The organism is Microbacterium sp. HJ5, from assembly GCF_054824025.1.
Genome location: NZ_JSYE01000020.1, coordinates 1 through 115343, shown reverse-complemented (window position 1 = coordinate 115343; position 115343 = coordinate 1). Strand labels below are relative to the sequence as shown.

The 115343-nt window shown below is 69.7% G+C and carries 93 protein-coding genes and 2 pseudogenes (1 of these 95 running past the window's edge); 47 read left to right on the top strand and 48 right to left on the bottom strand.

The window, feature by feature from the left end; genetic code table 11:
- The 3 genes from OB08_RS11225 to manA all read right to left on the bottom strand — a co-directional run.
- A protein-coding gene (locus OB08_RS11225; RefSeq protein ID WP_461474739.1) for a glycosyltransferase crosses the window boundary here: on the bottom strand, window positions 1-154 show its start. 2702 nt of this gene lie to the left of the window's left edge; only the first 154 of its 2856 coding nucleotides appear in the window; its start codon is at window positions 152-154; its stop codon lies off the left edge, out of view.
- 78 nt (window positions 155-232) lie between these two features.
- Window positions 233-559 carry a WhiB family transcriptional regulator gene (locus OB08_RS11220; RefSeq protein WP_461474737.1) on the bottom strand — a complete coding sequence of 109 codons (327 nt, stop codon included), beginning with the start codon at window positions 557-559 and terminating at the stop codon, window positions 233-235.
- 154 nt (window positions 560-713) lie between these two features.
- On the bottom strand, window positions 714-1895 hold the full coding sequence (gene manA / locus OB08_RS11215) for a mannose-6-phosphate isomerase, class I (RefSeq protein ID WP_461474735.1): 1182 nt from the start codon (window positions 1893-1895) through the stop codon (window positions 714-716).
- A gap of 81 nt (window positions 1896-1976) precedes the next feature.
- On the opposite strand from manA, the gene OB08_RS11210 reads away from it, so the two are divergent.
- Together OB08_RS11210 and OB08_RS11205 are read left to right on the top strand one after the other, a co-directional pair.
- Window positions 1977-3374, top strand: a complete 1398-nt coding sequence (locus tag OB08_RS11210) for an O-antigen ligase family protein (protein WP_461474733.1) — start codon at window positions 1977-1979, stop codon at window positions 3372-3374.
- Window positions 3371-4702 (top strand): O-antigen ligase family protein, encoded by a 1332-nt coding sequence (locus tag OB08_RS11205; RefSeq protein ID WP_461474731.1) that lies wholly within the window; start codon window positions 3371-3373, stop codon window positions 4700-4702. Before OB08_RS11210 ends, OB08_RS11205 begins: the two co-directional genes overlap by 4 nt.
- 12 nt (window positions 4703-4714) lie before the next feature.
- On the opposite strand, the gene OB08_RS11200 is transcribed toward OB08_RS11205, so the two are convergent.
- Genes OB08_RS11200 through rfbA form a run of 3 tightly spaced genes read right to left on the bottom strand, consistent with a single transcriptional unit; the run spans window position 4715 to window position 8025 of the window.
- Window positions 4715-6157 (bottom strand): sugar nucleotide-binding protein, encoded by a 1443-nt coding sequence (locus OB08_RS11200; RefSeq protein WP_461474729.1) that lies wholly within the window; start codon window positions 6155-6157, stop codon window positions 4715-4717.
- Window positions 6158-7156, bottom strand: a complete 999-nt coding sequence (gene rfbB, locus OB08_RS11195) for a dTDP-glucose 4,6-dehydratase (protein WP_461474727.1) — start codon at window positions 7154-7156, stop codon at window positions 6158-6160.
- Window positions 7156-8025: a glucose-1-phosphate thymidylyltransferase RfbA gene (gene rfbA / locus OB08_RS11190; protein WP_461474725.1), complete on the bottom strand. Its 870-nt coding sequence runs from the start codon at window positions 8023-8025 to the stop codon at window positions 7156-7158. Before rfbA ends, rfbB begins: the two co-directional genes overlap by 1 nt.
- A gap of 130 nt (window positions 8026-8155) precedes the next feature.
- On the opposite strand from rfbA, the gene OB08_RS11185 reads away from it, so the two are divergent.
- Together OB08_RS11185 and OB08_RS11180 are read left to right on the top strand one after the other, a co-directional pair.
- Complete coding sequence (locus OB08_RS11185; protein ID WP_461474723.1) at window positions 8156-10066, top strand: glycosyltransferase; 1911 nt, start codon at window positions 8156-8158, stop codon at window positions 10064-10066.
- Window positions 10063-11052 (top strand): glycosyltransferase family 2 protein, encoded by a 990-nt coding sequence (locus OB08_RS11180; RefSeq protein ID WP_461474721.1) that lies wholly within the window; start codon window positions 10063-10065, stop codon window positions 11050-11052. The genes OB08_RS11185 and OB08_RS11180 overlap by 4 nt, the downstream gene beginning before the upstream one ends.
- Here OB08_RS11180 and OB08_RS11175 read toward each other — a convergent pair.
- Genes OB08_RS11175 through glf form a run of 3 tightly spaced genes read right to left on the bottom strand, consistent with a single transcriptional unit; the run spans window position 11037 to window position 13749 of the window.
- Window positions 11037-11783, bottom strand: coding sequence for an ABC transporter ATP-binding protein (locus tag OB08_RS11175; RefSeq protein WP_461474719.1), 747 nt, complete (start codon window positions 11781-11783; stop codon window positions 11037-11039). The two genes, OB08_RS11180 and OB08_RS11175, sit on opposite strands and share 16 nt — an antisense overlap.
- Window positions 11783-12589 (bottom strand): ABC transporter permease, encoded by an 807-nt coding sequence (locus OB08_RS11170; protein WP_461474717.1) that lies wholly within the window; start codon window positions 12587-12589, stop codon window positions 11783-11785. Before OB08_RS11170 ends, OB08_RS11175 begins: the two co-directional genes overlap by 1 nt.
- A 23-nt stretch (window positions 12590-12612) precedes the next feature.
- On the bottom strand, window positions 12613-13749 hold the full coding sequence (glf, locus tag OB08_RS11165) for a UDP-galactopyranose mutase (RefSeq protein ID WP_461474715.1): 1137 nt from the start codon (window positions 13747-13749) through the stop codon (window positions 12613-12615).
- 332 nt (window positions 13750-14081) lie between these two features.
- Between glf and OB08_RS11160 the strand changes: the two genes are divergently transcribed.
- Entirely contained in the window at window positions 14082-15311 is a 1230-nt protein-coding gene (locus OB08_RS11160) for an FG-GAP-like repeat-containing protein (protein WP_461474714.1), read from the top strand.
- Window positions 15312-15388: 77 nt separating this feature from the next.
- Here OB08_RS11160 and OB08_RS11155 read toward each other — a convergent pair whose 3' ends face one another.
- Window positions 15389-16681 carry a nucleotide sugar dehydrogenase gene (locus tag OB08_RS11155; protein ID WP_461474712.1) on the bottom strand — a complete coding sequence of 431 codons (1293 nt, stop codon included), beginning with the start codon at window positions 16679-16681 and terminating at the stop codon, window positions 15389-15391.
- A gap of 76 nt (window positions 16682-16757) precedes the next feature.
- Here OB08_RS11155 and OB08_RS11150 point away from each other — a divergent pair, with 76 nt between their 5' ends.
- From OB08_RS11150 to OB08_RS11140, 3 genes are read left to right on the top strand one after another with little or no spacing between them, the layout of a single operon-like run.
- A complete protein-coding gene (locus tag OB08_RS11150; RefSeq protein ID WP_461474710.1) occupies window positions 16758-17093 on the top strand; it encodes an acyltransferase family protein in 336 nt (111 codons plus the stop codon).
- On the top strand, window positions 17090-17920 hold the full coding sequence (locus OB08_RS11145; RefSeq protein ID WP_461474708.1) for an acyltransferase family protein: 831 nt from the start codon (window positions 17090-17092) through the stop codon (window positions 17918-17920). Before OB08_RS11150 ends, OB08_RS11145 begins: the two co-directional genes overlap by 4 nt.
- A gap of 32 nt (window positions 17921-17952) precedes the next feature.
- The gene (locus OB08_RS11140; protein WP_461474706.1) at window positions 17953-18579 is read left to right on the top strand and encodes a pseudaminic acid biosynthesis-associated methylase; all 627 of its coding nucleotides are present in this window, start codon (window positions 17953-17955) and stop codon (window positions 18577-18579) included.
- A 3-nt stretch (window positions 18580-18582) separates the two neighbouring features.
- Here the strand turns inward: OB08_RS11140 and OB08_RS11135 are convergent, their stop codons facing one another.
- Genes OB08_RS11135 through OB08_RS11125 form a run of 3 tightly spaced genes read right to left on the bottom strand, consistent with a single transcriptional unit; the run spans window position 18583 to window position 21333 of the window.
- Window positions 18583-19290, bottom strand: coding sequence for a cytidylyltransferase domain-containing protein (locus OB08_RS11135; protein WP_461474704.1), 708 nt, complete (start codon window positions 19288-19290; stop codon window positions 18583-18585).
- On the bottom strand, window positions 19287-20357 hold the full coding sequence (wecB, locus tag OB08_RS11130; protein WP_461474702.1) for a non-hydrolyzing UDP-N-acetylglucosamine 2-epimerase: 1071 nt from the start codon (window positions 20355-20357) through the stop codon (window positions 19287-19289). Before wecB ends, OB08_RS11135 begins: the two co-directional genes overlap by 4 nt.
- A gap of 31 nt (window positions 20358-20388) precedes the next feature.
- Window positions 20389-21333 carry a hypothetical protein gene (locus OB08_RS11125; protein ID WP_461474700.1) on the bottom strand — a complete coding sequence of 315 codons (945 nt, stop codon included), beginning with the start codon at window positions 21331-21333 and terminating at the stop codon, window positions 20389-20391.
- 168 nt (window positions 21334-21501) lie between these two features.
- Here OB08_RS11125 and pseB point away from each other — a divergent pair, with 168 nt between their 5' ends.
- Genes pseB through pseI form a run of 3 tightly spaced genes read left to right on the top strand, consistent with a single transcriptional unit; the run spans window position 21502 to window position 24650 of the window.
- Window positions 21502-22482, top strand: a complete 981-nt coding sequence (gene pseB, locus OB08_RS11120; protein ID WP_461474699.1) for a UDP-N-acetylglucosamine 4,6-dehydratase (inverting) — start codon at window positions 21502-21504, stop codon at window positions 22480-22482.
- The gene (gene pseC / locus OB08_RS11115; protein ID WP_461474697.1) at window positions 22483-23607 is read left to right on the top strand and encodes a UDP-4-amino-4,6-dideoxy-N-acetyl-beta-L-altrosamine transaminase; all 1125 of its coding nucleotides are present in this window, start codon (window positions 22483-22485) and stop codon (window positions 23605-23607) included.
- Window positions 23604-24650 carry a pseudaminic acid synthase gene (gene pseI, locus OB08_RS11110; protein ID WP_461474695.1) on the top strand — a complete coding sequence of 349 codons (1047 nt, stop codon included), beginning with the start codon at window positions 23604-23606 and terminating at the stop codon, window positions 24648-24650. Before pseC ends, pseI begins: the two co-directional genes overlap by 4 nt.
- Here the strand turns inward: pseI and OB08_RS11105 are convergent.
- Window positions 24596-25135 (bottom strand): GNAT family N-acetyltransferase, encoded by a 540-nt coding sequence (locus OB08_RS11105; RefSeq protein WP_461474694.1) that lies wholly within the window; start codon window positions 25133-25135, stop codon window positions 24596-24598. The two genes, pseI and OB08_RS11105, sit on opposite strands and share 55 nt — an antisense overlap.
- Window positions 25136-25228: 93 nt before the next feature.
- On the opposite strand from OB08_RS11105, the gene OB08_RS11100 reads away from it, so the two are divergent.
- Window positions 25229-26662: a hypothetical protein gene (locus OB08_RS11100; protein WP_461474692.1), complete on the top strand. Its 1434-nt coding sequence runs from the start codon at window positions 25229-25231 to the stop codon at window positions 26660-26662.
- Between the two features lies 1 nt (window position 26663).
- On the opposite strand, the gene OB08_RS11095 is transcribed toward OB08_RS11100, so the two are convergent.
- From OB08_RS11095 to OB08_RS11050, 10 genes are read right to left on the bottom strand one after another with little or no spacing between them, the layout of a single operon-like run.
- A complete protein-coding gene (locus OB08_RS11095) occupies window positions 26664-27740 on the bottom strand; it encodes a glycosyltransferase (RefSeq protein ID WP_461474690.1) in 1077 nt (358 codons plus the stop codon).
- A gap of 9 nt (window positions 27741-27749) precedes the next feature.
- A complete protein-coding gene (locus OB08_RS11090; RefSeq protein WP_461474688.1) occupies window positions 27750-28940 on the bottom strand; it encodes a glycosyltransferase in 1191 nt (396 codons plus the stop codon).
- Window positions 28941-28969: 29 nt separating this feature from the next.
- Window positions 28970-30097 carry a glycosyltransferase family protein gene (locus OB08_RS11085; protein WP_461474686.1) on the bottom strand — a complete coding sequence of 376 codons (1128 nt, stop codon included), beginning with the start codon at window positions 30095-30097 and terminating at the stop codon, window positions 28970-28972.
- Complete coding sequence (locus OB08_RS11080) at window positions 30094-31233, bottom strand: glycosyltransferase family protein (RefSeq protein ID WP_461474684.1); 1140 nt, start codon at window positions 31231-31233, stop codon at window positions 30094-30096. The genes OB08_RS11085 and OB08_RS11080 overlap by 4 nt, the downstream gene beginning before the upstream one ends.
- A gap of 1 nt (window position 31234) precedes the next feature.
- Entirely contained in the window at window positions 31235-32314 is a 1080-nt protein-coding gene (locus OB08_RS11075; RefSeq protein WP_461474682.1) for a glycosyltransferase, read from the bottom strand.
- Window positions 32311-34092 carry an ABC transporter ATP-binding protein gene (locus OB08_RS11070; protein WP_461474680.1) on the bottom strand — a complete coding sequence of 594 codons (1782 nt, stop codon included), beginning with the start codon at window positions 34090-34092 and terminating at the stop codon, window positions 32311-32313. Before OB08_RS11070 ends, OB08_RS11075 begins: the two co-directional genes overlap by 4 nt.
- A gap of 42 nt (window positions 34093-34134) precedes the next feature.
- On the bottom strand, window positions 34135-35121 hold the full coding sequence (locus tag OB08_RS11065; protein ID WP_461474678.1) for a Gfo/Idh/MocA family oxidoreductase: 987 nt from the start codon (window positions 35119-35121) through the stop codon (window positions 34135-34137).
- Complete coding sequence (locus OB08_RS11060; protein WP_461474676.1) at window positions 35121-36218, bottom strand: DegT/DnrJ/EryC1/StrS family aminotransferase; 1098 nt, start codon at window positions 36216-36218, stop codon at window positions 35121-35123. Before OB08_RS11060 ends, OB08_RS11065 begins: the two co-directional genes overlap by 1 nt.
- Window positions 36215-36826 (bottom strand): acyltransferase, encoded by a 612-nt coding sequence (locus OB08_RS11055; RefSeq protein ID WP_461474674.1) that lies wholly within the window; start codon window positions 36824-36826, stop codon window positions 36215-36217. The genes OB08_RS11060 and OB08_RS11055 overlap by 4 nt, the downstream gene beginning before the upstream one ends.
- A gap of 51 nt (window positions 36827-36877) precedes the next feature.
- A complete protein-coding gene (locus OB08_RS11050; RefSeq protein WP_461474672.1) occupies window positions 36878-38062 on the bottom strand; it encodes a glycosyltransferase in 1185 nt (394 codons plus the stop codon).
- Window positions 38063-38150: 88 nt separating this feature from the next.
- On the opposite strand from OB08_RS11050, the gene OB08_RS11045 reads away from it, so the two are divergent.
- Together OB08_RS11045 and OB08_RS11040 are read left to right on the top strand one after the other, a co-directional pair.
- On the top strand, window positions 38151-38852 hold the full coding sequence (locus OB08_RS11045; RefSeq protein WP_461474670.1) for a glycosyltransferase family 2 protein: 702 nt from the start codon (window positions 38151-38153) through the stop codon (window positions 38850-38852).
- Window positions 38853-38860: 8 nt separating this feature from the next.
- Complete coding sequence (locus tag OB08_RS11040) at window positions 38861-39262, top strand: DUF2304 family protein (protein ID WP_461474668.1); 402 nt, start codon at window positions 38861-38863, stop codon at window positions 39260-39262.
- Window positions 39263-39273: 11 nt separating this feature from the next.
- On the opposite strand, the gene OB08_RS11035 is transcribed toward OB08_RS11040, so the two are convergent.
- The 6 genes from OB08_RS11035 to rfbH form a co-directional block, all read right to left on the bottom strand.
- Window positions 39274-41184: a DUF6541 family protein gene (locus tag OB08_RS11035; protein ID WP_461474666.1), complete on the bottom strand. Its 1911-nt coding sequence runs from the start codon at window positions 41182-41184 to the stop codon at window positions 39274-39276.
- Window positions 41181-41924, bottom strand: coding sequence for an ABC transporter ATP-binding protein (locus OB08_RS11030; protein WP_461474664.1), 744 nt, complete (start codon window positions 41922-41924; stop codon window positions 41181-41183). The genes OB08_RS11035 and OB08_RS11030 overlap by 4 nt, the downstream gene beginning before the upstream one ends.
- Entirely contained in the window at window positions 41921-42805 is an 885-nt protein-coding gene (locus tag OB08_RS11025; RefSeq protein ID WP_461474662.1) for an ABC transporter permease, read from the bottom strand. Before OB08_RS11025 ends, OB08_RS11030 begins: the two co-directional genes overlap by 4 nt.
- Before the next feature lie 102 nt (window positions 42806-42907).
- Window positions 42908-43840: a glycosyltransferase family 2 protein gene (locus tag OB08_RS11020; protein WP_461474660.1), complete on the bottom strand. Its 933-nt coding sequence runs from the start codon at window positions 43838-43840 to the stop codon at window positions 42908-42910.
- Window positions 43837-44856 (bottom strand): CDP-glucose 4,6-dehydratase, encoded by a 1020-nt coding sequence (rfbG, locus tag OB08_RS11015; RefSeq protein ID WP_461474658.1) that lies wholly within the window; start codon window positions 44854-44856, stop codon window positions 43837-43839. Before rfbG ends, OB08_RS11020 begins: the two co-directional genes overlap by 4 nt.
- Before the next feature lies 1 nt (window position 44857).
- Window positions 44858-46174: a lipopolysaccharide biosynthesis protein RfbH gene (rfbH, locus tag OB08_RS11010; RefSeq protein ID WP_461474656.1), complete on the bottom strand. Its 1317-nt coding sequence runs from the start codon at window positions 46172-46174 to the stop codon at window positions 44858-44860.
- A gap of 129 nt (window positions 46175-46303) precedes the next feature.
- Between rfbH and rfbF the strand changes: the two genes are divergently transcribed.
- On the top strand, window positions 46304-47077 hold the full coding sequence (rfbF, locus tag OB08_RS11005) for a glucose-1-phosphate cytidylyltransferase (RefSeq protein ID WP_461474655.1): 774 nt from the start codon (window positions 46304-46306) through the stop codon (window positions 47075-47077).
- A gap of 11 nt (window positions 47078-47088) precedes the next feature.
- Here the strand turns inward: rfbF and OB08_RS11000 are convergent, their stop codons facing one another.
- From OB08_RS11000 to OB08_RS10960, 9 genes are all read right to left on the bottom strand, one after another.
- Window positions 47089-47949, bottom strand: a complete 861-nt coding sequence (locus tag OB08_RS11000; protein WP_461474653.1) for an NAD-dependent epimerase/dehydratase family protein — start codon at window positions 47947-47949, stop codon at window positions 47089-47091.
- Between the two features lie 7 nt (window positions 47950-47956).
- Window positions 47957-50581 (bottom strand): LGFP repeat-containing protein, encoded by a 2625-nt coding sequence (locus tag OB08_RS10995; protein WP_461474651.1) that lies wholly within the window; start codon window positions 50579-50581, stop codon window positions 47957-47959.
- 132 nt (window positions 50582-50713) lie between these two features.
- Window positions 50714-51832 (bottom strand): glycosyltransferase, encoded by a 1119-nt coding sequence (locus OB08_RS10990; protein ID WP_461474649.1) that lies wholly within the window; start codon window positions 51830-51832, stop codon window positions 50714-50716.
- A gap of 3 nt (window positions 51833-51835) precedes the next feature.
- Window positions 51836-53278: an LCP family protein gene (locus OB08_RS10985; RefSeq protein WP_461474647.1), complete on the bottom strand. Its 1443-nt coding sequence runs from the start codon at window positions 53276-53278 to the stop codon at window positions 51836-51838.
- Window positions 53275-53742, bottom strand: coding sequence for a 5-(carboxyamino)imidazole ribonucleotide mutase (purE, locus tag OB08_RS10980; RefSeq protein ID WP_461474756.1), 468 nt, complete (start codon window positions 53740-53742; stop codon window positions 53275-53277). The genes OB08_RS10985 and purE overlap by 4 nt, the downstream gene beginning before the upstream one ends.
- Window positions 53743-53881: 139 nt before the next feature.
- The gene (locus OB08_RS10975) at window positions 53882-55018 is read right to left on the bottom strand and encodes a 5-(carboxyamino)imidazole ribonucleotide synthase (RefSeq protein WP_461474646.1); all 1137 of its coding nucleotides are present in this window, start codon (window positions 55016-55018) and stop codon (window positions 53882-53884) included.
- A gap of 62 nt (window positions 55019-55080) precedes the next feature.
- Entirely contained in the window at window positions 55081-55647 is a 567-nt protein-coding gene (locus OB08_RS10970) for a PH domain-containing protein (RefSeq protein WP_461474644.1), read from the bottom strand.
- A gap of 73 nt (window positions 55648-55720) precedes the next feature.
- The gene (locus tag OB08_RS10965) at window positions 55721-56518 is read right to left on the bottom strand and encodes a biotin--[acetyl-CoA-carboxylase] ligase (protein ID WP_461474642.1); all 798 of its coding nucleotides are present in this window, start codon (window positions 56516-56518) and stop codon (window positions 55721-55723) included.
- A 21-nt stretch (window positions 56519-56539) separates the two neighbouring features.
- Entirely contained in the window at window positions 56540-58699 is a 2160-nt protein-coding gene (locus OB08_RS10960; RefSeq protein ID WP_461474640.1) for a serine hydrolase, read from the bottom strand.
- A gap of 218 nt (window positions 58700-58917) precedes the next feature.
- On the opposite strand from OB08_RS10960, the gene OB08_RS10955 reads away from it, so the two are divergent.
- Both OB08_RS10955 and OB08_RS10950 read left to right on the top strand, forming a co-directional pair.
- Window positions 58918-60507 (top strand): acyl-CoA carboxylase subunit beta, encoded by a 1590-nt coding sequence (locus OB08_RS10955; RefSeq protein WP_461474638.1) that lies wholly within the window; start codon window positions 58918-58920, stop codon window positions 60505-60507.
- Window positions 60504-60734 (top strand): acyl-CoA carboxylase subunit epsilon, encoded by a 231-nt coding sequence (locus OB08_RS10950; protein ID WP_461474636.1) that lies wholly within the window; start codon window positions 60504-60506, stop codon window positions 60732-60734. Before OB08_RS10955 ends, OB08_RS10950 begins: the two co-directional genes overlap by 4 nt.
- A gap of 362 nt (window positions 60735-61096) precedes the next feature.
- Here the strand turns inward: OB08_RS10950 and OB08_RS10945 are convergent, their stop codons facing one another.
- Genes OB08_RS10945 through OB08_RS10930 form a run of 4 tightly spaced genes read right to left on the bottom strand, consistent with a single transcriptional unit; the run spans window position 61097 to window position 65397 of the window.
- Window positions 61097-62152: a hypothetical protein gene (locus OB08_RS10945; RefSeq protein WP_461474634.1), complete on the bottom strand. Its 1056-nt coding sequence runs from the start codon at window positions 62150-62152 to the stop codon at window positions 61097-61099.
- Window positions 62149-63393, bottom strand: coding sequence for a sensor histidine kinase (locus tag OB08_RS10940; RefSeq protein ID WP_461474632.1), 1245 nt, complete (start codon window positions 63391-63393; stop codon window positions 62149-62151). The genes OB08_RS10945 and OB08_RS10940 overlap by 4 nt, the downstream gene beginning before the upstream one ends.
- Window positions 63383-64060, bottom strand: a complete 678-nt coding sequence (locus tag OB08_RS10935) for a response regulator (protein WP_461474630.1) — start codon at window positions 64058-64060, stop codon at window positions 63383-63385. Before OB08_RS10935 ends, OB08_RS10940 begins: the two co-directional genes overlap by 11 nt.
- On the bottom strand, window positions 64057-65397 hold the full coding sequence (locus OB08_RS10930; RefSeq protein WP_461474628.1) for a class I SAM-dependent RNA methyltransferase: 1341 nt from the start codon (window positions 65395-65397) through the stop codon (window positions 64057-64059). Before OB08_RS10930 ends, OB08_RS10935 begins: the two co-directional genes overlap by 4 nt.
- 23 nt (window positions 65398-65420) lie before the next feature.
- Between OB08_RS10930 and OB08_RS10925 the strand changes: the two genes are divergently transcribed.
- Together OB08_RS10925 and OB08_RS10920 are read left to right on the top strand one after the other, a co-directional pair.
- Window positions 65421-66125, top strand: a complete 705-nt coding sequence (locus tag OB08_RS10925) for a Maf family protein (RefSeq protein WP_461474626.1) — start codon at window positions 65421-65423, stop codon at window positions 66123-66125.
- A gap of 129 nt (window positions 66126-66254) precedes the next feature.
- Window positions 66255-68021: an acetyl/propionyl/methylcrotonyl-CoA carboxylase subunit alpha gene (locus tag OB08_RS10920; protein WP_461474624.1), complete on the top strand. Its 1767-nt coding sequence runs from the start codon at window positions 66255-66257 to the stop codon at window positions 68019-68021.
- A 168-nt stretch (window positions 68022-68189) separates the two neighbouring features.
- Here OB08_RS10920 and OB08_RS10915 read toward each other — a convergent pair whose 3' ends face one another.
- Entirely contained in the window at window positions 68190-69638 is a 1449-nt protein-coding gene (locus tag OB08_RS10915) for an NAD(P)H-quinone dehydrogenase (RefSeq protein ID WP_461474622.1), read from the bottom strand.
- A gap of 94 nt (window positions 69639-69732) precedes the next feature.
- Between OB08_RS10915 and OB08_RS10910 the strand changes: the two genes are divergently transcribed.
- Genes OB08_RS10910 through OB08_RS10895 form a run of 4 tightly spaced genes read left to right on the top strand, consistent with a single transcriptional unit; the run spans window position 69733 to window position 74436 of the window.
- Complete coding sequence (locus OB08_RS10910) at window positions 69733-70566, top strand: purine-nucleoside phosphorylase (protein ID WP_461474620.1); 834 nt, start codon at window positions 69733-69735, stop codon at window positions 70564-70566.
- Window positions 70563-72329, top strand: coding sequence for a phospho-sugar mutase (locus OB08_RS10905; protein WP_461474618.1), 1767 nt, complete (start codon window positions 70563-70565; stop codon window positions 72327-72329). Before OB08_RS10910 ends, OB08_RS10905 begins: the two co-directional genes overlap by 4 nt.
- Before the next feature lie 10 nt (window positions 72330-72339).
- Window positions 72340-73815, top strand: coding sequence for an MFS transporter (locus tag OB08_RS10900; RefSeq protein ID WP_461474616.1), 1476 nt, complete (start codon window positions 72340-72342; stop codon window positions 73813-73815).
- Window positions 73816-73851: 36 nt separating this feature from the next.
- Window positions 73852-74436 carry a GNAT family N-acetyltransferase gene (locus OB08_RS10895; RefSeq protein WP_461474614.1) on the top strand — a complete coding sequence of 195 codons (585 nt, stop codon included), beginning with the start codon at window positions 73852-73854 and terminating at the stop codon, window positions 74434-74436.
- Window positions 74437-74449: 13 nt separating this feature from the next.
- Here the strand turns inward: OB08_RS10895 and OB08_RS10890 are convergent, their stop codons facing one another.
- Window positions 74450-76390: a BglG family transcription antiterminator gene (locus OB08_RS10890; protein ID WP_461474612.1), complete on the bottom strand. Its 1941-nt coding sequence runs from the start codon at window positions 76388-76390 to the stop codon at window positions 74450-74452.
- A 176-nt stretch (window positions 76391-76566) separates the two neighbouring features.
- On the opposite strand from OB08_RS10890, the gene OB08_RS10885 reads away from it, so the two are divergent.
- From OB08_RS10885 to OB08_RS10840, 10 genes are all read left to right on the top strand, one after another.
- Window positions 76567-76953: a PTS sugar transporter gene (locus OB08_RS10885; protein WP_461474610.1), complete on the top strand. Its 387-nt coding sequence runs from the start codon at window positions 76567-76569 to the stop codon at window positions 76951-76953.
- 18 nt (window positions 76954-76971) lie between these two features.
- Window positions 76972-77247 (top strand): HPr family phosphocarrier protein, encoded by a 276-nt coding sequence (locus OB08_RS10880; protein WP_461474608.1) that lies wholly within the window; start codon window positions 76972-76974, stop codon window positions 77245-77247.
- Between the two features lie 2 nt (window positions 77248-77249).
- On the top strand, window positions 77250-78941 hold the full coding sequence (ptsP, locus tag OB08_RS10875; protein WP_461474606.1) for a phosphoenolpyruvate--protein phosphotransferase: 1692 nt from the start codon (window positions 77250-77252) through the stop codon (window positions 78939-78941).
- A complete protein-coding gene (locus OB08_RS10870) occupies window positions 78938-80611 on the top strand; it encodes a PTS mannitol transporter subunit IICB (RefSeq protein WP_461474604.1) in 1674 nt (557 codons plus the stop codon). The genes ptsP and OB08_RS10870 overlap by 4 nt, the downstream gene beginning before the upstream one ends.
- A gap of 95 nt (window positions 80612-80706) precedes the next feature.
- Complete coding sequence (locus tag OB08_RS10865) at window positions 80707-81144, top strand: PTS sugar transporter subunit IIA (RefSeq protein WP_461474602.1); 438 nt, start codon at window positions 80707-80709, stop codon at window positions 81142-81144.
- Window positions 81144-82298 carry a mannitol-1-phosphate 5-dehydrogenase gene (locus OB08_RS10860; protein ID WP_461474600.1) on the top strand — a complete coding sequence of 385 codons (1155 nt, stop codon included), beginning with the start codon at window positions 81144-81146 and terminating at the stop codon, window positions 82296-82298. The genes OB08_RS10865 and OB08_RS10860 overlap by 1 nt, the downstream gene beginning before the upstream one ends.
- A 52-nt stretch (window positions 82299-82350) precedes the next feature.
- Entirely contained in the window at window positions 82351-83151 is an 801-nt protein-coding gene (locus OB08_RS10855) for an alpha/beta hydrolase (protein WP_461474598.1), read from the top strand.
- A complete protein-coding gene (locus OB08_RS10850; protein WP_461474596.1) occupies window positions 83148-83870 on the top strand; it encodes a TSUP family transporter in 723 nt (240 codons plus the stop codon). Before OB08_RS10855 ends, OB08_RS10850 begins: the two co-directional genes overlap by 4 nt.
- Window positions 83871-83978: 108 nt before the next feature.
- Window positions 83979-85340: a flavin-containing monooxygenase gene (locus OB08_RS10845; RefSeq protein ID WP_461474594.1), complete on the top strand. Its 1362-nt coding sequence runs from the start codon at window positions 83979-83981 to the stop codon at window positions 85338-85340.
- Window positions 85337-85999 carry a bile acid:sodium symporter family protein gene (locus tag OB08_RS10840; protein WP_461474592.1) on the top strand — a complete coding sequence of 221 codons (663 nt, stop codon included), beginning with the start codon at window positions 85337-85339 and terminating at the stop codon, window positions 85997-85999. Before OB08_RS10845 ends, OB08_RS10840 begins: the two co-directional genes overlap by 4 nt.
- Window positions 86000-86040: 41 nt before the next feature.
- Here OB08_RS10840 and OB08_RS10835 read toward each other — a convergent pair.
- Window positions 86041-87261, bottom strand: a pseudogene (locus OB08_RS10835) (immunoglobulin-like domain-containing protein); the annotation flags it as partial.
- A 244-nt stretch (window positions 87262-87505) separates the two neighbouring features.
- Between OB08_RS10835 and OB08_RS10830 the strand changes: the two are divergent.
- The 3 genes from OB08_RS10830 to OB08_RS10820 all read left to right on the top strand — a co-directional run bounded on the left by OB08_RS10830 (window position 87506) and on the right by OB08_RS10820 (window position 97414).
- A complete protein-coding gene (locus OB08_RS10830; RefSeq protein ID WP_461474590.1) occupies window positions 87506-91009 on the top strand; it encodes a family 43 glycosylhydrolase in 3504 nt (1167 codons plus the stop codon).
- A 73-nt stretch (window positions 91010-91082) separates the two neighbouring features.
- Window positions 91083-94007, top strand: coding sequence for an immunoglobulin-like domain-containing protein (locus OB08_RS10825; RefSeq protein WP_461474588.1), 2925 nt, complete (start codon window positions 91083-91085; stop codon window positions 94005-94007).
- Between the two features lie 14 nt (window positions 94008-94021).
- Complete coding sequence (locus tag OB08_RS10820; protein WP_461474586.1) at window positions 94022-97414, top strand: family 43 glycosylhydrolase; 3393 nt, start codon at window positions 94022-94024, stop codon at window positions 97412-97414.
- A gap of 213 nt (window positions 97415-97627) precedes the next feature.
- On the opposite strand, the gene OB08_RS10815 is transcribed toward OB08_RS10820, so the two are convergent.
- Entirely contained in the window at window positions 97628-97885 is a 258-nt protein-coding gene (locus tag OB08_RS10815; protein WP_461474584.1) for a PLD nuclease N-terminal domain-containing protein, read from the bottom strand.
- Between the two features lie 185 nt (window positions 97886-98070).
- Window positions 98071-100773, bottom strand: a complete 2703-nt coding sequence (locus tag OB08_RS10810; RefSeq protein ID WP_461474582.1) for a LamG-like jellyroll fold domain-containing protein — start codon at window positions 100771-100773, stop codon at window positions 98071-98073.
- A 209-nt stretch (window positions 100774-100982) separates the two neighbouring features.
- On the opposite strand from OB08_RS10810, the gene OB08_RS10805 reads away from it, so the two are divergent.
- The 11 genes and pseudogenes from OB08_RS10805 to OB08_RS10755 all read left to right on the top strand — a co-directional run.
- Window positions 100983-105176 carry a beta-L-arabinofuranosidase domain-containing protein gene (locus tag OB08_RS10805; protein WP_461474581.1) on the top strand — a complete coding sequence of 1398 codons (4194 nt, stop codon included), beginning with the start codon at window positions 100983-100985 and terminating at the stop codon, window positions 105174-105176.
- Between the two features lie 346 nt (window positions 105177-105522).
- Window positions 105523-106152: a hypothetical protein gene (locus tag OB08_RS10800; RefSeq protein WP_461474579.1), complete on the top strand. Its 630-nt coding sequence runs from the start codon at window positions 105523-105525 to the stop codon at window positions 106150-106152.
- Window positions 106153-106222: 70 nt separating this feature from the next.
- Window positions 106223-107284, top strand: coding sequence for a WxL protein peptidoglycan domain-containing protein (locus OB08_RS10795; RefSeq protein ID WP_461474577.1), 1062 nt, complete (start codon window positions 106223-106225; stop codon window positions 107282-107284).
- Window positions 107281-107994: a hypothetical protein gene (locus OB08_RS10790; RefSeq protein WP_461474575.1), complete on the top strand. Its 714-nt coding sequence runs from the start codon at window positions 107281-107283 to the stop codon at window positions 107992-107994. The genes OB08_RS10795 and OB08_RS10790 overlap by 4 nt, the downstream gene beginning before the upstream one ends.
- Window positions 107995-108000: 6 nt before the next feature.
- Complete coding sequence (locus tag OB08_RS10785; RefSeq protein ID WP_461474573.1) at window positions 108001-109020, top strand: LacI family DNA-binding transcriptional regulator; 1020 nt, start codon at window positions 108001-108003, stop codon at window positions 109018-109020.
- Window positions 109021-109268: 248 nt separating this feature from the next.
- The gene (locus OB08_RS10780) at window positions 109269-110285 is read left to right on the top strand and encodes a substrate-binding domain-containing protein (protein WP_461474571.1); all 1017 of its coding nucleotides are present in this window, start codon (window positions 109269-109271) and stop codon (window positions 110283-110285) included.
- A gap of 121 nt (window positions 110286-110406) precedes the next feature.
- Entirely contained in the window at window positions 110407-112014 is a 1608-nt protein-coding gene (locus OB08_RS10775; RefSeq protein ID WP_461474569.1) for a sugar ABC transporter ATP-binding protein, read from the top strand.
- Complete coding sequence (locus OB08_RS10770; RefSeq protein WP_461474567.1) at window positions 112011-113096, top strand: ABC transporter permease; 1086 nt, start codon at window positions 112011-112013, stop codon at window positions 113094-113096. Before OB08_RS10775 ends, OB08_RS10770 begins: the two co-directional genes overlap by 4 nt.
- On the top strand, window positions 113093-114163 hold the full coding sequence (locus tag OB08_RS10765) for an ABC transporter permease (RefSeq protein WP_461474565.1): 1071 nt from the start codon (window positions 113093-113095) through the stop codon (window positions 114161-114163). The genes OB08_RS10770 and OB08_RS10765 overlap by 4 nt, the downstream gene beginning before the upstream one ends.
- Window positions 114163-114864: an L-ribulose-5-phosphate 4-epimerase gene (locus OB08_RS10760; protein WP_461474563.1), complete on the top strand. Its 702-nt coding sequence runs from the start codon at window positions 114163-114165 to the stop codon at window positions 114862-114864. The genes OB08_RS10765 and OB08_RS10760 overlap by 1 nt, the downstream gene beginning before the upstream one ends.
- A pseudogene (locus OB08_RS10755) lies at window positions 114861-115343 on the top strand (ATPase); the annotation flags it as partial. The gene OB08_RS10760 and the pseudogene OB08_RS10755, both read left to right, overlap by 4 nt.

Below are 115343 nucleotides of genomic sequence, written 5' to 3'. Positions count from 1 at the left end.
CGAGCGCGTCGTCTCCGCCGCACAGCACGATCGTCAGGACATCGACGGGTCGGCTCTGCTCGGCCAGCGCGGCCAGCGTGCGCCGGAGGTGGTACGCGGCCGGCGTGCGACCGTCGGGACGCACGACGAGGATGGCGTGTACTCGAGCGGGCATGTCGTCGTCAGCCTAAGCGCCCGGACGGAACGCCCGGCGAAGCACGCGCCGGGTCGGCGCAATCGAAGCGATCGGGGATCAGCCGGCGCGCCGCTTGAGCTTGCGGCGCTCGCGCTCGCTCAGGCCGCCCCAGATCCCGAAGCGCTCGTCATTCTGCAGCGCGTACTCGAGGCATTCGCCCCGGACATCGCACGACGTGCAGACGCGCTTCGCGTCGCGGGTCGAGCCGCCCTTCTCCGGGAAGAACGCCTCGGGGTCGGTCTGCGAGCACAGGGCGTCGGTCTGCCAGGCGAGCGGGTTGCCGTCGTCGCCCTCGACCGGTCTGCGGACGCCCGGAACTCCGAGCTGGACCGGATCTACGAACCAGTTTTCGGGAACGCCTGAACGGTATTGCGAAGCCGTCATCTCGTTCTCCCCCCGGGGATCCCCCTCACGCGGTGGTGCGTGTACGAGTAATTACACCCGTGTAGTTCGCCGAGGTCAAGTCGCGGATATTAAAGCCTCAACTCTGTCTTGAACCTTCGCGACGCGCCGACGGGGTGTCGCACTGTGGTAACGGTCAGATGAGAAGTCCATCATGTGCGCCGTCGACGTCGTCGGGCCGTCCGGGAGCGGCGACGAAGAGCTCCCCGTCGCCGGTCACGAGAAGCCCGTCCTCGTCGTCGGTGACGAAGGCAGCGGCCCCCGGGCGGAGGTGCGCACGCTCCCCGCTCCGGCCGCCCTCCACGGTCACGTCGCCCGCGGTCGCCAGCGCGATGGTCGGTCCGGTCACGCGCACGCGCACGCCGGCGCGTTCGACCTGCACGCGGTCGAGCACGAAGTCGCCGACCGGCACCTCGAACCGCTCGATGCCGGGAGCCACCGGCCGCGGCGCCACGATGGGCGGACGCCCCGGCGCGGGGTCGACGACCGTCATGAGCTCGTCGACGTCGATGTGCTTGGGTGTCAGACCGCCGCGCACGACGTTGTCACTCGCGGCCATGATCTCGACCCCGAGCCCGCTCAGATAGGCGTGGAGAACGCCGGCGGGCACGAAGAGCCCCTCCCCCCGGCGCAGCGTGACGAGATTCATGAGGAGCGCGACCACGATGCCGGGATCGCCCGGGAACTGCGCGTCCATGGACCGCGCGACGGCCAGCTCGGCGGCGAACTCCTCGGACGACGACGTCGCGGTGGCGCGGATGACGTCCCGCACCGCGGGTCGGGCCTCCCGCGACAGCACCCACTCGACCACCCCGCCGAGCGAGGCATCCGTCCGCTCCAGACGGTCGGCGAGCGGAGCGGCGCCCGGTCCGAGCGAGCGGACGAGCCGACGTGTCGCGTCGAGGTCGCGCAGCCCCGCCACGGCGTGGAACTCGTCACTCAGCGCGACGATCAGCTCGGGTTTGTGGTTGTCGTCGCGGTACGTGCGCTCGGCCGCATCGCGCGGGATGCCGGCTGCCTCCTCGCGCGCGAATCCCGCTTCGGCCTGCGTCTTCGACGGGTGGGCCTGGATCGAGAGCGGGGATGCCGCCGCGAGGAGCTTCATGAGGAACGGCAGGCGCCCACGCTTCGCGCCGTGCTCGACCAGCCACGCATCGAGGGTTCGTCCTTCCGGCGTCTTGGACGGGTCAGCCGGGTGGTCGCCGAACCACACCTCGGCCTCCGGCCGCCCCGACGGCGTGCGGCTCTCGAGGGCGGCGAGAAGGGTGGTAGACCCCCACGAATAGTCGCGGGGATCGTTCGAGATCGGCACGAGCATGCCACCCAGCGTATTCGTGTGCCTGGTGGCCTCCGCCCGGCGCAGATGGCGCGCAGGATGCCGGGGGTACCCTGTCATGCGATGGCCGTCCACTCGAAGCACCCGGCGTCGGCGCCGCCCGCGCCGCCGGTCCGTGAGAAGACGGGCCACCTCATGCTGCGCGGATGGTGCATCTTCGTCATGTTCATGGCGCTGTCGGGCACCGCGTGGGTGCACGCGTTCGGCGAGCTGACAGCAGCGGTCGTCACGATCGCGGGAGGCATCTTCTCCGTGATCCTCTGGTTCGTGATCCGTCCCCCGGTGCAGTGGCGCCGGCTGCCCTGGTTCGTCGTGGCGTTCGTGGCGTGGGCGACGCTGTCGGTGCTGTGGTCGGCATGGCCGCAGACCACCGCGCTCACCCTCCTGCTCCTGTGGATCACCACCATCCAGGCGCTGTTCGTGGGCGGCGTGCTCACATGGCGCGAGCTCGTGCGGGCCGCGGCATCCGCTCTGAAGTGGGCGATGGCCCTCTCGCTCTTGTTCGAGCTGTGGGTCTCCGTCTTCGTGCGCGCGCCGCTGCTGCCCGGCTTCGTGGTCGGCGAGGCCGACGACCCCATCGAGTACTGGTCGCGCAACAACCTGATCGAGGGCGGGCGCATCCAGGGCATCATGGGCAACGCCAACCTGCTCGCCCCGGTGGCGCTGCTGGCGATCGTCGTCTTCGCGATCCTGATCGCCGCAGGCGCGCCCCGCCGCATCCTCCTGTACGTGTGGATCGGGGTGTCGGCCTACCTCTTCTACCGCGCCTCCTCGGCCACCGCCTACGTCGCCGCCGCCGGCGTCGCGGTGGTGCTGGTGACGGTGCTGCTGATGCGCCGGGCACGCAGGCCCGGCGAGCGCACGCGGTACTACCTGGGCTACGCCGTGATCGGCATCGGCGGGCTCACCGCTCTCTACGTGTTCCGCGAGACGATCTTCACCGCCCTGGGCCGCGAGTCGAACCTCACCAATCGCGAGACGATCTGGGAGGCGGTCCTCGCCCGCGCCTCGGAGCGGCCCTGGTTGGGCTGGGGCTACGCGACCCCATGGGCACCCTGGGATCCGGCGTTCGACGGCTGGATCATCGACCACGGCCAGAGCGTCCTGCAGGCCCACAACATGTGGGTCGACATCCGCATGCAGCTCGGCTTCGTCGGCGTCGCGCTTCTCGGACTGCTCTACCTCGCCTTCGTGTGGCGGTCGTGGTTCTTCGCGGTCGACCGGCCGCGCTGGGACCTGCGTGACGACCGCCCCTACTCGTCGCTGACGCTGCTGCCGACGCTCGTGGGCGCGATCGTGCTCGTGCAGGGACTGGCGGAGTCCTCGCCGCTGCTCCTGTGGGGCTGGATGTTCGTCGTCATGCTCGGCGCCAAGATCAAGCAGTCGCCGCACGTCGGCGAAGGCCCCGCCGAGCAGAGCGCCGCGATCGAACAAGGCGAGCCCGCGAAACGGGCGCCGTGACCTCCGCCGCCGCAAATGCCGGCCACGGCTGGCTCAGCGCCCTCCTCGCCTCCGCCTCGTTCGCGCGCGCCTACACTGTCGCCGTGCTCGGCGCCGTGTTCGCGTCGTTCGCCATCGAGCGCCTCGCCGGCCAGGTCACCTACATCGCGATCATCGCCGGCCTCTGCATCATCGGCGCAGGCGTGCTGGTCGTCCGGCGGCAGGAGATCTCGTTCGTGCGGCTGGTGCCGACGACACTGATCATGTTCGTCGGGTGGGCGCTGATCAGCGTGTTCTGGAGCTCGGACAGCGCGATCTCGTTCTGGAGCTGGGTGACGACCGCCGCGCTCGCGTTCCTCGCCGTCGTGATCGGACACGTGCGCGACACACTGCAGACCGCGCGCGCGCTCGGCGACGTGCTGAGGGTCCTGCTGGCGGCCTCGCTCGCGGTCGAGGTGCTCTCCGGCGTGCTGCTCGACGTGCCGTTCCGCTTCCTCGGGGTGCAGGGCAACCTCGCTCAGCTCGGGCCGGTGCAGGGCATCTTCGGGACCCGCAACATGCTCGGCTTCGTCGCGGTGCTCGCCCTCATCACCTTTCTCATCGAATACCGGACGCAGTCGGTGCGTCCGGGCCTGTCGATCGCGTCGGTCGTGCTCGCCGGCGGTCTGGCAGCGCTGAGCGACTCCCCCACCGTGCTCGTCCTCGCCGTCGGCGTCGGGCTCGCCGTGGGGGCCTTGGCCTGGGTGCGTCACACCAGGCCCGAGCACCGGGCGGCGCTGCAGCTCGGTCTGGGGGCGGTGGTGGTCATCGGCATCGCGGTCGGCTATTTCGCGCGGCATCCGATCATCGCGTGGATCGGCGCCGGCACCGACTTCTCGATGCGCGTGAACCTGTGGAACGTCATGGTCGACCTGGTGCGGACCAAGCCCGTGCAGGGATGGGGCTGGTTCGGCGCCTGGAGCCCCGGCGAGCAGCCGTTCGCGTTCATCAACTTCTTCCTGCCGGACTCGTCGCACGCCACGGGCCTCAACGCGTTCTTCGACGTCCTGCTGCAGCTGGGGTGGGTCGGGCTCATCCTCTTCGTCGCGCTCGCGGCAATCGCGCTCGTGCGGTCGTGGCTGGCTGCCAGCGAGCGGCGCTCCGTGATCTACGCGTGGACGCCGCTCATCCTCATCGCGCTGCTCATCGACTCGATGTTCGAGAGCTTCACCCTCGTCGGGATCGGCTGGCTCATGCTCGTGCTCTGCGCCGTGCGCGCCGGGCTCTCGCGCTCATGGCGCGAGAGGATCGACGCGCGAGCCGGGGATGAGGGGCTGCCGCACGACGGGGCTCTCCGCTCCGAGGCGTGAGCGCGTCGCGAACTACGACCCGAGCGCGCGAGCGATCACGTCGTCGGAAGACAGGGGCGCGAACCCGGTCTCCTCGATCTTCGCAAGCGAGAGAACGCTGTTGGCGGGGCGACGTGCGATCGGCGTCGCGCTCCCGGCGAAGTACTCCGCAGTGGTGACCGGACGCACCCTGCCGGGGTCATGCCCGGTCGCGGTGAACACCGCGCGCGCCACCCCGGCCCACGACATCGGCGCGCCGCCTCCTGTCAGGTTGTACGTCCCGTAGGGCGCGCGACGCGCGAGCAGATGAAGGATGCCGCGGGCGATGTCATCGGCGTGGGTGAGACGTCCGATCTGGTCGTCCACCACTGAGGGGTCGATCCCGCGCTCGGCGAGGGAGGCCATCGTGCGCACGAAGTTCTTCCCGTCGCCGATCACCCAGGAGGTGCGGAGGACGTAGTGACGAGGGACCAGCGAGACAGCGAGGTCGCCTGCGGCTTTGGACTGGCCGTACACACCGAGCGGCGCGACGGGGTCCGTCTCGACGTACGGCCGCTCGAGAGTTCCGTCGAAGACGTAGTCGGTCGAGATGTGCACCAGCGTGATGCCGTGCGCTGCGGCGATGCCGGCGAGCTGCCTCACTCCGGCCGCATTGGCGGCCCACGCCTGTGCGCGCCCCTCCTCCGTCTCGGCGCCATCGACAGCCGTGAACGCCGCGGCGTTGACGATGACACCGTAGTCGGACCAGTTCCGAGTCGCCGCGAGATCCGCACCCGCGAGGTCGATGTCGGTGCGCGTCGCGAACTCGACATGCGCTGCTCCGCGCCACGCGGCGCGGAGCGCGCTGCCGAGCTGACCGCCTGCACCCAGCACCAGGATCCTGCGTGGCGGGACGGGGGTCACCTGCGCCATCCGCGGATGCTCGCGATCCTTCTCGGACAGCTCCGCTTCGTCCAACGGAATCGGCCAGTCCATCGCCACCGTCTCGTCGGCGAGGTTGAGGAACGTGTAGACGGCGTCAGGCGACCAGTGGTCGTTCACCAGATAGGAATACGCGGTCCCGGGCTCGAGCGTCTGGAAAGCATTGCCGACCCCACGGGGGACGAAGACCGCCAGGGACGGATCGATCTCGCACGCGAAGGAGGCACCGAAGGTCGGCCCCTCCCTGAGGTCGACCCACGCACCGAAGATGCGCCCCGTGGCGACGGACACCCACTTGTCCCACGGCTCGGCGTGGAAGCCGCGGGTGGTGCCGACGGCATCGTTGAATGAGACGTTGTTCTGCACAGGTCCGAAGTCTTCGAGCCCCGCCGCGACCATCTTCTGCCGCTGCCAGTTCTCCTTGAACCATCCGCGGTTGTCTCCGTGGACCGGGAGATCCCACACATACAGTCCGGGGATCGCGGTCGGCGATGATGACAGCGGCTTGCCGAACGTCGGCGCTGCGGCTTCCGCTCGCTCTTCCGAGCCCGTCACCTACTGTCCCTTCCTCGCATAGGAGGCCTCTGTCGCGGCTTTCGCCGGCGCCCACCAGGACTCGTTCTCGCGGTACCAGTCGATGGTCGCGCCCAGGCCGGATTCGAAGTCGGCGTACGACGGTCGCCAGCCCAGCTCGTCGCGGAGGCGCGACGAGTCGATCGCGTAGCGCAGGTCGTGCCCCGCCCGATCGACGACGTGGTCGTACGCATCGGCCGGGCGTCCCATGAGACGGAGGACCAGCTCCACGACGTCCTTGTTGGACTTCTCACCGTCGGCCCCGACGAGGTACGTCTCACCGAGCCGGCCCTTCTCGAGGATGGTCAGCACCGCCGAGGAGTGGTCGTCCGCGAAGATCCAGTCGCGGACGTTGAGACCTGCGCCGTACAGCTTCGGGCGGATCCCCTGCAGCACGTTGGTGATCTGCCGCGGGATGAACTTCTCGACGTGCTGGCGAGGCCCGTAGTTGTTCGAGCAGTTGGAGATCGTCGCGCGCACGCCGAAGGAACGCACCCATGCCCGCACCAGCAGGTCGGAACCCGCCTTGGTGGAGGAGTACGGCGACGACGGGTTGTACGGTGTGGTCTCCGTGAACCGTTCGGGGTCGTCCAGCTCGAGGTCTCCGTAGACCTCGTCGGTGGAGATGTGGTGGAAGCGGGTGCCGTGCCGCCGGGCCGCCTCCAGCAGCGTGTAGGTGCCGACGATGTTCGTGTCGAGGAACGGCCGGGGGTCGTCGAGTGAGTTGTCGTTGTGGGACTCCGCGGCGTAGTGCACCACGGCGTCGCTTTCGGCGAACAGGCGGTCGACGAGGGCGGCGTCGGCGATGTCACCCTGGACCAGCTTCACCCGGGTGCCCGGCAACCCCTCGAGCGAGGCCGGATTGCCCGCATAGGTCAGCTTGTCGAGCACCGACACCGTGTGATCGGTGTGCGCCACGACGTGGTGGACGAAGTTCGAGCCGATGAAGCCCGCGCCACCGGTCACCAGCAAGTGCGCCATCAGCGCCCCCTCTTCAAGGTGTCCAGCAGGTACGAGCCGTATCCCGACTTGACCTGCGCTTCGGCCCGCTCGCGCAACTCGTCATCCGACAGGAAGCCCTGTCGCCAAGCCACCTCTTCGGGCACGCCGATCGAGAGCCCCGTGCGCCGCTGAACGGTGCGGACGTACTCGGCGGCGTCGGTCATCTGGTCGAATGTTCCGGTGTCGAGCCACGCTGTCCCGCGGGCGAGCACTTCGACCTGAAGCTTGCCGCGTTCGAGATAGGCCTTGTTCACGTCGGTGATCTCGTACTCGCCGCGCGCGCTCGGTGTGAGTCCGCGAGCGATCTCGACGACTTCGTTGTCGTAGAAGTACAGGCCGGGAACGGCGTAGTTGCTCTTCGGCTCCGCCGGCTTCTCCTCGAGCGAGACCGCACGACCATCGTCGTCGAACTCCACCACACCGTAGGCTCCCGGCTCCGCCACCCAGTAGGCGAACACCGCACCGCCGTCGATCTGGCTGTACCGCTTGAGACGGTCGCCCAGACCCGGGCCGTAGAGCACGTTGTCGCCCAGCGCGAGAGCCACTCTGTCCGTGCCGATGAACTCCGCTCCGATGGTGAACGCCTGCGCCAGCCCATCGGGTGAGGGCTGCTGCGCGAACGCGAGCCGGATGCCGAATCGCGAGCCGTCGCCGAGCAGGCGCTCGAAGAACGGGGCATCGTGGGGCGTGGTGATGACGAGGATGTCCTGAATGCCCGCCAGCATCAGCGTCGACAGCGGGTAGTAGATCATCGGCTTGTCGTAGACGGGGATGAGCTGCTTCGATACGCCCATCGTGATCGGATGCAATCGTGTGCCCGATCCGCCGGCGAGGATGATTCCCTTCACGCTCCCAGCGTCCCACATCGCCGCCCGGCCGCGTGCACGCCATCCTCAGGGCGGCCGGCCAGCTCCGCAGGGTAGGCTTCTGTCGGCCCGGCGCCTACGCGCGCGCCCGCAGACGGAAGCCCCCAAACACGTGACATACATCCTTCAGAACGTCGTCTTCCCTACAGATCGCGACCCTGATCTTCTTCCGCTGTACGTCGATCCCGAGACATGGTCGGTCATCGACGACGAGCCGGTTCGCGTGTCCAGTCGCGCGCAGCTCGGCAATATCCTCGGACGGACCTCGGCGCGCATCGTCGCCGGACGGCGCGTTTCGTTCGGCACGTACTTCAACGCGTTCCCCGCGGCGTACTGGCAGCACTGGACGACGGTCCGCGAGGTCCGTCTGACCGTGCGGACCGTAGGCCCCGCGACGATCCTGGTGTACCGGTCCAACGGCTCGGGCGTCCGCCAGCGCATCGAAACGAGCGAGGTGGAAGGTACCGCGACGACGACCTTCGACCTGGTCCTCGACCAATACAGCGACGGCGGCTTCATCTGGTTCGACATCGTCGCAGACGAGAAGAGCGCACTGTTCGAGGGCGCCGAGTGGACGACCGAGCAGCAGCCCGCACGTGAGGGCAAGGCATCCATCGGCATCACGACGTACAACAAGCCCGACTATTGCATCTGGACGCTTCTCAACCTCGCCGAATCCGAGGACGTGCTCGAGCTCGTCGACCGTATCTTCCTGATCGACCAGGGCGACCGGCGCGTCGATGCGCAGCCGGAGTACCCCGACGTCGCGAAGGCGCTCGGCGAGACGCTCCAGATCGTCACCCAGCCGAATCTCGGCGGGTCCGGCGGCTTCGCGCGGGTGATGGCCGAGAGCCTCGCACGGACCGAGACCGAGTTCGTCCAGCTCATGGACGATGACGTTCGGCTCGAGCCCGAGTCCGTCCGCCGGTCGATCGTGTTCGCGCGCTTCGCGACGGTGCCCACCATCGTCGGTGCGCACATGTTCGACCTGCTCGACCGACCCAAGCTGCATGCCTGGGCCGAAGTGGTCGACGAGGAGCCGTTCATGTGGCGCGCCCTCTATCAGGAGAAACTCCCCCACGACTTCAGCGTCGCGAACCTGCGTCAGACGCCGATGCTGCACATGCGTCTCGATGCCGATTACAACGGCTGGTGGATGTGCCTGATCCCTCTCGCCGTCATCCGGGAGGTGGGCCTGCCGCTCCCCGCCTTCATCAAGTGGGATGACGCCGAGTACTGTCTGCGCGCACGAGAGAGCGGGTTCCCCACCGTCTCGCTTCCGGGCGTGGCACTCTGGCACGTCTCGTGGGTGGGCAAGGACGACACCATCGACTGGCAGGCGTACTTCCACGCCCGCAACCGCATCGTGGCGGCACTCCTGCACTCCGGCTCCCCCGGCGGCGGCACCCTGCTCCGGCACAGTCGGCGGATGGACCTCAAGCATTTGATGATGATGCAGTACTACCCGGTCGCGCTGCGGCACCGTGCCCTGCGCGATGTCCTCTCGGGCCCCGCGCACATGCGATCCACCCTCGCCACGGCGATGCCCGCCGCCCGCGCGCTCGCGGCCGAATTCCCCGAGACCGTCGTGCACCGGGATTCCGGCGTGCCGCTGCGCTCCCGACGCGGGCGAGTGGTGTTCAAGCGCCTCTCCCTCCACAAGCTCGACAATCCGACCGGGCTCCGCCTGCGCTGGTTCACGCTCTCGACGCTCGTGGCCCACTGGCTCCACAGACCGCGCCCCGAGAACCTCGAGCAGCCTGAAGTCGAGTTCGGCAAGGGCGATGCGTACTGGTGGAGGGTTCCGGTCTACGACAGCGCCCTCGTCAGCGCCGCCGACGGATCGGGAAAGAACATCTACAAGCGCGACCGCGGGCAGTTCCGGCGCATGCTTCTCGAGAGCACCCGGCTCCATCGCCGACTGCGCAGGGACTGGTCCAGACTGGCCGCGGAATACCGCGCTGCCGCACCCGAGCTCACTTCGCTCGCCGCCTGGCAGCGCACCTTCGAGGAGACCCGATGACGGCGCAGGCATCCACGTTCGATCCCGCCTCCGCGACGATCGCGATCGTCACCTACAACCGCTCGGGCCTGCTCACGCGCCTGCTCGACAGCATCGTCCAGATGGACCCGAAGCCCGGTCACGTCGTCGTCATCGACAACGCATCGTCCGACGACACGACCGAGGTGGTCGAGGGCTTCCGCGATCGTCTCGGCGCAACGCTGGTCTACCGGCGCATGGAGAGGAACACCGGCGGGTCCGGCGGCTTCAGCGAGGGTATGCGCGTCGCGCACGAGTTGGGCTCCGAGTGGATCTGGCTCATGGACGACGACGTCGAGGTGATCCCCGACGGCCTGGCGAAGATGGGCAAGTGGGCGCCGCGCTTCAAGAGCATCCAGGGTCGTCGGTACGACTACGACGGCAGCGAGTTCTACTGGCAGTACCGCCTGTCGATCCCGTTCGGCATCCCCATTCCGTTCGCGCCGGCGGGTTTCGACTCGTCCGGCTACCGCGAGATGAACTCCGGATGCTTCGAGGGCATGTTCATCCATCGCGACATCGTCGAGCAGGTCGGCCTGCCCGATCCCCGGTTCTTCATCTACTGGGACGACTCGGTGTACGGCTGGCTCGCCTCGCGTCGGACGACGGCGGTCATCGTGAACGAGTTCGTCCTGCGTCGCACGCGCGAGATCCGCCAGTGGGACATGGGCATCCGGCACCTCAACGCGTCGAGCGATGCCTACCGGTACTACATCATGCGCAACCGCGCCTACATCAGGCACTACTTCAAGCAGCACGGCGCGTACCGGCCCGTGCGGTTCTGGCTGGGTTCGGGTCTCACGTTCGTGAAGGAGCTCATCCGCTTGGTGTTCGTCGAACGCAAGGTGCGCGGGACGAGCAACCTGTTCCGCGGCATCCGCGACGGCCGGAAGATCGCGAAGGACGCCTCCTGGCGACCGATGCCGCCCCTGACTGCCGCGGCGTCCGAGGGTCAGCCCGCGTTGTAATCGGCGTTGTACCGGTCGAGCACCTCGGCGATCGGTGCATCCATGGCGAGCCGCCCCTTGTCGAGGTACAGCCCGCGCGTGCAGAAGCGGCGCAGGTCGCGCTCGTTGTGGCTCACGAAGAACAGCGTGCGGCCCTCGGCGAGCAGCTCGTCGATGCGCTTGTAGCACTTCTCCCGGAAGGCCTTGTCGCCCACGGCGAGGACCTCGTCGACGAGCAGGATCGGCTCCTCGAGCTGGGAGACCACGGCGAACGCCAGACGCACCTTCATGCCGTTGGAGAGGTGCTTGTACGGAGTGTCGACGAAGTCGTGCAGCTCGGCGAAGTCGATGATGCCGTCGAACCGCCGCGACACCTCGGCACGCGGCATCCCGTGGAGACCCGCCGTCAGGCGGACGTTCTCGCGGACCGTCAGATCGCCGACGAAGCCGCCGGTGATCTCGATGAGGGGCGCGACTCCGCCGACGACCTCGACTGTGCCCTCGTCCGGGATCAAGACGCCGGCCACGAGCTTCAGCAGAGTGCTCTTGCCTTGCCCGTTGCGGCCGACGACGCCGATCGATTCGCCGGGCCGGACGACGAAGCCGACATCGCGCAGAGCCCAGAACTCCCCCGGTTTGGAGCGTCGGGAGGAGTCGGCGAACAGGTCCTTGATGCTGCGGCGCCCGCGCCTGTTGCGACGGAAGCGCACTCCGAGCCCCTGCACCTCGATGGCGTGATCGGATGCCTCCATCACAGCTCCTTAAGCAGGGGACGCTCGAGCCGGCGGAACACCAGGAGACCGAGGGCGAGGAAGAGGAACGACATCACGGCTCCGATGCCGATCACCCACGGATCCCACTCCTCGGCGAAGAAGCCCACGCGATAGATCGCGAAGATCCCTGCGAGCGGATTGAACGCGGCGAGCGTCTCGAAGACACCGGGGAGGTCCGAGACGCCGTAGATGACCGGCGACGCGTAGAAGAGGGCGCGCAGGATGAGCTTGGTCGTGCGCTCCAGGTCGGTCCAGATGACGCACAGCGGGGCCACGAGCAGACCCAGTCCGACCAGCAGGACCGTCTGCAGAAGGACCGCCACAGGGAACAGCAGGAGTCCCCAGTTGAGCTGGACGGGGGTGTCGGTGAACGAGGCGACGACGACGAAGAGCACGAGCACCGGCAGCGAGCAGAGGAACTCGATGCCCTTCGACAGCACGATCCGGTTCACCCAGATCGACCGCGGGATGGCGGTGGAGCGCACAAGCCTCGCGTCCTTGTTGAACGCTCGCGTGAAATCGGAGACCGCGGCGTTGAACCACACCCACGGCAGAAGGGCCGTGATGAGGAACACGATGTACGGCTCGAGCCCAGCCGAACGGTGGAAGACCTGGGTGAAGACGAACCAGTAGATCGCGCTCATGACGAGCGGGTCCAGCACGGACCAGAGGTACCCCAGCGCGCTCGTCGAATACCGCACCTTGAGATCGCGGGCGGACAGCAGCCACAGCGAGTGGAGATACCGCCGCGGCGATCCGGGCGCGCCGACTGCTGCGGTGGTCACGATGCGAGTCTAAGGTCCCGGAGTCAGGCGAGCTGGTTGTTCCACATCGACAGCGCCGCGCCGATGGCCATGTGCATGTCGAGGTACTGGTACGTGCCGAGCCGGCCGCCGAAGAGAACGTCCTTCTCGCCCTTGGCGAGCTCGCGATACGCGACGAGCCCGCTCCGGTCCTCCGGCGTGTTCACGGGGTAGTACGGCTCGTCGTCGCGCGTGGCGAAGCGCGAGAACTCGCGCATGATCACCGTCTTGTCCGCGGGGTACCGCTCGCCGCGCTCGGGGTGGAAGTGCTTGAACTCGTGGATGCGCGTGAACGGGACGTCCGCGTCGGCGTAGTTCATGACGGGCGTGCCCTGGAAGTCGCCGACCTCGAGCACCTCCTCCTCGAAGTCGAGGGTGCGCCACGACAGAGCGCCTTCGGCGTAGTCGAAGTAGCGATCGACGGGACCCGTGTAGACGATCGGGAGCTGACCGACCGTCGACGCCTTGTTGAGAGGCTGCGACTCGTCGAAGAAATCGGTTTCGAGCTTCACCTCGATGTTGGGGTGATCGGCCATGCGCTCGATCCACGCGGTGTAGCCGTCGGTCGGCAGGCCCTCCCACGTGTCGTTGAAGTAGCGGTTGTCGTAGTTGTAGCGCACGGGGAGCCGGCTGATAATCTCGGCTGGTAGCTCCTTGGGGTCGGTCTGCCACTGCTTCGCGGTGTAATCGCGGATGAACGCCTCGTACAGCGGGCGCCCGATCAGGGCGATGCCCTTCTCCTCGAGGTTGGCCGCCTCCTTGGCGTCGAACTCGCCCGCGAGCTCGTGCACCAGCGCCTTCGCCTCGTCGGGCGTATACGCCGCCTGGAAGAACTGATTGATCGTGCCGAGGTTGATCGGCAGCGGGAACACCACGCCCTTGTGGTTGGTGTACACGCGGTGCACGTAATCCGTGAACGTCGTGAAGCGGTTCACGTACTCCCATACACCGGGGTTGGACGTGTGGAAGAGGTGTGCGCCGTAGCGGTGCACCTCGATACCGGTCGTCGGCTCGTCCTCGCTGTACGCGTTTCCGCCGATGTGGTGGCGGCGGTCGATGACCGTGACCTTGCGACCGGATGCCGCGGCGCGCTCCGCGATGGTGAGACCGAAGAAGCCGGAGCCGACGACGAGCAAGTCCATGCGGGTGCTGTTCCTTTGCAGGGTGGAACGCCGTCGGGAACGGCGACGCGGCGACGGGAGGCGCCGCCGCGCTGCAACAGTTTACCGGGAGCGCGTCCGCGCAAATCCTGAGGGAAAACTTGAGGCGCGGGGCGGTTAACATAGCCCGACACTGGTATGCGCGCACCACGACACGCCGAAAATCATCGGATTCGTCCCCCAAAGAGGGGACAGAAGCGCACTTCTTTCACACCTGTCACTCGGCTAGCGTAAATCGCAAGCGCTTCCCCAGGGCGCCCGGGCATCCCCAGGCCCTGTCATTTGTACGACCCAGCGTGCAAAGGAGGGCCGTCATGCGCGCCCGAATTCTGTCCATCATCCTGCCCGCCGTCCTCGTCGTCGGCGCGAGCGTAGCCGTCGCCTCACCCGCGCAGGCCGCGACGGCCGACACCGCCACCGTCTTCAGCCAGACCAACGCGCAGCGCGTAAAGGCCGGATTGAAGCCGCTCATCTCCGATTCCACCCTCGATAGGGCCGCTCAGGCCTGGGCGCAGCAACTCGCCAAGTCCTGCACCTTCGCGCACAGCACGGCCTCGTGGCGGACGAGCCGAACGGCGAGTGCCGGATGGTCCGCCACGGGCGAGAACATCGCCGCCGGCTATTCTTCCGGCGCGGTGGTGAGCGCCTGGATGGCCTCGTCGGGCCACCGTGCCAACATCCTCAACTCCCGGTACACCGGTGTGGGGATCGGCTACGCCAAGGGCACCTGCTACTCCTCTTACTGGGTGCAGATCTTCGGGCTGAGCAAGTCCGCAACAGTTCCCGGCACAGGCGACGCCGACAGCGACCACGATGCCGACATCGTCGCTGTCGACAGTCAAGGTCGGCTCCTCGTCTATCGCGGGAACGGCGCCGGCGGGTGGCAGGGTTCGGCCACCGCCGTGGGCACGGGCTGGCGCGCAGACGACAAGCTCGTGACGCTCGGCGATTTCAGTGGCGACGGGATGGGTGACCTCGGCCGCATCCGCGCCGACGGCACCTTCGAGCTGATGCGCGGGACCGGGGCCGGCACACACGCCGCGCCCGTCGCGATCGGCAAAGGCTGGGGCGGATTCCGTCGCGTCGTCGGCGGCATCGACTTCGACGGCGATCGGCGCACGGACGTCCTGGCCGTGAAGCCTACGGGAGCGCTCATGCTCTACCGCGGCAACGGGGCCGGCGGGTTCAGCGGCAGCGCCGCGCAGATCGGCACAGGGTGGGGCACCATGACCGCCCTGTTCTACGCGGGAGACTTCAACGGCGACACGCGCGGCGACCTCATCGCCCGCCGCGCTGACGGCACGCTCTGGCTGTATCCGACCACCGGAACGCGCTCGTGGGGCGCGGCCAAGCAGATCGGCACGGGCTGGGGCGGCATGACCGCCATCATCAGCGCAGGAGACTTCGACGGGTCGGGCAAGCCCGATGTGCTGGCGAGGCGCTCGGACGGAACCATGACGCTCTACCGTGGGAACGGCAAGGGCGGCTGGGGAACCGTGACCAACGTCGGAACCGGTTGGGGCGGTTTCTCAGCGCTCGGCTGAGCGACGCGGCATGGTGAGCGCGCGGGGTGGGGCGAAGACCCCTCCCCGCGCGCACCGATCGGAAGCCGGCGGCGAGGTCACCCCGCGCCGACGACAAGACGCGGCGTACCTGTCCAGTTCGCTGCGTCCGTCGCGTTGCGCCCGTCGACGATGAGCCGGATTCCGGGAAGCTGCGCGGGGCCGAGGGTGCGGTAGTCGGCGTGATCCGTCTGCAGGATGGCCAGGTCGACGTCGTCGCCCAGAGCGTACGGCTCGAAGCCGAGTGAACGGAGCTCGTCGTCCGAATAAAGAGGATCATGCACACGCACCTCAGCGCCGCGGGACCTGAGCGCCTCGACCGTCGGGAACACGCCCGAGAATGCCGTCTCCTTGACCCCGCCACGGTACGCCGCACCGAGCACCACAGCCCGGGTTCCCTCGAGCGAGCCGAGCACGTCGGCGGCCTGCCCGACCAGGCGCTCCGGCATCGAGGCGTTGAGCAGGCGTGCGGTGCGCACGATATCGGCATCGGGGTCGGTCGAGAGGTACAGGCGCGGGTAGACCGGGATGCAGTGCCCGCCCACGGCGATGCCGGGGCGATGGATGTGGCTGTAGGGCTGGGAGTTGCACGCCTCGATGACCTGGTAGACGTCGATGCCATGATCTGCCGCGAACAGCGCGAACTGGTTCGCGAGGCCGATGTTGACATCGCGGTAGGTCGTCTCGGCCAGCTTGGCCATCTCGGCAGCCTCCGCGCTGCCGAGATCCCACACGCCGTTGGGGCGGGGAAGGTCGACGCGCTCGTCGAACTGCAGCACTGCTTCGTAGAACTCTCGCGCGCGCTCGGCACCCGCCGCCGAGAGGCCTCCGACGAGCTTCGGGTACTTGCGCAGGTCTGCGAACACGCGGCCGGTCAGCACGCGCTCCGGCGAGAACACGAGATGGAAGTCGGTTCCCTCGACGAGTCCCGACCCCTCTTCGAGCATCGGCTTCCAGCGGCCGCGGGTTGTGCCGACGGGAAGCGTCGTCTCGTAGGACACAAGCGTCCCCGGGGTCAGGTGCTCCGCGAGGGAGCGGGTCGCGGCATCCATCCACGCGAAATCGGGCTCCCACGTCGTGTCGTTCACGAAGAGCGGGACGACGAGCACGACCGCGTCGGCCCCCGGGATCGCCTCGGCGTAGTCGGTGGTCGCGCGCAGCCGCCCCGCGGGAACCAGTTCGGCGAGCTTCTCCTGAAGGTGCGCCTCACCGGGGAAGGGCTCGACGCCCGAGTTGATGGTCTCGACCGCTTTTGCATTGACGTCGACGCCGATCACCTCGTGACCGGAATCTGCGAACTGGACGGCGAGGGGAAGGCCGATCTTTCCGAGGGCCACGACGGCGATGCGCATGGGTTCCAGTCTAGGCGTCCCGCCTCACGGCCCGTCCCCACCGACCGCACAGGCGGTGCGTAATAGAATCCCTCCGGTGACGGCAACGACGGACAACGGGTCAATGCGCCGCCTCGATGCCATCACAGGGCTTCGGTGGTGGGCGGCGTTCGCCGTCTTCGCTCACCACATCCAGAATCTCGTCCCCCTCCCCGGTCCGATCGCGGCGGTCGCCGGGTTCGGCCATCTGGGAGTCACGTTCTTCTTCGTCCTGTCGGGCTTCGTGCTCACGTGGGCCTGGCGTCCAGAGGTCGACAAGCGGACGTTCTGGTGGCGCCGGTTCTCTCGGATCTACCCGCTGACGCTGGTCACGCTCTTCCTCGCGATCCCCTCTTCTACAGCCTCCAACCCGACCCCGCGCAGGGGTGGGTGAAGCCCTTCGACCTCGGCATCCTTCTGCTCTGCGTCTTCCTGCTGCAGGGGTGGTCACGCGATCCGGTGATCCTCTTCGCTGGCAACCCGGCGGCGTGGACCCTCACGGTCGAGGCGTTCTTCTACGCGATGCATCCCTTCGTCTCGATGGGGCTCAAGAGGCTCGCGCGACGCGGTGCGCTCATCGCGGCGGTGTGCGTGGTCGTCTTCGCGATCGGCACCCGCGTCCTCATGATCACGAACCCCGGCAGCTGGGTGTCCGGGCTGCCGTGGCCGATCCTCCGCTTCAACGAGTTCGTACTGGGCATGTGCCTCGCGTGGGCCTTCCGCCACGGCTGGCGCCCGCGGCTCCCCATCTGGGTGCCGCTGGCTCTGCTGGGCGGTTGGATCGCGATGCTCATCGCGACGGACCGCATTCCTGCGGCCGAGGGCTACTACGCCCTCGTCGGCCCGTACACCAACGAAGTGGTGACGATCGGCTGCGCGCTCCTCGTCGTCGCGACCGCGTCCGCCGACTTGAAGGGACGCGCCCGGCTCCTCTCGGCTCCGCTGGCCGTGCGGCTGGGCGAGTGGTCGTACGCCTTCTATCTCATCCACGCGACGCTCATCTACGCCGTGCTCAACGTCGTGGGCTTCCAGCAGGGCGGATGGATCGCGGCGATGTGGTTCGTCGCGCTGCTCGCGGCGTCGCTCGCGGCGGCGTGGGCGCTCCACGCCTTCATCGAGCGCCCGGTCGAGAAGCGACTTCGCTACTGGCAGTCGACTCGCCGGAAGGCCGGTGCTGCGACGCGCCGTTCCCCCGCCGACTCCACCGTGGCTCGATCCTGAGGCCCCGCCGATGGTCGTGTAGCGTCGGCGGCATGCGCGAGTTCACCGAACAGGAAGAGTTCTGGCGTGGCCGGTTCGGCGACGAATACGTTGTGCGAAACGACGGTCCGGAGCTGCTGGCCAGCAACCTCGCGCTCTTCTCCGATGCGCTGCGTCACGCCCATTCGGTGCGCAGCCTGCTGGAGTTCGGCACGAATCGGGGGTTGAACCTGCGCGCATTGCACGAGCTGCTGCCGCATTGCCGGCTCTCGGGCGTCGAGCTCAACGAGACGGCCCACGCCGCGGCCGAGTCCTTGGGGATCGCCGATGTGTGGATGGGCTCGATCTTCGACTACGACGTCGAGTCCACTGTCGACCTCACTCTCGCCAAGGGGGTCCTCATCCATCTCGATCCCGAGCTCCTCCCGGCCGCGTACGCCAAGCTCTACGAAGCGAGCGAGCGCTACATCCTGATCGTGGAGTACTACAATCCCGAACCGGTGCACGTGAGCTACCGCGGGCATGAGAACAAGCTCTTCAAGCGCGACTTCGCGGGTGAGATGCTCGACCTCTACGACGACCTGCAGCTCGTCGACTATGGATTCCGCTATCGCCGAGACCCGGGATTCCTGGGCACCGACTGCACCTGGTTCCTGCTCGAGAAGCCGCGCAGGATCTGACGATCAGGGAGCGGCCGGCTCCGAATGCGCCAGCTCCGGCCGACGTCGGATCAGCTCGAGGATGTCTTCCGATCCGAAGAGGCCCGAACTCGTCCCGAGCTCGCGGTAGACCGCGCGGACGAACTCGAGGTCCGCGGGCAGATCGACCGTCCACCGCAGGTGGGAGTTGTCGACGTGCTGCGTCACGGACGTGAGCGTGAAGGACTCGGGGCGCCGGTAGATCCCCTGCGTGACATGCTCGCGTTCCGCCGGTGTCGCCACCGCTGCCACGCGCTCGAGCGCATCGGTGGTGACCGACTCCACATCGAGACCGCGGGGGAACGTGCGCTCGAGTACGTTCGAGGCGTAGTCCGTGCCGCTCTCCTCGTGGGCCTGGACGACGGAATCGATCACGGCCGGATCGGTTAGCGGGCAGTCGGCTGTGAGCCGGAGGAGGCGGTCCACACCGCGGAGCCTTGCGAGGCCGAGATAGCGGTCGAGGACGTCGGAGAGCGAGCCGCGGTGCACCGTGACACCCGCGTCGGCGAGGAGGTCGACGAGGGGATCGTCGGATGCATCGACGGACGTGGCGACGACGACATCCGACACGAGCGACGCTGCCCGCACCCGCTCCAGCTGGCGGAGGATCATCGGACGCCCTTCGACGTCGGCGACGACCTTGCCGGGCAGGCGGCTCGAGCTCATGCGTGCTTGCACCACCGCCAGCGTCATCGGCGTGCCATCCCGGCTCGAAGCTCGGAGATGACGCGGTCGGCGGCGCGGCCATCGCCATACGGCGTCGCGTCGGTCGCAGCCGGCTGCGGACGCGAGACCGCCGCGGCGATCTCCGTCGCCCCCTGGGCGAGGACATTCCACCCGAGGTCGACGGTCTCGACCCATTCCGTCTCGGTGCGCACGGTGGTGCACGGAACGCGCAGCAGGAAGGCCTCCTTCTGCAGGCCGCCGGAGTCGGTGACAACGCCCGCGGACGCGAGGACCGTCGCGATCAGATCGGGATAGGGAAGCGGATCGTGAACCATCAGCGATCCGCCGGACAGCTCGACGCCCAACTCGATCGCGCGTGCGCGAACGCGCGGGTGCGCCAGCAGCACGATCGGCTTGTCGAGGCCCGAGAACGCGTCGACGATCTCGCGCAGGCGGGCGGGGTCGTCGGTGTTGTCGGCGCGGTGGATCGTCGCGACGAAGAACTCGCCGCGCCGAAGGCCGAGCTCGGCGATGATGCCGGGCTCCTGCGGTGCCTGCTCGCGGACACCGAAGAGCACATCGGTCATGACGTCGCCGACGAGCACCGTCCGATCGGCGAGACCCTCCGAGGCGAGGTGTCCCACGGCGACCTCGGTCGGGGCGAGCAGGAGATCGGCGGCGTGGTCGGTGAGCACGCGGTTGTGCTCCTCGGGCATGCGACGGTTGAACGAGCGGAGTCCCGCCTCGAGATGTGCCACGGGCACATGGAGCTTCACGGCGCTGACGGTCGCGGCAAGGGTGGAGTTGGTATCCCCGTAGACGAGCACCCAGTCCGGGTCGTGCTCGAGGATGACGGCGTCCAGCGCGCCGAGCATGGCGCCGGTCTGCACACCGTGCGAGCCCGAACCGACGCCCAGATGCACGTCCGGCGCCGGGATCCCCAGGTCGGAGAAGAACACGTCCGACAGGAGCGGGTCGTAGTGCTGACCCGTGTGGACGATGATGTGCTCGACGCCCGCCCGCGCGGCGGCGTGCGCGATCGGCGCGAGCTTGACGAACTGCGGACGTGCCCCGACGACGCTCATGACCTTCACGGGTCAGAAGTCTACGTTTCCGCGACGGGCATCACCGCACGCGGTCGGCGAGCGCCGCGGTGACCCGCCTCGCACCCTGTCCGTCGAAGTGACGGCGGCACGCTGCGACCAGCGCCTCGCGGGTGGATCGTTCGTCGACGAGGGCACGGACCGCCGCGGCGAACCACGAGCGGTCGAGGGGCGCGTCGACGAGGTCCGCTCCGTGAGCCACGCCGGAGGAGACGGCGGCCTGGAGGGAGTCCTGCTGGTTGTCCACGACAGCAAGGAGGATCGTGGGGACTCCGAGCGTGCAGACGTCCCAGGCGGTCGTGCCTGCGGCGGACACCACCACGTCTGCGCCGGCGAGGAGCGCCGGAAGATCCGGCGTGGGCGCCAGGATGCTCCACGTGCCGGCCGGAGCGATGTCGGCGAGGGACCGGTGCTGGCGGGTCTGCGCCACGAACGTGAAATGCACGCCGTCGACGCCTGCGCACGCGGCGGCGATCTCCAGGGTGCGGTCGTCGGCATCGGTACCTCCCAGCACCACCACGGCCCGCGGCGGACGGTGGCGCAGTTCGGCGGGCGACGAAGGGATGCGACTCGTGAACGCCGAACGCACGAGGGCGTACGCCGAGCCCCGCAGCTGCTCCCCCGGGCCGGCATCCGTCAGAGGACGGTCCTCCGCCCCGAGGTTCTGGTCGAGGTACATCGTCGCGTCCGCGCCGCGGGCGTGGCCGTCCGCGAAGAGCAGGAGCGGCGACAGCCGCGCGGCCATCGAGATCTCCCGCGCCGGGATCTGGTAGCTGTCGACGACGACCCAGTCGGGGCGCCGCCGCGCCACCAGCTCGCCATCGAGGCGATCACGACGTGCAGGGATCACCTGCACGCCGCTGGCCAGGACGGCGTCGGCCAGCCACGGGATGTCGATGCCCGCGGTCGCGAGCACCACGTCGTGCCCTCCCTCGTGAAGGGCCTCGGCGAGGGTGAGCAGGCGCATGACGTGCCCCGTGCCCTGTGTGACTCCCGCATCGGCGCGAAGCATCACACGCATGTCGGGACCGCCGGGCTCGAGTCGCTCGCTGAATCGTGCTGCGCGCGCAGGCGAGGGTACCCTGGAAACGCCGTGGCCGGCGAAGTCCGGCTCATCCAGCTGAAGGGTTCCAAGTTGTCCATTCTCGAAGGTTCGTCGATTCTCGTCACCGGTGGAACCGGATCGTTCGGCAAGGCGTTCATCAGCCGCATCCTCTCAGACCTCGGTCCCCGTCGTGTGGTGATCTACTCGCGCGACGAGCTCAAGCAGTACGAAGCGCGCCAGCTCCTCGGCGACGACCCGCGGCTTCGCTGGTTCATCGGCGACATCCGCGACGAGCATCGCCTGCGCCGCGCGATGCACGACATCGACTACGTGGTTCACGCCGCGGCCCTGAAGCAGGTCGACACCGCGGAGTACAACCCGTTCGAGTTCGTTCGCACGAACATCATCGGCTCGCAGAATGTCATCGAAGCATCCATCGACGCCGGGGTGAAGAAGGTCGTCGCCCTCTCCACCGACAAGGCGTCCAGCCCGCTCAACCTCTACGGCGCGACGAAGCTCGCCGCAGACAAGCTCTTCCAGTCCGGCAACCACTACGCCGCCGGCTACACCACGCGGTTCTCGGTCGTGCGCTACGGCAACGTCATGGGCTCCCGCGGCTCGGTGGTGCCGTTCTTCCGCGGTCTCGCCGAGAGGGGCGAGTCGCTGCCGATCACCGACGAGCGGATGACCCGGTTCTGGATCACCCTGCCCCAGGCGGTGCAGTTCGTCATCGACTCCTTCGACCAGATGAACGGCGGGGAGCTCTACGTGCCCCGCATCCCGAGCACGCGCATCCTCGACATCGCTGAAGCCGTCGCCCCGGGCGCACCGCGCCACATCGTCGGCATCCGCCCCGGTGAGAAGCTGCACGAGGAGATGATCTCCGGCGACGACAGCCGCCGCACGATCCGCGCAGGAGACCGGTACATCGTCCTCCCCACGATCGCAGACTGGGGCTTCGTCATGCCCGACGGCGAGCCCGTCGCCGACGGGTTCGCGTACCAGTCGGACTCGAACGACGAGTGGCTCTCGGTCGAGGAGATCCGCGCGCTCGTCGACGGGATGCGCTGAGTGTCCATCCCGTACGGCCGGCAGTGGATCGACGATGCCGACGTCTCGGCCGTCGTCGACGCGCTGCGCAGCGAGTGGCTCACAACGGGCCCGGCAGTCGCGACGTTCGAGCAGTCGATCGCCGCAGAGGCGGGAGCGGATGCCGCGATCGCAGTGTCATCGGGCACGGCGGCGCTGCACGCCGCGTACGCCGCCGCCCGCGTCGGTGAGGGAGACGTGGTGCTCACCACTCCGCTGACGTTCGTCGCGACGGCCGCCACGGCCGCGCAGCTGGGCGCCCGCATCGAATTCGCCGACGTCGACCCGGCGACCGGGAATCTGGATCCCGCGGCCGCCGAGGCGGCCATGACCGACCGCACGCGGGTCGTCGCCGCCGTCGACTACGCCGGGCATCCCGTCGAGCTGGACGAACTGCGCAGCATCGCGCACGCACGAGGGGCACTGCTGCTCGAGGACGCGGCGCACTCGATCGGATCGACCTACCGCGGCGCCGCCGTGGGATCGATCGCGGACATCACCACGTTCTCGTTCTTCCCGACGAAGAATCTCACGACGGCCGAGGGCGGAGCGGTCGTGACTTCGGACGCGCGGCTGGCCGACGGCGCTCGCGCGTACCGCACCCACGGACTGGTCCGCGATCCGGAGCGGCAGCGGATGCCCGACGAGGGGCCGTGGCACCAAGAGGTGCACGAGTTCGGACTCAACTATCGGCTGCCCGATGTCCTGGCCGCACTCGGGACCAGCCAGCTCTCACGCCTGGCCATGTTCAAGCAGCGTCGCACCCGCATCTTCGAGCGATACTCCGACGAGCTCGCGGACCTCGGGCTCACCCTCCCCGTCAAGCACGCCCACGTCGATCCGATGTGGCACCTTTACCCGCTCCGCGTGCCCGCCGCGGACCGGCGGCGGATCTTCGAGGAGCTCCGTGCGCGCGGCATCCTCGTCCAGGTCAACTACATCCCGGTGTACTGGCACCCCGTCTTCGAGGATCTCGGCTACCGACGCGGCCTGTGCCCGGTCGCCGAGCAGTACTACCGCGAGGAGATCTCCCTGCCGATGTACGCCGCGCTCACGGACGACGATCAGAGCCGTGTCATCGACGCGGTGAGAGAGGTTCTCGCATGACATCCCCCATACCGGGAGAGGGCGACGTCCTCCCCCTCGTGGTCGCCGAGATCTCAGGGAATCACAACGGGTCTCTCGATCGGGCTCTCGACATCGTCCGCGCGGTGGCGGACACCGGGGCGCAGGCGGTCAAGATCCAGACCTACACCGCAGACACCATCACGCTCGACGTCGACGCCCCCGCGTTCCGCGTGTCAGAGGGGCACGAGCTGTGGGGGTCGCGGACGCTGCACGACCTCTACACGGAAGCCCACACGCCCTGGGAGTGGCACGAACCCATTTTCGAGCTCGCGCGCGACCTGGGGATGATCGCCTTCAGCACTCCATTCGACGAGACCGCGGTGGACTTCCTCGAATCGCTCGATGCACCGCTGTACAAGATCGCATCCCTCGAAATCGTGGACCTCCCCCTGATCGAGCAGGTTGCGGCGACGGGCAAGCCCGTCATCATGTCCGTGGGCACCGCCACGATCGCCGAAGTCGCGGCCGCGGTGGACGCGGCTCGCCGCGGTGGGTGCGAGGACCTCACCCTCCTCGCGTGCACGAGCTCCTACCCCGCCCGCGCCGAGGACACGCACCTGCGCCGCATGTCGGCGATGACCGACATGTTCGGCGTCAAGGCGGGGCTCTCCGATCACACGCTCGGCATCGGGGTGTCGGTGGCGGCCGCAGCTCTGGGCGCCCGCGTGATCGAGAAGCACGTCACCCTCAGCCGTGACGACGGCGGCGTCGACAGCGCGTTCTCACTCGAGCCGAGTGAACTCGCGGCTCTGGTCGACGCATCGCGCGCCGCCGTCGCGGCGCTGGGCTCGGCACACGCGTGGTCGACGGCGGCCGAGGCGGAGTCGCTGCGCCTGCGCCCCTCGCTGTACGTCGCGACCGCAGTTCGGGCGGGCGACGTCCTGACGGAGGCGAACGTCCGATCCGTTCGTCCCTCGGGTGGTCTCGCACCCGTCCACCTGCCGGATGTGCTCGGCCGCAGATTCCGTCAGGATGCCGGTGTGGGCACTCCCCTGTCGTGGGAGCTGCTCGCCTCCGACTGAACACGGACGAAGGACCTCGGACTGGCGTCCTCGGGTCCACTGGGCACGAAGCCGGCCGCCGTGAAGAGGCGCAAGCTTGCCGTGTTCTCAGGGCGGATCACTGCGCGGAGGCGCTGCACCTTCGGGTGGGACTCCTCGAGCGCCGCGATCGCGGCCTCCAACACGGGGCGGCCGTAGCCCCGACCGCGGTGCTCGGGGGCGAGGTTGATGCTCACCTCGGCCTCGATCACGGTCCCCATCGCCTCGTCCGCGTCGAATCGGCACATGGCCACCGGCTCACCCGTCCGTGTGTCGTCGACGATGAGGATCACCCGGCGCGGATCGGCCAGACTCGCCGTGAACCAGCGGACATGCTGGTCCAGCGGGACGACGTCCGTCTGCAGCGACATTCGCCTCGTGTCGGGATCGTTGCGCCAGGTGAGCACCATGGCCGCATCGTCGAGCCCGGCGGCGCGCGCCCGGAGGGGTCCCATCGATGAAGTCACGACCCCAGGGTATCGGCGGCGTCCCGCCCGCACCCAGCGGGTAGACTCATCCGGCGCTGTCCGACGGCGCGCGAGATCGACCGGAGGGTGCTGTTGAGCGAGACGGCGGGAATGCGCGCGCTCCTCGACCTCGAGGACGATCCGCCGTCGTCCCTGCGGGTGCTCATCCCCGGCACAGACGTCCCGCTCTGGCCGCTCGCACGCTGGCCGCTCTCGCGCGCCCTGGCGGAGACCGACATCGGCACCTCGGTGCCGACATATCAGAGCCATTCCCTCAAGCATCGTCTCGTCACGGCGGCACGGCGGATCATCCCGAACCGCCGCGCGAGCGCGCACGCGCCGCGTGCTGACCACCTGTTCGTGGCGAGCGGATGGACGCGCACCCCCCGCGCAGGCGGCTACGTGAACTGGCTGACCGACGACTTCGCGCGGTCGCTCGGCGACGACGCCGTGGTGGTGCAGGATGCGTACTTCGACCGGTTCAGCGCCACCGCGTTCACTCCCGCGAATCCGCGCACGTACACCTACGCGCTGTCGAATGAACGCATCGCGCAGGCGGTCGACCGGAATCCGCAGGACTCCGCGGCGCGCGCGACCGTCGAGCGGGCGATGCGTGACGCGTTCGATGCACTCGCACATCCTGTGACCGAGTCGGGCCGTCGGCGGGCGATCGGCGACGTCATCGGCCGCGCTCAGCGCGCGTCGCATGCCCAGCGGGAGTTCTCCCGCCTGCTCGACACCGTCCGCCCGCGCCGGCTCTATATGCAGACGGCTGCATACGGCACCCGCGCGGCGGAGATCGCGCTGGCACACGACCGCGGCATCGACGTGACGGAGTTGCAGCACGGCTGGATGGGCAGCAGCCACGCCGCCTACAACGCGGGAGGCCTGATGCGGGAACCGGCCCTGGCTCGCTGCCTCCCCGACACCATCCTGGGGTACGGCGAGTACTGGGGCCGCGACATCCGGTATGCAGGGCGCTTCCTTCCCGTGGGCAAGCCCACCCTGGATCCCCTCGTCCTCCGTCCGCCGAGCTGGTCGAGCCGACCCGCGCGACTCCTGTTCGTCTCCAGCAACTTCGAGCACGACCTCGTCGACTCTGCGCTCATCGCCCTGCGCAACCGTCTCCCCGACGACTGGGAGATCGCGCTCCGTCCGCACCCGGTCGAACGCGCGTCGGCGGCGTCCAGGCACGAGGGCGTGCTGCGGCGCGACGGGATCGAGCTCGACCTGTCCGCCGACGCCGGCGCCGCGCTCGCAGCCAGTCGGGCCGTCGTCGGCTTCTCCAGCACGATGCTGTTCGAGGCGCTCGCATACGGCTGCCACGTCGCCGTGCTCGAGTCCGCACTGGCCGAGCACTACGCTTCGGCGGATGTCTTCCCCTTGCGTCTGAGCCGCGACCTCACCGACGTCGGCGATATCGTCGCGCACTTCATCGAGCCGCCGACAACGGTCGAGCGCGCACTCGCAGAGGCGGTGTGGAAGCCCGGCGCCGTCGAGGCCTTCCGGGCGTTCGCGGCCGGCTGAGTCAGATACCGCGGCCCAGGAGCTTCGAGGCGAGACCGAATCGCGGCGGTGCCTCCCTGTGGAGGAACGCGCCTATACTGCGCGGCACGACATTGCGCGGGCGGATCGCGGTCCGTCCGGGCAGGAGCGCGAGCGCCTTGCGCAGGTCGGGCGTGGGTGCGGCGAAGGCGTCGAGGATGTCGCGATCGGTGCGTGAGAGCGGACGGAACGCAGCCGGCGCGATGTCGGCGCAGCGGCGCACCACCTCGCCCAGCGCGATCACGTCGTCGGCACTCCACAGGTCCTCCGTCGGCCGGTACGTGATCCACATCAGCACATTCCCGCGCAGCATCTTCGTCACCACCGCGTCGCGCTGCGTCGACGTGAGCGAACGGAACACGTCTCCGCGCAGCAATCCCTCGAGGAACGATGCGTCCGCCGCGACCGGCTTCGCGACAGTCGACACACGGACGGGAGCATCCTCGTGCACGAGATATGACGGCCCGCGACGATCGAAGGCGATGCGTGCGTCTGAGAACCACAGCCGATTGCCGTACTCGACGTCGATCCCCGAGCGGAGTCCGGCGGGGAACCTCAAGTCTCCGAAGCGCGCGCGCGACACCAGGCCGAGGGGCGACGTCCGGTAGGCCAGCCGGTCGCGGACGCCGTCGAGCGCACGGGTCCTCCCCACGCGCGCCGGAGGAGTGAGCATCGGCCCGCGACCGACCACCGTGACCCGCGGGATGACGACGTCACTCGCCGTGCGTTCGGCCAACGCCAGCCAGGAGTCGAGCGCTCCGGTCTCGACGGAGTCGTCGGAACCCATGATGGAGGTGTATCTCGCGGTGGCGAGGTCGAGCCCGGCGTTGAATGGGCCCGATGGGCTCGGGATGCCGTCGGCGAGCTCGACGAGACGCAGGCGCGGGTCGTCGACATGAGCGGCAAGCGCCTCCGCGACCGCGTCCTGGCCGAGGTTGTGGCAGACAACCGTCACCCGGAGCGGACTCTTCGTCCCGGCGAGCACGGAACCCACGGCGCGCGCGATGGGACGCCTCACGTCATGGACGGCGATGATGTGATCGATGGCGGGCTCGGGCATCCGCTGAGCCTAACCTTCGGAAAGGGACGCGCCGGAGTCGTCCGAATGGAGGAAGGGCGCCAGAACCTGAGCGGATCGACGTCCGTCATGGACCTCGGCGACGAAGGCCGGCCCCGCGGCAGCGGTCGCTCGCGCGCGCTGCGGATCGGCGACCATGCCGCGAAGAACCGTCTCCAGGGTGTTCGGGTCAGCCTGAACGATGGGCAGTTCACAGTTGGTCTGCTCGCGCACACGACGGCGGATCCCGGGGGTGACGTTGCCGACGACGACGCGGCCGGCGGCCATCGCCTCGCATGCGGCCACGCCATAGTCGCCGAGACGGAACTGATCGAGCACGATGTCGGCACTGCGGAACCTGTCGGGGATGGCGTCTGCCGCGATGCCTTCGATCCGCTCGTACCTGATCAGTCCATCGTCGACGAGCCTCGCGAGCGTCGGCTCGATCAGATTCGTGCCCTTCACCGCTGTGCTGCTGGGTGCGTGCACGACCAGCGGAACGGCACTCGCGAGAGGCGGCGTGTCCGTGACCCAGAGTGCGGGGTCTACGACGACCGGCAGCCAGAGACCGTAAGGAACATCGTCGAGCATGCCGGGGGTCGATACGAACACGGGCACAGCCAGGTCGGCGGCCAGACGGTGGTTCCGGTCCGCCTCGTCGCGAAGGGTGTCGGTCAGTTCCCACTCTCCCGGCGCGTACGGCGAGAACTCATGCGCGGTCGCGTGGCGGGAGGGGATGCGCATGTCGCTGCCGTGGGTGAGGAGTGCGACTCGGATGCCGGTGGACTGCAGCATCCGCACCTGGTCCGCGACGCTCTGCCGGTACACGTCGCCGAACAAGCTGCGGCCGGCCTCGACGATCACGTGCGTGTAGCCCGTCGTGACGGCGGCGCGCTGTCGGTCCTGCCACGGGCGAGACATCAGATAGACCGATGCGGACACCCGCTGGTCCACGGGGAAGCGGTACATGGATCCGGCCGAGTACGCCATCGACGTGGCCGAAACTCCGTCGAGGAACCGCTCGGCGGCGCGTGCCCACTGCCACCCCTGACCCGCGAAGTTGACCGGGCCGATGAAGAGGCGGATGGGCATCGCCGGGTCGGCGGGGCGCGCGGGCGCGACTCCGGCGGTGAACTGAAGCTGCGCAGGAAGGAGTCGCTCGAGGAGCCGATCCGGGATGAGGCGGGCGATGCGGACCCTCATCGCACCGGATCCTCGCGGAAGCGCCACGGTCAGACCTCCCTTGCCACGAGCGCGTCGATCGCACGCACCCAGACCTCGACCTGGCGCCCCGCGGACAGATCGAGTGCGGCGGCGTCCGATGCGCGCTTCCAGGCGGCCACGCGATCCGATGTGAGGGTGTCCAGGACTTCCGCCAGGGCCGCCGAGTCGAACCCGCCGGCGACCGCTCCGACGCCTCGCTGTTCGATCACGCTGCGCATCTCGGGAGACGGACCGGTGATCACTCCCAGCCTCGCCTGGATGTAGTCGAAGAACTTGTTGGGCAGTGCCCACGCGTTGTTGAAGTTCACCGGCGGCAGCACGTGCACTCCGACGTCGTGCGCGTGCAGCGTACCGATCAAGCGGTCGTACGAGACCGGGTCGTGCAGCCGGATCCGCGAGTCACCGGCGACCCGCTTCCGCAGATTCGCGAGGTATCCCGGATCGTTCGGCATGAGGAACAGATCGAGCGACACCGACGCGGTCGTCCGCTGGACCGCTTCGATGATCTGGTCGATCCCCCGGCCGGGCAGGCACGCTCCGCTGTGGACGAGCCGGATCGGTTCGCCGACAGGAGCGGGATCCAGTTCGGCGTATGGCGCCGAGTTCGTCACGACCTCCGCGCGGACGCCGAACCTCCGCTCGTACTCCCGCGCGATTCCCGTCCCGACGGTCGTGACCGACCCGGCGTCAGGGAGGAATGTGCGGCACATCCAGCGGACGAACGGCGCGACGAACAGGCGCCAGCGGCGATTGTCGTCCTTCTGCCGCGGCGCATACTCGTGGAGGTCGGCGTGGACTCCGAGGGAGGGTCGCAGCGACAGCGCCACGCCCACCGAATCGATGTCGTTGGCGAGGACGACATCGAACTTCTCATCGGCGAGTGCGCCCGCGACGAATGCCACCGCGGGATTGCTCCAGTACGCGTGGGCGAATCTGCGCAGGAGGAGGGCGCGCTTGTCATAGCGCCAGTACACCCGCTCGTCGGGAAGCCTCACGTGACGGCGCACACCCGCCGGCTCGGGGCCATAACCGAGGGTCGTCAGCTCGTACCGGTCCTTCAGCGCCTCGATCTGCTTGAGCACTCGCGCGTCCGACGCGATCGGAGAGAAGGACAGGATCAGCAGCCGGCGTCTCACGTGTCTCCTCCTGCGAGTCTGCGGATGGCATCTGTCCATCCGGCGCTCTGCGACTCCGCCGACAGATCGTGCGCTGCGATCTCCGACCGCGCTTTGAACGCGCGCACGTCGTCGGCGTCGAGCGAATCGATCACCCGTGCCAGATCCGCAGCCGTGAAGCCGTCGGCGACGCGGCCGATCCCGCGCTCGCGCACGACCTCGGCCATCTCGGGCGACGGACCGATGAGCACCCCGAGTCGCGCCTGCACGTAGTCGAAGAGCTTGTTCGGGAGAGCCCAGCGGTTGTTGAAGTTGGTGGGCGCGAGGAGGTGGACACCGAGGTCGAAGTCGTTCAGCGTCCCGATGAGCTCTGCGTAGGGCACGGGAGGATGCAGGGTCACCCCGTCGAGCTCCTCGGCCCGGATGCGGATCTCCTCGAGGTGCCGCGGGTCGTTCGGCGTCAGGTACAGGTCGAGCGTCACAGCGGACCGGGCTTGGGCGACGGCGTCGACGACGGCCATGACGTTCCGTGCGGGAAGGCACGCGCCGCTGTGGACGAGCCGGAGGGGCCTCTGCACCGGCGTCGGCTGAAGCTCCGCGAACGGGGCGGCGTTGACCACGATGCCGGGCGCGAAGCCGAACTCCCGCTCGTACTCCCGTGCAAGCCCCCTGCCGACGGTGGTCCATGAAGCGGCGCGCCGGACGTACGTCCTGCAGACCCAGTCCCAGAACGGCTTGATCCGCCGCGCCCAGGCAGGATCCTCATCATGCAGGCGCGGGGTGTACTCATGGAGGTCGGCGTGGACGCCCCGTGAGGGCTTGAGGCCCAGTGCCACCGGAACCGCCTCCACGTCATCGGCCAGCACGACGTCGAACGTCCGCCCGCGCAGCGCGGCAGCGGACCACCGGACCGCGGGGATGCGCCAATACGCCGCGCGGTAGAGCTTGAGCGTGACGAGCCGTCCGTCGAGCTTTCGCGCGGGGAGACCGTCCGGGATCCGGATGTGCTCCACGCCTTCGAGCTCGAACGCGCCGATGCCGCACGTCGTCACCGTGTACCGCTCGCGGAGAAGCATGATCTGCTTCAGCACGCGGGCATCGGAAGCGATGGGCGAGAAGGACAGGATCAGCACGGTGGGCCGGGAGGTCGCCGTCATGTCACCCTCGTCTGTCCACGGTGTAGCGCGCGTAGCGTCGGAGTACGCTCTCACGTCCGAATGCCCGCGACAGCCGGCGGGGAAGGAGCCGGGCGGCGCGACCGGCGCCGCGGTACCGCACCAGCGCCGCGGCGATGTCGTCGGCACGTGCGCCTGCCGCCGTGACCGCGTCCAGCAAGTCCCGGTCGGCACGCGGGAGATCGTCGAACCCCGCCGGACCGTATGAGCGGGCCGCGGAGACGGTCGCAGCGATCCGCTCACGATCCTCGTGCGGCCATGCCTGAGCCGAGGGACGGGACCTGATGGCGCCGATGACGTTGACCCGCAGAAGCTTCGCGACGAGAGACGTGCGGACGGGGCGAGGCTGCCGCGCGGCCCAGGGATTCCCGAGCAGAGCGTCGACGGGATCGAGCACGGCGCCCAACGCGCGCGGCTGAGTCGTGACCCGCGTCTCGGCGTCCGCGCCGATGACGTAAGCCGGATGCCGCGGATCGAAGTCGATCCGCACGGGCGCCGTCCACAGCGCGCTGCTCCATGCCAGGTCACCGCCGACCGGCATGCCGGGACTCAGGGGTCCTTCGCACAGAGCGATCAGATCCCGACGGATGAGGGCGAGTGGAGCCGTGCGGTGGAAGAGTCTGTCTCGGACGGCGTTCAGACGCCGGCGGCGCCAGGGACGCGTGAGCGGATTCGCCAGCAGCGCGCCGCCCTGGTATCGAAGGGCCACGAGTTGGACGTCGGCACGGCTCGCGGTGACGGCATCCATCCACGCGCCCAGCGCGCCGGGCTCGAGGAAGTCGTCAGACCCCATGATCATGACGTAGTCGCCGGTCGCCAGTGCGAGGCCGTGATTGAAGGGACCGGACGGCGAGGGGATGCCGTCGTCGAAGGGCACCAGCCGCACCGCAGACCGGTCGTATTCGCCGATCGCCTCGGCCACCGTCTCCGTCGTCAGACCGTGGCACACGATCGTCACCCTCGCGCGCCCGGACGGGTCGGCCAGCGACGCCAGAGCCCGGTCCACACGGCGCCCCGGGTCGTGTACGGCGATCACGACATCGAGAAGTGGCCCGTCGGTCATTCCGTCGCCCCGAGGCCGGCCAGCGCTGCCTGCTCGGCGAAGTCCGGCTCGGAGCGCACCACGTCGTCGAACGTCCCCCGGGCGACAACCGTACCGTCCCGCATGAAGCAGACCTGGTCACTCTGGCGGATGGTCGAGAGACGGTGCGCGATGGCGATCACCGTGACCTCACCATGCAGACTCCGTATGGCCTCCGCCACCGCCGACTCGGTCTTGGTGTCGAGCGCGCTCGTCGCCTCGTCCATGACGAGCACGAGGGGGTCGTTGTACAGCGCGCGAGCGATTCCGAGGCGCTGACGCTGTCCGCCCGACAGCGCCATGCCGCGATCACCGACGAAAGCGTGGATGCCGCCCTTGCGCGACTCGACGACATCGAGGAGCTGCGCACGCTCGAGTGCACGTCGCACCTTCAGCTCGTCGAAGTCGTCACCCCAGGTGAGCGCGACGTTCTGTGCGACGGATCCCGAGAAGAGCGAGACTTCCTGCGGGACGTAGCCGACCCGCGAACGCCACGCTGCCAGCACCTCATGAAGCGGCACGTCGTCGATGGTCGCCGTGCCCTCCGTCGGCTCGAGCAGACCGAGGATCACGTCGACCAGCGTCGACTTCCCCGCCCCGGACGAGCCCACGAGGCCCACGCTGGTCCCCATCGGCACCGTCAAGTCGACGTCGCGCAGAGCAGGGGTCGACGAAGACGGGTAGCTGAAACCGACGCCCGACAGCGCCAGGACTTTCGGCTCGCCCTCGATGGGGCGCGTCCCCGCCGTGTCGTCCATCACCGCCTCGGCGGCGACGATGTCCATGATCACGGCGTTGACGATCGGCACGCTCGCCTGCGTCTGAGTGAGGATCGACTGGAAGCCCGTCATGGACGGGACGATTCGGAAGCCCGCGACTCCGAAGAGCGCGATGGAGGTGAAAGCCTGCGTCGGCCCGCCTATCGCCCACGAGACGCCGCCGATGAGGAGGAAGCCGACCACCAGGGCGGCATCGTAGACGTAGCGGGGAACCACGCCCAGAAAGCTGAGGTTGGCCCGCGCCCGCACCGCGCGCGATCGATTGCCGTGCACGACCTGGGCGACGGACGCGGCGGAGCCGCGCAGCGTGATCTCCTTCAGTGCACTCACCATGTCGGACATCAGAGACGCGACGCGGAAGGAGTAGTCGCGGTTGACACGGCCGGCTATCGTCGCGCGCCGCGTCACGAGCACGAACAGGATTGCGGCGATGATGCCGAGGTAGGCCAGGGTGATGAGAGCGATGAGGGGCTGGCTCACGAAGAGCACGACGAGCACGGCGATGAATGTCGCGAGCAGCGACGGGATCGAGCTCAGGGGAACGAGGAACCCACCGACAACCGCCGCGATCCCGACGTCCGCCATCCGGACGAGCTGGGCGGTGTTCCGGCGGAGTCTCTCCGTCCACGGCGCGCGGATGTACACGTTGAAGAGCGAGTCGCCGATCTCGAGCTCGTACGAGGCGAATCGTCGCGTCGCGGCCCACTGGAGCCAGGTCGACAGGATCGACTTCGCGACGATGAGCCCGCACACCACCACCAGGAGCGTCATCGCCGACGTCCCCGCGATGCGACCCAGGATGGGAAGCGTGATGCCGTTCTCCTGCACCATCGCTCCGAAGGCCACAGCGAGGAGCATCAGAGCGGCGATGTCCAGGATCGCCAGCAGCGAAGACGCCACGATGTAGACGGCGATGAACCGTCGCGCCCCACGCGGGAGCAACGGGGTCAGGGTGCGGAGAGTGCTGAAGACCGCTTTCATCTCAGCCGTCCGCCTCAGCGCCGCTCTCAGGCTTCGTCATACTCACAGTCGGGTCGCAACTCCCGTCCGCCCGGACTCGAGAGCCGCTTCCACCACTTCGAGCGTGCGGAGGCCCTGCTCCATGGTGACGACATCGCTCGGCTTGCCGAGGACCGCGTCGCGGAACGCCTCGTGCTCGACCCGCAGCGGCTCGCGCTTCGCGAATGCGTAACGGGTGACGTCGCCCTCGGAGACGCCGCGGAAGGAGGACACCGACTCCCATTCGAGAGGGATCGTGCCGTTCGCGTAGAAGGTGAGATCACCCGTCGAGGTGTCGGCGACGAACGCGCCCTTCTCGCCGGTGACGACCGTCAGTCGCTCCTTCATCGGGCTCAGCCAGTTGACCAGGTGGTTCACGATCACGCCGGACGCCAGGCGCCCGGTGATCGCGATCATGTCCTCGTACTCGCGGCCGCTCTTGAAGGTCGTGTGTGCGAACACGTCGACGTAGTCGCTCTGCGCGACCCATGCCGTGAGATCCACGTCGTGCGAGGCGAGGTCCTTGCCCACGCCCACGTCGGCGATGCGTCCGGGGAACGGACCCTGGCGTCGCGTGGCGATCTGATAGATGGCCCCCGCCTCGCCTGCCTCGAGTCGGCGGCGAAGCTCCTGGAGTGCGGGGTTGAACCGCTCGATGTGGCCGACCGCGCCGACCAGGCCCGCTGCGGCGAACGCATCGGTCATCCGTCGGCCGGCATCCAGGGAGTGCGCGATGGGCTTCTCGACGAGCGTGTGAACGCCTGCCGCAGCCAGTTTGAGAGCCGCGTCTTCGTGGAACTGCGTCGGCACCGCCACGACGGCGGTGTCGATGCCCGCTCCGATGAGCGCGTCGATGTCGGGAAGCACGTCGAGGTCGCCCGCGACTCCGTGCGGATCTCCGCCCGGGTCGGCGATCGCCACGAGCTCGACGCCCTCCAGATCGCGCAGCACTCGAGCGTGGTGGCGCCCCATCATCCCGACGCCGAGCAGACCCGCGCGGAGAGCGGCCATCAGGCGCCCGCCCCTGCGACGGCGTTCACTGCCTCGACGATCCGAGTCAGATCGTCCTCGGTCAGCGACGGGTGCACCGGGAGCGACACGACCTCGCGCGCCGCGGCCTCGGTCGTGGGGAGATCCAGCCCTGGGGCGAAGTGGGCGAGCGACGGCAGCCGATGGTTCGGGATCGGGTAGTAGACGCCGCTGCCGACGCCGTGTTCGTCCTTGAGCGCGCGCACGAACCCATCACGGTCCTCACTGACTCGGACGGTGTACTGGTGGTAGACGTGCGTCGCACCGTCGAGGACAGGGGGGACGACCACACCGCGGAGGTTCGCGTCGAGGAAGGCCGCATTGGATCGGCGGGTCGCGGTCCAGGCATCCACCTTCGTCAGCTGGACACGCCCGATCGCGGCGTGGATGTCGGTCATGCGCGCGTTGAAACCGATGACCTCGTTCTCGTACTGGCGCTCCATGCCCTGGTTCCGCAAGAGGCGGGCGTTGCGGGCGATCTCGTCGGTCGCCGTCGAGATCATGCCGCCCTCTCCACTGGTCATGTTCTTCGTCGGGTACAGCGAGAACATCGCGAAGTCGCCGAACGTTCCGACCTGACGGCCGTCGAGTGCCGCGCCGTGCGCCTGCGCGGCGTCTTCGTAGAGCGCCACGCCGTGCTTGTCGGCGATGGCCTGCAGCTCCCCCATGCGGGCCGGGTGTCCGTAGAGGTGGACGGGCATGATGCCCTTGGTCTTGGAGGTGATGGATGCCTCGACGGAAGCCGGATCCAACGTGAATGTCTCCGGCTCGATGTCGGCGAAGACCGGCGTGGCGCCGGTGAGCGCCACCGAATTGCCGGTGGCGGCGAAGGTGAAGGACGGCACGATGACCTCGTCCCCCGCTGTCACGCCGGCCGCGAGGAGCCCGAGGTGCAGACCCGCCGTCCCGGAGTTCACCGCGACCACTGGACGACCTGCGACGAAGTGCGAGGAGAACTCCTGCTCGAAAGCCGCCACCTCGGGACCCTGCGCGACCATTCCGCTGCGCAGCACCCGATCGACGGCCTCTCGCTCGTCGTCGCCGATGATCGGCTTCGCGGGGGGGATGAACTCGCTCACGCGCTCTCCTCTGTCAGTTGTCCTTCGGACTCGATGTACCGGTCGCCCGTCGCGGGGCAGACCCAGGCTTCGTCGGCCGCGTCCCGCGCAAGCGGGACTCCGGCTTTGCCGACCCATCCCAGTCGCTTCGCCGGCACACCGGCGACGAGCGCGAAGGCGGGGACGTCCTTGACGACCACCGCACCGGCGGCGACGGTGGCCCATGCGCCGATCGTCACGGGTGCGACGCACGTGGCTCGTGCGCCGATCGAGGCGCCGGTCTCGATCGTCACGCCCACCGGCTCCCAGTCATGTGCGCTCTTGAGCGAACCGTCGGGGTTGATCGCACGCGGATAGGTGTCGTTGGTGAGCACCACGGCCGGGCCGATGAACACTCCGTCGCCGAGCCGCGCAGGCTCGTACACGAGGGCGTAGTTCTGCACCTTGCAGTTGTCGCCCATGACGACCCCCGTGCCCACGTAGGCCCCGCGTCCGACGATGCAGCCGCGGCCGAGGACGGCCTGCTCCCGCACCTGGGCGAGATGCCAGATGGACGAACCGTCGCCGATGACGGCGTCCGGCGATACGTCAGCCGAGTCGACGATGCGCACGGCGGTTGAGTGTGTCACGTTGGGGGCTCCTGCACGGGGCGACGGGGAGGCCCGCTGTGCGCGAGAAGTCTACCTGTTGCCGTCATGGGCTTCCCTGAGCGCCGCGTCTGCGGCCCGGTCACCCACCGCCGCCAGCGACACGCGCTCACGCGCCCAGGCGACACGCGCGGCGCGGGCGGCCTCGGAAGCCCCCGAGCGCCATGCATCGATCAGGCGGCGCATCGCGGTCGCGATCGACTCGGGGGTGAACTCCGCGACCTCTCCCAGCGCTCCGTCCCGCACGACGTCAGCACCGGTGGAGGCACCGGCGTAGAGCACGGGTGTGCCGACGGCCGCCGCAGCGTAGGTCTTGGTCGGCCGGGCGAAGTCGTAGCCGACGCCAGGGACGATGCTCACCAGCGCACCCACGGCTCCGCGAAGCCACTCCGCCGCCTCGGCGGGAGCGATGACGCCGCCGAATCGCACACGGTCGGGTCCCAGTCGGGCCGCCGCCGCACGAGCGTCGTCCTCGGACGAGCCCTGTCCGAAGAAGCGGATGCCTACGTCGGATGCCTCGGGCCCGAGCAGACGGAGCGCTTCGACGAACACTTCGGGTCGCTGCCACTCGGACATGGTGCCCGTGTAGACGAAGTACGGCTGCTCTGACTGCGCGACGGCGACATCCGGGCGGAATACGTCGGTGTCGATCCCGTTGCCGACCATCGCCACGCGCGCGGACGGCGCTCCCAGCGCCTCGAGCCGATCCGCGACTTCGGGCGAGATCGCGAGGACGACATCTGCGCCGCGGACCACCGTCGACTCCATCCAGCGCATCAGGCCGACGATGGGCGCCGGCGCACCCATCGCGATCAAGCCCTCCGTCCACACGTCGCCCGGATAGTAGACGAACCGGGCCCGCCTGAGCCGGGCCGCCAGCAGGGCGACGATCCCGGTGGTCGGAGGCGCTTCGGCGACGATCACATCTGCACGCCGCGCGAGAAGGCGGGAGAGCAGGGGACCGTCGAAGCTGGCGTACTGAAGGTATCCCCGGATGGCTCCGCCGCGGTCACGCAGAACGGGCGCGCGTGAGACCTCGACGCCGTCGCCCGGATCGGGCACCGCGGCTCGTTTCGGAGGCTTCGTCGTGAGGACGAGCACATCCGCGCGGCGAGCGGCCGCGCGAGCGAAGGCTTCCATGCGGAACGCCGCTGCCGAAGACTCGGGCGAGTACAGCCGCGACGCGACGATGACGCGGGGCCGTTCGCGGGACGTCACGACGATGGATCCTCTCGGGCGGGGGCGGGCGCTCTGCGGTTCGCCGCGAGCCTGAACAAGGCTAGCCGGACCTGACAGAATAGACGGCGTGAACGACTCCCCCACCCCCGGCGCGGACCGGCCGGATCCCTCGACCTGGGTCGTCATACCCCTCTACAACGAGGCCTCCGTCATCTCCTCGGTCATCGACGGGCTTCGCGGCCGTTTCGCCCACATCGTGTGCGTCGACGACGGCTCGTCGGACGGCTCGGCGGCCATCGCGGCGGCGGCCGGCGCAGAGATCGTCCAGCACCCGGTGAACCTCGGCCAAGGCGCCGCCTTGCAGACGGGAATCGAATACGCGCTGTCGCACGAGGTCTGCGAGTACATCGTGACCTTCGACGCCGACGGCCAGCACCGCGTCGAGGACGCGATGGCGATGGTCCGACACGCCCGTGACAACGATCTGGCGATCGTCTTCGGCTCCCGTTTCCTCGACGATCGCACCCGGCCCGGGTGGATGAAGAAGGTCATGCTGAAGACGGTCGTGTGGGTGTCGAACCTCACGACCAGCATCCGGCTGACAGATGCGCACAACGGGCTGCGCGTCATCAGGCGCGACGCGGCCGAGCACGTCCACCTCGCGCAGGATCGCATGGCTCACGCCACCGAGATCGTTCTCCAGCTCGCCCGCACGAAACTGCCCTGGTCGGAGTACCCGGTGGAGTTGCTCTACACCGACTACTCGAAGGCCAAAGGCCAGAGCGTCCTCAACTCGGTCAACATCCTCGTCGACCTGATCGTCAGGTAGCACCCCATATGTGGATTCAGATCCTCCTCATCGCGGCCGTCCTCGTCATCGGCTTCATCCTCATCCGACGTCCTCAGAGCGACAGCCACCAGGCACTGCAGCGCATCGGCCTGCTCGCCTTCATCGCGATCGCCGTGCTGTCGGTGCTGTTCCCCCAGTGGCTGTCCTGGCTGGCGAACCTCCTCGGCGTCGGTCGCGGCACCGACCTCATCCTCTACGCGCTCGTCATCATCTTCCTCGGAACGACGCTCGCGCAGTATCGGCGCATCTCGGCACTCCAGCGCAAGATCACGGTGATCGCGCGCCGGCTCGCGATCGTCGACGCGGAGACCTCCGACACGGACGCCGTTCGAGGCGCGCCGAGCGCCGACATCGCTGCGGCACGCGCCGACCGCGACGAGAAGGCCTGACACCCGAGCGGTCAGTCGCAGCCCGTGACCTCGTAGAGCGCCGCGTCGCCGATCACGGCGACCTCATCGACCACATCCGACTGGTCGAGGTCGTGCAGGCCGATGAAGTCCTCGTGCCCGAGCGGGTAGATCCGCTGACTCCCGAAGTCGAGAACGTACTCCACTCCGGTCCGGTCGATGGCCTGGCAGACCTCTTCACCGCCTTCGCGCAGATCGGTGCCCAGGAGGGAGGCGTCCGCCCCGAACTGGCCGCGCATGTGAGGGAAGAGCACGGGCTGCCCGGTGTACGCGTAGAGGAGGCCGGCGCCGGTCAACGGATCGCCTGCGACGACGGCTCCGTCGGGCACGAGCGCGGCAACCTTGTCGAACATCGCCGCCTCGTCGGGCGAGAGTCCTTGCGATGACTCGTCGAAGGCGAAGCTCATGGACCGCATGATGACGAGCTCGTGGCGGATGACGAGCGCCTGTGCCCCGAGGACAGGCAGTGCGATGACCACCGCGGCGAGGATCGCCTGCCATGCGAAGCGCGGATGCCTGCGTCGCACCACGTCGACGGCAGACGCCGCGGCGAGCGCTGCGAGCGGAACGGCCGCCACGACGAGAAGCGCGGCGACGCGCACCACGTCGTCGTACCAGACGCCGACGAACAGCGAGCGGATCCACTCCACCGGAAACCACGCGGCGATGACGAAGAACCCGACCGCGACGAGCTGCGTGCCCACGAGTCCCCATGACCGACGTCGGATCGCGATCCAGGCACCGACGATGACGAGTCCTGCCAGCAGCAGCGCCGGCGGGCGACCCACCGGCCCGAGATACGTCGCCTCCCCCAGCGCCTGGGCGAGCGACTCGTACCGCTTCCACTCACCTGTCGTCACGTTGAGCCAGGGCCAGATCATTACGAGGCCTATCGAGACGGCGGCGAGCGTCACTGTGGCGACGATGCGCGGCCGGGCAGGACCGGACCACATCGAGATGACGGAAGCCAACGCGAGCGGCCAGCTGAGCACGAGCGCCGCCAGCAGAGCCGAGGGGTGCGCCACCGCGATGCCACCGATGACTGCGAGGCCGATACAGACGAGCAGAGTCCCCTGCCATCCCCGAACGCTGAGCGCCCGGGTGCGGAAGGCGGTCAGCAGGAGTCCGAGACCGACGGGGATCAGCGCGATGCCGAGGAGGTTCGGGTAGAGCACGCCCCAATTGAGGAATCCGAGCGGGAACAGGGCGAAGCACAGCGTCAGCGCCGCGCCGAACGCCGTCGCCAGCGAGCGCCGCCATGCTGCGGCAGTGAGGAAGGATGCCGCGAGCGGCCACAGCACCGCGATGACGGCGAGCGAGACGATGTTCGTCGCCACGACGACGCTCTGCCCAGCGGCCGGCACGACCAGCGACACGACCGCATGCCACAGCGTCGGATAGGACAGGTGATCCTTGAACGGGTACGCCATCGTCATGTCGAGTGGCGATGCGCTCCCGCTCTCGATGACGAAGCGGACCGCGTTCAGGTGGAAGATCGCGTCGAAGTGCTGAGCAGGCCGGTCCGGCGACGTCATGCCGACGGCGACGATCGCCGTCCACGCGACCGCAGCGGCGCCCAGAGCCGCCCACACCCACCAGCGGTTCGACTCCGCTCCGAACCGCTGCAGCTGACGGCCCCTGCGGCGCCCGGACCACACGAGGAGCGCGGCGACGGCGGTGAGGACGGACGCGACCAGGACGACCGGAAGCGGAGACCAGCGGAGCGAGAGGATCGGCGCCACGAGGCTCGCCAGAGCGATGATGCCGGCGGAGACGCCCGCACTCACCGCCGGCAGAGCGGCCCCGCGGAAGCCGGCGAGCCACGCGATCCCGCCGCCGGGCAGGAGCAGCACCCCGAGGGCGACGACGAGAGCGGGCACCGCGCCCAGCCAGGCGGCGATCACGACTGCACCAGCGCGATCGCGCCCTCCACGGGCCCGTCGTAGACGACGCTCCCCTTGTTGAGCACGACCCCACGAGTGCACAGGTCGCGCACCATGTCGAGATCGTGACTGACGACGAGCAGCGTCTTGCGCGCGGCGATCAGCTCCTCGAACTTCAGCCGGCACTTCTCACGGAAAGGCGCGTCGCCGACGGAGAGGATCTCGTCGACCAGCAGGACATCGACGGCCACATGGATCGCGACAGAGAACGCGAGCCGCATGAACATGCCGGAGGAGTAGTGCTTGACCTCCTGGTCGATGAAGGGCTCGATCTCGCTGAAGGCGACGATCTCGTCGTATCGCGCCTCGATCTCCTTCCGGCTCATGCCGAGGATGGCAGCGTTGAGGAAGACGTTCTCGCGCCCGGAGAGCTCGGGGTGGAACCCTGCGCCGACCTCGATGAGACCGGCGACGCGGCCTCGGGTCAGCACCTCTCCGTCATCCGGACTCATGACACCCGAGATGAGCTTGAGCAGGGTGGACTTGCCCGATCCGTTGAGCCCCAGGACCGCGACGGACTCGCCCTCGTCCACGACGAGGTCGATGCCCTTGAGCGCTTCGAACTGGGACGAGAGCTTGCGTCCGCGGATCCATGCGACCACGGTGTCCTTGAGCGAGAGCGCGTGGTTGAGGGTGAAGCGCTTGCGAACTCCGTCGACGATGATGCTGGGACGGGCGGCGGGCGAGGCGAAGGCGGTCATAGATCCTGCGCGAACCTTCCTTCGAGGGAACGGAAGACGTACTGTCCGACCACGATCGAGGCCACTGCGATGAGGAACGTCCAGAGGGTGTTGATGCCCAGGTCCGGCGGGAGCGGCAGGTCGGAGGTCGTGACCGGTGTCCAGAATCCGAAGTGGAAGAGCTCGACCGCCTGCGTGATCGGGTTGAGGAGATAGAGCCGCAGAGCCCAGTCCGGCAGCACCTCGGCGACCATCGTCCAGAAGTACAGAACAGGCGACGCCCACGTCGCGAGCAGCAGGAGGAGCTCGACGATGTTCTCCGCATCACGGAAACGCACGTTCACCGCGCCGAACAGCAGGCCGAGGCCGAGTGCGAAGAGCACGATGATCAGGGCGCCCGCGAGGATCGCGAGGATGCCGAGGATCGACATCTTGACCAGCCAGCCGAGGAACAGCACGACGACGAGCAGCAGCGCGACCTGCGGAAGGAAATGGACGAACGCGACGATGACGGCAGAGACCGCGAACAGCTGCCGCGGCAGATAGACCTTCCGCACGAGGGGCGCGTTTCCGACGATGGAGCTCGTCGCGTTCTTGAAGGCCTCGCTGAACAGGTTGATGACGATGATCCCCGAGAAGAGATACACCGCGTAGTTGGGAACACGGTTGAGGTCGAGGAAGACGCCGAAGACGATCCAGAAGACGATGAACTGCGCCGCCGGTCGGACATACGACCACGTCCACCCGAGGACGGAATTGCGGTAGCGGGTCGTCACGCCCGTGCGGATCAGGAGCCGGAGCAGGTAGTGCCAGCGGAAGACATCCCACAGGCCGTTGCTGCGTCCGGGGACGTCGAAGTCCGCGCGGGGGACGCGCTCGAACAGATCGGATCTATCGGTCACGGCTTCTGACTCTCGAGGGGTGGGAGGGAGGCGCCCTCGCGACAACCCTCACATTGTAGGCGCACGACCCGAGGGCCTCCTGCACCCTGCGGGGAAGGCGCCTCAGCGAGTGCGGCGCAGGGCGCGGCGCACCCGCCCCAGCACGCGGCGGTGGATCGGAGGAATCGGCGCAGCGGGAGGACTGAAATACGGGGCCAGCTCGGGCAGTTCCCGCACGACCGCGTTGGTGAGTCGCGCCCGGAAGCCGCGGCGGTAGCTCTCGCGCATCGCGGTGGTGCGCTCCATATCGGCGCCGGAGGAGAGCATCCGCTCGAAGAAGTCCTCGTAGCCCAGCATCTGCGACCACCGTCCGACAACGCCGTAGTACCGGCCCGCGGCCGGATCGACGATGTGCGTTTCGCGCTGCTCGACCTGCGTGGTCACCAGGCTGTCGAGGAACCACGCGCCGCCCGCCTCCACCGCGAGCGCGCTCAGGAGCACCTGCGGGTACATCCGGGCCGCGGAGTTGTCGTCGATGAGACCCGCGATCTCCGCCGCCGCGGCGCGCAGGAAGGCGGTGTCGAAGGTGACGCCGGAGATGTAGAAGGCGGCGGACTCGAACTCGTCGGGCTGCATCAGGCGCGTCTCCGGCCGGCCCCGGTATCTGACCTTGGCGCCCACCTGTGCGCACGGCGAGACCATGCGCCGTCTGTCGGATCGGCAGAACGCGAGGAGGTCGCGAAGACCGGACTCGTGGACGGTGTCCTCGTCGGAGACGAACATCAGCATCTCCGTGCGAGAGTGCTCGATCAAAGCGAGGACGTTGCCTGCGAACCCCACGTTGGAGTCGTTCCGGCGGACCTCGAGCCGGTCGTCGGCGAACCGGCTCGTAAGCGCTTCGTACGTCCCGTCGTCGGATGCGTTGTCGATGACGAGGAACCGCACGGGCAGATCGCGGGGAAGCGCGCACAGCTCCTCCACGCGTGCGAGGACGCTGTCCTTGCGCTGATAGGTCGGGACGCCGATGGTCAGGAAGTCGTCGACGGGCACGTTCATCCCTGCCTCTCCAGGAACCGCTCGACCTGTCTCTGCGCGGCGAGGCGGGGCTGCTCGCCGCCCTCGACGGCGCGATGCCAATCCACGGTCCACGTGACGCATTCGGGGTAGGTGAGCACGTTGCGCCAGCCGAGCTCGCGCTCGGCGCGCGCGTTGTCGAGTGCGAGCAGCCCGGCTTCGGACTGCGGCGGGACATCGCCCACGCGCCACAGCGCGCCGTCCCCCCAGTTCGCCGCGGCCAGATCGGCGACCTCGGCGACGGTGACGAAGCTCTCGACGCCGGGGCCGATGTTCCACTCACCCGTCCCGCGCCCCTCGAGGAGCGCGTCCACGATCGCCCAGTAGCCGGTCACGCAGTCGAGCACGTGCTGCCAGGGACGGACCGACTCCGGACGCCGGATCTCGGCCTGCCGTCCCTGCGCGAAGGCGCGCATGAGATCGGGAAGAAGGCGGTCCCTGCTGTGGTCCCCGCCCCCGACGACGTTCCCCGCGCGCGCGATCGCTGCGGGCGGTCCGTCGAAGCTCCGGATCCACGACTGAGCCAGGAGATCCGCCATCGCCTTCGACGTGCTGTACGGATCGGCGGCACCGAGTGCCTCGTCCTCGCGATAGCCTTCGCGGCGTCCGACGTTGCGGTAGACCTTGTCGGTCGTGATGACGAGGTGCGCCCGCACGCTGGGCGTCGCCGCGACCGCCTCGAGGACATTGAGGGTCCCCATGACGTTCGACTCGAAAGTCGTTCGCGGGTCGCGGTACGACTCGAGGACGAGTGGCTGGGCAGCGAGGTGCACGACCACGTCGGGGGCGACCTCGCCGATGGCGGTCCTCACGCCGTCGGCGTCGCGCACATCGAGGCGCAGGTCGCGCTCGTACAGATCGGCCATTGCCGCCGCGGAGAAGAGCGATCCCTCCTCAGGGTCGAGCGCGACTCCGCTCACACGATGCCCCTTCGCACGCAGGAGCAGCGTCATCCACGCGCCTTTGAAGCCCGTGTGTCCCGTGAGGAGGACATGCATGTCAGCGCGCCGCGGCTTCGACGAACTCGATGATGGAGTCGGCGATGAAGTCCAGCATGGGCACGGTGAGCCCGGGGAACGTGCCCACCCAGAACGACCGGTTCATGACGATGTCGGTGTTCGTGAGGTCGCCGACGATCTTGAAGTCGATGTCGCGGTACGCCGGCTGCTTCGTGAGGTTGCCCGCGAAGATGAGCCGGGTGCCGATCTTGCGCGAATCGAGGAAGCGCATCAGCTCTTCGCGAGACACAGGATGCTGCGGGTCGAGCGTGAGGGGGAACCCGAACCATGCGGGATCCGACTTGGGCGTCGCCTTCGGCAGGATCAGACCTTCGACTCCGTCCAGCCGGGCGTGGAGATAGGCGAAGTTGCGCTTGCGCGCCTCGACGAAACGGTCCAGCTTGCCCAGCTGCGAGAGCCCGAGCGCCGCCTGCATGTCGGTCGCCTTGAGGTTGTAGCCGATGTGACTGTAGATGTACTTGTGGTCGTAGCCGCGCGGCAGGCCGCCGAGTTGCCACTCGAACCGCTTCTGGCACGTGTTGTCCTGGCCGGTCTCGCAATAGCAGTCTCGGCCCCAGTCCCGGAACGACTCCACCTGCTTGCGCACGAGCGGGGACTTGACGAAGACCGCACCGCCCTCACCGGTCGTGATGTGGTGCGCGGGGTAGAAGCTGACCGTGGCCGTGTCGCCGAAACTGCCCGTGCGCTTACCGTCGTATGTCGATCCGAGCGCGTCGCACGAGTCCTCGACAAGCCATAGGTCGTTCTCTTTGCAGAGTTCCTGAACGGTGTCGAGATCGAAGGGATTGCCGAGCGTGTGAGCCATCATGATCGCGCGCGTCCGCGGGCCGACGGCCTCGCGCAGGCGATCCGCGATCGCGTCATACGTGTCGAGCTCGACATCGACGACCACCGGGCGCAGGCCGTTCTGGATGATGGGGTTGACCGTCGTCGGGAAGCCCGCGGCGACGGTGATCACCTCGTCCCCGGGGCGCAGGGCGCGTTTGCCGAGCTTCGGGCTGGTGAGACCGCTCAGGGCGACGAGATTGGCGCTCGAACCGCTGTTGACGAAGAGCGCGCTCCGACTGCCGACGTATCGGGCGAGCGCCCGCTCGAAGTCGACGTGGAACCGGCCGGCGGTCAGCCAGCCGTCCAGGGAGGCGTCGACGAGTGCGGCGATGTCATCGGGGTCGAGAACCTTGCCGGACACCGGGACCGTGGTCTCGCCGGGGATGAACTCCCGAGGTGCGAGCGAAGTCTCGGCGTACGCGCGAACGCTGTCGAGGATGGGGCCGCGTTCGGCGGGGGAAGAAGTCAAGGGATACTCCGAAATGGCGTGCGGGGACCTGTCGATCCTACCCGCCGACGCCCGGCGTCCCCGGGGACGGGCAGCCGCGGCGGGATAGGCTGAGTCCGCTCATCGCCAGCGTCGACCCATGGGAGATACGTGAAAGCCGTTCTGCTCGCCGGAGGCCTCGGCACGCGGATGCGTGAAGAGACCGAGTTCCGCCCCAAGCCGATGGTCGAGGTCGGCGGCCGTCCGGTGCTCTGGCACATCATGAAGGTGCTCGGCCAACAGGGGCTGCAGGACTTCGTCGTCTGCGCGGGATACAAGAGCGAGTCGATCAAGACGTACTTCCTGAACTACCTCGCCCTCAATCAGGACTTCACAGTGGGGCTCGGCGACGTGCGACGGATCACGTACCACGGCGGTCACGCTGAGGAGGACTGGACGGTCACCGTCTCCGACACCGGCGCGAGCACGATGACCGGCGGCCGTATCAAGCGCGTTCGTCGGTACGTCGAGAATGAGCGTTTCCTGTGCACCTACGGCGACGGCATCGCCGACATCGATCTGTCCGCGCTTCTGGCTTTCCACGAGGCGCACGGAAAGCTCGCCACGATGACCACCGTCCAGCCGCCGAGCCGCTTCGGCGTCCTGGATCTGGAAGACGATGGAACCGTGCGTCGGTTCAAGGAGAAGCCGCAGGTCGAGGGGTGGATCAATATCGGCTACTTCATCTTCGAGCCGGGGATCTTCGACTACCTCGGCGATGACACCACGGTGCTCGAGCAGGAGCCGCTCAACCGGCTCGCGGAGGACGGCGAGATCGTCGCATATCAGCACCGCGGATTCTGGCAGCCGATGGACACGTATCGCGAGTCCCAGATGCTGAACGCTCTGTGGGACGAGGGTCAGGCGCCCTGGCGAACCTGGTGACCGCTCGCTGGTCAGCTAGCCGGAGCCGCCTCGTAGGTCTGACGCAACCCCGCCTCGAGTTGCCACACAGGATTCCAGCCCGTCGGCGTGTCCCAATCGCCTGAGCGCAGCGGGAGGTCGCTGACCGAGCGCGCTTCGTCGACGATGATGTCGAGGGGCCGGCCGGCGGCGCGGCCGACCGCCGCGATCACGTCGCCCACAGTCGTCGCGGACGCCGCGCGCACGGTGGTGATGGCTGCGCCTCCAGGCGCAGCCGCCGCGATCAGGCCGGTCGCGACATCTTCGACGTGCAGGAGATTGAGGGCCTGACCCACCGGTCCGACGACGACCGGCGTGCCGTTGCGAGCAGCGCGCACGAGCGCGGGGACGAGCTTGGGGCGTTGATCCCCGGGCCCGTAGTTGTCGTAGAGGACGACTCCGCGAGAGTCGACGCCCTCGCCCTCGCGGTAATAGTCGGCCAGCACCGCGTACGCCTGCTTCGACGAGGCGTAGAGGGAGTGCGTGGTCGGCGCCCCGTCACGGTACTGGAAGTAGCTCATAGCGCTCACGACCACGCTCGAGCTGCCGACAGCCGCGTCGAGCAGCCGCACCCCCAGCCCGATGTTGGCATCCAGGAACGCCTCCACGTCGTCTTCGGAGCGCGAACGCGCCTGGTGCGCGGCGAGATGGAAGATGGCATCCGGCGCGGTGGTCTGCACGATCGATCGCACATCGACGCCGGGGGCGAGGCTGTGCCAGCTGATGCCGTCGCCGTCCTCGACTTCCGGACCGGTGCGTCGCGTCGCCGCCACCCGCCAGCCACGATCTCGGAGTGCGCGCAGGAGAGCCCGGGCCACGAATCCCGAACCTCCGGTCACGAGGGCCTGAGGCATGCGACGGTCAGCCCTTTCCGAGAACGACGCGAGGAGCACCGCCGGCCGGCACGACGATGCGGCCGCCCTGGAAGCCCTGCACGCACGACCCTGTCGTGTCGCACGTGGAAGCCGAGACCGGCCAGCCCAGCGCACCTCGCACCCAGCCCGCCGCGGAGTAAGTCGGAAGGGTCGTCGCCGGAACCGCGAACGTGCCCGCCGCACTGCGCAGCACCTGCACGTTGCGGAAGTTCTGCCCGAAACCCGCTCCGCGAGGACTGGAGATCGGATTCTCCGCAGACGTGGGCACGCCCCACGCGCCCGCCGCGCCTCCCGCGGCCCGATAGGCAGTGGCGACGGAGCCCCCGACCGCGAACACACCACCTTCGGAGGCCATCACGAGGCCGCCCTGGAAGTCCTGGGAGCACGACGTGGCGCTCGGGCACTTCGCGACTGCTGTCGGCCACCCGATCGTTCCGCGCACCCATCCCGCCGCCGCGTATGCCTTCAGCAGTGTGTTCGGCACGGCGAACGCGCCCGCCGAGCTTCGGAGAGCCTGCACGTTCTTGAAGTTCTGTCCGCTCCCGGTCGTCGCGCCACCGGTGATCGAACTCTCGGAACTCGTCGGCGCACCCCAGCTGCCCGCCACTCCGCCCGCTGCGACATAGGCAGCGCCGATGGCCCCCGACACGATCCGCGTCACTGTGCCGGCGCGCGTGATGACGCCACTCTGGAACGTCTGGGTGCAGTCCGTGCCGTCGCAGGCCGCTGGGGCCGTCGGCCAGCCGAGCGCACCCCGGACCCAGCCATGGCTCGCATAGTCGGTGAGGATCGCCGACGGCACGGCGAACGTCCCGGCAGGGCCCGACAGCGCCTGGACTCGCTGGAAGTTCTGCCCCGTTCCCGACCCGTTCGGGCCGACGAGCGAGCTCTGCGCCGAGGTCGGGTAGCCCCAGGCGCCCGACGGGCCGCCCGCGGTCCGGTACCCGGCGGCGATCCCGCCGGAGACCGCATGCAGAGATCCGTTGACACCGGCGACGTACCCGCCCTGGAAGGCCTGGACGCAGGTCGCGGTCGAGCACTGCGGCGACGCCGTCGGCCAGCCCAGATCGCCTCTCACCCAGCCCGCGGCCGCATGGACGGCGATCACGTTCACCGGCACCGCGAATGTGCCCGCGCCGCTGCTCAGAAGCTGGACGCGTTCGAAGTTCTGGCCGGCGCCGTCGCCGTTCGCCGTCGTCAGCGCCGTCCGCCCGGAGGTCGGGTAACCCCAGGAGCCGTTCATGCCGCCCGCTGCACGGTACAGACCCGCCGTGTCCCCGGTGACGGCGTAGGAGTTGGACCCCGTGTGACCGAGCCAGCCGTTCTGCGTCGCCTGTGCGCAGGCCCCCGAGCGGCACGCTTCAGCGGACGTCGGCCACCCGAGCTCCCCGCGAACCCATCCCAGTGCGGCGTAAGTGGTCAGCGCCTCGTTCGCGACGGCGAACACGCCCGCCGCGCTCGAGAGCACCTGCACGTTCTGGAAGTTCTGGCCGCTTCCGTTCCCCGTGGGGCTCGTGATCGGGTTCTGAGTGGACGTCGGGTACCCCCACGACCCCGGCGGGCCCCCTGCCGACCGATAGCGGTCCCACACGGCGCCGGTCACGAGGAACGCGCCCGCGTCCTCGGTCCATCCGATCGCTCCGCGCTGGTAGTCCTGCCAGCACCGGTCGGCACCCATCGCGCAGGATCGAGTGGCCAGCTGCGCACCGAGCGGGCCGCTCGCGCCACCCGAGGCGTTGTACGCCGCCGCGATCTTCGCACGGCCGTCGACGCCGCGCGTCGATCCGAACCAGTCGGTGAAGTAGTTGTAGAAGTTCCGGTTGCCGTACGACGAGCAGCTGTTCCCCGTGCCGTAGCCGGCCCGGAGTGCCGCGGCGTTGGGCTGATAGGGCGTGTAGTAGTAAAGGTTCGCCGTCGCCTGATTCTGAATCGCGACGGGCGCCGACCCGCATGCGCGGTTGGGGTGGTAGAGAAGGTTCCACGTCTTCCCGGGGGCGTACCACGTGAAGAACTGCGAGGTGCCCGGCGGGTTCGCGTAGCGCTTCATCTGCCACGCGCCGCCGTACACCTGGTTGAAGAACCCGTAATAGCGGGTGTCGCACCCGGCGGTGTCCGGGCATCCCTGGCCCATCGCAGCGCGGTAGTTGTACGCGGACGGAGCAGTCGAAGCGACAAGCCCCTGCTCCTTCTGGAGCATGACCAGGATCACCTGGGGGTTGATGCCGCACGCCTGGGCCACCTTGTAGATGATGCGCGACGCCCGTTCCCGCACACCACCCGAGTACGCCCCGCACATCGCGTCCGACGTCGTCGTCCGAGAGGTGTCGTAGTAGTCCTTCAGACACGTGTAGCCCGCTTGGCAGGCCTTCACCTTCGATTGGAGGAAGCTCTGGATCTGGGCCTCGCTCATCGTCGAACGGTTGAAGAACACGCCGTCCGAGATGATGTTCCCCGGTTGGAATCCGGACAGGTCGGCGGCCGCGACGATTCCCGTACTCGCGGGCGAACCCGCGGCGAGTGACGGGTCGGGCGCGGCGGTCGCGGCCGGGGCCGCGACGAGTCCGATGATCACCGCCGCGCTCGCGATCAACGCACCTGTCAACGTCGTCACGGACGCACGCGCGCCCCTCCACTCAGCCCCCGCCATGTGACCAGTGTGACGGAAGTGGCGAATGGTGACAACTCTGCCGTTGAATCCCCGCCGGACACGCCGGTCATGAGCGAACTCGCGGCGCGCTCTCAGTCACAGCTCCGCGTGCAGGTGCCACACCTTGTCGGCCGCCTCGCGCCACGAGAACGCTCGTCCGCGGTCTCCCGAGAGCACGGCGAGACGGTCGGCGGCGGCCGTCGAGCCGAGCGCTCGCGCGACGGCGTCAGCGAGTCCGTCAACGAGGGACGCGGCATCCGTCTCGTCGACGATCTCCCCGCCTTCGGCGATGATCTCGCGGTGCACCCCGGAGTCGGACGCGATCACCGGCACGCCGAGAGTCAGGGCGTCGACGACGCGCCACGGGAAACCGGTGAGCCGCGATGGTGCGATGAACGCCAGGGCGGCCCCGAAGACGGCGGCACGGTCCGCCGCGTCGAGCGCACCGCGAACATGCAGGCGCCGCTCCGGCAGGCCCGCACCGGCGGCGAGGTCGGCGACCGCCGGCTCGTGACCGTCCTCGACGTCGATCACCACCACCGGAAGATCCACCCCCGACGTGGCGATCGCCGCGAATCCCGCCTCGAGCGCGTCGGACGGAACCGGGCCGCCCGCGAGCAGCACGAACCCTTCGGGAAGGTCGAGCGCCCGCCGGCGGCCGACCTCGTCCGTCGGCACCGAGAAGCCCAGCGGCGACGCGCCGGCGATCACACGGATGCGGTCACCGAGTGCCGCGATCTCGCTCAGCCGCTGCGCGATCGAGTGCGTCGGCACCACGACCGCGTCGGCGAACTTTACGGCGCGCTTGAGCATCGCGCGGTACCACCCCACAGCCGACCGCGAAAGCTCCCCCGGCGACTCCCAGGGGCGGAGATCCCACACGGTCACGACGCTCTGATCGTGGTCGTGCACACGATCGTGACGCACCAACGGGGCGAACAGCGTCGGCGAGTGGATCATCCCGCCGCCGATCCCGGTTCCCACGCCGAGCTGCAGCGCGGCGGCGAGCTCGCGCCGGGGCAGCGCCGTGCGCCGCACGCCTGCGATGCCCGCGATCTCGACCGCCCCGCCGCCCGCGGGGGCGATCCCTTCGACCTCGCACCCTGCCGGGGCTCCGGCGACGAGGGCGCGAGTGAGGTCCCGCGACGCTTCGGCCAGCACGGGCTCCGTGGGCACGACCAGCTGATCGAGCATGACGCGAAGAGTCGCGACCACGGCTCAGCCCTCCGGCGTCGAGGTCGGCGTCGGCGGGTGGAGCTTCGAACGGACCAGCTCCTGGATGTACGCGTAGTCGGGGGCGTACTCGTCGATGCCACCCTCGGGCGTGAGCTCGATCGTCTGGACCGGCTGCTCCTGCGCCTTGAGCGCGAGGTCCGCGAGGAAGGGGATGAGCGACTGCGGCAGGTCGGTCTTCACGATGTCGGCACCTGCTGCCGCGACATCCTGGAACCGCGTGAGCACGGTCTGCGGGGTGAACTGCGCGAGGATCGCCTGCTGAAGGATGCGCTGCCGCTGCATGCGGTCGAAGTCGTCGGTCGTGTACCGCGATCGCGCGTACCACTGGGCGGTGTCGCCGTTCATGTGCTGCGGACCGGCTTCGATCCAGCCGGTCGCCCACTCGTCGACCGGCTGCCCCTCGTACGCGGGACCGCCGCCCTTGGGCAGTCGTTCGTCGACGGTGACGTCCACGCCCCCGAGCGCGTCGATGAGCGAGGCGAACCCGTGCATGTCGATGAAGACGTAATAGGGGATCTCGATGCCGAGGATGCCCTCGGCGGCGTCCTTCGTGGCCTCGATGGCGGGCTCGGAGCCGTTCGCCACGGCGTCGGGATACAGCGCGGTGCCGTCCTGGCAGACCTCCACCTCGGTGCGCAGCTGGTTGATGCCGCTGCCCCACCCGCAGGTCGGGTCGGAGAAGCCCTCGTGACCGTCGGGGTAGCGATCCTGCATCGGGCCCTCCGCGAAGGGGAAGTGCGGCATATCGCGCGGGATGCCGGTGATCGTCGTCGCTCCCGTCTCTGCGTTCACCGAGACGACGGAGATGCTGTCGAAGCGCATCGAATCGCGGCCCGCTCCGCTGTCGGCGCCGAGGAGCAGGATGTTGTAGTAGCCGTCGGACGGCTCGACCGCCGGGCCGCTCACACCGAAGATCGCCCCGAGGGTGTCGCGTGTCGTGCCCGCGATGCTCGCGGCATATGCTGCCGTCCCGCTCGCGACCACGAGGAGGCCGACGGCGAGCGCGGCGATCCCGAAGCGTGCCGCTCCCCCGGTCTTGACGAGGCGCACGAGCCGCAGCGTGTCGATCGTGAGGATGATCCAGAGGAGCGCGTAGGCGATCAGCACCGCCTGTGCCAGCAGCAGTGCGAACCAGTTCGTCGCAACGGTCAGGAACACCGACTGCCAGAGGAGTGCGCAGAGCACGGTGAGGATGAGGAGCACCCACATCAGCAGCGTCGCGGCGAGGCCGAGCCTGCCGAGTCGTCGGTTTCCGGCCAGCGCCTGGGCCGACCCGGGCAGCAGGAAGTTCAGCACCACCAGCCACCAACCGCGCCGCGACATCATCGCGCGCGAGCCGGTGTCCGGGTAACGGAGCGGTCGCTCCTCGACCAGCTGCACCGCGCGCACCCCGGGCGTGGGGCGCACCGCGCTCGCGACGCTCACAGCGACTCCTTGAGCCGCCGGTTCTTCTCCTCGACCTGCGCCTCGAGCGTGCGGGCGTACTCCTCGACGCGGTCAGCCAGGGCTGCGTCGGAGGTGGCGAGGATGCGGGCGGCCAGCAGTCCGGCGTTCTTCGCACCGTTGATGGAGACCGTGGCGACGGGGATGCCCGCGGGCATCTGGACGATGCTCAGCAGCGAATCCATCCCGTCGAGCGTCGCGAGCTGCACCGGCACGCCGATGACGGGGAGGGCGGTGACCGAGGCGAGCATGCCCGGCAGATGGGCCGCGCCGCCGGCCCCCGCGATGATCGCCCGGAGGCCGCGCGAGCGCGCCTCGCGCCCGTAGCGCATGAGCTTGTCGGGCGTTCGGTGGGCCGAGACGACCTCGACCTCGTGCGGCACGGCGAAGTCCGTGAGGATCTGGGAGGCGTCGCTCATGACGCGCCAGTCGGAGTCGGAGCCCATGACGACGCCGACCAGCGGCGCGTCGGAGGAATGCAGCGGCCGGGTCACCCGACAAGGCTAGGGGGCGAGGCTGGAAGAACCCCGCAACGGCGCGGCCCGGCTCGCGATCGCGGGACGCGTCGGGTGCCTGCCGGGTCGGTCAGTCGAGGAAGAAGGATGCCGCGGCCCGCGCACGGTACACGACGTCGTCCAGGTCGTCCCCCGCCACGTTCACGTGGCCCACCTTGCGGCCCGGACGCGGCGCCTTGCCGTAGGTGTGGATCTTCGCATCCGGGCACTCGGCCATCGCCGCCGCGAACCGGTCGTCGAGCGAGTCGTGCTCGGGGCCCCCGAGCACGTTGACCATCACGGACCACGGCGCGCTCGGTGAAGAGTCGCCGAGCGGAAGATCGAGGACCGCGCGCAGATGCTGCTCGAACTGGCTGGTCACGGCTCCGTCCTGGGTCCAGTGGCCGCTGTTGTGCGGGCGCATCGCCAGCTCGTTGACCAGCAGTCGCTCGTCGGTCGTCTCGAACAGCTCGACCGCCAGCATCCCGGTCACGCCCAGCCCCTGTGCGATCTCGACACCGATCCGCGCCGCGACCTCGAGCAGACGCTCACTCGCCTTGGGTGCCGGCGCCAGCACCTCGGCACACACGCCGTCGCGCTGGATCGTCTCGACCACCGGGTAGACGGCGATCTCACCCGACGGACGTCGCGCCACCTGCTGCGCGAGTTCGCGCGAGAAGTCCACGAGCTCCTCGACGAGCAGGGCGCCGCCGCGCGCGTCCTCCGCGAGTGCGGCGAACCAGTCGTCGGCCTCGGTCGCCGCGCCGACCACCCGCACGCCCTTGCCGTCGTATCCTCCGCGCGGCGTCTTCACCACCGCGCGTCCGCCGTGCGCGTCGAGGAACGCCTGCAGCTCATCGGGTCCAGTGACAGCCGCCCAGTCCGGCTGCGGCATCCCGAGCTCCGCGAGCCGCGCGCGCATCACGAGCTTGTCCTGCGCCACGGCGAGGGCGTCCGGTCCGGGGTGGACCGCGATGCCCGCGTCGACCAGCACCGCCAGCACATCCTGCGGCACATGCTCGTGGTCGAAGGTGACGACGTCGACCTCCTTCGCGAACGCGAGGACGGTGTCGGCGTCGCGATAGTCGCCGACCTCCGTGGCGGCGAGCGAAGCCGCCATCCGCTCCTCCTCGGCCAGCACCCGGAGGTCGAGGCCGAGTTCGACGGCGGGGGCGATCATCATCCGGGCGAGCTGTCCGCCGCCGACCACTCCGACTCGCAATGCCATTCCGCCACCTCTCTCTGCGCGATCACTCCATCATCCCGCACGGTCGCGCGGCGGACGAGCGCTCAGCGGCGGACAGGCGGCGGCGGAGGCGGCGGAAGCGGCGGCTGCGCGTCGCGGTGCGCGAGGATCTGGTTGACCTCGACCTGGTCCACGAGCGCCTCATGGACCAGCTCGACACTCGGCACGTTGACGAGCCGCAGCGGAGCATCGACACCGTTCGTCAGGGTGAGGGTGCCTGCCCCCCACATGCGCTGAAGGAGTCCTCGCCGGACCTGGATGGCGTATCCGCGCACGTGGTCGAGTTCGCGGCGGCGAGCACCGAACACGCCCGAGCGCTCGAGCACCCGTCGCGTGGTGATCGTGTACACGTGCGCCCACCAGCTGAGGAACGGCAGCACGACCAGGAGCAGGATGATCGCTGCCGCCCCGGCCAGCAGCATCCAGTTCTCGAGCGGGGCGGGCAGATTGCCGTAGAAGAACCCGACCGCGCCGGCGACCGCGATGAGGACGAGCGCCGACCAGGTCAGCCGCCGAGCGTGGCCGCGGAATCGCGCGACGCGCAGCTCGGGCGTCGGCGCACCGGGCACCGGCGTCATCGGCCGGCCGCCGTAACTGATCGGCTGCGTCATAGAGCCATTCTGCGCGCCCGCGCCGACACGGCGCTCACGCACCGCCGCTTCGCGTCATGCGCGGTCTTCGCCGTCACCGGACGTGGACGACGTCCCCTGCCGACACCGCGCTCTCGAACTCCGAGTCCTGCACCACCACGAGCCGTCCGTCGTCGTCGATGCGCTGCGCGCGGCCGCGCAGAACCTCTCCATCGGGCAGCGACACGGCGACGTCGCTGCCGAGCGTCGAGCACAGCGCCTCGACCTCGGCGAGGACGCCCGCCGCGGCGGCGTTGCCCCGCGCACCGGTGAGGGCGTCGAGGTGCTCGGCGAGCGCGGTGACGTACTCGGCGATCAGGGCGTCGTCGTCGACCTCGAGGCCGAGCGCCTCGAACGAGGTGGCCGTCTCGACGGGGAGGTCGGCCTTGGGCATCCGGGTGTTGACGCCCGACCCGATGACCACCGCGTCGGGCTGACCGGGGACGACCTCTGCCAGGATGCCGCACACCTTGTAGCCGTCGAGCAGCACGTCGTTCGGCCACTTGAGCCGGACGGAGTGCCCGCGCCCGCGCAGCTGGGCGGCTATCGCCCGTGTCATGGCGGCCCCCGCGACCAGAGGGATCCAGCCGCGTGAAGCCGGAGGGATGCCGCCGATCCGGACGATGACGGACAGCGCGAGGGCCGTTCCGGGCGGGGTCGTCCACGTGCGGTCCAGCCGCCCGCGCCCCGCCCGCTGATCGGTGGTGAGGAGCAGCGAGAGGTGCGGCCACTCGTCAGGGGCCTCGCCGGCGTGCTTGACCACGTCGGCGTTCGTGGAGTCGGTGGTGTCGACCACCTGCACGCGCGGGCTGACTTCGGCGGACCGGGGATAGCCGTCCGAGGGAATGGACATACGGTTCACGCTACTGCGGCGTCATCGGTTGCGCAGCCCGGTGTACTGGACCCAGAGCTTCCGCGAGCCGTACTGGACCTGGTACCAGTTCCTCTGCGCATCGTGGACTTGGATCAGCACGCCGGCGGGGATTGTGACCGCCACCGATCCTCCGGGCGAGGTCCGCAGAAGCGACGGTGTCCGGGTGACCATCTGCTGCACGGGATAACTCGCCGCTGTGCCGAAGGAGCCGTTGAGGTGCGTGTACACCGTCCGGGAGATCGCACGCAACGCCGCCTGCGGCGGACCGTTGTCGCCGATGATCGAAAGGACGTACGTCGATCGCGGGCCGGTGACGATAGCGGTGTCGCCTTGCATGAGTCCGGACGCGATCCAGAGCGCTCCCGGCTTGCTCGCCTGCGGCACTCCGGCGGGGATGCCCGACGGGATGCGCGACTTCCATATCTGCATGCGCATCACGGTGAGCATCGCCTTGGTGGCGGCGGGAGAGAGGAGTGTTCCCTTCGAGAGGCGCTCAGCCAGCCAGGCGAGATCGTTGGAAGTGGTGCGATTGCCGGCGTAGAGCACACTCGTCCCTCGAGGGACGGATCCGTAGCTCGTGTTCGTGAACCCTGCCGCGCGGATCATGCGGTTGACCTCCGCGAGGCCGATCCAGTGGACGATGTCCGAGTGGCAGTAGTTGTCGGACGCGTGGATCATGACGTAGATGCAGACGCCGAGCGTCACACCGGACGGCAGTACGGTGCTCGATCGCGCGCGCCCTTCGTCGATGCGTTTGTAGGCCGCGTACGCCGCGAACAGCTTCATCATGCTCGCAGGCTCCTTGCGGGTCCCGCCTCCGACGCTGGTGATCTGACCGATGCCGCCCACCTGCCGAACGGTCACGTGATAGCTGCCCGCGTAGTTCGACATGGTGGACCGGACCGCCGCGTTGAGCGCCGACTCGAGTCGCGCTTTCTCGGTCGAGCACTTCGTGTTCGCTGCGACCGCAGGAGCGAGGGCGATCGTGTCGCCGAGGAGGAGCAGCGGCTTGCCTGCGTTGGTGATGTGGGTCGCGATGCCGTCCGGCACGCACTCCGGGAAGGTGTAGTAGAGCGGCTGGGCAGTCGCGCCCGTCACCGCCGCGGCGATCCCGAGGTCGGCGGCGCGGTTCGGGTTCACGATCAGCGAGACGGTCCGAGCGGCCCCCGCCTGGTAGGCGACGGTCGCTGACAGCGACATGGCATCGGTCCGCGTGACGCGCGAGACGCCGAATCCCGCGTTCTTGAGCGCGGTCTCGTACGCTGCGGTGATCGTCGCGGTGCTCTGGACGATCACGATGGATCGTGTGCCCGCCGCCCGGAGCGCCTGCACCGTCGCACTGTCGAGGGGCGCAGCGTGTCCGTTGACGACGAGAACCCGCTTCTTGCCGACCGAGGCGAGAGTGGTCGCCAGCGGGGCATCGGCCATCGTCAGCGCGCCGGCCAGGTAGACGGTGTCGGCCGCGGCTGTCTGCTGCGCGAAGACGTTGCGGGCGGTCTCGTAGATGTTCGCCCCGGAGATCCGGGTCACGTTCGCGGAAACGCCGCGCGCCGCGGTCACCACGGCTTCCGAGACGAACGACGGTCCGCCGACGACGAGGATCGTCGCAGGAGCCAGCCTGCGGAGCTCGGTGAGCACAGCTGCGGGAATGGCCGTCGGGGTGGTGTACAGCATCGCCGCTTGACGGTCGGCCGCAAGGCCCGCACCCACCGCACCGTAGATGGGCCACGCACCAGGAGCGAGGATGACCGTCGACGCGCCCCCCGGGAACAGCGCGCGCGAGGCGTTGACGGCCGCCGCGTAGGGATCGGCGCCCACGCTGATCCGCGTCGTGGCCGGTGCCGGCACCGCGAGGGCGGAGGCATCGATGCGTGCGGAGCTGGAGTCGTCTTCCGCCTCGGGCGCCACGGTCTCCGGCGCGAGCTCGGGCGCGGACGGCGCCTGCCCGTCCGGCTCGGGAATCGCCGTCTCGGTCGGAGCCGGCGTCGGGGCTGGGGTGGCCCCCTCGGCATCTGGCCCGGGATCCGACGTCTCCTCGACGATGTCGGTCGGCTGCGGCGTGGGCACCGCGTCGGTATCGAGCGCGCGGGCCCCGCCCGCATCCGCATACGTCGGCACCAGAAGGCCCAGCGCCACGACGAGGGCGACGGTCCGCAGCATCCGCCTCTTCACGACATTATTCACACCAGTCACTATGCCGACGACCCTAGCGGCAAGCGTTCGCGCAGGGAATGAGAGCGGCGTGAGAGTTCGCGCCTCGGTCGGTCGGTGCGTTCAGGGGCCGGTCGGCCGCAGGTCGACTGACAGACAGCACATCCCTGTTCCCCTTGTACGAACCCTCCAACCGTTCGGCAAACCCCGCCGATAGGGTGGAATGCGTGACCGATCAGCCCGACCTCTTCACGACCGCCGGCAAGATCGCCGACCTCCGCGCGCGCTACCAGGAAGCCGTCCTCGATGCCGAGGCCGTGGCCCAGGAGAAGCAGCACGCGAAGGGCAAGGGCACCGCCCGCGAGCGCATCGAGCAGCTCGTCGACCCCGGCAGCTTCGTCGAGCTCGACGAGTACGTCCGCCATCGCACCACCGCGTTCGGCATGGACAAGTCCCGGCCGTACGGCGACTCGGTGGTCACGGGCGTGGGCACGATCCATGGGCGCACCGTCGCGGTCTACTCGCAGGACTTCTCGACCTTCGGCGGATCGCTCGGCGAGGTCGCCGGCGAGAAGATCATCAAGGTCATGGAGTTCGCGCTGCGCTCGGGCATCCCGATCGTCGGGATCCTCGACTCGGGCGGCGCGCGCATCCAGGAGGGCGTCGTCGCGCTCGGCAAGTACGGCGAGATCTTCCGTCTGAACACCCAGGCGTCCGGTGTGATCCCGCAGATCTCGATCATCATGGGCCCGGCCGCCGGCGGGGCGGTCTACTCCCCCGCGCTCACCGATTTCGTGGTCATGGTCGACAAGACCAGCCAGATGTTCGTCACCGGTCCCGACGTCATCAAGACGGTGACCGGCGAGGACGTCGGCATGGAGGAGCTGGGCGGCGCGCACACGCACAACACCCGCTCGGGCGTCGCCCACTACCTCGCCGAGGATGAGGAGGACGCGATCGACTACGTCCGCTCGATGCTCGGTTTCCTCCCCGACAACAACCTGGCCGAGGTCCCGGTCTACGAGACGGGCTTCGAGTTCGAGACCACCGACGCCGACCGCGCTCTCAACGCGCTGATCCCGGACTCCCCGAACCAGCCCTACGACATCCACCAGGTCATCCGCGGGATCGTCGACGCCGAGGACTTCCTCGAGGTGCAGCCGCTGTTCGCCCCCAACATCGTGATCGGCTTCGGCCGCATCGAGGGCCGCTCCGTCGGCATCATCGCCAATCAGCCCTCGCAGATGGCCGGCACGCTCAACATCGAGGCCGGCGAGAAGGCCAGCCGGTTCGTGCGCTTCTGCGACGCGTTCTCCATCCCGATCGTCACGCTCGTCGACGTTCCGGGCTACCTCCCCGGCACCGACCAGGAGTGGACCGGCGTCATCCGCCGTGGCGCGAAGCTCCTCTACGCGTACGCCGAGGCCACCGTGCCGCTCGTGACGGTGATCCTGCGCAAGGCGTACGGCGGCGCCTACATCGTGATGGGGTCCAAGCAGCTCGGCGCCGACATCAACCTCGCGTGGCCCACCGCCGAGATCGCCGTCATGGGCGGTCAGGGCGCGGTGAACATCCTCTATCGCGGCGAGATCAAGCGCGCCGAGGCCGCCGGCGAAGACGTCGCGGCGGTGCGGACGCGTCTCGCGAACGAATACACGTACAACGTCGCATCGCCGTTCCTCGCCGCCGAGCGCGGCGAGCTCGACGGCATCATCGAGCCGGCGCAGACGCGGGTGTCCATCGCGAAGGCGCTTCGGGCGCTCCGCGGCAAGCGCGCGAGCCTGCCGCCCAAGAAGCACGGGAACATCCCCCTGTGAGCCTTCCCGAGGGCGACGCCGAAGGCGTCACGATCGACGTCCTCCGCGGCACCCCCACCGAGGAGGAGCTGGCCGCGCTCATCGCCGTGGTGAGCGAGGCCTACGTCGGCGAGGCCGCGGAGGCGGTCGCCGACGACGCGGCGGTGCGCTCCGCATGGTCGCTCACCCAGCGCAATCTGCGCGCCCCGCTGCGCCGTGAGCTGGGCTGGCGGGGTTACTCGGGCTGACCCGGTGCCGGTGCTGCGGACGACGCCGAAATCCGCGCACGAATGTCCCCCGAAATACCTACAGACGGACTTCTCACCCCCCGGCGATACTTGTATCGCTGGAACGCTTCTGCGTTCGGCTGACTCGCTCTCCGCGCTGCGGTGGATCCGAGTTCGGCCACGCGGACTGTTTTCGGGTAACAGTCCGCCAGGCGAGGGGCGGGCGGCTTCGCCGCCCCTCGCCTCCTTCCTCTCACTCCCCGCCTCGGTTCCCCTCCCCCACCGAGACGGGGAGCAGTTTTTTGCGGATGCCACGCGCCGGACACGCCGCTCGCGCGACGATCAGCGGCCCGAGCGGCTTCGGATGTACCTGCGCGCCGGCTTCAGGCCACGCCGGGGTGCGGTATCTCGCGCCAGAGGTCGACGCCGTCCTCCTCGGACGGCCCTCCCACCGAGGGCGAACGGCCGACGACCGTGACCGCGACGCGTGCGTCGGGCGACGTGCGGATGTAGAGGCGGTCGGAGCTCGCGGACCGCAGCGCTTCGGCGAGCTGCCCGCGGATGACGGAGAGGGAGGTCTCGTCGAGCCCTTCGAGCCCGCCCTCGTCGAGCACCGTGACGTTCGCGCCTCGCCGTCGCGCGCGCTCGAGCTCGGCGCGCACCTCGTCGTCGAGGAGACGCGGGCCGCGCATCTCGTCGCGCAGTCGCCCCTCGGCCAGCCGGGCTTCGAGCCGGTCGTCGTCGGTCAGACGCCCGCCGGTCGCGACGGTGCGCGTCAGCACCGGGCCTGCGACCGCGAGGGCCTGCTGCACCTGCACGCGGCGCTCGCGCTGGCGACCGACCTGCGACGCCTGCCAGGCGGAAGCCGCGCGCTGCAGCTGTGCGAGCCGCGACGTGTCGCGCGCGGCGCGGTCGAGCGAGCGCACCAGCAGCTGCGCGCACGTCACCCACACGATCGACCCGACGAGCCCGAGGGCCAGCGCCGCAGCGGGGCCCATCCAGACCATCGATCCGACCGTGAGGATCGCGATGCCCGCCCACGCGGTCCAGGGCCGCCGGCGCACCATGACGATCGTCATCAGCGCACCGATGCCTCCGAGGTACCAGGTCGCGAAGCCCGCGGTCACCGATTCCGGACCGACGGCGAACGAGATCGCGCTGGGCACGAGGACCGCAGCGACGAGCGCGAGGATCTGCGCAGGGATCGGCAGCCGCGCGCGGGGACGGTCGACATCGCCGATGTGCTCCTCCTCTTCCGGAGTGCCCGTGCGCGCGGGCTCCCAGAAGATGCAGAGCCACGTCGTGGCGAGGTACATGCCCAGGGTGGCCACGACGATGAGCGGGTACGGCACGGGCGCCGTCCACCACAGCCCGCGCGCGGCCAGGTAGGCCGTGAAGGCGACGGCGAGGGCGACGAGGACGTTCTTCACGCTGATCATGCGACGCCCTCCCGCCACTCGAGACGGACGGTCGTGCCGTGCGGACCGGAGTCGATGTCGGAGGATCCGCCGACGGCGGCGACGCGCGCGAAGATCGACGCGCGGATGCCGAGTCGGTCATCGGGCACGTCGTCGAGATCGAAGCCCTCTCCGCGATCGCGCACCTCGACGTGCACCTCGGATCCGTATGCCGACACGGCGACGGTGAGCCCGACACCCCCCGCGTGCTGCAGGGCGTTGGCGATCGCCTGCGTCGCGGCCAGGACCAGGGCGCGCGCGACGCGACCAGGGACCTGGGGCCCGTCGTAGGAGATCGCCCGGTCGACCATCAGCTCGGCGCCGAGCTCGTGCGCGGCCGCGTCGATGTCATCGGCGATCGAGTGCGCGTCGCGCGGCTCGTCCGGCCCCTCGTGCGCGTCCTGCTCGGTGTTGGCGAGGCGAGTCAGCGCCTCACGCGCCATGCCGACCGCGAGCGTCTGCGCCCGGGGCGTGTCGGCTCGCTCCGCCGCGATGAGCGCGGCGAGCACGCTGTCGTGCATGAGCGCGGCGACCGCGATGCGCTCCTGCTCCGCAGCATCCGCCGCCGCGGCCTGCGCGTACGACGCGACCGCCCGTGCCCGCGTCTCGTCGACGTTGGCGGCGACGGAGCGGAACACCCAGCCGAGCGTGAGGATCACGCCACCGAGGATCAGGGCGAACGAGACGTCGAGGCCGTTCGCGAACCAGAACTCCGTCGCGAAGTCGCCCTGGATGAGTCGGACCAGCCCGAACAGCAGCGGCGCGAGAATCGTCCAGACGATCTGCAGAGGGAACGGGAAGGCGAGCACCGCAGCGAGGGTGGCGATGTTGACGAGATACCAGATCCACGGCTGCGGCGTCGCCGGCGGGTCCGTCCCCGCGGTCGCGATGGGCCAGGCGAGCAGCGCGAGGATGTAGACGAACGCGAAGACACCGGCGGCGATGCGCACGCCGCGTCCGATGAAGCACGCGATGATCATCACCGCGAGCGGAGCGAAGACGCCGATGACGAGGGGCTCGTGCCATCCGGGCCGTTCCTCCGAGGGGCCGAGCGCGCTCAGGAACGCCTGCAGCCCGAGCACCAGCGAGCCGAATCCGGCGACGATCGAGATGATGCGCTCGACGCGGGTCCTCGTGAAGGAGCCGATGCCGGCGGTCGCCTCCCGCGAAGTCGGGATGTGGCCCCAGGCGCTGTCGAGAGCTGCCGGTGCGTCAACCGCCACGGGCGATGTCCTCCGGATCGGTGGCCGACTCGGCGAGGATCCCGTCCTCCATGGCCCGGCGCAGCAGGTCGACCTTGGTGGGGGCGGGACGCCCCACCTCGACGTACTTGACGCGGACCCGCGTGATGTTCTCCTTGGCGGTCGAGTACGCCACGCCGAGGCGGTCGGCGACGACCTTGAGCGGGAGGCCGGCCGCGTAGAGCCGCAGCACCTCGCGCTCGCGGGCCGACAGCTGCGCGTCGGCGAACTCCCTGTCGCCCTCGACCGCGCTCGCCCACTCGACGTTGTTGAGGGGCTCACCCTTGGCGACGGTGCTGACGGCGGCGATGACGTCATCGATGCGCGAGGACTTGCTGACGACACCCGCCGCGCCCGCGGCGAGCGCTTCCCGAACAGCCGCGGGACGGTCCGCGACACTGTGGATGATCACGCTCGAACCATCCATCACGAGGCGCCGCACATTCTCGGTGACCGTGGTGCCGTCTCCGAGCGTGAGATCGAGCACGACGACATCGGCCGGCGCCGACGCGGTCGAGGCACGCCATTTGAGGTAGTCCGTCACGGTGCTGCCCGAGAACACGACGTCCTTGGCGCCGACGCGGGCGCAGGCGGCCTCGAGCCCGAGCCTGACGGACTCGTGGTCGTCGATGAGCGCAACCCGGGTCATGTCGTCAGCCTAACGTCGCCGGAGGGCCGCGTCAGGGTAGCCACGGCCTCGACATGGTGCGAATGAGGGAACAGATCGAGGGCGTGGACGACGGATGCCTCGTACCCTGCGGCCCGGAACGTCGCGAGGTCCCGCGCCAGCGCCACCGGATCGCACGCGACGTAGACGACCGCCGCCGGGCCGAGGCCGGCGACGGACTCGACCACCGCCCTGCCAGCGCCGGCACGCGGCGGATCGAGCAGGACGACGCCGCGCGACAGCCGCTCGCGCTCCGCCGCGGACGCCTCCGCCTCGACCCGGGCGAGCCAGCGATCTACGCGCGCGGTCTCGGCGCGGGCGCCCACCCACTCGGCGAGGTTCTCTCCGGCGTGCTCGGTCGCGCGGGCATCCGATTCGACGGTCGTCACCCGTGCCGCGGCACCGCCGACGTCGCCCATGGTCGCGGCGAAGAGCCCGACGCCGCCGTACAGGTCGAGGTGCCAGGCATCCGCTCCCCACTCCACCTGCGACCCGAGACCGCGCAGCGCGTCGGCAACGGTACCGGCGAGGGTCTCGGCGGCGAGGCGGTGCACCTGCCAGAAGCCGCCGGCGTCGACACGGAACTCCCGCGACCCGACCCGCTCGATGACGACCTCGGGCGATCGCGCAGGACGTGTCGACACGCTGCGCCTGCGGCCGCTTCCTGCGCGCGGCGCCTCGGGCCGCGGCAGCACGCGCACCCGGCCGTCGGCCGGCTGGACGAGATCGATGCGGCCGGGCTCTCCCGTGCGCAGGTCGATCGCGGCCCGCTCGACGGCGGCGGTCGCGAGCGGCAGGTCGTCGACCGGGATGACGCGGTGACTGCGCGCCGCGTAGGGGCCCACGTTCCCGTCGGCGTCGACGTGCAGGCTCACCCGGGTGCGCCAGCCGGTCCCGTCGGTGGACTCCGCACCGCCGGGGGTGCCGGCGGGCGCGATCGTCGCGACCGGGTCGGCGATCCCGCCGAACCGCTGCAGGGCGTCACGCAGGACCCGCAGCTTGAGCTCCCGCTGGTGCTCGAGCGCGATGTGACCGAAGTCCGCGCCGCCGGGACGCTGCTCGGGGGCGACGGAGATGTCGGCCTGGCGCCAGATGTGCGCGCGGCGGTGGGGCGAGGCATCCAGCACCTCCAGCGCCTCAGCACGCCAGAACGAGCTCTTGCTGGTGTCGGTGATCCTCACACGCACCCGCTCGCCGGGCAGCGCGTCGGGAACGAAGACGACACGACCCTGGTGCCGTGCGACGAACACTCCCCCGTGAGCGACGTCGCCGATCTCGAGATCGATGGTCCGCCCGGCCTCTGCTGTCGAATCGGTCACGAGGGAGAGCCTACGGTGGACCCATGCGCGTGTGCCTCGCCTCGACCTCGCCCGCCCGCCTGATGCTCCTGCAGCAGTTCGGCATCCGCCCCCTCACCGTCGCGCCCGACGTGGATGAAGAGGGAGTGATCGCCGCCGTCGAGGCCGCCGAGGACCGCGTGCTCGCGCCGGACGAGCACGTCCTCCTCCTCGCGCGCCGCAAGGCGGCCGACGTCGCGGCACGGCTGGCCGACGACATCCCCGATTTCGACGGCGTCGTGATCGGCGGCGACTCCATGTTCGAGCTCGGCGGCGACGTGCTCGGCAAGCCCCTCACGGCCGACAACGCGATCGCGCGCTGGCATGCGATGCGGGGCCGCACCGGGGTGCTCCACTCGGGCCACGCCGTCGTGCGCGTGGCGCCGGGAACGGCCCCGCGCGAGGTGCACGCGGTGGCCGAGGCGTCCGTCACCTTCGCCGACGACGTGACGGATGCCGAGATCGAGGCGTACGTCGCATCCGGGGAACCCCTCCACGTCGCGGGAGCCTTCACCGTCGACAGTCTCGGCGGGGCGTTCATCACGCGGGTCGAGGGTGACCCGTCGACCGTGGTCGGCATGTCGGTCTCGACCCTCCGCCGGCTCGTGCGCGAGCTCGATGTCGACTGGCCGTCACTGTGGAACACGACGGACCGTTCGCTCGAGAGGACCGACCTCGGCGAGCCGGAAGGCGGCGAGCGCGCGGGGTGACCGCAGCCGGCGCGGCGAGTCGCGGCATCCGCTCGCCTGTCGACGTTGTGGACGCGCGCCCATGTTTTTCGCCGGTTCTTGTGCGAACCACTCAAAACCAGGCCCCGCACCGTCGGTAGGCTGGCACGCATGCCCCAGATCGCCAAGGTTCTCGTTGCCAACCGCGGCGAGATCGCCGTCCGCGTCATCCGCGCCGCCCGCGACGCCGGCAAGTCGTCCGTCGCCGTCTACGCCGACCAGGACCGCGACGCCATGCACGCCCGCCTCGCCGATGAGGCGTACGCGCTCGAAGGCGCGACGAGCGCCGAGACGTACCTGTCGATCGACAAGATCCTCTCGGTCGCGCGCCGCTCGGGCGCCGACGCGGTGCATCCGGGCTACGGGTTCCTCGCCGAGAACGCCGACTTCGCGCGCGCCGTCATCGGTGCGGGCCTGATCTGGATCGGTCCGAGCCCTGAGGCGATCGAGGCCCTCGGCGACAAGGTCACTGCACGTGCGGTCGCCGAGAAGGTCGGCGCTCCCCTCGCTCCGGGCACCCCCGGCCCCGTCGCGGGCGCCGACGAGGTCGTCGCCTTCGCGGAGCAGGTGGGTCTGCCGATCGCCATCAAGGCGGCGTACGGCGGCGGCGGCCGCGGCCTCAAGGTCGCCCGCACGATCGACGAGGTTCCCGAGCTGTTCGAGTCCGCGACCCGCGAGGCGATCACCGCCTTCGGCCGCGGCGAGTGCTTCGTCGAGAAGTACCTCGACAAGCCGCGGCACGTCGAGACGCAGTGCCTGGCCGATGCCGCGGGCAACGTCGTGGTGATCTCGACGCGCGACTGCTCGCTGCAGCGCCGTCATCAGAAGCTCGTCGAGGAGGCACCCGCGCCGTTCCTGAGCGACGAGCAGAACAAGACCCTGTACGACGCGTCGAAGGCCATCCTCAAGGAGGTCGGCTACATCGGCGCCGGAACGTGCGAGTTCCTCATCGGCGCCGACGGCACCATCTCCTTCCTCGAGGTCAACACCCGCCTCCAGGTCGAGCACCCGGTCTCCGAAGAGGTCACCGGGATCGACCTGGTCCGCGAGCAGTTCCGCCTCGCCGAGGGCGAGGAGCTCGGCTACGGCGACCCGACGCCCGAGGGCCACTCGATCGAGTTCCGCATCAACGGCGAGGACCCCGGCCGCGGCTTCCTGCCGCAGCCCGGCCCGATCCACGTCTTCAAGACCTTCGGCGGCCCCGGCATCCGGCTCGACTCCGGTGTCACCGCCGGCGACAGCGTCTCGGGCGCCTTCGACTCGCTGCTCGCGAAGATCATCGTCACCGGCCGCGACCGCGCCGAGGCGCTCGAGCGCTCGCGCCGTGCGCTGGACGAGTTCGAGGTCGCCGGCATGCCCACGGTCCTCCCGTTCCACCGCAAGGTCGTCCGCGACCCCGCGTTCACGGCGGAGGGCGGCGTCTTCGGCGTGTTCACGCGCTGGATCGAGACCGAGTTCGTGAACGACATCGCTCCGTGGGACGGCGAACTCGAGTCGCCCAAGCCCAGCGAGCACCGCCACACCGTCGTCGTCGAGGTCGCGGGAAAGCGCCTCGAGGTGAGCCTGCCCGATCGCGTCGTGGCTGCGCCCGGTGTCGCCGGTCGCCCCGCCGCCGTGCCGCCGTCGCGCCGCTCGCACGCACCGTCGGTGGTCTCCGGAGCCTCGGGCGACGCGGTGAAGGCCCCGATGCAGGCGACGATCGTCAAGGTCGCCGTCGAAGAGGGCCAGCAGGTCGTGAAGGGCGACCTCGTCGTCGTCCTCGAGGCGATGAAGATGGAGCAGCCCATCCAGGCGCATAAGGACGGTGTGATCGGCGCGATCAACGCCGACGCCGGCACCACGGTCTCCGCCGGGCACCAGCTGCTCACGATCAGCTGACGCCGTTCTCCCCCGGATCGAGGAAGATCCCCCGATCGAGGATCTGCAGGCACGATCCGTCCTCGATCCGCGAGATCTCCTCGGTTCCCGACTCCACGCGCCGGCGACATCGGTCGGCACGGCGGGCGAGCGGATGCCGCGCCCGCGGCCGCGGCCGCGCCGGGAGGGTCAGCCCCCGTACACCTTGTGGTCGACCACGTGCATCGCGCGCGCGGCATCCGTGATGCTGCCCGACAGCGACGGGTAGACCGCGAAGACGCGGGAGACCTGGTCGACCGTCAGCCGGCGCTCGACGGCGATCGCGATCGGGTAGATCAGCTCGGACGCGCGGGGTCCGACGATGACGCCGCCGATCACCGTGCCGCTCCCCTCGCGCGCGATGAGCTTCACGAAGCCGTCCTTGATGCCCATCATCTTGGCGCGCGGGTTGGCCGCGAGCGGGAGCTTGTGCACGACGCCGTTGATGCCGCCCTCGACGATGTCCTTCTCCTGCCACCCGATCGTGGCGATCTCGGGCGCAGTGAAGATGTTCGACGTGATGCGGCGGCGCTCGAGCGGGATCACCACGTCGCCGAGCGCGTGGAAGATCGCGGTGCGCCCCTGCATGGACGCGACCGATGCCAGCGGAACGAAGGTCGTGCAGTCACCCGCGGCGTAGATGTTCGGCACGGAGGTGCGCGCGACGCGGTTCACCTGGATGTGGCCGGACTCGGTCATCTGCACGCCCGCCTGCTCGAGGCCGATGCCCGCCGTGTTCGGGATCGAGCCCACCGCGACGAGGCAGTGGCTGCCCTCGACGGTGCGGCCGTCGCTGAGCGTCGCGACGACGCGGTCGCCGAGGTTCTCGACCTTGTCGGCACGGCTCTTCGACAGCAGCGTCATGCCACCGCGCTTGAACACGCGCTCGAGCACGGCCGCGGCATCCGAGTCCTCGCCCGGAAGCACCTGGTCGCGGCTCGACACGAGCGTGACCTTGGCGCCGAGATTCATGTACGCGCCGGCGAACTCGGCGCCGGTGACACCCGATCCGACGACGATGAGGTGCTCGGGGATCGCCTTCATGTCGTACAGCTGCGTCCACGTGAGGATGCGCTGCCCGTCGGGCTTGGCCGTCGGCAGCTCGCGGGGCGACGACCCCGTCGAGACGAGAAGCGTGTCGGCCTCGATGCGGTCGAAGTCCGTGCCGCCCGGGCCGGTGGAGACGACGACGGCGTTCTCTCCCTCGAGGCGACCGTGGCCGGAGATGATGCGGACGCCGGCCTCGGCGAGCGAGGCGCGCATGTCGTCGGACTGCTGCCGTGCGAGCGAGAGCAGACGCTTGTTGACGGCGGCGAGGTTGATGGCGATCTCGGGCTTGAGCGGCTTGCCGTCCTCGCCCTTGGCGAACAGCTGCACTCCGAGGTCGCTGGCGCCGGCGATCGCGACGGCGGCGTCGGCGGTGGCGATGAGGGTCTTCGAGGGGACGACGTCGGTGATGACCGCGGAGCCGCCGATGCCGGCGCGTTCGACGACGGTCACCTCGGCTCCGAGCTGGGCGGCGGCCAGCGCCGCTTCGTAGCCGCCGGGTCCGCCGCCGATGATGGCGACGCTCTGAGTGCGCTCGAAGCTCAAGGACATGACGTCCATTCTCCCCCGCGGGACGCCTCGACCACGACACCCTGACGACCGCGCGTGCTGGCCCTCGGGGGCGGCCCTTCCTAGAGTGGGGGGCATGTCTGACAGCACCGCCAATCCTCTCGACGACCTCGCCGCCGATCCGTTCGAGATCGCCGCCGCCGCAGCGGATGACATCGCCCGCCTGACCGGGGTCGAGCGCCACGACATCGCCCTGACGCTCGGCAGCGGCTGGGGCAAGGCGGCGGATCTCATCGGCGAGACGACCGCGGCCTTCCCTGCGACCGACGTGACCGGCTTCTCCCGACCCGCCCTCGAGGGCCACGTCGGGACGCTGCGCAGCGTCCTCACGCCGAAGGGCCGACGGGTGCTCGTCATCGGCGCCCGCACGCACTACTACGAGGGGCACGGCGTGCGCCGCGTCGTGCACAGCGTGCGCACGGCCGCTGCGGCGGGGGTGCGCACCATGGTGCTCACCAACGGCGCGGGCGGCATCAAGCACACGTGGACGCCGGGCCAGCCGGTCCTCATCAGCGACCACATCAACCTCACCGGCGACTCGCCGCTCGAGGGCGCGACATTCATCGATCTCACCGACCTGTACTCCGTGCGCCTGCGCGACCTCGCCCGCACGATCGACCCGTCCCTCGACGAGGGCGTGTACTGCCAGTTCCGCGGACCGCAGTACGAGACGCCCGCCGAGGTGCGGATGGCGAAGACGATCGGCGGCCACATCGTCGGCATGTCGACCGCGCTCGAAGCGATCGCCGCCCGCCAGGCCGGCCTCGAGATCCTGGGCTTCTCACTCATCACGAACATGGCCGCCGGCATCCAGACCACTCCGCTCAGCCACCAGGAGGTCATCGACGCGGGCCGCGAGGCCGAGCCGGTGATCTCGTCGCTGCTCGCACGAGTGATCGGCGCGCTGTGAACGACGAGCAGGTTCCGGCGGCCGCGCCCGACCGCCAGGAGCCCGCGCCCGACGCCGTTCCGGCGGGCGCCACAGACGAGGCGTCCGTCCTCGACCGCGCCCGCGCGTGGCTCGCGCAGGATCCGGACAGCGAGACCCGCGCCGAGCTGCGCGCGGTCATCGAGGCCGCCGAAGCGGGCGACGACGCGGCGACGGCCGACCTCGAGGACCGGTTCGCGACCCGACTCGCGTTCGGCACGGCGGGACTCCGCGGCGAGCTCGGCGCGGGAAGCAACCGCATGAACCGCGTACTGGTCGCGCAGGCGGCGGCGGGACTCGCCGCGTACGTCCTCGAGAAGGCGGGGCCGGATGCCGCGTCCCCCACGATCGTCGTGGGGTACGACGGCAGACGCAATTCGCGTGTCTTCGCCCAGGACTCCGCCGAGATCTTCGCCGGAGCGGGGCTGCGCGCCGTGCTCCTGCCGAGGCTCCTTCCGACGCCCGTGCTCGCGTTCGCGGTCCGCCGCTTCGGCGCGGCGGCCGGCGTGATGGTCACCGCGAGCCACAATCCGCCGAACGACAACGGCTACAAGGTGTACCTCGGCGGACCCGACGAGGGCTCGCAGATCGTCGCCCCCGCCGACGCCGACATCGCGGCGCACATCGAGCGGGTGGCCGCCGACGGCGACATCAGCGCCCTGCCCCGGTCGCTCGGGTACGAGACCGCCGGCGAGTCGGTCGTCGACGAGTACGTCGCCGCGACCGCGGCGGTCGCGCCCGCCCCCGACGGCGCCGCCGGCATGACGTGGGTCTACACCGCGATGCACGGCGTCGGCTGGGAGACGCTGTCGCGCATCCTCGAGGCGGCCGGGTACCCCTCTCCCGAGCCGGTCACCGCACAGCTCGAGCCCGACGGCCGCTTCCCCACGGTGGCTTTCCCCAATCCCGAGGAGCCGGGGGCGATGGACCTGTCGTTCGCGCGCGCCCGCGAGGTGGGCGCCGAACTGGTGATCGCGAACGACCCCGACGCCGACCGGCTCGCGGTCGCGATCCCCGACGACGCGGTTCCGGACGGCGGGCGCCGCCTCACCGGCAACCAGATCGGCCTGCTGCTCGGGTGGCGCGCGGCCCGGCTCGCGGCGGAGGCCGGCGACGTCGCCGGCCGCTCCCTCGCGTGCTCTCTCGTCTCGTCGCCCGGCTTGGAGGCGGTCGCGACCCACTACGGCCTCGACTTCCACGCGACGCTGACGGGCTTCAAGTGGATCTCGCGCGCGCCGGGGATGGTGTTCGGCTTCGAGGAGGCGCTCGGCTACCTCGTCAATCCCGAGACGGTGCGCGACAAGGACGGCATCTCGGCCGCGGTGGCGATGCTCGGCATGGTCACGGAGGCACGCGGTCGCGGCGCGTCCCTCGCCGATCTGCTCGACGAGTTCGACGAGACCTTCGGCGCGTTCGCGAGCGACCAGGTCTCGGTGCGCGTGGACGACGTGTCGATGATCGCGACGATCATGGCGGCGCTGCGGGCGCAGCATCCGGTCGCGATCGGCGATGTCGCGGTCGAGCGGGTCGACGATCTGCTCGAGGGCGTCGACGGCCTGCCGCCGGGCGACGTGCTGCGGCTGTGGCTCGTCGACGGGTCGCGCGTCATCGTTCGTCCCAGCGGCACCGAGCCGAAGCTGAAGCTCTACCTCGACGTGCGCGGCGACTCGGCGGCGGACGCGTCCGAGCGCATCGAACGGCTCGCCGCGGGTGCGCGCGAGCTGCTGGCTCAGGTCGGCGGCTGAGGAGCAGGCGGTGGCGGGCGCGAACAGCGAGAACGAACCGGATGCTGCGGCCGGGGCATCCGTCGCCGCCACCGGCTCCGCGCTGAGCGGAGCGAGCCTCGCCGGCGCGGTCGACACCACACCCGGGGTCGGCGACCCTGCGCCGGCGGCGGAGACCGCGGATCCGCCGCACTGGCTCCGCAAGGTCATCCTGTTCCTCACCGGGCAGACCGTGAGCCTGCTCGGCTCGATGCTCGTGCAGTATGCGGTCTTCTGGTACCTCACGATCGAGTACCGCTCGGGCATCTACATGATGCTCGCGGCCCTGTTCGGGTTCCTCCCGCAGGCCGTCGTCTCGATCTTCGGCGGTGTGTGGGCCGACCGGCACAACCGCAAGTACCTCATCATGGGCGCCGACGCGGTGATCGCCCTCGCCACGCTCGGCCTCGCGCTCATCATGACGACGGGGTACGACGCCGTCTGGTTGCTGTTCCTCGTGCTCGCGATCCGCTCAGCGGGTGCCGGCATCCAGATGCCGGCCGTGTCGGCGCTGATCCCGCAGATCACGCCCACCCGCAACCTCATCCGCGTCAACGGCATCAACGGTTCGATCCAGTCGGCGATGGCGCTTCTGGCTCCTGCGGCGGCCGGCGCGATCTACGCATGGTCGTCGGCGGCGACGGGCGGCACGGCCGCGTCCCTCATCCCGATCTTCTTCATCGACGTCGTCACGGCGGCCATCGGCATCGGCATCCTGGCGTTCATCCCCGTCGGTGCCGTCCGCCGCGCGTCCGACGTCCAGACCGGCTACTTCGCCGACCTGGTCGACGGCGTTCGCTACATCGTGCACCACGCGTTCGTGCGCTGGCTGCTCGTCGTGTTCGCGATCATCTTCGTCCTCACCGTCGCCCCGTCGAACCTGACGCCGCTCATGCTCGTGCGCTCGTTCCCGGCGGGCGAGGCGCAGGACGTCGTGAACCTCGCGGTGCTCGAGATCGCCTTCAGCGTCGGGATGATGCTGGGCGGCATCCTCGTGGCGTCGTTCTTCGCCAAGCGGAGCCGCATCGGCCTGATCGTGGTGTCGTCGCTCGTCTTCGGCGTGCTCTCGATCGGCCTCGGCCTCGCGCCGAACGTGTGGATGTTCTTCGGCTTCATGTTCCTCGTCGGCCTCGCGGTGCCGTTCTTCTCGACCCCGTCGATGACGCTCCTGCAGGAGACGGTCGAGCCCGAGCGCCAGGGGCGCGTGTTCGGATTCCTCGGCATCGTGATGGCCGTCGCGATGCCGTTCGGCATGGTCGTCTTCGGACCGCTCGCCGACGTCGTGCCGATCGAGACGCTGCTCGTCGCCGCGGGAGTGCTGACGTTCGTCGTGATCGGGCTGGCCGTGTGGCTCCCGGCGGGGCAGCGCGCGATCGCCGCCGCCCGTGCCGCCACGCAGGCCGCCGAGCACGACCCCGCCGCGGGGGCGGCGGCCGCCGAGGCGGCCATGCACTCGAAGGATGCCTGAGCCGCGGCATCCACTCGCGGGTCCTAGGCTCGGGGGATGCTCCTCACGCAGCCGGTGACCCTCGATAACGCATACGTCCGCCTGGAGCCGCTGAGCACCGACCACGTCGCCGACCTCGCCGAGGCCGTGGTGGGCCTCGAGCACGCCTGGTACACGTCGGTGCCGCGCCCGGATGCCGCCGGAGTCGACGTCGAGCAGCGGCTGGCGTGGCAGGCCGAGGGGCACATGAACGCGTGGGCGGTGCGCCGCCTCGACACCGGACGGGTCGTCGGCGAGACGACGTTCTGCAACATCGACCAGCCCAACCGCCACGTCGAGATCGGTCACACCTGGATCGCACCGGAGGCTCAGCGCACCGCCGTGAACACCGCGTCGAAGCTGCTGCTGCTCGGCCACGCGTTCGAGGCCTGCGACGCCATCGCGGTCGAGTTCCGCACCCACTGGCACAACCGCCAGTCGCGCGCGGCGATCGCCCGGCTGGGCGCCAAGCAGGACGGCGTGCTGCGCAATCACCGTCTCGGCCCCGACGGCAGTCTTCGCGACACCGTGGTGTTCTCGATCCTGCCCACCGAGTGGCCGGCTGTGCGGCTCGGGCTCGAGGAGCGGCTGCGCCGCGGGTGACGGATGCCGCGGCTCAGCCGTCGATGACGGCGACGAGCTCATCGAGGAAGCCGGTGAAGTCGGTGGCGCGCCGGACGATCCTCTGCACGCTGTCGCGCTCGGAGAAGACCTCGACGAACTGCTCGAAGACGGTCTGGAACGCCTCGCGGTCCGTCTCTGAGAACGCGACGAGCGCGACCACCTGCACGCGGCCCTCGCCCCACGGGATCGACGGGTCGGCGATGCCGATCGCGATCGACGTGCGCGTCGCGGTCATGCCCAGAGCGTGTGGGACGGCGAGCGCGTCGGTGAAAGCGGTGGACGACAGTCGCTCGCGCTCGATGGTGCGCTCGACGTAGTCCTCGTCGATGACACCCTGCTCGATGAGGCTCGCGCCGAGGAGTCGGATCACGCCCTCCTCGCCGGACGCGGCATCCGGAACCCGCGCGTCGAGCCCGCGCACGAAGGCGGACGGCGCGAAGTAGCGCTCGAGCTCGGTGCGCAGGCGTGCCAGGCGGCGGCTACGGCGGATCCGTCCCGCCGCGGCCTGCACGCGCTCGATGTCGGCGTCGGTGAGGAACGGCTGCACCTTGACGATCCGGTCGGACGCCTCCGCCGGGTCGATCGTCGTGAGCACCAGGTCGGTGTCGATCGAGTCCCAGTCCGGGTCGACCCGCGTCTCGACTCCGACGACCTCGATCGCCTGGCCGAGCGAGCGGTCGACGCTCGAGCGGAGCAGCTCGTGCAGGTCGTAGTAGCCCGGGCACACGATCGTCGCCGTCAGGAGCTGGTCGGCGCGCCGGCTGCGCTCGAGGCGGCCGCCCACGTGCATCGCGATGTACGCGATCTCATCGTCGGGCAGCGGGATGCCGAGGCGCTCCTGCAGACGGCTGGCGATGAAGACGGCCACCTCGAAGATCATCGGGTAGGTCGTCTTGAGCGATCGGGTGAGCGGATTGCGCGACCACGCCTGCTCACGGGCGCGGTGCTGCAGGTTCTGCACGTGCAGCGCGAGCCGCAGGATGAAGTCCTCGTGCGCGATGTCGACGAGGAACTCGGCCGACGCGGTGCCCACGACGTCGCGCACCGCCGCCTCGACCTCGGGGTCGAGACGCGAGCGGGCGTGATCGGCGGGCGTCTCGGCGCCCGGCGCCACGACCCGCGTGAGCACCAAGGTGGCCAGATGCTGCAGGTCGCCCGAGCCGAGCTCCACCCCGAGGTGCTTCTCGGCAAGCCTGCCGATGATCGCCGCGACCTCCTGCTGCGCCGCGCGGGCCTCGGTCGGCGCGCCCTCGAGGCCGCGGTCCTGCGACACCCGGTCGGCGGCGATCGCGATGTGCATGACGACGTCGGCGATGCCGAACTCGTTGACGAAGTAGCCGAGCGCCCCGAGCTCGGCGACGAGGTCGGACTTGAACGGACCGAACGCGGCGGCGCCGACCGAGCCCTCGCCGAGCGTGCGCCGCAACGCGACGATGTCGAAGGATCCGGCATCCATCTCGTCGTGCGCCAATCTGCTCAGCAGGCGGCGCTGCGCCATCTCGGTCCCCCGCAGCCGCGCGCGCGATGCCGAGCGCTCCAGCGTCAGCTCGGTGCCGCCGAGCAGTCCGCGCACGCGCGCGAGATCGGCGTCGAGCGTCGCGGGACTCACGTGCAGCCGGTCGGCGAACTCGAACGTGTCGATGCCGTCGGGGGCGTCGAGGAGCGCGCGCACGAGCGTGTGCAGCCGGTCGCGCGGGGTTCCGGCATCCGGTCCCGATGCGCGCAGCGCAGCCGCCGCGCCCTGTCCGGCGCGGTACCCCTGCGGACCCGACTCGATCGCCACGGAGGGCGCGACACGCGCGTTCACCGCGGTCACGTACGAGCGGATGCTGCGCGGCGTGACCCCCAGCGCGTCGGCGAGCGTGGCCGCCGTCGCCCACTCGCCGTCGCGCGTCAGCAGGGCCAGGAGTCGGTCCTGTCGCGCTCTGGTCACGGGTGTCCTTGCGTCGGGGGCGGGCCTCGTCGGCCGGGTGGTGCAAGTCAACCACGGGCCGCGGGTCGGAGCCCCGCGCGACGCCTTCCGGGGGCGCCGGTTTCCGCCCCACCGGAAGAAGGACTGGTTGTCGGCTCCCAGCCTTTTCACAAGAATGGCCACATGAAGGCGGATCGATGAGGATCCTCGTGGTCTGCGGGGCGGGTGCGTCGAGCACCTTCGTCGCCCAGCGCGTGCGCCATGCGGCCCACGATCAGGGTCTCGCGTACTCCGCCTTCGCCGGCACCGAGCAGTCGCTTCCGATCGACCTCGATGCCGCGGACGTCGTCCTCGTGGGCCCGCACCTCGTCCATGCGCTCGAGCGCATCGAACGGGATGCGGCCGCGCGGGGCACGACGGTGGTGCTGCTGCCGCCCGACATCTTCGCGGACAAGGACGGCACACGGACGCTCGCACTCGTCCGAGACGCGGTCGGGGCCTCCGGGGGGCCGGCTCCGACCGCGGGCGGCACGTCACGCCCGGCCGCTCCCGCCGACTCGATCCCCACCGCCACCAGCGACTGACGACAGAGAGGTCACACCATGCCACCCATCTCACGGACCGTCCGGATCGGCTCCTCCCACGGACTGCACGCGCGGCCGGCGAAGCTGTTCGCGCAGGCGGCGAAGGAGGCGGGCATCCCGATCACCGTCGCGAAGGACTCGGGCGCACCGGTCAACGCGGCGAGCATCCTCGGCGTGATCGCCCTCGGCGTGGAGCAGGGCGACTACGTCACGCTGACGGCTGACGGCGACGGCGCGGAGGCCGCGCTCGACCAGCTGGCCGAGCTCCTGACGACCGACCACGACGCGGCGTGACCATGACCGAGCTGCGTGGAGTGGGAATCGGACTCGGGGTGGCCCAGGGCCCTGTCGCCCGCATGGCCGAGCCGGCACCGGCGCCGTCCGACGCGCCGAGTGCGCTCGGCGCCGACGAGGAGAAAGCGCGCGTCGCCGAGGCTGTCGCCGCAGTGGCGCGCGAGCTCGAGCAGCGCGGGGCGCAGGCCGGTGGCGCGGCCCAGGACGTGCTCGAGGCGCAGGCGATGATGGCCGAGGACCCGAGCCTCGCCGACGAGGTGAACACCCGCGTCGACGCCGGGAAGACCGGCGAGTTCGCCGTGTTCGACGCCTTCGCGTCGTTCCGCGACCAGCTGACGGCGCTGGGCGGCTACCTCGGCGAGCGCGCCGCCGACCTCGACGACGTCGCGCAGCGCGTGATCGCACGGCTGCGCGGGGAGCCGGCTCCGGGCGTGCCCGACCCGGGGCATCCGTTCGTCCTCGTCGCCAAGGATCTCGCTCCCGCCGACACCGCGCTGCTGGATCTCGACAAGGTGCTCGCGCTCGTCACGACCGAGGGCGGGCCGACGTCGCACACCGCGATCCTCGCGCGCGAGAAGTCGATCGTCGCGGTCGTCGGCGCCGTCGAGGCGAAGAATCTGCGCGACGGCGAGACGGTGATCGTGGATGCCGCGGCCGGCGTGGTGACGACGGAGCCGACGGCCGACGAGCTCGAGCGCGCGCAGCGCCGGGCCGAGGACCGCGCCTCCGCGTCGTCGGCGCCCATCACCGACGGCGCCCTGGCGGACGGCACGCCCATCCCGCTGCTCGCGAACCTCGGCAAGCCCGAGGCCGCCGTCGACGCCGTGGCGCTCGGAGCGGAGGGCGTCGGGCTCTTCCGCACCGAGTTCCTGTTCCTGTCGTCGGCTCAGGCGCCCACGGTGGAGCAGCAGCGCGAGGCCTACACGACGCTGCTGTCGGCGTTCCCCGGCAAGAAGGTGGTCGTGCGCGTGCTCGACGCCGGAGCCGACAAGCCGCTCGCGTTCCTCAACGACGCGCACGAGGAGAACCCCGCGCTCGGACTCCGCGGCATCCGCGCACTCCGCGCGAGCGAGGACATCCTGCGCGAGCAGCTGACAGCGCTGGCCGAAGCGGATGCCGCGACCCGGCGGACGCCGGAGGGCCCGGCCGACCTGTGGGTCATGGCACCGATGGTCGCGACGGTCGAAGAGGCGGTGTACTTCACCGACCTCGCGCGGGACTACGGCATCAAGACGGCAGGTGTCATGGTCGAGGTGCCGTCGTCGGCACTGCTCGCCGATCGCATCCTGTCGTACGCCGACTTCGCGTCGATCGGCACCAACGACCTCACCCAGTACACGATGGCCGCCGACCGGCTGCTCGGCTCGGTGGCGTCGCTGCAGGATCCGTGGCACCCCGCGGTGCTGCGGCTCATCCGCGAGGTGGGCGATGCGGGGCGCGTGAACCGCAAGCCGGTGGGCATCTGCGGCGAGGCGGCGGCCGATCCGCTGCTCGCGGTGGTGCTCGTCGGTCTCGGCGCGACGAGCCTCTCTATGGCCCCCACGGCTCTCGCCGACGTGCGGGCCACCCTGCTCCAGCACTCCCTCGACGATGCACGCGTCATCGCCGAGGCCGCCCTCGCCGCGAACGATGCGGCGTCCGCCCGAACCGCGGCCCAGGAGGCCGCGGCCTCTACGAAGGAGACACAGCAATGACAACGGCGTCAGACACGGTGAAGAAGCCCGGGGGCGCGCGCATCGCGGTCCAGCGCTTCGGCACGTTCCTCTCGGGCATGATCATGCCCAACATCGCGGCGTTCATCGCCTGGGGCTTCATCACGATGCTGTTCATCGCGGTGGGCTGGCTCGGGTGGTGGGAGCCGGTCGCGCCTCTGCTCGGCGGTTTCGGCAATGCCGACCAGATTAACTGGCCCGGCGCCATGACCGCCATCGCGCTCGACGATGACGGGGAGCCCTTCAACAAGTTCGTCGGACTGGTCGGCCCGATGATCACGTACCTGCTCCCGCTGCTCATCGCGAACACCGGAGGCCGCATGGTCTACGGCGAGCGCGGCGGCGTCGTCGCGACCGTCGCGACGATGGGTGTCATCGTCGGCACCAACATCCCGATGTTCCTCGGCGCGATGATCATGGGACCGTTCGCCGCGTGGGTCACGAAGCAGATGGACAAGCTCTGGGACGGCAAGATCAAGCCGGGCTTCGAGATGCTCGTGAACAACTTCTCGGCGGGCATCCTCGGCATGCTGCTCGCCATCCTCGGCTTCTTCGTCTTCGGGCCCGCGATCCTGTGGTTCAGCGACGTCCTCGGCGCCGCTGTGGGCTGGCTCGTGGCGTACAACCTGCTGCCGCTCGTCTCGATCATCGTCGAGCCCGCGAAGGTGCTGTTCCTCAACAACGCCATCAACCATGGCGTCTTCACCCCGCTCGGCATCGAGCAGGCGACGGAGACCGGCAAGTCGATCCTGTTCCTCATCGAAGCGAACCCCGGCCCGGGCTTCGGTCTGCTGATGGCATTCACGTTCTTCGGTGTCGGTGCAGCGAAGGCATCCGCTCCCGGTGCGGCCATCATCCAGTTCCTCGGCGGCATCCACGAGATCTACTTCCCGTACGCGCTGTCGAAGCCGATGACCATCCTCGCCCTCATCGCAGGCGGCGCGACCGGCGTCACGACCAACATGCTGCTCAACGGCGGCCTGGCGTTCCCGGCCGCGCCCGGAAGCATCATCGCTGTCACGGCCGCAGCCGTGAGTCCCGCGGCAGGGGGATTCGCGAACCTCATGGTCGTGTACCTGTCCGTGCTGCTCGCAGCGACCGTGACCTTCCTGGTCGCCGCCGTGATCCTGCGCGCATCCCGCAAGCGCGACCTGCTCGCCGAGGCCGACACCTTCGGTGCGGCGATCGCGCAGACCGAGGCCAACAAGGGCAAGGCGTCGGCCGCGATGGACGCACTCCGCGCAGCGGACCCCCGCGACACGGCCGCACTCAACCAGGCGGACGAGGCGCTCGACAAGCTCGAGACCGAACGTGAGACCGCCGGTCTCGCCGACGGCGGCGTGCTCACGACGAAGCTGGTGAAGAACATCGTGTTCGCCTGCGACGCCGGCATGGGCTCGTCGGCCATGGGCGCGAGCGTGCTGCGCAACAAGATCAAGAAGGCCGGCATCGAGGACGTCACGGTCGTCAACAAGGCGATCGCGAACCTGGATGCCTCCGCCGACCTGGTCATCACGCAGAACCAGCTCACCGACCGGGCGCGCAAGCAGACGCCGAATGCGGTCCACGTGTCGGTGGACAACTTCATGAACTCGCCGAAGTACGACGAGGTCGTGGACCTCGTCCGTGACCAGCACCAGGATGGTGCATAGGCGTTGAGGACGGCTGCGGAGCCGGGCGGCGAGATGCCCCCGGCTCCGTGGTCTTCGGCTGAGGCATCCGATCCATCACGAAAGGCGAGGAAGACATGGCACGCGACGTACTGAGCATCGGACAGGTGCGGATCCACAGCGGGAGCGCGACGCGTGAGGAGGCGATGAAGGAGGCGGCGGACATCCTCGAGTCGGCCGGCGCGGTGACGAGCGCCTACTTCGACGCGATGCAGCAGCGCGAGCAGACGGTGTCGACGTACATGGGCAACGAGCTCGCGATCCCGCACGGCACGAACGAGACGAAGCACACCATCCTCGACTCGGCGCTGTCGGTCGTCCGGTACGACGGCGGCGTGGACTGGGACGGCGAGCCGGTCACGTTCGTCGTGGGCATCGCCGGCAAGGGCGACGAGCACCTCGAGATCCTGTCGCAGATCGCGATCCTGTTCTCCGACGAGGACGAGGTGCAGAAGCTCAAGGACGCGCAGTCGCCCGAGGAGCTGTTCGCCCTGGTCTCCGCCGCGGGCGTGTGATGAAGGCCGTCCACTTCGGCGCCGGCAACATCGGACGCGGCTTCGTCGGGCTGCTGCTGCACGAGGGCGGGTACGAGCTCGTCTTCTCCGACGTGGCCGCCCCGCTCGTCGACGCGATCAACGCGGTCGACTCGTACACCGTGCACGAGGTCGGCGAGGGGGGTGAGGACACCGTCGTGACGGGGTTCCGGGCGATCAACAGCGCCGAGCACCCCGACGAGGTGGTCGACGAGATCGCGACCGCGAACGTCGTGACGACGGCCGTCGGGCCCACGATCCTGAAGTTCGTCGCGCCGCACATCGTGGCCGGGCTCGGGTTGCGCGACCCGGCCGCCCCGCCGCTGCAGATCATGGCGTGCGAGAACGCCATCAACGCCACCGACCTGCTGCGCGAGCTCATGCAGGAGTCGGCGGGCGAGGGCTGGGAGGCCCTCACCTCGCGCGCGGTGTTCGCCAACACCGCCGTCGACCGCATCGTCCCCGCGCAGCCCGAGGGCGCGGGGGTCGACGTCACCGTCGAGCCGTTCTTCGAGTGGGCGATCGAGCGCCCGCCGTTCGGCGACGAGCCTCCGGTCATCCCCGGCGCGCACTTCGTCGACGACCTCGCACCGTACATCGAGCGCAAGCTGTTCACGGTCAACACCGGGCACGCGGCGACCGCCTACTTCGGTGCCCAGGCGGGCATCGACACCATCGCCGCCGCCCTCGCCGACGAGGCGATCGCCCCGCGCGTCGCCGCCGCCCTCGAAGAGACGTCGGCGCTGCTCGCGGCCAAGCACGGACTCGACCCGGCAGACCTCGCGGCCTACCGCGAGACGATCCTCAGCCGGTTCCGCAACGCGGCGCTGCCCGACACCGTGTGGCGCGTCGGCCGCCAGCCGCTGCGCAAGCTCTCCCGGCACGAGCGATTCGTCGGCCCCGCGGCCGAGGCCGCCGAGCGCGGGCTGCCGGTCGAGGCCCTCGTCGCCGCGATGCGCGCCCTCCTCGCGTTCGACGACGCCGAGGACCCGCAGTCCGTCGACCTGCAGCGGATGCTGCGCGAGCAGGACGCCGCGACCTTCACGGCCGCGACCACGGGCCTCGACTCGCAGCATCCGCTCTTCCCGAAGGTCGTCGCCGTGGTGGAAGCGCGACAGGCCGAGATCGGCGGCTGATCGCGCACGTTCGCCCGGAGTGCTCTCAGGAGCGCCCGAATACGCTCGTGGGGTGACCGAACACCCCTCGCCGGACTCGCCCGCTCCCGCCACCCCTCCGAAGAAGAGGCGCCGGCGCGGGCTCCGCGTACTCTGGTGGATCCTCGGGTCGATCGGCGCGCTGATCGTGCTCGCAGCGGCCGGCATCGTGATCTGGAGCCAGGTGGGCGTCATGGCGGCCGAGCCGGAGCCGCTCGCCGAGGTGCAGTCCGACCCCGCGATCTCGATCACCGACACCGCCGGCGCGATCGTGATGGAGCCCGCCGACGGGGAGTCCGAGGTCGGGCTCGTCTTCATCCCCGGCGCGAAAGTGGATCCCTGGGCGTATGCGAACAACCTCGCCGGTCTCGTGGCCGAGGGCGAGGCGACCGTGGTCATCACGAAGCCGTGGCTCAACCTCGCGTTCTTCGACCTTCGCCCGCTCGCGGCCTTCACCGACCTCGCCCCGGGCGTCGACACCTGGGCGGTCGGCGGGCATTCGCTCGGGGGCGTGCGCGCGTGCCAGCTCGCGGGTGACGCCGACGCCCTCGTGCTGTTCGCCTCGTACTGCGCGGCCGACCTGTCCGAATCCGGCCTTCCGGTCCTCAGCATCGCGGGGAGCGAGGACGGCCTGTCGACGCCCGAGAAGATCGCCGACGCCCGGCCGATGCTCCCGGAGGACGCGCGCATGGAGGTCATCGAGGGGGCGAACCATGCCGCGTTCGGCGACTACGGCCCGCAGGCCGGGGACCGCGAGGCGACCATCACGGATGAGGAGATGGATGCCGAGCTCACCGCGCTCCTGCTGTCGTTCGCGGACCAGCTCCAGCAGTGACGATCCTCCTTGCGTGCCTCGCGGCGTTCGTCGCGGCGGTCATCCAGCGCATCACGGGCCTCGGCTTCGTGCTCGTGCTGGTGGGACCCATCGTTCTGCTGTACGGGCCGCTCGAGGGCGTGACGATCGGCGTCCTGCTCGCGCTCGTCGCCTCCCTCACGGCGATCCCGCTCGTTTGGCGCCACATCGAGTGGAGCCGCACGTGGTGGCTCATCTGGCCGGGGCTCATCGCCGCGCCGTTCGGGGCGCTCCTGGTGCGCGTCCTCCCCGACGCGGCGCTCCTGCTGCTCATCGCCGCGATGGCGTACTTCGCGCTCGTCGCCGGGTGGATCCCCGCGCTGGCCGCGTCGCTGCGCGGTCGGCCGGGTGCGGTCGTCGCCGGATCCGCCGCCGGGTTCATGCACGTCGCGAGCGGGCTGTCCGGCCCGCCCCTCGCCGCCTACGCCGTCGGCGACCACTGGCCGCAGCGCCGGTTCGCCGCGAGCGTCCAGGTGATCTTCGCGACGTTCAGCGTGGTCTCGGTGGCCCTGCGCGGACTTCCGGCGACCCCCGTCGACGACGTCTGGCTGCTGATCGCGGCGACCGCGGGAGGCATCGCGATCGGCACGATCCTCAGTCGCCATGTCGCACCGCGGATCGCCCGCATCGCGATGCTCGCACTGGCCTGGGCCGGCGCCACGGTGGTGCTCGTGCGCGGCATCCTGGCACTCTGGTCCTGACGGCGATGGCCCTGGCCACTCGCGATTTCGGTTAGTGCCTCGTAACGCTTAAGGTTTCCTGGCTGGGGTCGGCGCCGTCACGCCGCCACGACGACGTGTGGGAGACGAATGAGCGAGCTTCGCTACGCCATCATCGGCGCGGGTCCGTCCGGACTCTCCGCCGCGCGCGCCTTGCAGAAGGCGGGGATCGCGTTCGACGGGTACGAGGCGTCTCGCGGCGTCGGCGGCCTGTGGGACATCGAGAATCCGCGCTCGACGATGTACGAGTCGGCGCACCTCATCTCGTCGCGCACGACGACCGAGTTCGCCGAGTTCCCCATGGACACCCAGGCCGACTACCCGAGCCACCGCACGCTCATCCGCTACTTCCGCGACTTCGCGAACCGGTTCGGGCTCACCGGCCGATTCCGCTTCGACACGAAGGTCACCTCGCTCGAAGAGAGCGATGAGGGCGGCTGGATGCTGCGCGCCGACGGCCCCGACGGCGCGCTCGCCGAGCGCTACGACGGCGTCATCCTCGCGAACGGAACGCTGGCCGAACCGAACGTGCCGACGTTCCGGGGCGAGTTCGCCGGCGAGCTGCTCCACACCAGCGCCTACAAGAGCGCCGCCCAGCTGACCGGCAAGCGCGTCCTCATCATCGGGGCCGGCAACTCCGGCTGCGACATCGCCGTCGACGCCGTCCACCACGCGGCTTCCGTCGACATGAGCGTCCGGCGCGGGTACTACTTCGTCCCGCGCTACCTGTTCGGGCGCCCCAGCGACACCCTCAACCAGGGCAGGCCGCTGCCCGCGCGCCTCAAGCAGTTCGTCGACAAGCGCGTGCTGCGGGCGTTCACCGGCGACCCGGTGCGGTTCGGGTTCCCCAAGCCCGACTACAAGCTGTACGAGTCGCACCCGATCGTCAACACCCTCATCCTCAATCACCTGGGTCAGGGCGACCTCGCGATCCGCCCCGACATCGACCGGTTCGACGGCCGGACGGTGCACTTCCGCGACGGGTCGAGCGGCGAGTACGACCTCGTGCTCCTCGCGACGGGGTACACGCTCGACTACCCGTTCGTCGAGCGCGACGCCCTGCACTGGAACGGATGGTCGCCCAAGCTGTTCCTCAACGTCTTCCCGCCGTCGTTCAACGGCCTGTACGTGATGGGCATGATCGAGGCGTCGGGGATCGGCTGGCAGGGCCGTTACGAGCAGGCCGAGCTCATCGCCGAGTACCTCGCCGCGCTCGAGCGCGACCCGGCCGCGGCGGCCGCCTTCCGCGAGCGGGTCGCCGGCGAGCCGTGGCCCGACCTCACCGGCGGCTACAAGTACCTCGGACTCGAGCGCATGTCGTACTACGTCAACAAGGACGCCTACCGCCGTGCCGTCCGCGCCGCGGCCGCCGGCCTGCGCGGCGGCTCCTCCGCGCCGGACGGCGGGCGCGGCATCCGATCCGCTCGTCGTTCGAAGAAGGTGCCCGCATGAATCCCGACGACATCGTCCTGAACTTCAATCCGGGCACGCTCGTCATCTTGAACGTCGTGCTCGGGCTGATCATGTTCGGCATCGCGCTCGACACCACGGTCGACGACTTCAAGGTCGTCGCGCGCAAGCCGAAGCCGTTCGTGATCGCGATCCTGGCGCAGCTGCTCGTGCTGCCGGCGGTGACGTTCGGGCTCACGCTGATCCTGCCCGTCACGCCGTCGATGGCGCTCGGGATGATCCTCGTGGCGTGCTGCCCGCCCGGCAACATCTCGCAGGTGCTGACGCACCGCTCCGGCGGCAACGTCGCGCTGTCGGTGTCGATGACGGCGGTCTCGAACGTGATCTACATCTTCGCGCTGCCGCTCAGCGTCGCCTTCTGGGGCTCGCTGCACCCGACGGCGTCGACGCTGCTCGAGGCGGTCGAGCTCAACGCGTGGGCGATGCTGCTCGACATCTTCCTGATCATCGGCCTGCCCTTCGCGGCCGGCCTGTTCATCCGCAATCGGTTCCCGCGGTTCGCCGGCCGCGTGCAGCCGTTCGTGAAGTGGTTCTCGCTGCTCGCCCTGGTCGGCTTCATCGTCGCCGCGCTCGCGGGCAACTGGGCGTACTTCGTCGCGTTCCTCGGCATCATCGTGCTCGTCGTCACGATCCACGTGTAGGTCCGCTCGGCGGTCAGCCCGTCGCGGGTGAACGTCGCCGTGAGCTCCACGTCGGTCTCGACCGCGGAGCGCGTGACAGCGCCGGTCTCGGAGATCACGGCCGGGTTCGACGACTCCCACGAGACGTCGATGTCGTCGACGGCGTCGCGCAGCACGATGTCGGTCGCGACGACCTCGATTCCGAGGTCGAACGCGTCGGCGCTGCGGTCGAGGTCGCGCTGCGGGTCGATGGCGGGGACGGTGACTTCGTAGGTGCGCGTCAGCGACTCGCCGCCGAGGGTGAAAGTGCCGGTGAGCGTGACTGTCGCGTCGGCCTGGCCGGCGGCGGGACGGGTCACCGTGCCGTCGGCCGCGATGACCGCGGGCGTCGACGAGGACCACGCGATGCGGGACTGGTTCGCGCCGCTTGCCGGCAGTGCGAGGTTCGCGATGGTCTCGTCCGGCAGCGACACCGCGTCGGCATCGGCCGCGAGGGCGGCCTGGGTCTGGGCGGGGGTGGTCCGCTCGCTCAGGTGGTACAGCTCGGCCACGCGCGCGGCGCTGTAGGCGGACGTCGACACGATCACGTCGTCGACGGCGCCCTTGTAGAAGATGTCCGGGTACGAGGAGCGGCCGATGTAGCCGACCAGCCCGGTGCCGAACTGCGACACGGTGCGGGTGGTCGCGACAGTGCCCACGAGCGCCCCGTTGTAGTAGCCGGTGATCGAGGTGGGCGTGATGACGGTGGTGTACATGCCCCACGCCGTGCCGGTCGTCGGGCCGGCGACGCCCTGCGCGGCGTTGGTCGGCGAGATGCCGTACTCGGTGCCCCACGGCGCCGACGGGGCGCTGCCGTTGGTGATCACCGTCTTGAAGCGGCTCTGCGGGTTGCGGGGATTGAGCAGCCAGTACTGCGACGGCGGGTTGGCCGTGGACCCGAAGAACATCGCTGCGTAGTTGCCCGCGGCGGTCTCGTTGCGGAGCCACGTCGAGACGGTCAGGGTGTCCTTGCCGTCGAAGAGGTTCGCCGGGAAGCGGACGTGGCCGGCGCCGCTGTTCGACGCGCCGCCGGGAAGGGTGAGCACGCCGTCGGCGACGGTGGCGCCGGTGCCGAGGATCGTGCCGTTGTTGCCCTTGCCGGTGACATCCGTCACCGCACCGGGGGTGCTGAAGTCGTAATGCAGGACCAGGTTCGGATCTTCCGGAACCGGGTCGGCGTGTGCTGCCGGGGGTGCGAGCACACCGAGGGCCAGTGCCGCGATCGCCGCACCCGCCACTCCCATCCGTCGCCATGACGTCGTCGCCATCTCAAACCTCTCCATCGCGGCCTGTGGCCCGCTCGGGTTCGCGGGCATTGTCGGCAAGAGTAGCGCGTTAGCGCTCACATTCCTAGACCCGGTTTCCGCGAGTGCACGTGCGGATTTTGGTCCTTTCCTCGACGAACAGTGGCGCCGTCCGTTTGGTTACCGCTAACGTGAGCGATAACACCCGTTCGACGACGTTCGGCCTCACTTGATGGAGAGTGGAATGAGAGTGTCCTCCCGCACCCGGAAGACAGCGATCGCGGCAGCAGCGATCGGCGCGATGATCCTGGGCCTGGGGGTGAGCAGCGCCACCGCCGCCGCACCCGACGAAGGCCTCGTCGCCGAGTACCTGTTCGACGAGACCGCCGGGTCGACGGTGCCCAACACGGCCGCCGGATCGACCTTCGGAGCCGCCACCGTGCGCAACGTGCAGGCCACCGACTGGACCGGGTCGTCGCTCACGCTGCGGGGCGGCGCCAAGACCTCGGCCGGCAACTGGGTCGAGCTTCCTGACAGCCTCCTGACCGGTGCCGAGTCGGCCACCATCACCGCCGAGGTGAAGGCATCCGCAGCGATGCTGAACGGATTCCACTTCCTCTGGAACATCGGCAACGAGTCGTCCGCGACGGAGTACTTCTTCGCGTCGCTCAACTGCGGCTCCGGCCGTTCCCCGCTCGTCGGCATCAAGGCAGCAGCCGCCGAGCAGCTCGTGCAGTCGGGATCGTGCGGGCTCACCGCGAACACCTGGGTCAACGTGACGTCGGTGGTCGACGGCGCGGCGGGCACGGCATCCCTCTACATCGACGGCGTGCGCGCGGCGCACGGCAGCGTCTCCGCCACGCCGGGCGATGTCGTCGACCAGTCGCTCAACACGATCGGCCGCGCACCGTGGCCCGACCCGCTGTTCCAGGGCGCTGTGTCGGCTTTCCGCGTGTACGACCGTGCGCTCAGCGCGGTCGAGATCGCCGAGGTGTCGGCTGAGGACGCCCAGGCCCACGCATCCGAGCTGCAGGCGCAGGCGCAGGCGATCATCGACGGCCTGAACCTCGGCGACCGCGAGACCAGCACCGACATCGACCTGCCGACCGCGAACGGCCGCGTCACGTGGACCTCGAGCAATCCCGCCGTCGTCTCGACGAGCGGCGCGGTGACGCCGCCGCTCGCGGGCCAGCCTGCTGTCCAGGTCCAGCTCACCGCCACGGCATCGGTGCGAGGCATCAGCGCGAGCGAGACCGTCACGGTCACCGTGCTGCCGTCGACCGAGACCGCGCAGGAGCGGGCCGATCGGCTCGCACAGCAGTTCGTGATCCCGTCGGTGCTGCGGTCGGGCACCGCACTGCCGGCCGCGCCGAGCGGCGCGACCGTCGAGGTGACCGACGTCACGGGCGACGTCGAGGTCGGCGAGGCCGTCGAGTCCGCGTCGGACGAGCCCGTCGACGCCGGCATCGAGGTGACGGTGACGGATGCCGCGACCGGCGCCACCTCCGTGCGGACGTTCGCCGTGCGCGTGCTCCCCGCCACGGCGCCCGGTCTGCTCGCGTACCACCGCACACCCACGACGGTGTCGGAGGCGAACAACGCCGACGTCGCCCTCAGCATGCACCTCGCGCTCGAGGACGGCAGCGCCTGGTCGCCGCTGAACGAGAACTACGGCATCTTCTTCCCGAAGACCTCGGTGGCCCCGCCGGCGAACGGCACGTCCGAGAGCATCCTGCGCAGCCTCCGCAACCCGCACCTCTTCTACCTCGAGGACGGCCAGTTCGGCATCGTCGCCACGCGCACCGCCCGCGGCGGCGCGGCCGACGGCACGCAGTCGAGCAGTCTGCTGTTCGCGCGCAGCGCGGACCTGCGCTCGTATCAGGAGGTCGGTCTGGTGAACCTGGGGGAGACGAGCGGCGTCAACGAGCCCGCCGTCGTCTTCGACTCGGCAGCCGACCGCTACGTCGTGACGTGGACGTCTGATGCCGGTGCCGCGATGTACACGACCTTCGGCGATCTGACCGACGCCTCTACGCGCGGCGCGGTGCTGCGCGGATCCGTCACCGCGACCGCCGGCGTGACCGGCGCCTCCGTGCCCGACTACGCCAGCGGGAACGCGATCGCGGTGACCGAGGAGGTCGCCGACGCACTGCAGGTGCGGTTCGGCCGCGTCGTCAACACCGGCGTCGCCGCGCTGGACGACGTCGAGCTCGAGACCGGCGCCTCGCTCGAGGGCGCGCTGCCGGAGCGTGTCGAGCTCACCTACAGCGACGGCTCCGACGACACGCGCGCGATCGCGTGGGACGAGGCATCCGTCGATGCGGTCGACACCTCCACCCCCGGCACGTACGAGGTGACCGGCACGGTCAAGCAGCCCGAGTACGCGACGCCGTTCGCCGACGAGCGTGCCGACCCGTCGATCTTCCGGTTCGACTGGAACGGCGACGAGAAGTTCCTCATGATCGCGACCGAGGACCTCAACCTCAACCCGATCGACCCGGCGAACGGGCCGCACATGCCGATCCGCATCGCGGACGACATCGAAGACCTGTCGGACGAGGCGATCGACGCCGGACGCAACACCGAGATCGACCTGCTCCGTGCGGGCGACACCGATGCCGACGGCGGGGTCATGACCGGATGCTTCTGGGCGCCGGAGTTCCACGTCATCGCGGACCGCCTCTCGATCCTGTTCATGCCCTGCTACAACGGCTCGAACGGGCGGCCCGACATGTGGACCGGACGCGCCAGCATCATCCAGCTGAAGCAGGACGCTCAGGGCAACGACCTGAACCCGGCCGTGCCGGCGAACTGGACCAAGGCGCAGAAGGTCGTCCGCTCCGACGGCTCGATCCTCAACCCGGTGCAGAACATCTCGCTCGACATGACGTACTTCCAGGACTCCGGGCAGTCGTACTACTCGTGGCAGATGCTCGGTTCGATCTTCATCGCGAAGATGGACCCGGCGAACCCGACGCGGCTCACGTCCGCTCCGGTGCGCATCCTCGCACCCGAGTACGCATGGGACAACACGATCGCCGAAGGCCCCAACGTGCACGTGCGCGACGGCAAGCTGTACCTGATCTACTCGGGTTCCACCGTGGGTGACACGTACACGACGGGCCTCGCGACCGCCACGGCGGGTGAGGGCGTCGACCTGACGAACCCGGCGGCGTGGTCGAAGCTGAACTACCCGATCCAGAAGTCCGGCCTGTTCAACGGTGCCTGGCAGCTCGGTACCGGCCACGGCATGTGGTCGTTCGACGAGGACGACAACCTGCTGTACGTCTTCCACGCCCGCACCAGCAACAACGGACTGACCGGACGCGACACCTTCGTGCGCCGCGTGCACTTCGCCGCCGACGGCCTGCCGATCTTCGACATGGAGGCCGACGAGGAGGTCGCACCCGACAACCGCGCGGTGTCGGTGACGGTGACGGTCGTGGGCGAGCCCGAGCCGGCGCTCGACGTGTCGGCCGTCGTGGCGGCGCGCTGCGTCGCCGGCAAGGTCGTGCAGACGGTCTCGGTGACGAACCACGAGGCCTTCGGCCTGACGGTGAAGACCACGTCGCCGTACGGCGCGAAGACCCTCTCGGTGGCGGCGGGCAAGACCGTGTCGCAGGCCTTCACGACGCGCCTCCCGTCGATCGAGTCCGGCACGGTCGGCGTGGACGCGTCGGCGACGGTCGACGGCGCACCCGTCGGGTACGACCAGGACGTCGCGTTCGCTGCGACCAGCTGCGGCTGAGAGACGCGGCCCGGGTGCGCGCGCGCCCGGGCCGCGGCATCCTTCCCCCCTCGACCCGAAAGAGGAATCCCACATGACCGCACCCACCCGCGCCCCGCGGCGCGCCCTCGCCCTCGCCGTCGTCGCGGCGACGAGCGTCGTCGCCGCGGGACTGCTGCCCGTCTCCGCGTCGGCCACCGCGGCGGAGCCGCTGCGCGAGGGCCTCGTCGCCGAGTACCTCTTCGAGGAGACGTCGGGCGACGCGCTGCGCAACACGGCCGACGGCGACGCGTCGGCCGGCGACCCGCGCGACGCCGTGATCCGCAACTTCGTCGCCGACCAGCGGTCCGAGGCGGGCACGCTGCGGTTCACGGGCGGTGCGAAGACGTCGACCGGCAACTGGGTCGAGCTGCCCGACGACATCCTCGCGGGGGCCGGTTCGGCGACCGTGTCGATCGATGTGAAGTCCGACCCGGCGATGCTCACGTCGAACCACTTCCTGTGGAACATCGGCAACGACGCCACACAGCAGTACTGGTTCGCCAACGTGCGCGGGCCTCGCTCGGGCATCACCGTCGGCTCCGCGGCGGGCGAGAAGAACGGCACCGCGTACGGGGTCACCGCGAACCGCTGGCACAGCCTCACCGCGGTCATCGACGCCGACGCCGACACCCTCACGTTCTACACCGACGGGCAGCGGGCGGGCGTCGTCAAGACGACCCTCACGCCGGCCGACATCACGCAGACGCTCAACACGATCGGCCGTGCGCCGTGGCCGGACACGCTCTTCAAGGGCTCGGTCGGCGCATTCCGCGTGTACGACCGTGCCCTCAGCGACACCGAGGTCGTCGCGCTGTCCGAGCTCGACGCCGCGCCGCACGCGGCGGAGCTCGCCGCGGCCGCAGGCGCGAAGCTCGCCGCCCTCGACCTCGGCGACACGTCCGCAGTCACGGCCGACCTGCAGCTGGTTTCGCTGCACGGAGTGTCGTGGGCATCGTCCGACCCGGCGGTCGTCTCACCCGACGGAACCGTCACCCGCCCGGCGCCGGGCCAGCCGGCGGCGGTCGTGACGCTCACCGCGTCGGCGAAGACGCGCGGGCAGGCGGCATCCGCTCCGCGCACGTTCACCGTCACGGTGCCCGCGCTCACCGCGGCTGACGTCGCCGCCGACCGCGACGCACTGCGGGTGCCGGCCTCCGTGCGCGGCAACGTCACGCTGCCCTCCCGCGGTGCGGCCGGCTCACCGGTCGTGTGGCAGTCGTCCGATGACGCGGTGATCACGGATGCCGCCACCGGCGCCGCCGCCGCGGGCGTCGTCACCCGCCCGGCATGGGGCGAGGCGCCCGCCGAGGTCACGCTCACCGCGACGGTGGGCACGGGAGCCGGCGCCCTCACTCGCACCTTCGAGGTCGCGGTTCAGCCGCTCCCGCGCGAGGCGGCCGACAGCCGTTATCTCTTCGCATACTTCACGGCCGACACCGTCGCCGGAGAGAACATCTTCCTCGCGGCATCCCAGGGCAACAGCGCCATGACGTGGGACGTGCTCGGCGGCGGCGCGCCGCTCGTGACGTCCACGTTCGGCGAGATGGGCCTGCGCGACCCGTTCATCCTGCGTGCGCCCGAGGGAGACCGCTTCTACCTGATCGCGACCGACCTCTCGATCGGACGCAACAGCAGCTGGGACCGCGCTCTCGACCTCGGCAGCGCCCACCTCGAGATCTGGGAGTCGACCGACCTGCGCACGTGGTCGCAGCAGCGGCATGTGAAGGTCTCGGGCCCGAACGCCTCGATGACCTGGGCGCCCGAGGCGTACTGGGACGCCGAGGCCGGCGAGTTCGTCGTGTACTGGTCGTCGCGCGTGTACCTCGACGGCACGCGTCCGTACGACAAGGCGGGCACTCCGAACTCGACCTACTCCAAGGTGATGTACGCGACGACTCGCGACTTCGTCACGTTCTCGCCCGCGAAGATCTGGGAGGACGCGGGCGACCGCATCGACTCGACCATGATCGAGGACGACGGCACCTTCTACCGCTTCACCAAGGAGGTCACCGGCTGCGTCGACATCGTGCAGGAGTCGTCCGACGACATGCGCGCGCTGACGGTGCCCGGCGACTACGCGTGGCAGACCGACGCGAGCTGCATCTCGAAGACGGCTCGCAACACGACGCGCACCACCGAGGGGCCGACGATCTTCCGCGCGAACGCGGGTGACACGTCGCTTCCCGCCGGCGTCGACGAGGGCTTCTACCTCTTCGTCGACGACTTCACGGGCGTCGGCTATCTGCCGCTGTTCACGGAGTCGCTCGCCGCGCCGCAGTGGCGCACCGTCACCGGCGCCCTTCCGAAGTCCCGGCACGGCAGCGTCCTGCCCGTCACCCTGAACCAGTGGGAGGCCGCCAAGGGCGCCGCGCTGACGAAGGTCGCGACCGAGGTCGGGCTCGACGGCGTCGAGGCCGGCGACACGCTGCGTCCGGGCGACGCGCTCGCCGCCACGGTGACCGCGGCCGACGGGGGAGCGGTCGCCGGGTCAGTGACGTTCCGCGTCGGCGACCTCGAGGTCGACGCGCCCGTCGTCGCGAAGGACGGCGCGTACGTCGCCGAGGCGGTCGTACCCGAGACGGATGCCGCGGGCGTGGCCGCCGAGCTCACGGCGACGTACGACGGGTTCGACGTGCTGTCCGGGTCGGGTACGGCACCGCTGGCCGTGGTCGTCGGCGATGCGCCGGTGCTCGAGGTCGAGGCATCCGTCACCGCTCGTTGCGTGGCGGGCAAGGTCGTGCAGGTCGTCACCGTGACGAATGCCGACGACGTCGCGATCGCAGCGACGGCCACCGGCGCGTACGGGTCGAAGACCTTCGCCTCGATCGCCGCGGGCAAGAGCGCGTCGGCGTCGTTCACCACGCGCCAGGCGTCGATCCCGCTCGGATCGGTCACCGTCACCGCGTCGGCCACGGTCGCCGGCGCCCCCGTCACTCTCACGGCCGACGCCGCATACCCCGCCGCGACCTGCGGCTGAGAAAGGAAGATCCGGTGGATCGCATACACATCGACAGCGAGCGCGGCGCTGGGGCCGCGCGGCGCAGGAAGCTCCTGGCCGGCGTGGTCGGAGCCGCGCTGGTCGCGGGCGGGATCGGCGCGACCGCGCCCGCCACGGCCGCGGAGCCGGCGTCGCTGCTGGCCTCGTACGACTTCTCCGAGGCGAGCGGCACGGTGCTGCACGACACGTCCGGAGCCGGCAGGGACGCCGCCGTCGTCGGCGGCGCCGCGTGGCGTGGCGGGTCCATGCAGTTCACGGGGGCGAACCACGTGCAGCTGCCGAACAACCTGCTCGCCGGTCAGAGCGCCGCGACGATCGTGATCGAGACGAGTCCCACGGCGCTCTCGGGGAACAAGTTCCTGTGGAACATCGGCGGATCGGGCGACTCGGCGACCGGCCAGTTCTTCATCCAGCCGGTGGCGCCGCGCGTCGCGATCTCGAAGACCAACTGGTCGGGCGAGCAGTCGGTCACCTCTGCCACCAAGCTCGTACAGGGGCAGTGGCAGTCGGTGGCGGCGACCATCGAGAAGAACGCCGGAGCGACGACCTCCACCCTCAAGCTCTACATCGACGGAGCGCTCGTCGCCCAGAAGGCGGACTCCACGGTCGCGCTGAGCGACCTCACGACCCACACGATGAACTTCATCGGCAAGAGCGCGTACGCGGGCGACACCCTGTACCAGGGCGGCGTCTCGGCGTTCCGCGTGTACAGCGAGGCGCTGCCGGCGACGGCGATCGCCGCGGCGTCGACGACGGATGCCGCCGCCACCGCCGCCGAGGTCGCGAACACCATCGATCTTGCCGCCGCGAACGTGCAGAACCTCTCGCAGGTCGAGTCCGACCTCGTGCTGCCCACGGCAGGCGGCGTGACCTGGACCTCGCAGCCGGCGGGCATCGTGGCGTCGAGTGGTCAGGTGACCCGGCCCGCGGCAGACACCGCCGTGACCCTCACCGCGACCGCGACAGTGCGCGGGCAGTCGGCGACCCGCGACTTCGAGGTCACCGTGCTGAAGGCCCCGTCCGCAGCCGAGCAGGCGGAGCGCGCGGCCGAGACTCTGCTGCTGCCGTCCGTGCTCGAGAAGGGCTACGTGCTGCCGGCCACCGCCCTCGGCCTGCCGGTCGCGTGGTCGCACGTCTCGGGCGCCGGCTCGGTCGCCGACGGTGCGATCGCCACGGCTCCGGCAACGGGGCTCGCCGCGGCGACGCTGCGCGCCGTCGTCGGCACGGGAGCCGACGCGGCCACGACCGAGCTCGAGGTGCGCATCGCCGAGGCGGGCGCGTCGCGCCTCGCCGCCTACACCACGTCCAAGAACACGCGCGGCGGCGACGACCCCGAGGTCACGCGCGCCGGACACCTCGCGCTCAGCGCTGACGGCACGACGTTCACGGCGCTGAACTCCGGTGCGGCCGTCGTGTTCCCCACCGTCACCGGCATGACCGAGACGAACAACGGCACGAAGCGCTATCTCGCGCGGCCCTACGTGTTCCGCCTCGCGGACGACGAGGGCTTCGGCATGATCGCGCGCCGTACGTCCGACGCCGGCGCGGCCGAGGCATCCGGTGCTCTCGTCTTCACGTCGCCCGACCTCGTGGACTGGACCGAGGTCGGCTATCTGCCGCTCCCCGGCCAGGGCACGACCGGCGCGGTCGCCGCGGAGTGGGACTCGCGCGTCGACGCGTACCGCATCGCGTGGACCAGCACGTCGGGTTCGACGCTCACCGGCACGACCGTGGACTTCGGCGCGGTGGCATCCGTCAAGGTCGGCCAGCAGCCGAGCGGCCGCACCGGCACCATCAACGTGACGTACGCCGAGACGGCGTCGATCGTCCCCGTCACCGCGGCCGAGGCGCGCACCGCAGAGCAGCTGCTCGGGCGCGTGCGCAACACGGGCCTGCAGACGCCCGAGGACGTGACGATCACGGCCGGCGGCGAGGTCGAGCTGCCCGAGAAGATCACCGCGGAGTACTCGGACGGCGGCACGCACGACTTCGGCGTGAACTGGGACACCTCGACCGTCGACCCGTCGACGCCGGGGGAGTACACCGTCACCGGGACGCTCGAGCGCACCGACACGATCTTCCCGCTCCTGCCGAACCGTGCCGACCCGCACGTGCTGCGCTACACGCTCCCGAACGGCGAGAAGACGTGGCTCTACATCGCCACCGACGACAGCGGCCAGGACGAGTTCTTCATCCGCCAGGCCGACACGATCGCCGGCCTCGGCTCCGCGCCCGACAACCGCATCCTCGGGTACGGGCTCTCGGGCACGAGCACGAACGCCCAGCTCTGGGCGCCCGAGCTGCACGTCGTCGACGGCGACCTGTACATCCTGTTCGCGGCCAACGCCAACAGCGCCAACTCGTGGACGGGTGTGCAGTCCTACACGATGCGCCTGAAGCCCGGCGGGAACCCGCTGGTCCGCGCCGACTGGGAATCCCCGCAGCGCGTCGTCGACGCCGCCGGGCAGCCGCTCACGACGTACGGCACGGGGATCACCCTCGACATGACGCACTTCGAGGACGCCGGCAAGGACTACGTCGCGTGGTCGGAGCGGGTCGTCGCACCGTCGACGGGCCCGGCCGTGCTGAAGATCGCCGAGGTGGCCCCGTCGACGACCGGGCCGTGGCGCCTCACCAGCCCGCGCTCGACGTTCGTCTACCCCGACAAGGGCTGGTCGACCAACACGTCACCGGTCGCCGAGGGTCCGTTCGTCATCCAGCGTGACGGGAAGGTCATGATCACCTTCTCCGGCTCGAACATCGACTGGACCTACGCGGTCGGCCTCGCCACCGCGACGTCCGGCGCGAACCTCCTCGACCCCGCGTCGTGGAAGGTGAGCGACCACGCCATCTGGAGCTATGAGGGTGTCTTCGCCAACAACTGGGGGCCCGGACACAACTCGTACACCTATGACGACGACGGCAACCTGATCAACGTCTTCCACGCGAAGGCGACGCAGAACGGCACGCGCGACTCGGGTGTGCGGATGGTCTACTTCCGTCAGGACGGCAGCCCCATCCTCGACATGACCGACACCGAGTGGCTCGCGACGGGCAACCGCACCGTGACCGCGAAGGTGCTCGTCACCGCGTCGGGCCTCGAGGTCGAGGCATCCGTCGCCGCCCGCTGTGTCAGCGGCAAGGTCGTCCAGGTGGTCACCGTGGCCAATGGGGAGAGCGTGCCCGTCTCCGTGACGGTGACGGGCGCCTACGGCACGAAGACGTTCGCGTCGATCGCGGCGGGCAAGAGCTCGTCGGCGTCGTTCACGACGCGCGCGCCGGGCATCGCCGCGGGCACCATCACGCTCACGTCGTCGGCGACCGTCGACGGCTCGCCGGTGACCGACACGGCGGAGGTGAGCACCGCGCCCGCCTCGTGCGGGTGACCTGACCCGGCCGCACGAGCGGCCGTCGCGACGCGCGCCGCGGGTGGGTTCCGACCCCGCGGCGCGCAGTCGCGCGCTCTCACGGCCATGAGGCGGCCGGGATCTCGGAGGATCGACCCGATCTCGGAGGATTCGGGAGGGATGCTCCGAAATCGGCGGAGTCCTCCGAGATTCGGCGCGGGCCGTCAGGCTCGCGGGTTCAGGACTGCAGGTTCAGGCGCTGCGCTCGGCGGCCCGCGGCGACGTGGTGCGTGGCGACGTGGCGCGCCGGCCGATGAGGAGCCAGCAGAGCGGCCCGGCGATGGGCACGAGGATCGAGAGGAGCGTCCACGCGAGTGCCTGCCTCGCGGTGAGCGCCTTCGCATGGCGCGCCAGCGACACCAGTGCCCACAGCAGCAGGCCGAACATGACGACGGAGACCGCGGTCCACGCGAGGTCGTAGCCGGCGGGGATCAGCGGGTTCTGGGGCACCGGCTCACCCTACCCCGCGCCACCAGGTTCCCGGAGGCGTCCTGAGAGGAGGGCATACAGCGAGCAGAGGATCGATCCGCGGAATCCGTCCTCCGCCGGCCGGATGTCCTCCGCTCGGTGCCTGCCCGGCACGCGAAACGCCCCGCCGACCGCGAAGGCCGGCGGGGCGTTACCGCTGGAACGGGCTAGCCGCAGGTGGCGGCGGCGTACGACGCGGATGCCTCGGCGCTGTCACCGCCGGACGATACGGCGACCGTCACCGTGCCGCCGGTGATCGACGCCTGTCGCGTCGAGAACGCCGCGGTCGTGCTCTTGCCGGGCTGGAGGGTCGCGACCGACTTCGACCCGTAGGTCGTCGAGACGGCGAGGCCGACCGGCGCGTCGCCGTCGTTCGTCGTCTTTACGGTGAGCGTGACCTTGCCCGAGACGCACCGCGTGTCGGCGACGACCGTCACCGGCAGCACCGGGGCCGCCACGACGACGTCGGCCGTCACGGTCACCGCGGTCGAGCTGTACAGCTGCTTGCCCGGGGCGTTCCACGCGGTCGATCCGCCGGTGCCGACCCACTGGTTGAGGTTGGCGCCGATCGTGCGCACCGTTCCGGTGACCTCGTAGGTGCCCGGTTCGCCGGTGTCGACGTCCGACAGGTCCCACGTCACGGGCTGCGACGCGGTGCCGCGACCGTAGGCGAGCACGACGTCGGCCGATGAGGGCAGCGCGGCGCGCACGGCCGATTCGGTCGCGTCGGCCTCGACCTCGACGGCGCCGAGCTCCGCCGACACGGCGGTGGCGGCATCCGCTTCGCGGATCTCGTCGTACTGCGCCTTCGTGAGCCCCACGATGCCGCCGTGCTTCGTGCTGGGCGCCATGGAGAACGAGCTGCTCACGAGCTGCGTGAAGCCCGCGTCGAGGTTCGTGGTCTGCATCGGCCGGTAGCCCGTCGAGGGGATCACGTCGACGTAGAGGTACCACTTGTCCTCGCCGTGCCGCTGGAAGACGGCCGGTCCTTCGACTCCGCCGGCGTTGCCGCCCGCCCACACGGCGCCGATGCGCGTCTGCAGCGGCGTCCACGTCGCGGCGGGCTTCCACCACTCCACCGCCGAGGTCGACTCGAGATAGATGCCCTTGCCCGCCGAGTTGTCCTTCGTGATGCGGTACGTCTTGCCGTCGTTCTGGATGATCGTGGTGTCGATCGTGTTGCCGCCGGCATCGACGAACGTGCCGCCGTACTCGTACGTCTCCTGCGTGAAGTCGGGCGTCGCGCCCCACAGGATGCGCGAGTACGACGAGCCGGTGTGCTCGGCGTTCGCGTACACGTTGGACGACCAGTAGAGGACGAACCCGCCCTGGCCCGGGCCGTAGTAGTCGGGCACCCAGGTCGCCTCGGGCGCCCACGCCATGCCGAACTCGCCGACCTTCGCGCCGTCGGAGAGGGCGACGTCGAACTGGCGCAGGTCGCTCCAGCTCACGAGGTCCTTCGACTCCCACACGTTGAGCTTCGTGCTGCCCTTCGAGCTCCAGTAGCACCACTCCATGCAGCCGGTGACGCCGCGGTCGCCGCCGAAGACCCGAAGGTCGGTGGCGATGATGTAGTAGGTCTCGGTCTCGGGGTTGTACGTGAGGTACGGGTCTCGGATGCCGGTCGTACCCAGGTCGGACGCGAGGATCGGCTTGCCGGCGTTGAGCGGGTCCCACTGCTCGGGGTTGTCGCCGCGCGAGACGTCGAGGTAGATCTTCTCGGCATATCCGGCGGAGTCCTCGATGAAATGCACCATCGCGTAGCCGAAGGCGTCGTCGGCTGCGGCCTCGGGGTTCACCGTGACGGCGACCTGCTTCGTGGCCGTCGCGCCTCGGACCGTGGCCGTCGCGGTGAGCGTGCCCTGCAGCGGGGCCTCGCCCGCGGCGGGCTGCTCGGCCGTCGCAGTGACGCCGTCGGCGCCGATCGTGATCGCCGGGTCGGTCGACGTCCACGACACTCGGCCGCCGTAGGTCGGCAGGGTCGTCTGCGCCTCGTCGAACGTGACGGCCGCCACGCCGTCGGCGATGGTCTGCGCGGCCTGCTGGAACGAGGACGCGTGGATCGCGGCATCCGCCACCGACACGTCGTTCACCTCGGTCGCCGTGAGCGCCCGGTCGTAGACGCGGAACGTCGACACCTCGCCCTTGTACATCGGGTCGGGGTAGGGGGCGCGGCCGATCGCGTTGAGGGTCTGATCGGTGATGGATGCCGGGGTCAGGGCCGTGTTCGTGCGCGCGACGCGCTCGCCGTCGACGTAGAACGTGATGTGGCCCGCGGCGCCGTCGATCACCGACGTCAGGCTGTACCAGCGGTTGGCGTCGAGCGCGGTGCCGGAGCGTGCGTTGACCTCACCGCCGCCGCCGTTGGTGGTGATCGTCGTGCGCGGGTTGTCGCGCACCGACGCGAAGTAGTAGTGGGTGGTCGAGTCGCTGCCGATGTTCCAGAGGAAGTTCCAGTTGTTCTTCATCGTCGGGTCGAGCTTGGTCTCGATCGTGACGGTGGCGGAGGTCTTGCCGCTCAGGATGTTGTCGGGCAGCCGCACCCAGTTCGCCGTGGCGCTGGTCTTCGCGCCCCCGGCGAAGACCAGGGAGGAGCCGGTCCACTGCGCGTCGGTGCCGTTGACGACGGTCGCCGCGGTGCCGCCGCTGACGCGGTTCGGGATGCTGGCGCCGGACGTCTGGTCGAACAGGTACTCGGCGAGCAGGCCGGTCGTGGGTGCCGCAGCGGCGGCGCCGGAAGCCGACGTGGCGCCCAGCGAGATCAGCGCGGCGGCGACGAGGGCGGCGCCGACCAGCGAGGCGAGCGCAGCGCGCGGGCCACGGACGCGGTCGCGCGCCGTTCGTCCAGTCGATCGAGGCGTGGGGATCACTCCAGCTCCTTTGCTGTGCGCGGCCGGGATGAGGGCACGACAGGTCGCGTGCACCGCGCGCTGGAATGTTAGCGCTCACGTTCACGCCACGGCAAGGGTCGCGAGCGGATTCGACATTTCTCTTGACAAGCGAGCCGTTCGCGCTAACAATTGTCAGCATTTGAGGTGATACCGCTAACAGCGGCGGTAGAGGCGAAGGGGCCCATCACATGGCGAAGACGCGCGACACTCAGCCTCCCGGCACCACGACGCGCCGAGGTGATCGCACGCGGCGGATGGTGGCGCTCGCGACTGCGGCCGTGCTCGCCGCAGCCGGCCTCGTCGTCACCGCGCCCACCGCGGCGACCGCCGCCCCGCTGTCGATCGAGTCGACGAAGGTGCTCGACCTCGCGTTCGAGGGCAACCTCACCGACACGAGCACGAATGCCGCCTCGGTCACCATGCAGAAGGGCACCGCCGCCTACGGCGCCGGCATCGACGGCCAGGCCTTCAACCTCAACGGCACCAACGCCATCCGGCTCGGCACCGCCGCCTACCTGCAGCCCGCCGACCTCACGGTGTCGTTCTGGTTCAAGCCGAACGCGGCGATGACCGGCGAGCAGGTCTTCGCCTGGAGCAAGCTCCCGTACAACTCTGCGGGCTGGTACCTCACGAGCGAGAGCGACGCGTCGCCGCTCGTGCTCTCGGTCGGCCCGGCGTCGGGTCAGCCTTACAAGGTCGCCGTCGACACGGCACGCGCCGGATTCTTCCCGGCCGGACAGTGGACCCATGTCGTCGTGACCTACGACAAGGCGACCAAGAACGTCAGCTTCTACCGCAACGGCGTGAAGCAGATCTCGACCGTCAAGTACCCCGCCACGGGGACCGCCACGGGTGTCATCGTGGGCGAGAGCACCACGGTCAAGACCCTCGGCTACAACGGCCCGCAGTACAACGGTGCTCACGCCAACGGCCTGCTCGACGACTACACCCTGTACAACGGCGTCGCGACGGTCGCCGACGTGGTCTCCCTCACGCAGTCGAACGACCCGGCCTTCGACCCGAAGACCGTGGCGCAGAGCGCGCTCGACGCCGTCTCCGTGCCGACCTCTGTCGCTGCAGACTTCGGACTGCCGACCGATTCCGCCAACGGCGCGACGATCTCGTGGACGTCGTCGAACACCGACGTCATCGCGATCGACGGCGGCGCCGCGACGGTCACCCGCCCCACGGGCGCGGCCGCCACCGTCACGCTCACGGCGTCGGCGACCTATGGCGGGAGCGCGGCCGCGACGAAGACCTTCGAGGTGCAGGTGCCGCAGGAGGGGGCATCCACCTCCCTGTATCTCGAGACGACCGAGCTGGACCAGGTCCTGCTCGAGGACCCCTACCTCGTCAACGGCAACGAGAAGATGATCGACTATCTCCTCAGCCTCGATCCGGACCGCTTCCTGCACGCGTTCTACACGCAGGCGGGCCTGCCTAGCACGGCGACGCCGTACGGCGGATGGGAGCGCACGAGCGGCACGCGGTTCCAGGGCCACTTCTTCGGCCACTACATCTCGGCGCTGTCGCAGGCGTACGCCACGACGACCGAGCCGGCGACCAAGGCCGCGCTGCTCGCGAAGCTCACGACGGCCGTCGACGGGCTCAAGAACGCGCAGACCGCGTACGCGGCGCTCGACCCGACGAACGCCGGCTACGTGTCGCCGTTCTCGACGAGCGTGCTGCCGAGCGGCGGCGGCGGTCTGCTCGTGCCGTTCTACAACCTGCACAAGGTGCTCGCCGGTCTCCTCGACGCGCATGAGCAGGCTCCGGCCGCGGTGTCGGCGAAGGCGCTCTCCGTCGCGAGCGGCTTCGGCACGTGGGTGCGCAACTGGGCCGGCCGCCAGGCGAACCCGTCGGTCATGCTCAACACCGAGTACGGCGGCATGAACGAGGCCCTGTACGAGCTGTACTCGATCACCGAGGACCCGACGCACAAGCGCGCGGCCGAGTACTTCGATGAACTGACGCTGTTCCAGGCGCTCGCCGCCGGACAGGACGTGCTCGACGGCAAGCACGCGAACACCACGATCCCGAAGCTCATCGGAGCGCTCAAGCGCTACACGGTCTTCACCGACAACCCGCACCTCTACGCGCAGCTCACGGCGGCAGAGAAGAGCAACCTCGGGATGTACCGCACCGCGGCCGAGAACTTCTGGCAGATGGTGGTCGACGACCACACGTACGCCAACGGCGGCAACAGCCAGTCGGAGCACTTCCACGGCGCCGATGAGCTCCACGAGCACGCCACGAACGGCACCACCTCGGGCTACGGCGAGAACTCGACGTCGGAGATCTGCAACGAGTACAACATGCTCAAGCTGACGAGGGCGCTCTTCCAGGTGGCGCCCGACGTGAAGTACGCAGACTTCTACGAGCACGCCTACATCAACGCGATCCTCGCGCAGCAGAACCCCGAGACGGGCATGATGACGTACTTCCAGCCGATGCAGGCGGGGTACGCCAAGGTCTTCGGGCGTCCGTACGACGAATTCTGGTGCGACCACGGCACCGCGACCGAGAGCTTCACGAAGCTCGGCGACTCGATCTACTTCCGCAAAGGCTCGACGGTCTACGTGAACATGTTCCGCTCCTCGGTCTACACCGACGAGGCGCAGAACCTGCGGCTCCGCCAGACGGCGAACGTGCCGGCGGAGGAGACCGTGACCTACACCGTCGGCGCGATCGACGGGGGCGACCTCGCCGAGGGCACGACCCTGCGTCTGCGCGTCCCCGGCTGGGCTGCCGCCACGCCGACCCTCACGGTGAACGGCGTCAGCCAGGACGTCGAGGCGCTGACCGACGACGGGTACGTGGTCGTCGAGGTCGCCGACGGGGACGAGCTCGTCTACACGCTCCCCGCCGAGGTGCGCGTGATCGACGACACCGAGAACCCGAACTGGGTGGCCTTCGCCTACGGCCCGGTGCTGCTGGCGACCGAGCTCAACCGCACCAACGTCGACGCCACGTACGTGGCCGGTGTCCTCGTGCGCATGAGCACCGCCGACAAGTCGGTGAGCAACGACGTGGTCACGGGCGACGCCGAGCAGTTCAAGAGCGACATCGCCGAGAACCTGGTGCGCATCGCGGACGGCGACAACGCCAACGGCATCGAGACCATGCGGTTCAAGGTGAAGAATGCGGATGCCGCGACCGAGGCGCTCACCTTCGAGCCCTGGTACTCGCTGTACGGCGCACGCTACGCGATCTACATGGACCTCATCGAGCCCGACTCGCCTCAGGCGCAGGCGCTGATCCGCGAGGGCAAGGAGCAGCTCCGGATCGACGAGACCACCATCGACTCGCTGACGTCGTTCGACAACAACAACATCGAGGCCGACAAGAACTACAAGTTCAACAAGTCCGGCGTCGGCGTGTGGCTCGGCGAGCCCTTCCGCGACGGGCAGATCGCGACCGACGCGTATTTCCAGTACGACATGATCGTCGACCCCTCGCTGCCGAAGAACTACCTCGGCGTGCGCTACTTCGGCGGAGACAACGGACGCACGCACAGCGTGTACCTCAACGACGTGCTGCTGAAGAACGAGCGCATCACGAATGCGGCGGGTTCGACCACGTTCTACGTGCAGTACGACGAGATCCCGGCATCCGTCCTCGCGGGCATCGCCGCCAAGGACAGCTACAAGCGCGATCAGAGCGGCAACTACGTGCTCGACGCGAACGGCCAGAAGATCCCGGTGGTCACCGTCCGCTTCCAGGGCAACGGCACGAGCTACGTCGGCGGCGTCTTCGGGGTCTACACGACCTCCAAGACCACCTATGACACGGATGCCGACCTCGCGGGCCTCTCGTTCGATGATGGCTCGCTCGCTCCGGCGCTCACGGACGGCGTGTACCAGTACACCGCCACCGTGCCGACGGACGCGACGACCGCGACGTTCGACGCCGATCCGGCCGTGCCCAGCGGGCTCGTGTTCCTCGGTGACGTCCTCATCGACGACACGCTGCCGCGGACGGTGACCCTCGCGGAGAGCGGCCCGACGGTGATCACGCTGAAGGGCACCGCGCAGGACCACACCACGACGTCGACCTATCGGATCGAGATCGTGCGGGCGCCGGCGCAGCCGCCGCTCGACGTGACCGCCACCGCCGCCGTCCGCTGCGTCGCCGGCAAGGCGTCGCTCACGGTCCAGGTGCGCAACGGGGCTGCGGTCCCGGTCGCGCTGGCCATCACGACGGCCGCGGGCAGCAAGCAGATCGCCTCGCTCGCTGCGGGCAAGTCGACCTCGGCGGCGTTCACCACCCGCGGCGCGCAGCTGTCGGCGGGCGTGGCGTCGGTGCAGGCATCCGCGACCGTCTCCGGTGTGCCGGTGACCGTCACCGTCACGGCGGCGCACCCTGCGTTGACGTGCGGATGAGAACTCACCTACCGAAAACGGTTTCGGGTCTTGTTCTCGCTAACTGTTGCCGGTAACATTTCCTACGAGCCAGTCGATCCACCGTCGGATCCGAGAGCAAAGGTGCAACATGCTCAGTCACTCCACTCGCCGTACGGCGCAGACCGCAGTCGCGGTCTCCTCCGCGGCCATGCGGGGTACCCGGGCGTCGAGCGACCAGGACGGTGCCGTCGGCGCCGGACATGACCCACGTCAGACGGGGGCTCTCGGCTTCGGCTGAGGCTTCCAGCGAGTCCCGACGACCGGATGGTCCGGTCGCTCGCAACTTCGGATCGGCAGGGGTGCCGACCGGGAATTGGAGAAACGAATGAACAAGCGAGGACTGTTCGCACGCACCGCCGCCGGTGCGTTCGGCGGGATGCTGCTGATCGGTGTCGCGGGCGCCGCGATCGCCGACGAGGTGAACGACGAGAACGTCAACGTCAACGTCAACATCGAGGCGCTCGAGCCGGTGGGCGCGCTCACCATGAGCGTCCAGTCGAACTCGACCGCGCTGACTGAGGTCGAGTCGGCCGACGCCGAGGTGCGTCAGTTCAACGGTGTGCTGCCCACGGTGACCGTCAGCGATGACCGCGAAGAGGTCCCGGCCGACACGTACTGGTACGTCACCGGTCAGTCGTCCGAGTTCACGGCCACCGGCGCTGAGGCGATCGGCCCCGAGCACCTCGGCTGGGCTCCGAAGCTGACCAGCGACGACAGCAACGGTGACGTGGTCGCCGGTGAGCAGGTCGACACCGTGCTCGACGAAGGACCCGACAACGTCGGTCTCGTCGCCGAGGAGCTGCTGGCGATGGCGCCGAACTACGGCGAACTGCCGACCGGTTCGTGGACGGCGAACGCCGACCTGTTCCTCAAGACCCCGGTCGACGTCACGCCGGGCGCGTACTCCGCGACCCTCACGCTGACGCTGTGGGAAGACGCCCTTCCCGCCGAGTAACGCGTCTCTCGTGTTGAATCGGGTCGGGGCCGTGATCTCACGGCCCCGACCCTGACGTCTGGACCCACCTTTGCTGCACACCTCGTCCCGCTCCTCTACGATCGGCCGCCTCCTGCTGGCCGCGGCGCTCACTCTGGGCTTCGCGTCGGCGAGTGCGCCGGCGATCGCCGACGACACCGACGAGGACACCATCCGCTGGTCGGTCACGCCGGCCGATGAGAGCGGACCCGACGGCCGCCGTGCGGTCGAGATCGAACTCGACCCGGGCGAGACCGCCGACGACCTCTTCGCCGTGCGCAACGTCAGCGAGGTCGAGGTGACCTTCCGCCTGACCGCCGCCGACGGCTTCTACACGCGCAACGGGCGGTTCGACATCCTCCCAGCCGACCAGGAGTCGGTGGACGCCGGCACCTGGATCACGATCCCCGAAGAGGTCACCGTCGGGGCGGGCGAGACCGCCGTCGTGCCCTTCGACATCTCCGTGCCCGAGAACGCCGAGCCGGGGGACCACGCCGCCGGCATCACGGCGTCCGTGCTCTCCACCCAGACCGGCGACGGGGGAGCGAGCGTGGGCGTGGAGAGCCGCGTCGGCTTCCGGGTCACGACGCGGGTCACGGGCGAGATCACCCCGGAAGCCGTCGTCGACGCCGTCGTCGGCGACTACGCCACCTCGTGGAATCCGCTGCGGCCCGGAGAGCTCACCGTCACTTTCGACGTGGAGAACACCGGCAACACCATCCTGCTCATCGAGGGATCCGTGAACGCCGGCGGGCAGAGCGCCGGCTTCCCCGCCGAGGGTGAGAATCCTCAGGAGCTCCTCCCCGGCGACAGCCGCAGCTTCACCGTGCTCGTCGACGACGTCTGGCCGCTGTTCGCCGTGCCGGTGAGCGTCGTCGTCACCCCGACCATGCTCACGATGGCGGGTGACACCTCGGCCATCGAGCCGGTCGTCGCCGACATCACCGTCTGGGCGATGCCGTGGCCGCAGCTCATCGTCCTCGCAGGCCTCGCCCTCGTCGTGTGGGCGCTCGTGTGGGGACGCATCCGCTCGCGCAGACGCCTGCAGACGATGCTCGCCGATGCCAAGGAAGCCGGCCGCCGCGAGGCCGGAGAGGCGGGGGATGCGTCGTGAGGTCCAGGGGGAGGATCGCCGGAGCAGCCATCGGGCTCACACTCGTGCTCGGGACGCTCACCGTGCCGGGCGCGCTCGCGTCGGCTGCAGAGCCCGACACGGACCCTGAAGGCGTCAGCGTCACGGTGCTGATCACGCCGCTGAAGTGCGACTGGCCACCGAGGGGACCCGGCAATGCGGGGCCGCCGCCGTGGGCGGGCATGCCCGGCCACCCGTGTCATCCGGGCAACCCCGGCGGCCCGGGCAACCCCGGTAACGGGAACGGAAACGGCAACCCCGGGAACGGGATCGGCAACTCCGGCAACCCCGGGAACGGCAACTCCGGGAACGGAAACGGAAACGGGAACCCCGGGAACGGGAACGGAAACGGGAACGGGAACGGGAACGGAAACGGGAGCAACGGCAAGCCGGGCAAGGGCAAGCCGACACCGACCCCGACCGCGCTGGGCGTGGCGCCGCAGGAATCCTCTCCACCTGCGGGCTCCGGCCCGGGCGGGTCGGGCGAACCCGGCGCCGCGCCGCCCTCATCCCCGGAGACCGTGCCCGTCGGCTGGATCGCCGCCGGCGGCGCGGCCGCGCTCCTCGCCGCGACGGGCCTCGTCCTCTGGCTCGTTCCGGGCGCCGCGGCAGCCGTTCTCCCGGGTGTCGGCGGTGCGTCGGCCGCGGCCGGCGCGCCCCCCTACGATGTGGTCAGCAAGAAAGGGAGGTGATCCACAGTGACCGAACAGGCGACCAGGGGCTGGCAGCGCCCCAGCATCTACGACGTGGCCAAGCAGGCCGGTGTCTCGCACATGACCGTCTCGCGGGTGCTGAACGGACACCCGAACATCCGCGAATCGACACGTGAGCGCGTGCTCCAGGCGATCGACGAGATGAACTACACGCGCAGCTCGATCGCGCGGGCCCTCGCCACGCGTCGTGCGATGCGGATCGGCGTCCTCGTCGACAGCCCCGTCCAGTGGGGGCCCAACAGCACCCTGCGCGCGATCGAGAGCGCCGCCCGCGATGCGGGGTACGCCATCAGCGCCTTCTCCGTCTCGGACGACGAGGAGTCCCAGATCGACACCGGCGTGGTCGAGCTCGTCACCCAGGGCGTCGACGCACTGTGCGTGATCGCTCCGCGCGCCTCGTCGCTCGACATGCTCCGCCAGCAGAGCACCGGACTGCCGACCCTCGTCATCAAGGCCGAACCCGACGCCGAGATGCACACGGCGGCGGTCGACCAGCGCGCCGGTGCCATGGCGGCCGTCATGCACCTCATCGAGCTCGGCCACCGCTCCATCGTGCACCTCTCGGGACCCTTGGACTGGTACGACGCCCGGGCCCGCGAGCAGGGCTGGCGCGACGCGCTCGCCGACGTCGGCCTGCCGATCGCGCCGCCGGTCGTGGGCGACTGGACGTCCGACTACGGCTACACGTTCGGCAAGACCTACGACTTCTCGGACGCGACGGCGGTGTTCGCCGCCAACGACCAGATGGCGCTGGGTCTCGTGCACGGGCTGTCCGAACGCGGACTGCGCGTTCCCGACGACCTGAGCGTCGTCGGCTTCGACGACCTGCCCGATGCGCGCCACTTCCTGCCGCCGTTGACGACGGTGCGCCAGGACTTCGCCGCACTCGGATCGCTCGCCCTGCAGCTCATCATCGCTGCGATCGAGGGCGACGACACCCCGGAGCACGACATCATCGAGCCGCGCCTCATCGTGCGCGGGTCGACGGCCGCCCCCCGGTCCTGAGCGGGCGCCGCCCGTCACGCCCCGGCTCTGCCGGGGCGTTCGGCGAGCCCGCGCGGCGCGGGGATGTTGCCGCTCACGTGGACCTGTTAATGTTCGCGGTAACGGAGAAGTAACGAATCTCCAGAAATAAGTTGCGCGCGGGGATGTTAGCGCGCACAATGGAGTCGCACACACCCGAGAGTGTCCCGCTGGGGCACAGGGACTTCTCTCCGACCAGGAGCGTCGGGGAGTCTCAAGGAGGAGAAGAGATGGCTAACAAGAAGCGGATGCTCGCCCTTATCGGCTTCGTCGGCGCCGGCGCGCTCGCGCTCGGCCTCGCCGGCTGCGCGAGCGGCGGCAACGGCGACGCGGGCTCGGACGGCGACAGCGGCAGCGGTGACGGCGAACTGACGACCGTCGGCTTCGTCGCGGTCGGCCCCGAGGGCGGCTGGCGCGACGCCAACGAGCAGGCGATCAAGGACGCGTTCAGCACCGAGGCCGGGTTCGACCTGAAGTACGCGCCCGCCTCGAGCCCGACCGACCAGAAGTCGCAGATCGACGCCTTCGCGACGTTCGTGAACGACGAGGTGGACGCGATCCTCCTCACCGCGACCGAGGCGTCCGGCTGGGAGGACTCGCTCGAGCTGGCCCAGGAAGCCGAGATCCCCGTCATCCTGCTCGACCGCGGCGTCGACGCCAGCGACGAGCTCTACGTCACGCGCATCGCCCCGGACAACGTGGACGTCGCGGCGACCGTCGGCGACTGGGCGGTCGCGACCTACCCGGAGGGCGCGAACTACTTCACCCTCGAGGGCGTCCCCGGCCTGTCGGTCGTCAACGAGCGCAACGAGGGCTTCGAGGCCGCCATCTCGGGTGCCGAGGGCTGGAACAAGATCGGTGCGCAGACGGCCAACTGGACCGCTGACGAGGGCAAGTCGGTCATCGAGACCGTGCTCCGCGAGAACCCCGACCTGCAGTTCATCTTCGCGCAGAACGACGAGATGGGCATCGGCGCGGCCGCGGCTGTGACCGCCGCCGGTCTGGTCCCGGGTGAGGACGTCAAGATCGCCACGATCGACGGCACCACGCCGGCTCTCGAGGCGCTGGCTGCGGGCGAGCTGAGCTTCGTCGCTCAGTACAACCCCTTCTTCGGTGACCTCGCCGTCGAGGCCGTCAACTCCGCTCTCGCGGGTGACGACGTCGAGAAGGTCATCATCGTTCCGGGTGAGACCTTCGACTCGCCCGAGGCCGGCCAGGCCGCGATCGACGACGGCAAGGGCTTCTGACCCGATCCCGCGTCGACGAGACGAGAAGTGATGCGAGCGGGGGTTGCCGTTCCGGCGGCCCCCGCTCGTGCTCGTCTTCACGCAGTTCCACCGCAATGCAGCAACAAGGAATCGTGCAGCCATGATTGAACCGATCGCGATCGTCGAGGTCCGAAACGCGTCCATCACCTTCCCGGGAGTGAAGGCCCTCGACGACGTCAGCTTCCGGCTGCTCCCCGGCGAGGTCCACACCCTCATGGGCGAGAACGGCGCCGGCAAGTCCACCCTCATCAAGGCGCTCACCGGCGTCTACCAGATCGACTCCGGCGAGATCGTGGTCGCGGGACAGGTCCGGCACTTCAACGGCACCGCCTCCGCGCAGGCGGCCGGCATCTCGACGGTGTACCAGGAGGTCAACCTCTGCACCAACCTCACCATCGGTGAGAACGTGATGCTCGGGCACGAGGTCCACGACTGGACCGGCATCAACTGGCGCAAGACCCACGCCCGGGCCCGCGAGGCGCTCACCCGCATGGGCCTCGGCGATCTCGACCCCCGCGCGCCCCTGTCATCGATCTCGATCGCGATGCAGCAGCTCGTCGCCATCAGCCGCGCGATGGTCACCAACTCCAAGGTTCTCATCCTCGACGAGCCCACCTCCAGCCTCGACGCGAACGAGGTCGAGGTCCTCTTCGACGTCATGCGCCGCCTTCGCGACCAGGGCGTCGCGATCCTCTTCGTCTCGCACTTCCTCGACCAGGTGTACGCGATCAGCGACCGCATCACGGTCCTGCGCAACGGCACCTTCGTCGGCGAGTACCTCAAGCGCGATCTCGACCGCACGCAGCTCATCTCGAAGATGATCGGCAAGGACTTCGAGTCGCTCCGCGCGCTCGGCTCCAACCGGCAGACCCAGCAGCGCGACCGCACCGTGACCCCGCTCTTCGCCGCCGAGGACCTCGGCCGCAAGGGAGCGATCGAGCCCACGGATCTCGAGATCCACGCCGGCGAGGTCGTCGGCTTCGCGGGCCTCCTCGGCGCCGGTCGCACCGAACTCGCGCGGCTCGTCGCGGGGGCCGACAAGGCCGACAGCGGAACGATCCGGATCCGCGGCAAGAAGGTCTCGCTCAACTCTCCCGTCGCAGGCCTCTCGCACGGCATCGCCTACTCGACCGAAAGCCGTCGCGACGACGGCATCGTCGGCGACCTGAGCGTCCGCGAGAACATCATGCTCGCCGTCCAGGCGCGCCGCGGCTGGATGCGCCGCGTTCCTGCGCGCGAGGTCGACCAGCTGGTCAAGACCTACATGGAGCGCTTCAGCGTGCGCCCCAACGACCCGGATCGTCCGATCCGCCTGCTCTCGGGCGGCAACCAGCAGAAGGTGCTGCTCGGCCGGTGGCTCGCCACCAACCCCGACCTGCTGCTCCTCGACGAGCCCACGCGCGGCATCGACGTCGGCGCGAAGGCCGACATCCAGGAGACCGTGGCCGAGCTCGCCGAGGGCGGGATGGGCGTCGTCTTCATCTCGTCCGAGCTCGAGGAGGTCGTCCGCCTCTCCGAGCGCATCGTCATCCTCAAGGACCACCAGAAGGTGGGCGAGGTCGTCAACGGTCCCGAGGTCACCGCCGAGAGCATCGTGTCGGTCATCGCCACCGAATCGGGCGACGAGGCGGAGAAGACCGCCGACGCCCTCGCAGAAGAGGTCGCCGCCGGGGGATCCGCGGCCGACCATGAAGGGAGCGCGTCATGAACCGCGTCAAGATCGCGCTGCGCACGCCCTGGTTCTGGGCCATCGTCGGCATCGCGCTGCTGCTGCTGATCAACTCGATCAAGAACCCCGCCTATCTCGCGATCAGCGTGAACCCGACGACGGGGATGCTCACGGGCAACGTGCTCGACATCCTCCGCGTCTCCGCGCCGATCATCATGATCGCGCTGGGCATGACCTTCGTCATCGCCACGGGCGGCATCGACCTCTCCGTCGGCTCGATGATGGCCGTCGGGGGCGCCGTCGCGATGGAGACCCTCTCCAACCTCGAGGGGTCGCCGCCGGTCAGCGCGATGCTGACCGCGATCGCCCTCTCGATCGCGCTCGCCGTCGTCCTCGGTGCGATCAACGGCTTCCTGGTCTCGGTCATCGGGTTGCAGCCGTTCATCACGACGCTGATCATGATGCTGGCCGCGCGCGGCATCGCCCGCGTCATCACGAGCGGGCAGAACACCAATGCGACCAACGAGCCGTTCCGGCTCCTCGCGAACGGCCAGATCTTCGGCATCCCGACGAGCTTCGTGCTCGCCATCGCGATCGTCGTGCTCATCGCCCTCGTGATGCGCCGGACGGCGCTCGGCCTGATGATCGAGTCGATCGGCATCAACCCGCACGCGAGCCGGCTCGCCGGCATCCGTCCCCGTCCGATCCTGTTCGGCGTCTACATCCTCTCGGCCGCGCTCGCCGCGGTGGGTGGGCTGTTCAGCGTCTCCGAGGTCATGACGGTCAGCGTCGGCGGCACGGGCAATCTCATGGAGCTCGACGCGATCCTCGCCGTGGTCATCGGCGGCACGTCGCTCGCCGGAGGCAAGTTCTCGATCGTCGGCTCGACCGTCGGAGCCCTCCTCATCGCGACGCTGAACAAGACCGTGCTGTTCCTCGGCATTCCGGCCGCTGCGACGCCCGCGTTCAAGGCGGTCGTCATCATCGTCCTCGTCCTGCTGCAGTCCGAGCGCGTGCGCTCGTGGGCCTTCGGAGGCCGGAAGTCGACGGGTGCGCCCCGTACTCCCACGCCCCCGGCACCTGAACAGGCCGCGCCCGTCTCGAAGGAGGTCGTCGCATGAGCTCGTCACGCACGCTCGCCGAAGTCGTCCCGCCCGCTCCCGACCTGCCCGAGAGCAGGAATGCCGTCGCCGGCACGCGCCTGTCGCGGCTGTGGGAGCGCAATCAGACGCTGATCCCCACCCTGGCCGCCCTGGTGCTGCTGTTCGGCATGCTCATCTACGCCGAGGTCGCGTACGGCCGCGTGTTCCACGCCGGCACCATGTCGAGCCTCCTGATCGGCTTCGCGCCGACGATCATCCTGGCCGTCGGCATGACCATCGTGATCGTCTCGGGCGGCATCGACCTGTCGGTCGGCGCGGTGGTCGCGTTCAGCTCGGTCGCCGGCGTCATGATCATGAACATCGGCATCAACGGCTGGATCTCGATGCTGCTCATGATCCTGTTCGGTGCGCTCTTCGGCGTGATCGCGGGCGTCATGATCCAGTACTTCAACGTGCAGCCCTTCATCGCGACGCTCGCGATGATGTTCCTCGCGCGCGGACTCGCCTCGATGCTGTCAACCACGCCCGTCCAGGCTCCCGAGGACTCGCCGATCCACCTGCTCGCCACCGACTGGAAGATCATCGACGGACCCAAGGTCAACGACCTCACGGTCACGCCCGGGCTCCTCATCGCCGTGCTCGTCGTGATCGGCGGGATGTTCTTCCTCCACCGCACGCGCAGCGGGCGCACCGTCTACGCCATCGGCGGCAACGAGTCCTCGGCCGGGCTCATGGGTCTGCCCGTCGCCCGCACCCGCGTGGGGATCTACATCATCTCGGGCGCGCTGTCGGGCCTGGCCGCGATCGTCTACACGGCCGAGGTCGGCGGCAAGGCGCAGAACGTCACGGGAATCGGGTGGGAGCTCGATGCCATCGCGGCCGTCGTCATCGGCGGCACGCTGCTCACCGGCGGCTACGGCTACGTCCTCGGCTCGGTGGTCGGCGTCTTCGTGATCGCGGCCCTGCGCCTCATCATCACGAAGGACGGCACGATCAACCCCGAGTACCTCACGATCATCACCGGCGCCGTCCTGCTCGTGTTCGTGCTGCTCCAGCGCGTGCTGACCCGACGACGGGCGAGCTGATGGCCGACGCCGAACTGCAGGCCGCGATCGATGCGGTGCGGGCCGATGTCGCCAGGCTCCACGGCGAGCTGGTCCGGTACGACCTGATCGTCTGGACGGGCGGCAACGTCTCGGGTCGCGTGCCCGGTGCCGACCTGTTCGTGATCAAGCCGAGCGGGGTGTCGTACGACGACCTCGCGCCGGAGAACATGATCCTGTGCGACCTGGACGGCAACGTCGTTCCGGGCACGCCGGGGTCCGAGCGCAGCCCGTCGAGCGACACCGCGGCGCACGCGTACGTGTACCGCAACATGCCCGAGGTGGGGGGAGTGGTGCATACGCACTCGACCTTCGCGGTGGCGTGGGCGGCGCGCGGCGAGGAGATCCCGTGCGTCATCACGGCGATGGCCGACGAGTTCGGCGGGCCGATCCCGATCGGTCCGTTCGCCATCATCGGCGACGACTCGATCGGGCGCGGCATCGTCGAGACGCTGACCGGTCACCGTTCGCGTGCGGTGCTGATGCAGAACCACGGACCGTTCACGATCGGCACGTCGGCGAAGGATGCCGTCAAGGCGGCGGTCATGGTCGAGGACGTCGCCCGCACCGTGCACTACGCGCGTGAGGCCGGTCCGCTCATCCCCATCCCGCAGGAGGCGATCGACCGCCTCTACGACCGGTACCAGAACGTGTACGGCCAGAGCGGGGACGACCGGCGATGACGGCGGACAAGCGAGCGGATGCCGCGGCATCCGCCATCCTCGAAGGCCGTACCGCGCTGGGGATCGAGCTCGGCTCCACGCGCATCAAGGCGTGCCTCGTGCTCGCCGACGACCCCGCGACCGTGCTCGCCGTCGGCAGCCACGAGTGGGAGAACCAGTTCGTCGAGCGCACCTGGACCTACGCGGTGGAGGACGTGTGGGCGGGGCTGCAGGCCGCGTACGCCGACCTCGTCGCCGACGTGGAGGAGCGCCACGGCGTCGCCGTCACCACGTTCGGCGCCATCGGCGTGTCGGCCATGATGCACGGCTACCTCGCCTTCGACGACGCGGGCGAGCTGCAGGTGCCCTTCCGCACGTGGCGCAACACCACGACCGGACGCGCCGCCGGTGTGCTGTCCGAGCTCTTCGGCGTCAACATCCCCCTGCGGTGGTCGATCGCGCACCTCTACCAGGCGGTGCTCGACGAGGAGCCGCACGTC

Coding starts and splice junctions, on each gene's coding strand:
- OB08_RS11220 (WP_461474737.1), bottom strand. CDS start 559: ATGACGGCTTCGCAATACCGTTCAGGCGTTCCCGAAAACTGGTTCGTA.
- manA (WP_461474735.1), bottom strand. CDS start 1,895: ATGCTCGTGCCGATCTCGAACGATCCCCGCGACTATTCGTGGGGGTCT.
- OB08_RS11210 (WP_461474733.1), top strand. CDS start 1,977: ATGGCCGTCCACTCGAAGCACCCGGCGTCGGCGCCGCCCGCGCCGCCG.
- rfbB (WP_461474727.1), bottom strand. CDS start 7,156: ATGGCGCACTTGCTGGTGACCGGTGGCGCGGGCTTCATCGGCTCGAAC.
- OB08_RS11180 (WP_461474721.1), top strand. CDS start 10,063: ATGACGGCGCAGGCATCCACGTTCGATCCCGCCTCCGCGACGATCGCG.
- OB08_RS11175 (WP_461474719.1), bottom strand. CDS start 11,783: ATGGAGGCATCCGATCACGCCATCGAGGTGCAGGGGCTCGGAGTGCGC.
- glf (WP_461474715.1), bottom strand. CDS start 13,749: ATGGACTTGCTCGTCGTCGGCTCCGGCTTCTTCGGTCTCACCATCGCG.
- OB08_RS11160 (WP_461474714.1), top strand. CDS start 14,082: ATGCGCGCCCGAATTCTGTCCATCATCCTGCCCGCCGTCCTCGTCGTC.
- OB08_RS11155 (WP_461474712.1), bottom strand. CDS start 16,681: ATGCGCATCGCCGTCGTGGCCCTCGGAAAGATCGGCCTTCCCCTCGCC.
- OB08_RS11140 (WP_461474706.1), top strand. CDS start 17,953: ATGCGCGAGTTCACCGAACAGGAAGAGTTCTGGCGTGGCCGGTTCGGC.
- OB08_RS11135 (WP_461474704.1), bottom strand. CDS start 19,290: ATGACGCTGGCGGTGGTGCAAGCACGCATGAGCTCGAGCCGCCTGCCC.
- OB08_RS11125 (WP_461474700.1), bottom strand. CDS start 21,333: ATGCGCCTGCTCACCCTCGCCGAGGCCCTTCACGAGGGAGGGCACGAC.
- pseI (WP_461474695.1), top strand. CDS start 23,604: ATGACATCCCCCATACCGGGAGAGGGCGACGTCCTCCCCCTCGTGGTC.
- OB08_RS11095 (WP_461474690.1), bottom strand. CDS start 27,740: ATGCCCGAGCCCGCCATCGATCACATCATCGCCGTCCATGACGTGAGG.
- OB08_RS11090 (WP_461474688.1), bottom strand. CDS start 28,940: ATGAGGGTCCGCATCGCCCGCCTCATCCCGGATCGGCTCCTCGAGCGA.
- OB08_RS11080 (WP_461474684.1), bottom strand. CDS start 31,233: ATGACGGCGACCTCCCGGCCCACCGTGCTGATCCTGTCCTTCTCGCCC.
- OB08_RS11075 (WP_461474682.1), bottom strand. CDS start 32,314: ATGACCGACGGGCCACTTCTCGATGTCGTGATCGCCGTACACGACCCG.
- OB08_RS11070 (WP_461474680.1), bottom strand. CDS start 34,092: ATGAAAGCGGTCTTCAGCACTCTCCGCACCCTGACCCCGTTGCTCCCG.
- OB08_RS11065 (WP_461474678.1), bottom strand. CDS start 35,121: ATGGCCGCTCTCCGCGCGGGTCTGCTCGGCGTCGGGATGATGGGGCGC.
- OB08_RS11040 (WP_461474668.1), top strand. CDS start 38,861: ATGTGGATTCAGATCCTCCTCATCGCGGCCGTCCTCGTCATCGGCTTC.
- OB08_RS11030 (WP_461474664.1), bottom strand. CDS start 41,924: ATGACCGCCTTCGCCTCGCCCGCCGCCCGTCCCAGCATCATCGTCGAC.
- OB08_RS11020 (WP_461474660.1), bottom strand. CDS start 43,840: ATGAACGTGCCCGTCGACGACTTCCTGACCATCGGCGTCCCGACCTAT.
- rfbG (WP_461474658.1), bottom strand. CDS start 44,856: ATGCATGTCCTCCTCACGGGACACACGGGCTTCAAAGGCGCGTGGATG.
- OB08_RS11000 (WP_461474653.1), bottom strand. CDS start 47,949: ATGCCTCAGGCCCTCGTGACCGGAGGTTCGGGATTCGTGGCCCGGGCT.
- purE (WP_461474756.1), bottom strand. CDS start 53,742: ATGGGCTCCGACTCCGACTGGCGCGTCATGAGCGACGCCTCCCAGATC.
- OB08_RS10975 (WP_461474646.1), bottom strand. CDS start 55,018: ATGGCATTGCGAGTCGGAGTGGTCGGCGGCGGACAGCTCGCCCGGATG.
- OB08_RS10970 (WP_461474644.1), bottom strand. CDS start 55,647: ATGACGCAGCCGATCAGTTACGGCGGCCGGCCGATGACGCCGGTGCCC.
- OB08_RS10965 (WP_461474642.1), bottom strand. CDS start 56,518: ATGTCCATTCCCTCGGACGGCTATCCCCGGTCCGCCGAAGTCAGCCCG.
- OB08_RS10960 (WP_461474640.1), bottom strand. CDS start 58,699: ATGCTGCGGACCGTCGCCCTCGTCGTGGCGCTGGGCCTTCTGGTGCCG.
- OB08_RS10945 (WP_461474634.1), bottom strand. CDS start 62,152: ATGATCAGCGTGAAGAACGTCCTCGTCGCCCTCGCCGTCGCCTTCACG.
- OB08_RS10935 (WP_461474630.1), bottom strand. CDS start 64,060: ATGACCCGGGTTGCGCTCATCGACGACCACGAGTCCGTCAGGCTCGGG.
- OB08_RS10925 (WP_461474626.1), top strand. CDS start 65,421: ATGCGCGTGTGCCTCGCCTCGACCTCGCCCGCCCGCCTGATGCTCCTG.
- OB08_RS10920 (WP_461474624.1), top strand. CDS start 66,255: ATGCCCCAGATCGCCAAGGTTCTCGTTGCCAACCGCGGCGAGATCGCC.
- OB08_RS10915 (WP_461474622.1), bottom strand. CDS start 69,638: ATGTCCTTGAGCTTCGAGCGCACTCAGAGCGTCGCCATCATCGGCGGC.
- OB08_RS10910 (WP_461474620.1), top strand. CDS start 69,733: ATGTCTGACAGCACCGCCAATCCTCTCGACGACCTCGCCGCCGATCCG.
- OB08_RS10895 (WP_461474614.1), top strand. CDS start 73,852: ATGCTCCTCACGCAGCCGGTGACCCTCGATAACGCATACGTCCGCCTG.
- OB08_RS10885 (WP_461474610.1), top strand. CDS start 76,567: ATGAGGATCCTCGTGGTCTGCGGGGCGGGTGCGTCGAGCACCTTCGTC.
- OB08_RS10880 (WP_461474608.1), top strand. CDS start 76,972: ATGCCACCCATCTCACGGACCGTCCGGATCGGCTCCTCCCACGGACTG.
- ptsP (WP_461474606.1), top strand. CDS start 77,250: ATGACCGAGCTGCGTGGAGTGGGAATCGGACTCGGGGTGGCCCAGGGC.
- OB08_RS10870 (WP_461474604.1), top strand. CDS start 78,938: ATGACAACGGCGTCAGACACGGTGAAGAAGCCCGGGGGCGCGCGCATC.
- OB08_RS10865 (WP_461474602.1), top strand. CDS start 80,707: ATGGCACGCGACGTACTGAGCATCGGACAGGTGCGGATCCACAGCGGG.
- OB08_RS10860 (WP_461474600.1), top strand. CDS start 81,144: ATGAAGGCCGTCCACTTCGGCGCCGGCAACATCGGACGCGGCTTCGTC.
- OB08_RS10845 (WP_461474594.1), top strand. CDS start 83,979: ATGAGCGAGCTTCGCTACGCCATCATCGGCGCGGGTCCGTCCGGACTC.
- OB08_RS10840 (WP_461474592.1), top strand. CDS start 85,337: ATGAATCCCGACGACATCGTCCTGAACTTCAATCCGGGCACGCTCGTC.
- OB08_RS10830 (WP_461474590.1), top strand. CDS start 87,506: ATGAGAGTGTCCTCCCGCACCCGGAAGACAGCGATCGCGGCAGCAGCG.
- OB08_RS10825 (WP_461474588.1), top strand. CDS start 91,083: ATGACCGCACCCACCCGCGCCCCGCGGCGCGCCCTCGCCCTCGCCGTC.
- OB08_RS10805 (WP_461474581.1), top strand. CDS start 100,983: ATGGCGAAGACGCGCGACACTCAGCCTCCCGGCACCACGACGCGCCGA.
- OB08_RS10800 (WP_461474579.1), top strand. CDS start 105,523: ATGAACAAGCGAGGACTGTTCGCACGCACCGCCGCCGGTGCGTTCGGC.
- OB08_RS10780 (WP_461474571.1), top strand. CDS start 109,269: ATGGCTAACAAGAAGCGGATGCTCGCCCTTATCGGCTTCGTCGGCGCC.
- OB08_RS10775 (WP_461474569.1), top strand. CDS start 110,407: ATGATTGAACCGATCGCGATCGTCGAGGTCCGAAACGCGTCCATCACC.
- OB08_RS10770 (WP_461474567.1), top strand. CDS start 112,011: ATGAACCGCGTCAAGATCGCGCTGCGCACGCCCTGGTTCTGGGCCATC.
- OB08_RS10765 (WP_461474565.1), top strand. CDS start 113,093: ATGAGCTCGTCACGCACGCTCGCCGAAGTCGTCCCGCCCGCTCCCGAC.
- OB08_RS10760 (WP_461474563.1), top strand. CDS start 114,163: ATGGCCGACGCCGAACTGCAGGCCGCGATCGATGCGGTGCGGGCCGAT.